The 115,343-nt window shown below is 43.3% G+C and carries 112 protein-coding genes (2 of these 112 running past the window's edge); 76 read left to right on the top strand and 36 right to left on the bottom strand.

Annotated elements, in window-relative coordinates:
• The 3 genes in view from BLP33_RS00760 to BLP33_RS00770 are tightly spaced (at most 5 nt apart) and all read right to left on the bottom strand, a layout consistent with a single transcriptional unit that may run on beyond the window.
• A protein-coding gene (locus BLP33_RS00760; protein ID WP_090523755.1) for a GNAT family N-acetyltransferase crosses the window boundary here: on the bottom strand, positions 1-363 show its 5' portion. It extends 150 nt beyond the left edge of the window; only the first 363 of its 513 coding nucleotides appear in the window; it begins with the start codon at positions 361-363; the stop codon falls past the left edge of the window.
• Between the two features lies 1 nt (position 364).
• Positions 365-565: a hypothetical protein gene (locus BLP33_RS00765; protein WP_090523758.1), complete on the bottom strand. Its 201-nt coding sequence runs from the start codon at positions 563-565 to the stop codon at positions 365-367.
• Between the two features lie 5 nt (positions 566-570).
• Positions 571-1,272 (bottom strand): S24 family peptidase, encoded by a 702-nt coding sequence (locus BLP33_RS00770; protein ID WP_090523761.1) that lies wholly within the window; start codon positions 1,270-1,272, stop codon positions 571-573.
• A 206-nt stretch (positions 1,273-1,478) separates the two neighbouring features.
• On the opposite strand from BLP33_RS00770, the gene BLP33_RS00775 reads away from it, so the two are divergent.
• Both BLP33_RS00775 and BLP33_RS00780 read left to right on the top strand, forming a co-directional pair.
• Positions 1,479-1,673: a hypothetical protein gene (locus BLP33_RS00775; protein ID WP_090523764.1), complete on the top strand. Its 195-nt coding sequence runs from the start codon at positions 1,479-1,481 to the stop codon at positions 1,671-1,673.
• A 67-nt stretch (positions 1,674-1,740) separates the two neighbouring features.
• Positions 1,741-2,157, top strand: coding sequence for a hypothetical protein (locus BLP33_RS00780; RefSeq protein WP_090523766.1), 417 nt, complete (start codon positions 1,741-1,743; stop codon positions 2,155-2,157).
• 179 nt (positions 2,158-2,336) lie between these two features.
• Here the strand turns inward: BLP33_RS00780 and BLP33_RS27130 are convergent, their stop codons facing one another.
• Both BLP33_RS27130 and BLP33_RS00790 read right to left on the bottom strand, forming a co-directional pair.
• The gene (locus BLP33_RS27130) at positions 2,337-2,558 is read right to left on the bottom strand and encodes a hypothetical protein (RefSeq protein WP_139159904.1); all 222 of its coding nucleotides are present in this window, start codon (positions 2,556-2,558) and stop codon (positions 2,337-2,339) included.
• Positions 2,559-2,697: 139 nt separating this feature from the next.
• Complete coding sequence (locus BLP33_RS00790) at positions 2,698-3,030, bottom strand: hypothetical protein (RefSeq protein ID WP_090523771.1); 333 nt, start codon at positions 3,028-3,030, stop codon at positions 2,698-2,700.
• A 197-nt stretch (positions 3,031-3,227) separates the two neighbouring features.
• Here BLP33_RS00790 and BLP33_RS00795 point away from each other — a divergent pair, with 197 nt between their 5' ends.
• Together BLP33_RS00795 and BLP33_RS00800 are read left to right on the top strand one after the other, a co-directional pair.
• Positions 3,228-3,563, top strand: coding sequence for a hypothetical protein (locus BLP33_RS00795; RefSeq protein ID WP_139159905.1), 336 nt, complete (start codon positions 3,228-3,230; stop codon positions 3,561-3,563).
• A 171-nt stretch (positions 3,564-3,734) separates the two neighbouring features.
• Positions 3,735-4,097, top strand: a complete 363-nt coding sequence (locus BLP33_RS00800; protein WP_090523778.1) for a helix-turn-helix domain-containing protein — start codon at positions 3,735-3,737, stop codon at positions 4,095-4,097.
• A 108-nt stretch (positions 4,098-4,205) separates the two neighbouring features.
• On the opposite strand, the gene BLP33_RS00805 is transcribed toward BLP33_RS00800, so the two are convergent.
• Together BLP33_RS00805 and BLP33_RS00810 are read right to left on the bottom strand one after the other, a co-directional pair.
• On the bottom strand, positions 4,206-6,440 hold the full coding sequence (locus BLP33_RS00805) for a tetratricopeptide repeat protein (protein WP_090523781.1): 2,235 nt from the start codon (positions 6,438-6,440) through the stop codon (positions 4,206-4,208).
• A gap of 203 nt (positions 6,441-6,643) precedes the next feature.
• Positions 6,644-6,865, bottom strand: a complete 222-nt coding sequence (locus BLP33_RS00810; RefSeq protein WP_139159906.1) for a hypothetical protein — start codon at positions 6,863-6,865, stop codon at positions 6,644-6,646.
• Positions 6,866-7,176: 311 nt separating this feature from the next.
• On the opposite strand from BLP33_RS00810, the gene BLP33_RS00815 reads away from it, so the two are divergent.
• The 8 genes from BLP33_RS00815 to BLP33_RS00850 all read left to right on the top strand — a co-directional run bounded on the left by BLP33_RS00815 (position 7,177) and on the right by BLP33_RS00850 (position 11,101).
• Positions 7,177-7,767 (top strand): TetR/AcrR family transcriptional regulator, encoded by a 591-nt coding sequence (locus BLP33_RS00815; RefSeq protein WP_090523787.1) that lies wholly within the window; start codon positions 7,177-7,179, stop codon positions 7,765-7,767.
• A gap of 4 nt (positions 7,768-7,771) precedes the next feature.
• A complete protein-coding gene (locus BLP33_RS00820; protein WP_229701616.1) occupies positions 7,772-8,155 on the top strand; it encodes a VOC family protein in 384 nt (127 codons plus the stop codon).
• A gap of 39 nt (positions 8,156-8,194) precedes the next feature.
• Positions 8,195-8,476, top strand: a complete 282-nt coding sequence (locus BLP33_RS00825) for a YciI family protein (RefSeq protein ID WP_090523789.1) — start codon at positions 8,195-8,197, stop codon at positions 8,474-8,476.
• Positions 8,477-8,582: 106 nt separating this feature from the next.
• Positions 8,583-8,798 (top strand): hypothetical protein, encoded by a 216-nt coding sequence (locus BLP33_RS00830; protein WP_090523792.1) that lies wholly within the window; start codon positions 8,583-8,585, stop codon positions 8,796-8,798.
• Between the two features lie 129 nt (positions 8,799-8,927).
• Entirely contained in the window at positions 8,928-9,143 is a 216-nt protein-coding gene (locus BLP33_RS00835; protein WP_090523794.1) for a hypothetical protein, read from the top strand.
• 239 nt (positions 9,144-9,382) lie between these two features.
• Positions 9,383-10,078: an outer membrane beta-barrel protein gene (locus BLP33_RS00840; RefSeq protein WP_256382328.1), complete on the top strand. Its 696-nt coding sequence runs from the start codon at positions 9,383-9,385 to the stop codon at positions 10,076-10,078.
• Positions 10,079-10,163: 85 nt separating this feature from the next.
• Positions 10,164-10,535: a DMT family protein gene (locus tag BLP33_RS00845; protein ID WP_090523799.1), complete on the top strand. Its 372-nt coding sequence runs from the start codon at positions 10,164-10,166 to the stop codon at positions 10,533-10,535.
• Between the two features lie 167 nt (positions 10,536-10,702).
• Entirely contained in the window at positions 10,703-11,101 is a 399-nt protein-coding gene (locus BLP33_RS00850) for a GNAT family N-acetyltransferase (RefSeq protein ID WP_090523802.1), read from the top strand.
• 49 nt (positions 11,102-11,150) lie between these two features.
• Here the strand turns inward: BLP33_RS00850 and BLP33_RS00855 are convergent, their stop codons facing one another.
• Positions 11,151-11,972: an N-acetylmuramoyl-L-alanine amidase family protein gene (locus BLP33_RS00855; RefSeq protein WP_175489882.1), complete on the bottom strand. Its 822-nt coding sequence runs from the start codon at positions 11,970-11,972 to the stop codon at positions 11,151-11,153.
• 223 nt (positions 11,973-12,195) lie between these two features.
• Here BLP33_RS00855 and BLP33_RS00860 point away from each other — a divergent pair, with 223 nt between their 5' ends.
• The 3 genes from BLP33_RS00860 to BLP33_RS00870 all read left to right on the top strand — a co-directional run bounded on the left by BLP33_RS00860 (position 12,196) and on the right by BLP33_RS00870 (position 14,405).
• Entirely contained in the window at positions 12,196-13,017 is an 822-nt protein-coding gene (locus BLP33_RS00860) for an alpha/beta fold hydrolase (RefSeq protein ID WP_217633090.1), read from the top strand.
• A gap of 419 nt (positions 13,018-13,436) precedes the next feature.
• Positions 13,437-13,658, top strand: coding sequence for a YdeI/OmpD-associated family protein (locus BLP33_RS00865; RefSeq protein WP_090523807.1), 222 nt, complete (start codon positions 13,437-13,439; stop codon positions 13,656-13,658).
• Positions 13,659-13,829: 171 nt separating this feature from the next.
• On the top strand, positions 13,830-14,405 hold the full coding sequence (locus tag BLP33_RS00870; RefSeq protein ID WP_090523809.1) for a YceI family protein: 576 nt from the start codon (positions 13,830-13,832) through the stop codon (positions 14,403-14,405).
• 472 nt (positions 14,406-14,877) lie between these two features.
• Here the strand turns inward: BLP33_RS00870 and BLP33_RS00880 are convergent, their stop codons facing one another.
• Positions 14,878-15,276, bottom strand: coding sequence for a hypothetical protein (locus tag BLP33_RS00880; RefSeq protein ID WP_129568859.1), 399 nt, complete (start codon positions 15,274-15,276; stop codon positions 14,878-14,880).
• 238 nt (positions 15,277-15,514) lie between these two features.
• Between BLP33_RS00880 and BLP33_RS00885 the strand changes: the two genes are divergently transcribed.
• Positions 15,515-16,765 carry a DUF2130 domain-containing protein gene (locus BLP33_RS00885; protein WP_175489883.1) on the top strand — a complete coding sequence of 417 codons (1,251 nt, stop codon included), beginning with the start codon at positions 15,515-15,517 and terminating at the stop codon, positions 16,763-16,765.
• Between the two features lie 436 nt (positions 16,766-17,201).
• The gene (locus tag BLP33_RS00890) at positions 17,202-20,186 is read left to right on the top strand and encodes a lantibiotic dehydratase (protein ID WP_090523818.1); all 2,985 of its coding nucleotides are present in this window, start codon (positions 17,202-17,204) and stop codon (positions 20,184-20,186) included.
• A gap of 1 nt (position 20,187) precedes the next feature.
• Here the strand turns inward: BLP33_RS00890 and BLP33_RS00895 are convergent, their stop codons facing one another.
• Positions 20,188-20,925 carry a LytR/AlgR family response regulator transcription factor gene (locus tag BLP33_RS00895; protein ID WP_090523820.1) on the bottom strand — a complete coding sequence of 246 codons (738 nt, stop codon included), beginning with the start codon at positions 20,923-20,925 and terminating at the stop codon, positions 20,188-20,190.
• Positions 20,912-21,994: a sensor histidine kinase gene (locus tag BLP33_RS00900; RefSeq protein ID WP_090523823.1), complete on the bottom strand. Its 1,083-nt coding sequence runs from the start codon at positions 21,992-21,994 to the stop codon at positions 20,912-20,914. Before BLP33_RS00900 ends, BLP33_RS00895 begins: the two co-directional genes overlap by 14 nt.
• A gap of 376 nt (positions 21,995-22,370) precedes the next feature.
• Here BLP33_RS00900 and BLP33_RS00905 point away from each other — a divergent pair, with 376 nt between their 5' ends.
• Positions 22,371-25,484, top strand: a complete 3,114-nt coding sequence (locus BLP33_RS00905) for a lantibiotic dehydratase (protein WP_090523826.1) — start codon at positions 22,371-22,373, stop codon at positions 25,482-25,484.
• Between the two features lie 211 nt (positions 25,485-25,695).
• A complete protein-coding gene (locus BLP33_RS00910) occupies positions 25,696-26,598 on the top strand; it encodes a metallophosphoesterase family protein (RefSeq protein ID WP_090523829.1) in 903 nt (300 codons plus the stop codon).
• A 61-nt stretch (positions 26,599-26,659) separates the two neighbouring features.
• Here BLP33_RS00910 and BLP33_RS00915 read toward each other — a convergent pair whose 3' ends face one another.
• From BLP33_RS00915 to BLP33_RS00925, 4 genes are all read right to left on the bottom strand, one after another.
• Positions 26,660-29,719 (bottom strand): glycosyltransferase family 117 protein, encoded by a 3,060-nt coding sequence (locus BLP33_RS00915; RefSeq protein WP_254780039.1) that lies wholly within the window; start codon positions 29,717-29,719, stop codon positions 26,660-26,662.
• Positions 29,720-29,818: 99 nt separating this feature from the next.
• Positions 29,819-29,998: a type II toxin-antitoxin system YafQ family toxin gene (locus BLP33_RS27830; protein WP_090526141.1), complete on the bottom strand. Its 180-nt coding sequence runs from the start codon at positions 29,996-29,998 to the stop codon at positions 29,819-29,821.
• The gene (locus tag BLP33_RS27275; protein WP_175489884.1) at positions 29,944-30,099 is read right to left on the bottom strand and encodes a hypothetical protein; all 156 of its coding nucleotides are present in this window, start codon (positions 30,097-30,099) and stop codon (positions 29,944-29,946) included. The genes BLP33_RS27830 and BLP33_RS27275 overlap by 55 nt, the downstream gene beginning before the upstream one ends.
• A 7-nt stretch (positions 30,100-30,106) precedes the next feature.
• Positions 30,107-30,304, bottom strand: a complete 198-nt coding sequence (locus BLP33_RS00925; protein ID WP_090523834.1) for a type II toxin-antitoxin system RelB/DinJ family antitoxin — start codon at positions 30,302-30,304, stop codon at positions 30,107-30,109.
• Between the two features lie 183 nt (positions 30,305-30,487).
• On the opposite strand from BLP33_RS00925, the gene BLP33_RS00930 reads away from it, so the two are divergent.
• The 3 genes from BLP33_RS00930 (at position 30,488) to BLP33_RS00940 (ending at position 32,052) form a co-directional block, all read left to right on the top strand.
• Positions 30,488-31,273, top strand: coding sequence for a mechanosensitive ion channel family protein (locus BLP33_RS00930; RefSeq protein ID WP_090523837.1), 786 nt, complete (start codon positions 30,488-30,490; stop codon positions 31,271-31,273).
• 11 nt (positions 31,274-31,284) lie between these two features.
• Positions 31,285-31,788, top strand: coding sequence for an inorganic diphosphatase (locus BLP33_RS00935; RefSeq protein ID WP_090523840.1), 504 nt, complete (start codon positions 31,285-31,287; stop codon positions 31,786-31,788).
• Between the two features lie 81 nt (positions 31,789-31,869).
• Positions 31,870-32,052 carry a hypothetical protein gene (locus BLP33_RS00940; protein ID WP_090523842.1) on the top strand — a complete coding sequence of 61 codons (183 nt, stop codon included), beginning with the start codon at positions 31,870-31,872 and terminating at the stop codon, positions 32,050-32,052.
• 80 nt (positions 32,053-32,132) lie between these two features.
• Here BLP33_RS00940 and BLP33_RS00945 read toward each other — a convergent pair whose 3' ends face one another.
• Entirely contained in the window at positions 32,133-32,534 is a 402-nt protein-coding gene (locus BLP33_RS00945) for a winged helix-turn-helix transcriptional regulator (protein ID WP_090523849.1), read from the bottom strand.
• 92 nt (positions 32,535-32,626) lie between these two features.
• Here BLP33_RS00945 and BLP33_RS00950 point away from each other — a divergent pair, with 92 nt between their 5' ends.
• Positions 32,627-32,986 (top strand): DoxX family protein, encoded by a 360-nt coding sequence (locus BLP33_RS00950; RefSeq protein ID WP_090523851.1) that lies wholly within the window; start codon positions 32,627-32,629, stop codon positions 32,984-32,986.
• 126 nt (positions 32,987-33,112) lie between these two features.
• Here the strand turns inward: BLP33_RS00950 and BLP33_RS00955 are convergent, their stop codons facing one another.
• Positions 33,113-33,988 (bottom strand): glycoside hydrolase family 25 protein, encoded by an 876-nt coding sequence (locus tag BLP33_RS00955; RefSeq protein WP_090523854.1) that lies wholly within the window; start codon positions 33,986-33,988, stop codon positions 33,113-33,115.
• A 225-nt stretch (positions 33,989-34,213) separates the two neighbouring features.
• Between BLP33_RS00955 and BLP33_RS00960 the strand changes: the two genes are divergently transcribed.
• The 4 genes from BLP33_RS00960 (at position 34,214) to BLP33_RS00975 (ending at position 37,380) form a co-directional block, all read left to right on the top strand.
• Positions 34,214-34,651 carry a MarR family winged helix-turn-helix transcriptional regulator gene (locus tag BLP33_RS00960; protein ID WP_090523857.1) on the top strand — a complete coding sequence of 146 codons (438 nt, stop codon included), beginning with the start codon at positions 34,214-34,216 and terminating at the stop codon, positions 34,649-34,651.
• A 23-nt stretch (positions 34,652-34,674) separates the two neighbouring features.
• Positions 34,675-35,934 carry an MFS transporter gene (locus BLP33_RS00965; protein ID WP_090523859.1) on the top strand — a complete coding sequence of 420 codons (1,260 nt, stop codon included), beginning with the start codon at positions 34,675-34,677 and terminating at the stop codon, positions 35,932-35,934.
• Between the two features lie 19 nt (positions 35,935-35,953).
• Positions 35,954-36,514 (top strand): isochorismatase family protein, encoded by a 561-nt coding sequence (locus BLP33_RS00970; protein WP_090523862.1) that lies wholly within the window; start codon positions 35,954-35,956, stop codon positions 36,512-36,514.
• 209 nt (positions 36,515-36,723) lie between these two features.
• Positions 36,724-37,380, top strand: coding sequence for a phosphatase PAP2 family protein (locus BLP33_RS00975; protein ID WP_254780040.1), 657 nt, complete (start codon positions 36,724-36,726; stop codon positions 37,378-37,380).
• 167 nt (positions 37,381-37,547) lie between these two features.
• Here BLP33_RS00975 and BLP33_RS00980 read toward each other — a convergent pair whose 3' ends face one another.
• Positions 37,548-38,957, bottom strand: coding sequence for a hypothetical protein (locus tag BLP33_RS00980; protein ID WP_090523864.1), 1,410 nt, complete (start codon positions 38,955-38,957; stop codon positions 37,548-37,550).
• Between the two features lie 323 nt (positions 38,958-39,280).
• On the opposite strand from BLP33_RS00980, the gene BLP33_RS00985 reads away from it, so the two are divergent.
• Positions 39,281-40,090 (top strand): patatin-like phospholipase family protein, encoded by an 810-nt coding sequence (locus tag BLP33_RS00985; protein ID WP_090523867.1) that lies wholly within the window; start codon positions 39,281-39,283, stop codon positions 40,088-40,090.
• Positions 40,091-40,308: 218 nt separating this feature from the next.
• Entirely contained in the window at positions 40,309-40,713 is a 405-nt protein-coding gene (locus BLP33_RS00990; RefSeq protein ID WP_090523870.1) for a VOC family protein, read from the top strand.
• A gap of 93 nt (positions 40,714-40,806) precedes the next feature.
• Here the strand turns inward: BLP33_RS00990 and BLP33_RS00995 are convergent, their stop codons facing one another.
• Both BLP33_RS00995 and BLP33_RS01000 read right to left on the bottom strand, forming a co-directional pair.
• Positions 40,807-42,126, bottom strand: a complete 1,320-nt coding sequence (locus BLP33_RS00995) for an SGNH/GDSL hydrolase family protein (protein ID WP_090523873.1) — start codon at positions 42,124-42,126, stop codon at positions 40,807-40,809.
• A gap of 19 nt (positions 42,127-42,145) precedes the next feature.
• On the bottom strand, positions 42,146-43,369 hold the full coding sequence (locus BLP33_RS01000) for an OmpP1/FadL family transporter (RefSeq protein ID WP_090523876.1): 1,224 nt from the start codon (positions 43,367-43,369) through the stop codon (positions 42,146-42,148).
• Between the two features lie 215 nt (positions 43,370-43,584).
• On the opposite strand from BLP33_RS01000, the gene BLP33_RS01005 reads away from it, so the two are divergent.
• The 15 genes from BLP33_RS01005 (at position 43,585) to BLP33_RS01075 (ending at position 63,434) form a co-directional block, all read left to right on the top strand.
• Positions 43,585-44,472: a helix-turn-helix domain-containing protein gene (locus BLP33_RS01005; RefSeq protein WP_090523879.1), complete on the top strand. Its 888-nt coding sequence runs from the start codon at positions 43,585-43,587 to the stop codon at positions 44,470-44,472.
• 303 nt (positions 44,473-44,775) lie between these two features.
• Positions 44,776-46,572: an acyl-CoA dehydrogenase family protein gene (locus tag BLP33_RS01010; RefSeq protein WP_090526143.1), complete on the top strand. Its 1,797-nt coding sequence runs from the start codon at positions 44,776-44,778 to the stop codon at positions 46,570-46,572.
• A 219-nt stretch (positions 46,573-46,791) separates the two neighbouring features.
• The gene (locus BLP33_RS01015) at positions 46,792-47,535 is read left to right on the top strand and encodes an electron transfer flavoprotein subunit beta/FixA family protein (RefSeq protein ID WP_090526144.1); all 744 of its coding nucleotides are present in this window, start codon (positions 46,792-46,794) and stop codon (positions 47,533-47,535) included.
• A 173-nt stretch (positions 47,536-47,708) separates the two neighbouring features.
• A complete protein-coding gene (locus BLP33_RS01020; RefSeq protein WP_090523882.1) occupies positions 47,709-48,686 on the top strand; it encodes an electron transfer flavoprotein subunit alpha/FixB family protein in 978 nt (325 codons plus the stop codon).
• 12 nt (positions 48,687-48,698) lie between these two features.
• Positions 48,699-49,142, top strand: a complete 444-nt coding sequence (locus tag BLP33_RS01025; RefSeq protein WP_208057802.1) for an acyl-CoA thioesterase — start codon at positions 48,699-48,701, stop codon at positions 49,140-49,142.
• Between the two features lie 79 nt (positions 49,143-49,221).
• The gene (locus tag BLP33_RS01030; protein ID WP_090523886.1) at positions 49,222-49,491 is read left to right on the top strand and encodes an acyl-CoA-binding protein; all 270 of its coding nucleotides are present in this window, start codon (positions 49,222-49,224) and stop codon (positions 49,489-49,491) included.
• A 319-nt stretch (positions 49,492-49,810) separates the two neighbouring features.
• On the top strand, positions 49,811-50,263 hold the full coding sequence (locus tag BLP33_RS01035; RefSeq protein ID WP_090523888.1) for a DUF2147 domain-containing protein: 453 nt from the start codon (positions 49,811-49,813) through the stop codon (positions 50,261-50,263).
• Positions 50,264-50,302: 39 nt separating this feature from the next.
• Entirely contained in the window at positions 50,303-52,681 is a 2,379-nt protein-coding gene (locus BLP33_RS01040) for a 3-hydroxyacyl-CoA dehydrogenase/enoyl-CoA hydratase family protein (RefSeq protein WP_090523891.1), read from the top strand.
• Positions 52,682-52,707: 26 nt separating this feature from the next.
• Entirely contained in the window at positions 52,708-53,883 is a 1,176-nt protein-coding gene (locus BLP33_RS01045) for an acetyl-CoA C-acyltransferase (RefSeq protein WP_090523894.1), read from the top strand.
• 30 nt (positions 53,884-53,913) lie between these two features.
• Positions 53,914-55,728, top strand: a complete 1,815-nt coding sequence (locus BLP33_RS01050) for an AMP-dependent synthetase/ligase (RefSeq protein WP_090523897.1) — start codon at positions 53,914-53,916, stop codon at positions 55,726-55,728.
• A 3-nt stretch (positions 55,729-55,731) separates the two neighbouring features.
• Positions 55,732-56,508, top strand: a complete 777-nt coding sequence (locus BLP33_RS01055) for an enoyl-CoA hydratase/isomerase family protein (protein WP_090523900.1) — start codon at positions 55,732-55,734, stop codon at positions 56,506-56,508.
• A 6-nt stretch (positions 56,509-56,514) separates the two neighbouring features.
• Positions 56,515-57,426 carry an SDR family oxidoreductase gene (locus BLP33_RS01060; protein WP_254780041.1) on the top strand — a complete coding sequence of 304 codons (912 nt, stop codon included), beginning with the start codon at positions 56,515-56,517 and terminating at the stop codon, positions 57,424-57,426.
• A gap of 158 nt (positions 57,427-57,584) precedes the next feature.
• Entirely contained in the window at positions 57,585-58,100 is a 516-nt protein-coding gene (locus BLP33_RS01065) for an SHOCT domain-containing protein (RefSeq protein ID WP_175489885.1), read from the top strand.
• Positions 58,101-58,703: 603 nt separating this feature from the next.
• Positions 58,704-61,691, top strand: a complete 2,988-nt coding sequence (locus BLP33_RS01070; RefSeq protein ID WP_090523910.1) for a SusC/RagA family TonB-linked outer membrane protein — start codon at positions 58,704-58,706, stop codon at positions 61,689-61,691.
• 12 nt (positions 61,692-61,703) lie between these two features.
• Positions 61,704-63,434, top strand: a complete 1,731-nt coding sequence (locus BLP33_RS01075) for a RagB/SusD family nutrient uptake outer membrane protein (protein ID WP_090523912.1) — start codon at positions 61,704-61,706, stop codon at positions 63,432-63,434.
• A 63-nt stretch (positions 63,435-63,497) separates the two neighbouring features.
• On the opposite strand, the gene BLP33_RS01080 is transcribed toward BLP33_RS01075, so the two are convergent.
• A complete protein-coding gene (locus BLP33_RS01080; protein ID WP_090523914.1) occupies positions 63,498-65,132 on the bottom strand; it encodes a DUF6377 domain-containing protein in 1,635 nt (544 codons plus the stop codon).
• Between the two features lie 390 nt (positions 65,133-65,522).
• Here BLP33_RS01080 and BLP33_RS01090 point away from each other — a divergent pair, with 390 nt between their 5' ends.
• A complete protein-coding gene (locus BLP33_RS01090) occupies positions 65,523-67,688 on the top strand; it encodes a TIM-barrel domain-containing protein (protein WP_090526147.1) in 2,166 nt (721 codons plus the stop codon).
• A gap of 135 nt (positions 67,689-67,823) precedes the next feature.
• Here the strand turns inward: BLP33_RS01090 and BLP33_RS01095 are convergent, their stop codons facing one another.
• A complete protein-coding gene (locus BLP33_RS01095) occupies positions 67,824-68,741 on the bottom strand; it encodes a helix-turn-helix domain-containing protein (RefSeq protein WP_090523918.1) in 918 nt (305 codons plus the stop codon).
• Between the two features lie 62 nt (positions 68,742-68,803).
• Positions 68,804-69,631, bottom strand: coding sequence for an SDR family NAD(P)-dependent oxidoreductase (locus tag BLP33_RS01100; protein WP_090523920.1), 828 nt, complete (start codon positions 69,629-69,631; stop codon positions 68,804-68,806).
• Between the two features lie 516 nt (positions 69,632-70,147).
• Here BLP33_RS01100 and BLP33_RS27280 point away from each other — a divergent pair.
• The 11 genes from BLP33_RS27280 (at position 70,148) to BLP33_RS01145 (ending at position 83,879) form a co-directional block, all read left to right on the top strand.
• Positions 70,148-70,324 carry a hypothetical protein gene (locus BLP33_RS27280; protein WP_175489886.1) on the top strand — a complete coding sequence of 59 codons (177 nt, stop codon included), beginning with the start codon at positions 70,148-70,150 and terminating at the stop codon, positions 70,322-70,324.
• Entirely contained in the window at positions 70,321-70,518 is a 198-nt protein-coding gene (locus tag BLP33_RS01105) for a hypothetical protein (protein ID WP_090523922.1), read from the top strand. The genes BLP33_RS27280 and BLP33_RS01105 overlap by 4 nt, the downstream gene beginning before the upstream one ends.
• The gene (locus BLP33_RS01110) at positions 70,511-71,476 is read left to right on the top strand and encodes a sterol desaturase family protein (RefSeq protein WP_090523924.1); all 966 of its coding nucleotides are present in this window, start codon (positions 70,511-70,513) and stop codon (positions 71,474-71,476) included. The genes BLP33_RS01105 and BLP33_RS01110 overlap by 8 nt, the downstream gene beginning before the upstream one ends.
• Entirely contained in the window at positions 71,476-72,618 is a 1,143-nt protein-coding gene (locus BLP33_RS01115) for a formylglycine-generating enzyme family protein (RefSeq protein ID WP_090523928.1), read from the top strand. Before BLP33_RS01110 ends, BLP33_RS01115 begins: the two co-directional genes overlap by 1 nt.
• 191 nt (positions 72,619-72,809) lie before the next feature.
• Positions 72,810-72,986, top strand: a complete 177-nt coding sequence (locus BLP33_RS27285; RefSeq protein ID WP_175489887.1) for a hypothetical protein — start codon at positions 72,810-72,812, stop codon at positions 72,984-72,986.
• Positions 72,983-76,072 (top strand): SusC/RagA family TonB-linked outer membrane protein, encoded by a 3,090-nt coding sequence (locus BLP33_RS01120; protein ID WP_090523933.1) that lies wholly within the window; start codon positions 72,983-72,985, stop codon positions 76,070-76,072. The genes BLP33_RS27285 and BLP33_RS01120 overlap by 4 nt, the downstream gene beginning before the upstream one ends.
• A gap of 25 nt (positions 76,073-76,097) precedes the next feature.
• The gene (locus tag BLP33_RS01125) at positions 76,098-77,654 is read left to right on the top strand and encodes a RagB/SusD family nutrient uptake outer membrane protein (RefSeq protein WP_090523937.1); all 1,557 of its coding nucleotides are present in this window, start codon (positions 76,098-76,100) and stop codon (positions 77,652-77,654) included.
• Between the two features lie 90 nt (positions 77,655-77,744).
• A complete protein-coding gene (locus BLP33_RS01130; protein WP_090523940.1) occupies positions 77,745-79,580 on the top strand; it encodes an arylsulfatase in 1,836 nt (611 codons plus the stop codon).
• Between the two features lie 92 nt (positions 79,581-79,672).
• Positions 79,673-81,553, top strand: coding sequence for an arylsulfatase (locus BLP33_RS01135; RefSeq protein ID WP_175489888.1), 1,881 nt, complete (start codon positions 79,673-79,675; stop codon positions 81,551-81,553).
• A gap of 2 nt (positions 81,554-81,555) precedes the next feature.
• Positions 81,556-82,287, top strand: a complete 732-nt coding sequence (locus BLP33_RS01140) for a thioredoxin domain-containing protein (protein ID WP_090523942.1) — start codon at positions 81,556-81,558, stop codon at positions 82,285-82,287.
• 8 nt (positions 82,288-82,295) lie between these two features.
• Positions 82,296-83,879: an arylsulfatase gene (locus BLP33_RS01145; RefSeq protein WP_090523945.1), complete on the top strand. Its 1,584-nt coding sequence runs from the start codon at positions 82,296-82,298 to the stop codon at positions 83,877-83,879.
• 383 nt (positions 83,880-84,262) lie between these two features.
• Here BLP33_RS01145 and BLP33_RS01155 read toward each other — a convergent pair whose 3' ends face one another.
• A complete protein-coding gene (locus tag BLP33_RS01155) occupies positions 84,263-84,742 on the bottom strand; it encodes a Dps family protein (protein ID WP_090526149.1) in 480 nt (159 codons plus the stop codon).
• Positions 84,743-84,817: 75 nt separating this feature from the next.
• On the opposite strand from BLP33_RS01155, the gene BLP33_RS01160 reads away from it, so the two are divergent.
• Genes BLP33_RS01160 through BLP33_RS01170 form a run of 3 tightly spaced genes read left to right on the top strand, consistent with a single transcriptional unit; the run spans position 84,818 to position 87,263 of the window.
• Positions 84,818-85,603: a DUF4905 domain-containing protein gene (locus tag BLP33_RS01160; protein ID WP_090523947.1), complete on the top strand. Its 786-nt coding sequence runs from the start codon at positions 84,818-84,820 to the stop codon at positions 85,601-85,603.
• A 21-nt stretch (positions 85,604-85,624) separates the two neighbouring features.
• On the top strand, positions 85,625-86,638 hold the full coding sequence (locus BLP33_RS01165) for a LysM peptidoglycan-binding domain-containing protein (protein WP_090523953.1): 1,014 nt from the start codon (positions 85,625-85,627) through the stop codon (positions 86,636-86,638).
• Positions 86,631-87,263 carry a uridine kinase family protein gene (locus BLP33_RS01170; protein ID WP_090523957.1) on the top strand — a complete coding sequence of 211 codons (633 nt, stop codon included), beginning with the start codon at positions 86,631-86,633 and terminating at the stop codon, positions 87,261-87,263. The genes BLP33_RS01165 and BLP33_RS01170 overlap by 8 nt, the downstream gene beginning before the upstream one ends.
• On the opposite strand, the gene BLP33_RS01175 is transcribed toward BLP33_RS01170, so the two are convergent.
• The 4 genes from BLP33_RS01175 to BLP33_RS01190 all read right to left on the bottom strand — a co-directional run bounded on the left by BLP33_RS01175 (position 87,260) and on the right by BLP33_RS01190 (position 89,789).
• Complete coding sequence (locus BLP33_RS01175; RefSeq protein WP_090523962.1) at positions 87,260-87,598, bottom strand: superinfection immunity protein; 339 nt, start codon at positions 87,596-87,598, stop codon at positions 87,260-87,262. The two genes, BLP33_RS01170 and BLP33_RS01175, sit on opposite strands and share 4 nt — an antisense overlap.
• Positions 87,599-88,007: 409 nt before the next feature.
• Positions 88,008-88,664: a 3-oxoacid CoA-transferase subunit B gene (locus BLP33_RS01180; RefSeq protein ID WP_090523970.1), complete on the bottom strand. Its 657-nt coding sequence runs from the start codon at positions 88,662-88,664 to the stop codon at positions 88,008-88,010.
• Positions 88,665-88,707: 43 nt separating this feature from the next.
• Positions 88,708-89,055 (bottom strand): four helix bundle protein, encoded by a 348-nt coding sequence (locus BLP33_RS01185; protein WP_090523974.1) that lies wholly within the window; start codon positions 89,053-89,055, stop codon positions 88,708-88,710.
• Between the two features lie 44 nt (positions 89,056-89,099).
• A complete protein-coding gene (locus BLP33_RS01190; protein ID WP_090523977.1) occupies positions 89,100-89,789 on the bottom strand; it encodes a CoA transferase subunit A in 690 nt (229 codons plus the stop codon).
• A gap of 168 nt (positions 89,790-89,957) precedes the next feature.
• Here BLP33_RS01190 and BLP33_RS01195 point away from each other — a divergent pair, with 168 nt between their 5' ends.
• On the top strand, positions 89,958-90,515 hold the full coding sequence (locus BLP33_RS01195) for a hypothetical protein (protein ID WP_090523980.1): 558 nt from the start codon (positions 89,958-89,960) through the stop codon (positions 90,513-90,515).
• Between the two features lie 133 nt (positions 90,516-90,648).
• Here BLP33_RS01195 and BLP33_RS01200 read toward each other — a convergent pair whose 3' ends face one another.
• The 4 genes from BLP33_RS01200 to BLP33_RS01215 all read right to left on the bottom strand — a co-directional run bounded on the left by BLP33_RS01200 (position 90,649) and on the right by BLP33_RS01215 (position 95,798).
• Positions 90,649-91,734 (bottom strand): SGNH/GDSL hydrolase family protein, encoded by a 1,086-nt coding sequence (locus BLP33_RS01200; protein WP_090523984.1) that lies wholly within the window; start codon positions 91,732-91,734, stop codon positions 90,649-90,651.
• 651 nt (positions 91,735-92,385) lie between these two features.
• Positions 92,386-92,748, bottom strand: coding sequence for a VOC family protein (locus BLP33_RS01205; RefSeq protein ID WP_208102442.1), 363 nt, complete (start codon positions 92,746-92,748; stop codon positions 92,386-92,388).
• A 106-nt stretch (positions 92,749-92,854) separates the two neighbouring features.
• Entirely contained in the window at positions 92,855-95,218 is a 2,364-nt protein-coding gene (locus BLP33_RS01210; RefSeq protein WP_090523989.1) for an endonuclease MutS2, read from the bottom strand.
• Positions 95,219-95,222: 4 nt separating this feature from the next.
• Entirely contained in the window at positions 95,223-95,798 is a 576-nt protein-coding gene (locus BLP33_RS01215; protein WP_090523992.1) for a DUF4296 domain-containing protein, read from the bottom strand.
• Between the two features lie 43 nt (positions 95,799-95,841).
• Here BLP33_RS01215 and BLP33_RS01220 point away from each other — a divergent pair, with 43 nt between their 5' ends.
• The 5 genes from BLP33_RS01220 to BLP33_RS01240 all read left to right on the top strand — a co-directional run bounded on the left by BLP33_RS01220 (position 95,842) and on the right by BLP33_RS01240 (position 100,445).
• A complete protein-coding gene (locus BLP33_RS01220; protein ID WP_090523995.1) occupies positions 95,842-96,531 on the top strand; it encodes a YggS family pyridoxal phosphate-dependent enzyme in 690 nt (229 codons plus the stop codon).
• A gap of 392 nt (positions 96,532-96,923) precedes the next feature.
• The gene (locus tag BLP33_RS01225; RefSeq protein WP_090523998.1) at positions 96,924-97,442 is read left to right on the top strand and encodes a GNAT family N-acetyltransferase; all 519 of its coding nucleotides are present in this window, start codon (positions 96,924-96,926) and stop codon (positions 97,440-97,442) included.
• A gap of 10 nt (positions 97,443-97,452) precedes the next feature.
• Positions 97,453-98,250, top strand: coding sequence for a DUF3298 and DUF4163 domain-containing protein (locus BLP33_RS01230; RefSeq protein ID WP_090524002.1), 798 nt, complete (start codon positions 97,453-97,455; stop codon positions 98,248-98,250).
• Positions 98,251-99,507, top strand: a complete 1,257-nt coding sequence (locus tag BLP33_RS01235; RefSeq protein ID WP_090524005.1) for an aspartate kinase — start codon at positions 98,251-98,253, stop codon at positions 99,505-99,507.
• Positions 99,508-99,584: 77 nt separating this feature from the next.
• Positions 99,585-100,445 carry a YitT family protein gene (locus BLP33_RS01240; RefSeq protein WP_090524008.1) on the top strand — a complete coding sequence of 287 codons (861 nt, stop codon included), beginning with the start codon at positions 99,585-99,587 and terminating at the stop codon, positions 100,443-100,445.
• A 95-nt stretch (positions 100,446-100,540) separates the two neighbouring features.
• Here the strand turns inward: BLP33_RS01240 and BLP33_RS01245 are convergent, their stop codons facing one another.
• The gene (locus BLP33_RS01245) at positions 100,541-100,924 is read right to left on the bottom strand and encodes an acyl-CoA thioesterase (protein ID WP_090524011.1); all 384 of its coding nucleotides are present in this window, start codon (positions 100,922-100,924) and stop codon (positions 100,541-100,543) included.
• 100 nt (positions 100,925-101,024) lie between these two features.
• Positions 101,025-102,023, bottom strand: a complete 999-nt coding sequence (locus BLP33_RS01250; protein WP_090524014.1) for a beta-ketoacyl-ACP synthase III — start codon at positions 102,021-102,023, stop codon at positions 101,025-101,027.
• Positions 102,024-102,244: 221 nt separating this feature from the next.
• Here BLP33_RS01250 and BLP33_RS01255 point away from each other — a divergent pair, with 221 nt between their 5' ends.
• The 3 genes from BLP33_RS01255 to BLP33_RS01265 are packed head-to-tail and all read left to right on the top strand — an operon-like array spanning position 102,245 to position 104,226.
• Positions 102,245-102,973, top strand: a complete 729-nt coding sequence (locus tag BLP33_RS01255; protein ID WP_090524017.1) for a dioxygenase family protein — start codon at positions 102,245-102,247, stop codon at positions 102,971-102,973.
• 28 nt (positions 102,974-103,001) lie between these two features.
• Positions 103,002-103,523 (top strand): hypothetical protein, encoded by a 522-nt coding sequence (locus tag BLP33_RS01260; RefSeq protein WP_139159907.1) that lies wholly within the window; start codon positions 103,002-103,004, stop codon positions 103,521-103,523.
• A gap of 1 nt (position 103,524) precedes the next feature.
• Positions 103,525-104,226 (top strand): pirin family protein, encoded by a 702-nt coding sequence (locus tag BLP33_RS01265; RefSeq protein WP_090524021.1) that lies wholly within the window; start codon positions 103,525-103,527, stop codon positions 104,224-104,226.
• A gap of 100 nt (positions 104,227-104,326) precedes the next feature.
• On the opposite strand, the gene BLP33_RS01270 is transcribed toward BLP33_RS01265, so the two are convergent.
• Together BLP33_RS01270 and BLP33_RS01275 are read right to left on the bottom strand one after the other, a co-directional pair.
• The gene (locus BLP33_RS01270; RefSeq protein WP_090524024.1) at positions 104,327-105,091 is read right to left on the bottom strand and encodes an SDR family NAD(P)-dependent oxidoreductase; all 765 of its coding nucleotides are present in this window, start codon (positions 105,089-105,091) and stop codon (positions 104,327-104,329) included.
• A gap of 107 nt (positions 105,092-105,198) precedes the next feature.
• A complete protein-coding gene (locus tag BLP33_RS01275; RefSeq protein ID WP_090524027.1) occupies positions 105,199-105,990 on the bottom strand; it encodes a carbon-nitrogen hydrolase family protein in 792 nt (263 codons plus the stop codon).
• A 189-nt stretch (positions 105,991-106,179) separates the two neighbouring features.
• Here BLP33_RS01275 and BLP33_RS01280 point away from each other — a divergent pair, with 189 nt between their 5' ends.
• The 8 genes from BLP33_RS01280 to BLP33_RS01315 all read left to right on the top strand — a co-directional run.
• Entirely contained in the window at positions 106,180-107,223 is a 1,044-nt protein-coding gene (locus BLP33_RS01280; protein ID WP_090524030.1) for an NAD(P)-dependent alcohol dehydrogenase, read from the top strand.
• Positions 107,224-107,371: 148 nt separating this feature from the next.
• Complete coding sequence (locus BLP33_RS01285; RefSeq protein ID WP_090526150.1) at positions 107,372-107,932, top strand: dihydrofolate reductase family protein; 561 nt, start codon at positions 107,372-107,374, stop codon at positions 107,930-107,932.
• Between the two features lie 102 nt (positions 107,933-108,034).
• A complete protein-coding gene (locus tag BLP33_RS01290; RefSeq protein WP_090524033.1) occupies positions 108,035-108,571 on the top strand; it encodes a hypothetical protein in 537 nt (178 codons plus the stop codon).
• 185 nt (positions 108,572-108,756) lie between these two features.
• Positions 108,757-110,067 (top strand): SWIM zinc finger family protein, encoded by a 1,311-nt coding sequence (locus tag BLP33_RS01295; RefSeq protein ID WP_090524035.1) that lies wholly within the window; start codon positions 108,757-108,759, stop codon positions 110,065-110,067.
• Positions 110,067-111,548 (top strand): DUF5691 domain-containing protein, encoded by a 1,482-nt coding sequence (locus BLP33_RS01300; RefSeq protein ID WP_090524038.1) that lies wholly within the window; start codon positions 110,067-110,069, stop codon positions 111,546-111,548. The genes BLP33_RS01295 and BLP33_RS01300 overlap by 1 nt, the downstream gene beginning before the upstream one ends.
• 10 nt (positions 111,549-111,558) lie before the next feature.
• A complete protein-coding gene (locus BLP33_RS01305) occupies positions 111,559-112,635 on the top strand; it encodes an ATP-binding protein (RefSeq protein WP_090524040.1) in 1,077 nt (358 codons plus the stop codon).
• 18 nt (positions 112,636-112,653) lie between these two features.
• Positions 112,654-114,918 carry a DUF5682 family protein gene (locus BLP33_RS01310; RefSeq protein ID WP_090524043.1) on the top strand — a complete coding sequence of 755 codons (2,265 nt, stop codon included), beginning with the start codon at positions 112,654-112,656 and terminating at the stop codon, positions 114,916-114,918.
• Positions 114,908-115,343, top strand: the 5' end (the start) of a protein-coding gene (locus BLP33_RS01315) for a VWA domain-containing protein (protein WP_090524046.1). The gene runs 707 nt beyond the window's last position; 436 of the gene's 1,143 nt are visible here — the first part of the coding sequence; its start codon is at positions 114,908-114,910; its stop codon lies off the right edge, out of view. Before BLP33_RS01310 ends, BLP33_RS01315 begins: the two co-directional genes overlap by 11 nt.

Raw genomic sequence — 115,343 nt, forward strand, 5'->3', positions numbered from 1 at the left:
ATTTATTCCTCGCTGTATAGCTTCATGTTCGGCCTGCTTGAGAAGTGCTGTGGCGACGCCCCGGCCCTGGTAGTTAATGTTTACAGCAAGCCGATGCGTAACTATAGCAGCTTCACCGATATCAAGCCCGGCCTGCGCATATTCTGCATCCTGATCGGTAGTTAGGGCAGCCACACCCGCAATTGCTCCTGTAACTTCGGCCACCCAAAGTTGGTTAAGGTTAATGTCATCTGTAAATACTTGTTTATTGGGATAGTCGTCATTCCATTGAAAATTACCTGCTGCTTTCATGCCAGGTATTACTTCAGCTACAAAAGCTAATATCTGGGGTATATCATTGAGGGTAGCCAGCCGGATTGTCATTTTATCTGTCAAATAAATTGTAATTAAAAATAGGGAAGTGTTTAAGATATGATAGCTTGCCTTTTGTAATAATGATCAGCTTATTTCGCCGTAGGGTTTTTATACGGTTTTCGGTATTCATTTTATAAGTATGATAACTGGTCACCGGGCAGGTAATAATGGCGGTAGAATTTGTTTTTCTTTTAACAAATTCTACCGCCATGCGGGTTAATGGTTATGCTTTTTGTGGATATCTTTAACAAGGCAAAGTTTTTTGATGTCGGCTACTTTTATAATAAATGGGGCATATTTAAGCCGGTTGCCAACCATCTCGGTTGTATTATCTGAATGTGCAATTACTTCATCAGGGCTATCCCCTGCAAGCAGGCGTTTATACATGCGGTAATCTCCCCACTCAATGTAATAAACCTCGCCGGGTAGGATCTTTTTGTCATGAATTATTTTTAGTGCAACCCAGCAGCCGTTTTCAAGGTATGGATACATGCTGTGCCCCCAAACCGGAAGTGCGAAATCGCAGTCCTCAATGCCCGGGAAATTCATATGACCAACAGGCTGTGAATCATTAATGTCGTTATATACTTCTACGCCTGAAGCGGTTGCAGAAATTTCATACATAGGTATGCCCTCACTGTGTTTGGATACAGGCTTTGATTCAGGAAAATTCTGTGTTTTATCTCCTGCTATGTAGTCTTTGTATTTTTCTTTGAAAATACGGAGTTTTTCTGGATCTATGTTCTGTCGGCTCTTTATTATTTCAGTGATCGAGCTTGGTGAATTAAAGCCTAACGCTTCAGCTAATTGAGCATTTCCGTTAAAAGCTTTTCCCTTAAGTTGATTATAAAGTATGATGAACTCCAATGTTTCGGGCCGTACAATCTTTATTTTGTTTGGTTTTATCTCGTTTTCCATGGATGAAAATAATTTAAAGATTTTTCTTGATTACAATAAAGATTATTCTGTATATTTGTTTCGTTGATAATTGCTAATGTAAGTCAAATTATTCACAAATCAAAATGATCGGTTCGTTTTATAAAGAGTATTCTTTTAGCGAAATACAATGTTCTGTAATTTAAAATCAAGAAATAATATCAATAAATAATCAATATCATACTACCATGCATATAGCATTTTCGGCCTTGCGGCAATTGACAGGAGGTAATAACAATCAAGATAGTCGGGATACTTTGAATGAACATGAGGCTTTGCAGCGCTTTGAGGGTTACAAAACTGCATGTGAAAAATATAGAGATGAAATTGCTGCTATCCAAAAGTATATGCCAGGATGGATGCCCGCTTTTAAACGGTCATAACCTGGTTGCAGGTATTACGGTCTAAAATGCTCAATTAAAATAATACGAAATCAATACACTAATTATCATGATAAAAATTTCTCAAAAACTTAAAAGCCAGCTTTGGTGGCTTATTATATCGGTTGATTATGATTACAGCCGGATAACTATTGCCGAACACGATATTACCGATGAAGTGCTTACTTTGTGGCTGGAAGATAAACAGGATTTTAAAAACTCAATTGATGAATGCCTTCAGGTAGATATCCGGATCCGTGACCTTGCCCGGATCATTAAAGCCGAAAATCTGAATAGTTACGAGGGTACCAAATTACACCCAACCAAAAACTTTGCCTACAAGGCCCGCATCGAAATTAACACCCCCTTGCAATGGTATAAAGAGGATGCCTCGTCACCCGAACAGCAATGGACCCGCGAAGCTGTATTGAAAGCTTTGCTTACACAACTTGTAGAAGAAGGTGCAGCAAGCGATTATACTTATTAAATTAGCTATAAAATATGCTATTTGGCATTTGTTACATAGTTGACCGTGTTGTTAAAATTGCTTTAAATACTGTTTAACAGGCTTGAAATCATTCACCGTCCATGAGTTGCGGTTTTTACTTGATTGGCCATAACCAGGCAAATCAATCGTAACAACCCGGTATTTATTACCAAAGTATTTTACCTGATTGTTGTTAAAGTATTTTTTGTTAATGCCCCCCCATGTACAAAAAGCAATGCGGTATCACCTTTGCCCATATCTGTATAAGCAATGTTAACGCCATGGTTGCTGATTTTTACGGCAGACTTATCAACAGCGTTTTTGTTTTTCGGGTGCTGGGTGCAGGCATACCACAATCCAATTGAGGTTGCCAGTGAAAACAATGCGGGTAACTTTTTCATACAGACCGATAATTATATGCAGCAGTTTCGCTATATAAATATCCGTTTATGAACAAGTTGCAGCAAATGTTTAACTTATTTTAACAAAGTAATTATGGTATGCCTAAAGGAGGCCCGGTATGCAGGCTTCTACACTATTTTACTTAACCAGCTGTTGTTCTTTTTCAATATGCTCAACAAGCTCCAAATCTTCGCTAACAGCTTCGGCTTCAGGACTTGCATAGTTTAGCTTGCGGAAACGCCACTGGGCAAAAGCAGGTTCCTGGAAGCGGTTTATCAGTTTAAAAAATTTGGGGAAATTGTGTACTTCTTCCAACAACAGGCCGGTTACAATACCATTGTTATCAAGTATTTCGCGTATGGTGTATTCCTTATCTTTGGTGATCCAAATCTCAAAGTCCTGCCGTATTTCAGCCATCTTTTCAGGATCTATTTTGTCGTTTATACAAATTACCTTATCGCCCGGTTTCATAATGATCGCAATTTTATGTATCCCTTTTGTTAAGGGACTATGAATGTAAAGGTCGGCTTTTTATGCGGATTTTAAAATTTGTGCAGAAGGATTTTTGTCGTTGAGAAATATTTGAAAAAAGTTTTTAATATTATGCAACCTTATTTTATTGGCTTCGTATTAAAATGTATAATGAATGTTTAATATCAGTGCTTTATATGGATTATTTTTATTTGTTTATGATAGCGGGGCTCGGACTGGTATTTGTTATTTTACAGTTTGACAAGCAACAACGCAGCAGGGTTAATTTATTGCTGAAAAACGCGAATGATGTGCAGCCGTTACTGATGAAACGATGCATGGATCAAAAAATAAGTAAAATTAGTGCGGGGCTCAGTGCTGATACCTGTCATATGAATATTCGTAATGATGCGAAGCAAAAAATAGGGGCAAACCTGCAACAGATAGCAGATGAGTACCATGCAGGAAAGATCAGTTTGCCGGTTTATAATGATAAGCTTGGCGAGCTGCTTGAAAATTTAGGAAATAAATAATTTATGGTATAACCTGAGTTTATTTTATTGTCATATATAGTTTTTGTTGGTTAGTTTTACTTTAAGGTCATTTGCTGTTGGGGCATTTGACCTTTTTTGTTTTGGGTGCTTATTCAATAAAGTAATTATATATTGCATGGATAAACAAAATGATTATTATTGCAGTCACTTATGTCTGACGAAGCGATTATAAAACGGTTAAAGGTAGTTGTAAAAGAGCACGGCGGCCAGCTGGGGCTTGCCGGGGCCATTGGTGTTGATCAGGGTTTCATTAGCAAGGTGATCAACAAAAAGCAGGATATTAGCTATTATCTTATCCGGAAGCTCTGTTTTCAGCTTAAATACTCGCCCGAATGGCTTATACTTGGTACGGGCGAAAAAATGATCAACAAACCCGAATCGGCCAAGCTTATTACCGAAATACAAATGATGCGTACCGAGGTTGATATTTTACAGGCCCGTATGCGCGCCTACGAAATGGAATTGAAAGAGCTGCGCGCGCAATTACATATAGAAGATAAGAAGGCGGTATAGTCGCTCCAAATCCGCGTAAATGTAAAAGCCCCTTGCGGGGCTTGGTTGTTATTTATAGATCAGTTAATAGTTACTTATTTTACGAGTATTGTAAATAAAAAGTTATTGTTATTTGCAATATTTTATAATAAAATCAGACGCTTCTTTTGCGCCCATAGCTAAAGCTTTATTCATATCGGCGCAACCGCCCGTTTTATCCTCAAGGGTTATTTTTGCAAGCCCCCTTTGTAGATAAGCCCGGCCGTTTTTCGCGTCGAGGCTTATAGCAGTATTACAGTCTAAAATTGCTCCATTCAGATCTTTTAAATTTATTTTGGCGACAGCCCTGTCAATATATAGATCAGGATTGTTAGGGGCAAGTTTAAATACGGCGGCAAAATCTTCTTTCACTCCCTGGGCATCCCCAAGATTACTTTTAGCAATACCGCTATGCGAGTAAGCTTTTACATTTGTATCGTTCATATAAATGGCATTATGATAATCATCGGCAGCGCCGGCATAATCCTTCATAGCCATTTTAGTATCGCCCCTGATTAAAAAAGTTTCGTCGTTTGAGTAAATTGACACGGCTCGGTCGAGATCAGCGAGGGCGCCTTTATAGTTTTTAAGTTTGGCTTTTACAAAACCCCGCGCTTGCCATACTAAAGCGGTTGAATCTGATAATGAGTCAATTTTTAGTGCGTTGCTCAAATCGGCTATGGCGCCATTGTTTTCTTCAGCGTCTGCTTTGGCCAGGCCCCGCTTCAACAATAGTGTGATATTTTTAGGGGCTTTAAGTACACCGGTATTATAATCGGCCATGGCCCCTTTGGCATCGCCGATGGCGGCTTTTGCTTCACCCCGATAAAGGTAAAAATCAGCATTTGCAGGGTTAAGTGCTATAGCCTTGGTAAATATTTGTACGCCATTGTTAGTGTATTTATAAAAATTATTGATTTTACCCAGTCGTGAATAGCCATTTTGCTGTTGCGGAGCAATACTGATCAGTTTTTCGAGGTCAGTTACAGCCGCGGCATAATCACCCAGTTTGGTTTTTTCAATAGCCCGGTTTAAAAAGGCGTAAGTATAAACCGGGTTTATAGCAATGGCCTTCGTGTAGTCGTTAATAGCAGCTAAGGGAACCCCCAAATCGCGATAAGCATCGCCGCGCGACAGGTAAGCTTCATCGCTTTTACCGTTCAGGCTGATTGCTTTTGTTAAATCAGCAATCACTCCCGCGGTATCCTTCATGGCCATTTTAGCTTTGCTCAAGGTTACGTAAGCACTTATGCTGTTAGGGCTTATTTTAATTGCCGAATCGGCATCAGCTCTGGCGCCTTCGTAATTGCCTAATGCCAGCTTTGAAAATGAGCGGCTTTGGTATGCATCGCCGTTTTTGGGGTCAAGGGCAATGGCTTTGTTAAAATCTTCCAAAGCGGCCTGATTATCTTTTTTGTCGCTTTTAATAATTCCACGATACAGGTACAGATTTGCATTCCGGGGGAATTGCGCAATTGCCTTGTTAAAATAATCGAGAGCGCCATTGGAATCGCCCAGGCTGCTTTGGGCATTGGCCATGTAAAGCAAAAGGTTTTTAAGGTTGGGGTTGATAGCGGCCGCTTTTTTATAATCATCAACCGCGCCTTTAAAATCATTTAGCTTTGCCCTGGTATTTGCCCGATAAAAATAAGCTTCAGCGTTATCTGGATTAAGCGATAGCGTTTTGGTGTAATCAACAATAGCGCCGTTATAATCATTTATGCTGGCCTTGCTGCCTGCCATGTATTGATAGATTTCGGCGCTGTTAGGGCTTAGTTTAACAGCCATATTATAATCAGCAATGGCCCCGGTAAAATCGTTATTATTGTTTTTGGCCAGGCCCCGGTACTTGTAAAGATCGGCGTTGTTTGGTGTAAATTGAAGTGCCGTGGTAAAATCGGCAATAGCGCCAGTATAATCGCTCACGTTACTTTTGGCATTGCCCCTGTAGTGAAACATGTCTGCCGTTTTTGGCCCCAGCGCTATCGCGCGGTCAAAATCAATAATGGCCGCCTGATAATCTTGTATGGCAGCCTCTGCATTGGCTTTATACAGGTATGCGTTGGTCAAATCGGCTTTCAGGACAATGGCCTGCGCATAATCATTAATAGCTGCTTTATAGTCTTTGAGGTTGCCATATGCATTGGCCCGGTAATAAAAAACGTCCGCGTTTTTGTTGTTTAATTCTATAGCACGCGTAAAATCTTGTATGGCATCTTTATAATTCCTTGCATTGGCTTTTGAGTTTCCCTCCTGGATATATTTACTTGCTGTTTGGGCAAGTGAACATAGCGGCAAAAAAAGCAGAAATAGAATTTTTTTCATGAACACGGCAGCGGTTTATCAAATATCAATAAAAAACTGTTATTGACTATGGCAAAACTTATACCATCATGAAATATCTAAAACTAATAAGAAAGGAGCGGGGGGCAATGGGCATTGGGGGTAAAATTGGGGCGTAAAAGCCCCAATTTTAAAGAGTTTAATTACAACCGGACAGGAATATTCCTTTATTTTTTAATCAATGATCAGGAAAAAGAAGCTTCGTTCGTTCTGTCCTGATTCCGTTTTTTTCCATATGCTATTGCGGCTGTACAAAGCGCAATGCACACCAATAATGCTACCTCAATTACAATGTGAATTACCGGAACCTTCCCAGGGAAGTTTGACAACAAAATACCTGCATCCGGAACCAACAGACCAACAAGCGGGAAGCAAAAGAACATTCTTAATATTATTAATTTTTCCATAATTATTAACATTTAGTATGACAATGCTAAGGTACGTATTATTTATTTGTAATTTAAATAAAATTGCATTCATTTAATTGAAACCTTCAAAACCAGCCGGGTAACTATTTTGAAGGCATCTTTATAAAATGCCTCTTCATTTTTTAGTAATTATTAATTAAGTGATGATAGAACATTGCATTCCCGGTTATTGTTTTAACGTTCGTGTTTTTTTTAGATTTTTTTAGGATGATACAAGTTTTTAGCCTATATCCGAAAGGAATAAAAATAAATTTTTAAATAAGCGAACGCTCACTTATCTTTGTGTTGAAATGAGGCCACGTGACGGACATAAAGAATACCAAATACGCCAGAAGGCGATAGAATTGATAGTGGCTGAAGGTCTTGACGGTTTTGGGGTGAATAAGCTTGCGCGGTCGGCAGGAGTGTCACCAGCTACCATCTATATCTATTATAAGGATAAAGAAGAATTAATAAGCAGTATTTGCGTTGGTGTAGCCGAAAAGATGATGACTTTTAGTCTTCAAAATTTTTCGCCTGATATGGATTTTGCAGATGGGCTGAGGGTACAATGGCGCAACCGTCTCGAGTATTTCATGCAATGTCCGTTAGATATGGAGTTTATTGAAATTATGCGCTATACACATTTTTATGAAAAAGTAACCGCTATGCTTACCGTTAATTTTGGGCAGGTACTGGGCGCATTTATGCGTAATGCAGAAGAAAAGCAGCAATTGATACCACTGCCTTTTGAGGTTTATTGGGCAGTAGCATATGCGCCGCTTTATCAGCTCATCAAATTTCATAACCAGGGCAACAGCTATGTGAACAGTAGTTTTAAATTGGATGATAAACTGATGGAACAAGCACTGGGGTTGGTTTTAAAAGCATTAAAGCCCTAATAATATGTCAGCAACAACTATTAAACTTAATCATGTTAATTTGCCGGTGACCGATGTTGCCGCCTGCTCCGAATTTTTTGAGCAATATTTTAACTTTAAATGTACCGGTGTAAAAGGTAATAATATGCTGGCCGTAATGGAAGGCAAGGATGGTTTTATCCTGGTGCTTATGGCTGATACCTTTAACCGGAATGGCAATAACAGTTACCCCGATGCTTTTCATATCGGTTTTTTGGTTGACAGCCATGAACAGGTTGCCGAAGTTTATGACCGGCTGGTAAAAGGGGGAGTAGCTGTAACGCAAGCTCCTGCGCCTTTGCGTGGTGGCTATGGGTTTTATTTTAATGCTCCGGGTAATATATTAACAGAGGTTACTTGTTTAGCTTAATCAGTTTAATAATTAAGTATTAAATAAAATAGTCAACTTATGGTACATGCATCAGCCTATAAAGACCCGCATCACGTGATGCTTTTTTTTGAAGAGATTGGCAGCCTTGCGGATAACGAACAATGTTTAGTTGATAGAAATGGTTATTACGCTGACCTTAAAAGCAATGGCAAAGTTGTTATAAGCGGTAGTTTCTGGAACCAGGATAAAAATTTTGTAATTGTTTCTGTATCAGACGATGATGAGCTTGTTCAGATCATTGAAAACGATCCTGCAATAAAACAAAATGTACTTGAATTGGTAAAAGCAATGCCTTTTTAACCCTTTTTTAGGGTGAAAATACGTAGTGTAAAATGGGTTAAAATACGGGGTGCGTGGAGCTTGTATATCCGTATACTGCACAATATTTTTGTGTAAACGGATGCCCATGGAGCCTTTTGAACTAAGAGTTAATAAGCGGACTTATAAAATTATACCTTCGGTTGTTAATGAAACTACCTTCAGTGTATTAAACTACTCGGCTTTTTACACCATAACCCGGTTAACAAAAGGTTACTGGGAAATTATTGAGCATCGTTTTGGAGATCATCTGATCCCGCTGCAGGAAATAGGCCGCTCAATTGAGGAATATTATAAACTCTGATGCCGTTTAAATCTATAAAAGCTTAAATTAACCATATCGAAAATATTTATTGCTTTTTAATAAATATTATTTTTTTTATTGCTTTCTAAAGTGTTAAATTAGACGTATTAACTGATACCTTAAAATATTATGGAAAAATTAGCAATTTTAAGAATGTTTGCCGGCTTTCCATTGTTCGGCTTATTACTGCCTGATATTTCTACTTTTATAGTTGGCCGTTTTCAAGATATTTCGCCGTTTCATATATACATTGAATGCTTTTTATTTCTTTTTATAATTGCTTGTACATTGGGCATAGCCTATATCCGGAAACTTGGCGACAGGCCTGGTTCGCAGTTGCAATAATAAATTACGGGCCTCGGCCGGTTACCCGTAGTTTTTAACATTAATCATTATAAACCAAATATATTGTTTAGTACCCTTAAAGCCCTGTTGCCCGGTTTATTTAGGCCGGGCTTTTTTGTGGCTTTACATGTTATGAAATTAATTTACTGTTCGGGGTTAACTTTTTTTTTTATTTTTACGGGTAAATGAACCCTAAACACCATTATCTAACTTCTACCCGTAAGGCGCACTTACTCCTCATGAAAAAATCAGCTATCTGTTTTAAGATATTTTTAATAGTTATACTGTTTTGTTGTTTTAATGCTGCTATGGCCCAGCATCATTCAAGCCGAGCATTAACATATGGTGGGGGAGGCAGCGGCGCTGTTAATTTTAGCGATGGCTGGGGCATAGCCGCAGGTACAGGTGTCGATATTCCGCAAGGTAACTTTAATTATACCTTTAAACCTGCCATTAATTTTAATGCCAGCGTTTACAGGTTCTTAGGCCCTTTTACAGCAAATCTGAGCGTAGGGTACATGAACTTTAAGCCCGATGAATATTTAATTTCAGAAGAAGTTGAAGGTACCGGCTCAACTGCAAATACGTATTATGCGGATATGCCCGTAATTGCCGCGTATGGCGGTGCTGCTTATAATATTGATATAGCCGATAACTTCAGGGTATATGGCGGCGTGAACTTAGGGGTATATTTTACTGATTTTGCTGTGGGGTATGAAATTGATGGCGTAGATCCATTTGTTTATGATAAATGGTCGCAATCATTATATTATGCTCCTAAAGTAGGGGTAATATTTCCGATAACTCCTAAATTAGGGATCAGCATCGAATCAAAATACAATTTCTTTTCCCAGAAACTAACTTTGGGTGATGTTTCGGGAAAACAAAACTGGAACTCGCTTTCGCTTGGTGCCGAACTGGTTTTTAAATTTTAAATTGTTATAAATAATAGCATAACAATTTACAGCCCCTGGTGTTATCAATCTCAATTTATTGATATTTGCACAAAAAATTGTATTGATGAAAGGCTTGCGTACTGTTACATTTCTGTTTATATCCAACACCTTTATGACATTTGCGTGGTATGGGCACCTTAAGTTTAAGGAGTATGATTGGGGCAAAAACTTAAGCTTAATAGCCATTATACTTATAAGCTGGGGATTGGCGTTTTTTGAATACCTGTTCCAGGTACCTGCTAACGAAGGAGGCTTTAAGGAAAACGGCGGCCCCTTTACCCTGGTTGAATTAAAAACCATTCAGGAAGCCATTACACTTACGGTGTTTATGATATTCACAACCCTGCTTTTCAAAAATGAAAAACTGGGCTGGAACCATTTGGTAGGCTTCGGGCTAATTGTGCTGGCGGTATTTGTTATTTTTAAAAAATGGTAATTAACTAACACTTAGGTAAAGCGGTCTGAATGATACGCTGTAAAACTTACTGCCCGCTTCCCGTTTTCATATTTGCTGGACTACCTGCTTTCTTAATCCTGGCTTATTGGGATAATGCGGATGCTGTTTACATTTGATTAAAAGCTTGTAAACAACTCAATAACAATATGGAAATAACTTATAAAACCGGTACAATACCATCCGCCCGGCAAGTGATAGAACTTTATGATACAGCCGGGCTGAAACGCCCAACCCATGACGAGCAGCGGATTGCCAGGATGTACCAAAACTCAAACCTTGTGGTAAGCGCCTGGGATGGTGATAAACTGGTAGGCATATCTCGAGCGCTGACCGATTTTTGTTACAGCTGCTATCTTTCAGACCTGGCAGTTACTAAAGCTTATCAAAAAGAAGGGATAGGCAAAAAGCTGATTGAACTAACTAAGGAAGCCATTGGCGATGAAACTATGCTTTTACTGCTTTCGGCCACAACCGCTATGGAATATTACCCTAAAGTAGGTATGGAAACTGTTCATAACGGCTTTATCATCCATAGGGTAAAATAAAAATAAGGGCAGCAGGGATATAAATGTTGCCTCCTGCCTTCATTTATTTTTAGTTACCCTCCAAATTATTACGGTATTGCTTTAGCGCTGTTAGGATTGATCGTACAATTTCGTTTTGTCCGCTGGCCGAGTTCAGGTATGCTTCATCAGATGGATTATTGATAAACCCGGTTTCAACCAATACGGCGGGCATACCGCTTTGTGCTAATACCAAAACACCCTGCTCCTTTACACCCAAACTATGCCTTCCATTGGTTTTGCGGAACTGGTTATCAACCAAATCGCCAAACTGGATGCTTTGCTTGCGGTATTTTTGCTGAAACGCGTTAAGTACAATAGTATTTACCGCAGCGTCATCGCCATAGCCATTATATTTTTCTTTGTAATCCTTCTCTATAAATATCGAAGCATTTTCGCGCAAGGCTTCACGCTGCTCCTGGCTGCGGTGAAAGCCGTATACAAGCAACAATGTTCCTCTCGATGATCCTTTTCGCTGGGGGGATGAATTACAATGAATGGAAATGAACAGGTTGCCGTGATTGTCGTTAGCGATATCGGTACGTTTGTGCAACTCAATAAAAACATCGGTACTGCGGGTCATTACTACTTTAATGCCGCTCATTTCATCATTTATGGCATCCCTTAACTTTTTGGCGATACTTAATGAAACGTTTTTTTCCTTTGAATAAGCCCCGTGCGATCCTGGGTCTTTTCCTCCGTGCCCGGCATCGATAATAACTGTTTTAAATTTGAAACGATTGGGGCTTGCTGTTGCAGACTGTTGCCCGAAACACCTGGCGGCGAAAAGCACGCATAGCAAAGAAAAAAGCGAAATAAATATTTTATATTTTTTAGGAAAGGAAGCAGGCATGAACATATATGTATACAGGTTTATAAACATTCATTCTATAACAAATAATTATAGGTATGATATTGTTTTAACCGTATGGTTTAAAAAGCGCATTTGTTAAAGTGCGCAAATATAATACATGTTTGATTTACAGCACTATCTAAAAAATAATAGCCTGGGTCCGTAACAGAAGTTTAAACTTTGCATTATGTATGTATATTTAATGACTTAAACAGGTGTGATCATGATGTTAAAAAAGTTGTTGTTAATTGTATTGGTATGTCAGGCATTTTTGGCCTGCAGCCAGCAAAAAGGTATTGTTTATGGCGATAATGCCGCTGCCGGTAAGTATTATGATGTTAGGGGGATAAAACTTTATGCCGAAGTTTATGGTAAAGGCAAACCCCTGCTGATGATACATGGCAACAGTAGCAGCATCAATGCCTTTAAAAAAAATATACCCTATTTTGCAAAGAAGTACAAAGTAATAGCTGTTGACAGCCGTGCACATGGCAAGTCCACCGATCCGCGCGATTCACTTACTTTTGAAATGATGGCCGATGATTTTGCTGCTTTGCTCGATTTAATGCATATCGATTCGGCTTATGTGATAGGATGGAGTGACGGTGGCATTAACGCGCTGGTGATGGCTATGCGCCATCCCAACAAAGTAATAAAACTGGCCTCGACCGGTGCCAACCTCTGGCCCGATTCTACAGCGCTGATCCCTTCCTTATGGAAGGATATGGAAAAGGAATATGCCAGCAAAAAGGATTATCATTTTATCACTGCCAAAGAAAAGAACGACAGGAAGGTGTTTCTGCTTGATTATAAAGAACCCAATATTAAACTATCGGCATTGAAAACTATTAAATGCCCGTCGCTTATTATTGCCGGCGACCATGACCTTATCGTAACAACACACACCGTTCAGATAGCCGAGAATATTCCGAACGCTTATTTATGGATCCTGCCCAATTCGGGTCATGGCACATTGGTCGAACATACCGATGAGTTTAATAAAAAAGTGGATGAGTTTTTTGAGCAACCGTTTCACCGGCGTTAAAGGAATATAAAAAGAGGGGGTAATTGGTTATAAAGCCTTTAAAAAAAAGATAGCCCGGTTATTAGGCCGGGCTATCTCACATAATTACTTTATTTTAGTAAAATCTCAATTATTTTAGGCAACAATTTTATTTGCCTTAGGTTTTATAAAATTTGCGTTACATAGGCTTTTGGTGCAAAAATACTATAATAATTACGGCCTGCTGCCGTTTTCACAATAACTCAACCGTAAGCTAACCTGCAGCTTTTACTGTTTAAGTAAAGTAATATGGAATCAAAAAACCAAAGGCTGCTTATCGACACGCTCTTAGCTATCTCATTTCTTTTAATAGTTTTACTTGCCGTAATTATGGTTTTTCAGCCCGGTGTTTATGCCAATTAATATTATCTTTATCGGCAAGTAAACCCAGATGAAAAACCATGCTTAAACCCGGCGAACATATTGAAGGTACACCTGCCGAACTGCAGGCCCTGCTTGACAACGATGCTGAAGCCCATGCGTTTTTTGCAAACCTGTCCAAATCATACAAACAAGGTTATTGTGATTGGGTAGGTTCGGCTAAACAGGAGGCTACCCGTAAAGTAAGGGCCGATAAGGCATTGAGCATGCTCCGTAACAAACAAAAAACCTTAAAAACCTAAGTATAAATCTCCCCGGAAATAGTTTGTTTTTCTTGTAAGTTCTACTAAAATGGTAGTATATTGTCATCCGATTTCAATAAAAACATGTTTAAACATTTATTTTATTTGAAGTCCGGATCATTTACATACTTTTGAGCCATAAATCAAAAACAAAAAAAAGAAATTAAAACAATGAAAAAGATTTTTATCCTGTTAGCAGCAGCATTCACCTACACGGCGGCATCAGCACAAACTACCTGGACTGTAGACAAAGCTCACTCAAACGTTAAATTTACAGTAACCCACTTAATGGTATCTGATGTTGATGGTATTTTTAAAAACTATGATGCAACCATCACTGCCGCTAAACCTGATTTCAGCGACGCTAAATTTCAGATCAGCATACAAACAGCCTCAGTAACTACAGATAATGATCAGCGCGATAAACACATCACAAGCCCTGATTTTTTTGATGTTGCTACTTACCCAACTATTACTTTTACCAGCACCGGTATCACCAAAACATCTGATAAGCACTACAAACTTACCGGTAACTTAACTTTACACGGTGTAACCAAACCGGCTTCATTTGATTTATGGTACCGTGGTACTATCCAAAACCCAATGAGCAAAGCTGATGATGCAGGTTTCCAGTTAACCGGCACCATCAAACGTTCTGATTTTAACTTCGGTTCAAAATTTGGCAACGCTATGGTAAGCGACGAAGTTGCTATTAAAGCAAATGGTGAGTTTGGCAAAGCCAAATAATTGCAAAAATATATTAACAGGAACGGCGCGGATAACCCGCGCCGTTTTCTTGTTTTATGATACAGGCAGTGGAAGATCTATGCTTAGGAATGCAGATACTGCATTTTTAATCCCTGTTTTTTTTGATAGCGGATTATTAAGGAGCAAACGCTAATTATTGAAATAAGGGCCGCGCTTGCTACGACATGTGTAAAGGGTACTTTAAACTCCGGATTGATAAGCGTTTCGGTTATGTCAGGAATGATGATTGCGATGAGGGGCAAGCAGGAGAATAGCCTCAGGAAACCAAGTTTTTTCATAAAAAAGTGATAATGGTATTTAGCGCAAATAATGCGCTGCAAATATGTCACTATGTTTCTTTTTATAAAATACCCGTTACACGGTATTTTTACAACCTGAATTGGTAATTTGCTGAGCAACTGCTTAGCTTTGAAAGAAGCGCCGGTAAAAAGAGGGAGAAAAGAAGATCCGCTTAGGCCTTGCGGGAAAGCAGTTGTTTTAGGGTATTAAACCACAATTGATTTTTAGCTCCAAAAAGAGTATGATCAACAATAAGATATAAGGTGATAAGCTCTTCTTTTAGCCTGTAGCGTAATCTTAACGGCTGCCAGAATAAACCATTGTTCCGTACCATCGAACGTTTGTAAAGCTCGTCAAAACCTAAATATAACTGCTCAAGGCTATCAAGCGGGATATGTTCATAACTATCGCCGTCAAGTACAAGGCTTTTAGGGGTAAGTATAATTTCACCGTTATAATGGTGTGGTGGCGGGGTAAATGCAAATAATGCTCCTCCGTCATTTGCCAACCCTAATGTGGCCAGGTCATAATCGTGACTCCACATTACCTTTCCAATTCTCAATATCTGCATGTTATAAACTTCGGTATTTTAAACGGCATTTACAACAGATTGTTATCATTGTAGTTTCATTTTGTTACAATAATGTTAATACCCCTTATGGGTTACCATATCATGTGCTAAACAGTAAAATCCCTATCTTTGATTTATAGGAAATATTTTCCTTTTATTAAGTAATTGAATAATATCAATAATCAAGTTATTAGCTTAAAGCTTTGTGCATTCAGCTCTCAGCTTTTATATAAATAATATGGCTACAGAAGTTAAGTGCCCAAGTTGTGGTTTCGGTTTTCCGATAGAGGAGGTAATGGCCGAGGAGTATAAAAAAGAGCTCAGGGTTAAAATGATGGATTATACCCGTCAAAAAGAAGAAGAATACCGCAAAAAGGATGAGGAGTTTTTAAATAAGGAGCGCCAGCAGCAGGCAGCCTTTGAACAAAGGCTTAACAACGAAAAAAAGCAATTGCAGCAAACGCTTGAAGACAACCTGCGTAAAACCATAAGCCAGGATTTTGAGAACCAGCTTGTACTGCTCAAAAATTCAGCAGCTGAAACTGAGGAAAAACTAAAAATATCACGCCAGAAAGAGCTGGAATTTTTGCAGCGCGAGAAACAACTGCATCAAAAGGAAGAGGAAATGGAGCTTGCCGTACAGCGCAAGCTGCAGGAGCAGCGGAACGAACTTACCGATCAGATCCGCAAGCAGGAAGCTGAGCGTCACAGCATTAAAGATACCGAATACCAGCTAAAGGTAAAGGAGCTTGAAAAACAGCTTGACGACCAGAAGAAACTGGCCGATGAAATGAAGCGCAAAGCCGAGCAGGGTTCTATGCAGCTGCAGGGCGAAGCCCAGGAGCTGATACTGGAAGAGTTATTACGCAATTATTTCCCGTTCGATATCATAAGCGAAGTAGGGAAGGGCGTACGTGGTGCCGACTGCGTACAAACTGTGCGTAACCAGTTTGGCCAGGAATGCGGCCGCATTATTTATGAAAGCAAGCGTACCAATGCTTTTTCGGCAGACTGGATCGAGAAGCTTAAAAAAGACATGCGAAGCATGGGGGTTGATGTAGCCGTTATTGTAACCCAATGCTACCCAAAAGGCATGGATTGTTTTGGCGAGCGTGACGGTGTTTGGATTTGTAGTTTTGATGAGGTAAAGGCAGTATCCTACATTTTAAGGGATGGGGTGATGAAATTATCAAACCTGGCCAAATCACAGGATAATAAAGGTGATAAAATGCACCTGTTGTATGATTACCTTACCAGCAGCGAGTTTTCGGAGCAATGGAAGGCTATTCGTGAAGGATATATGAGCATGCGCCAATCCATTCAGCGCGAACGCGATGCCATGGAAAAACTCTGGAAAGCCCGCGAAAAGCAATTGGATAAAGTGCTGCTAAGTGCCGCTCACATCCGCGGCAGTATTGAAGGGATTGCGGGGAGTGATACTATTCAGCTTAACCTTACCGATGATGAGGATGCGTTGCTGTTGGAGTAATTAATGTAGTTTCGGTCGGTCCATATGCTATCGCGAACGTCGTCGCTTGTGGTTATCATGCTGTGTCATGCGGATTGCTTGCGAATTGATAACCTGAACCTCGGCTATAAGTGAAGGCCCTGGAATCAAATATTCTTAATTACCGAAGGATGATATTTTGTAAGTTTTTGCTGGCTTATTTTGGATAGTGTACTTGCATGGCAATTATTTTGATCGCCTCGTTAATATATCAATTTTTGCGTTAATACAAAGGCATGAAGCAGGGCGATATTAACTAAATTGATTAATCATTCTTGTTGAAATGATTAATCAATTTAGTTTTATTGTAACCATATTATAAACAAAGAAATAGACAGCACCCATAACAAACCTGCCAATAAAAATAGCTTTTACTTAAATTAGCTGTTTACATACTGAACCTTGCCTGTACATCCAGATGAAAGTTAATTTTATTAACGGTTTAATTTTACGCTCGGCTGCTTTGTCGTACAGGCAAAAGCTTGATAAAAAAAGCTTGCTTACATTATGGAATAACAGGTTAATCAAAGAAAGTATTTACCTGGCAAGTAAATCGCTTTATAATGAACTGGATGCTTTTTTTGCAAACGGGCAGCAAACGAAAGCTAAAGAAGCTCAATTACTATCAAGTTTTTATAAATATATGGCCCGTATGGCAAACCGGGCTACGCCGTTTGGGCTGTTTGCGGGTTGTTCATCGGTTTACTGGGGGGCTGCAAATAAAGTAAAACTTACGGCAAAGTTCAGGAGACATGTAGTGCCCGACGCTGTGGTGAGTTTCTCGCTTGCCAAACAAATTGAAAATGCCAATCAAATATCTGCAGGATATAAGCTAAATAATACCCTTTATAAAGTGGGGGACGATTTACGATTTATTACTTATCAAATTATTGATAACCAAAGGGTTTACCAGGTGAGCGCCATTGCCTGCAATGAGGTGCTTGATGACATAATTACCGTTGTTGGTGATAAAATATGGAGTAAACAGCAACTGCTCGAAAAATTCCCGGATTTTGAGCCTGATGATTTCATTGTGTTTATTAATGACCTTATTGAAGGGCAACTGCTAAAACCGGCATTTGAGCCGGCAATAGGGTATGATTTTCCAGTCTTTTTGCAAAAGACTGATGATCCGGGATTAAGGGATACCATTAATGAATTGGTCGATTTGCTTAATAAAATTAATAATGGAGATGTTGAAAGCTCAAACTGGTTTTCGTTATATACTGCTATTGAACAAATTACTAATCACATAACCGGCAGGGAACTTAAAGACCAGGTACATGTAACCAGGTTTAACGAGATGGAAAGCCGGGAGCTTGACCAATCATTGCAATGGAAAATAACTAAGGCGATTGTATTGCTTAATAATGTGAGTGCCGTGGCTCCCAATAAAAGGATTGAGCAGTTTAAAGGCAGGTTCAGGAAAAGGTATGAGGAGCAGAGCGTACCGCTGCTGGAGGCATTTGACACCGATACAGGAATCGAATACGGACAATGGTATGAGCATGAAACCCTTTTTACAGAAGGGCTGTACACCGGAAGTGAAGGGGGCCCTTCGTGGGTGGATTATACAGAAATAGATTTTAAAATGCTCAACCTGTTAAACCGCGCCAAAATTGAAAAACAGTATAAAGTTATTATACCTGATAATTTTGCCAGGGAACGCAGCCCGGATCATTTGCCATTTTCCATGTCGGCGGTTTTTCAGCTTTTTGAAAACGATATGGTATACCTGGAGAGAGTTACCGGGCCCGGCGCTTTAAACATGATAGCACGGTTTGCAGTTGGGGATGCCGAAATTTATAAAACAGGTTTAGAGATAGCGGCAAAGGAGATCGCCAACTGCCCGGATGCCATGTTTGCCGAAGTGATCCATATGCCCGAAGAACGGATCTTAAACGTCATGATGCACCCGCCTTTCTGGCCCCATGAACTGGCTTATATTGATGATGCCAAGGGAAGTTCAGTTTTGAGGCTTGACGATATCTACATAAAGCTTGAGCAGGGCGTTTTTAAATTGTTTTCAAAAAAACATCAGCGGGAAGTAGTTCCGCGCTTAAGCAGTGCTTATAATTATAACAGGTCGCAGCACCCCATTTACACCTTTTTGTGCGATATCCAGCATCAGCGGGGCAATGGCAGCTTAAGTTTTAACTGGGGGGCACTCTCTACAGATTTTGTATTTTTTCCACGCGTTGAAACCAGCTTTGGCGTTATCCTGCACCGTGCCACCTGGAAGTTTACGCCCGCTATCTTGGGTGAACTTTGCAAGGCTGAAAAATTCATGGATAAATTCGGCGATTTGTTTAACAGCTTTAGGAATGAGTGGTTACTGCCCGATAAATTTTATATAATAAAGGGCGATAATGAATTACTGATTGATACTGAAAATGAGATTAGTATACAGGTACTTGCAAAGGAAATAGCAAGGCAGGACCCGGTTTTGATTTTATCTGAGTGTATTCACCTTCAGCATGAGGCTATTGTACGAGATGTGGATGGCGATCCTTACATGCACCAGTTTGTTGCACCCTTCCATTTCGACAGGCCTTTGAAGCCCCCATATTTCCAATATATTGAAAATACGCTTCAGCGTAATTTTTTTCCCGGCAGCGAGTGGTTATTTATCAAGCTATATCTCAGCAGTAACATCGCCAACGAGGTGCTGTTAAAATTGGATGAACTGTTAAATTATTCAGGTACTGTTAAAATAAAACAATGGTTTTTTATCCGGTACCATGACCCGGATAATCACATCCGGGTTAGGATTAATTTGCTTGATGAGGGTGATTTTCAGGATGTTTACCTGGCTGTGCGCGAGGTATTGTCGCCATTTTTGACAAGCGGGCAGCTTCATGTTGTACAACTTGATACCTACGTGCGCGAACTGGAACGTTACGGGCAACAAATTGAACAAGCCGAGGGCCTTTTTTGCATTGAAACTTCGTTTTGCTGCAGCGTATTCAGGCTGCTTGAAAGCAACCGCTATGATACGGAAGACTGGCTCCTGATTTTTTGGCTGATCAAAGATTACCTAAACCTGATGAGCAATGACCTAAACGACCAACTGCAATTTGTTGAAAGGCAGCAGGCTTATTTTTTTGCCGAGTTTGATGATAAGGCGGTTAAAATACAGATTGATCAATTATATAGAAAATATCATGGCAGCCTTAATAACCTGCTTTTAGCATATGATGACCTGCTTCGGCAAAAAAGAATGCAGGTAGAATTACTGCTGCAAAACTACACTATTGATTGGAATGCGAAGTTTTTGAGCAGCGTGATCCACATGGCAGTTAACCGCTATTTTAGCAGCCGGCAGCGCCTGCATGAGTGCATCCTGTACGGGATGCTCTTAAAGTTCCTTAAATCGGAAAAAGCCCGTAAAGGGAAAGTATAGCTTACTTGAACATCTTATTATTGAGCAGTGCGAAAAAGCTGTCGCGGTAAGTAACCCCTATGGGGATCTTTTCTTTAATCTTATCAAAGATCACCATGTTGCCATCAATAGCTTTAATGCGTTTTAAAGCAATAATGTACGATTTATGGGTCCGCGCAAAATTTTCCTGGGGTAGGGTATCAACCAAGGTTTTCATGCTCACCAACGAGATATGCCGTTCATTTTCTGTAAAAACCGAACAGTAATTTTTAAGTCCTTCTATATAAATGATATCCTCAAAGTTGATGCGCACAATTTTACCGTGATCGGTTTTCAGGTAAAATGAGTCGGGCTTTGGCTGCAGGTCAATTACCGGCGCTGGCTTATTAGATGAAAGCAGTATTAGCTTATCAAGGGCTTTTTGTGAAGCCTGTAAAAACCTGTCGAAAGCGAAGGGCTTAAGCAGGTAATCGAGCACATTGTTTTCAAATCCCGCCAGCGCAAATTCACTAAAGGCTGATGTTATGATGATCTCCGTGCTTTTAGGCAGCATTTTAATAAGGTCGATACCCGAAAGCTCAGGCATGTTTATATCAAGAAAAATGAGGTCAGTGGCTGATCCTTTTAAATATAATAGTGCTTCAATAGGATTGGTAAACGTTTCGGTAAGGTTAATGAAAGGCACTTTTGATATAAAATCGCTTAAAATATCAATGGCATAAGGCTCGTCCTCAACTATAATACAGTTAATTACTTTCATGATATTTTAAAGGCATGGTAAGTTTGCATTCATAGCTATTGTGCGTTTCATCCACCAGTAGTTCATATCCGTCCCGGCCATATTCGTCCGTTAATCTTTCGCGAATATAATTTAATCCTATCCCGTTCGATTGTATTTTGTTAACGCTGTTATTGTTTTTATAATTAAGCGAATAAAAATGCAGCTTCCCATCTACAACGGTAATGCTCAACACAGCCTCCTTTGTGCTTTGATTGAAAATGCCGTGCTTAAACATGTTTTCGATGAGGGTAATTAAAACCAATGATACTACCTTATACGGAATAACACCGCTTTCGATACTTATCTTCATAAAAAAAGCTTTGCTGCGGTCTTCATGAATTTTTATGAAGTCTTTGATATAGGCAAGCTCACTTTCAAGGCTGCTAAACCCGTCCTCATTTTTGGTTAATGCATACCGCATAATGTTTGAAAGTGTGATGATTGATTGTCCTACTTCCGGGAGTTTCTTATAAGTTTCAGCATATAAAAAGCCGAGTGTATTAAATACAAAGTGCGGATTGATCTGTGATTTTATTACATTTAGTTCGGCCTGAAGGGCTTTCTTTTCAAGCTTTTGCTGTTGTTCAAGTATCTGAGCCTTTTCTATACTGTGTTGAGCCACTTCGCGTTCCCGTTGTATCAGTTCTCTTGCAAAGCCAAATGCAGCCCCCATTCCGCCAAAATATATTGTGCGCATAATAAGGCTGGAGATTTTATCAGGATCGGCCGAAACCTGAAACGACGTATGGTATATCAATGCATCAACCTCAAGCTTAAACAATACCGTTATAGCAATGATAGCCGTGGATACTACAAATAAAACAGGTGCCAGAAAAAAAACATTAGTGATCTTCTTACTTATGGCCCTTAAAATTTTCCAGGTGTTATAAAATATAATGGCATTTACAATAAAAGCAAAAACAGTGCTTATGTCAATTTTTGAAAAATAGACAACGGCCTCTTCATATAATATATAAATAAGCCATCCAAGCAGGTGTTGAAAGAATACCCTTATCCTGGATTTTGGCCGCTCTGCATTCGTTGTCATAAATTTTTTGTCCTGCTTTTAATGGGTTTGGTCGTCCCCAACGGCGCATTGGTACTAATTTTTTCCTCTCCTGCATCCGCTTAGCCACATTTATCCTATAACAACAGATAAATCATCATTCACACCCTTTAAAAAGCTTAAAAGTATGAAAAATTATAGCAAAGCATCTTTACCAAAGATCCAAATTAAACAAGTGCAAATTTTAAACCGGGCACTTACAAATAACATTGGAAAAAATGGTGGCACTGTAGATTTCTATATGACTATGACGGGTACTACAACAGAAAAAACTTCAAGTTCAACAGGGTTCTAAGGACGAACTTAGATCATATTAAGTATGTCTGTTTTATGATAAGAACCATCAGAGGTAACTACAATGAAAACAGCCAAATTATCCGAACAATATAAATTCTCATCGGGCCTGATGTTCAGATTTCCTGCATTTGATTGCGTGGAAACAGTTGATAAAGAAACCATCAGGGCATTCACAAAAGATGAATTGTTTATGCAGGCGCTTTGGCTTACCTCTAAAAACTTGTATGAAGCGGTTTTGCATATAGATGATATTACAGATGCGAAAAAACTGGAGAAGCTTGAAATAACCTTGGCCAAATTTATTAACAGGAGCGCTACTGGCACCAATCCATCAGGGTTATTTGCAGGTTGCGCTCCTGTTACCTGGGGGAATACGACCGATTTACAGCTTGGTAATGCTTACCAGCATGTAAGGCTTAATGTTGCCGCAGCGGTTAATTTGAACGGCCAGATTTTAAATAATCGCCTCATACGGATATTGTTAAGTTACAAGGTAAATAAAACAATGTATACCTTAAACGGGACCTACCTTAAAATTGACCGTCAAACTGTAAACCGTGGTAAATACAAAGCATCGCCGGTAAAGATATCTGACGATCTGCAGGCGGTTATCGGGTTTTGTGAAAACGCCAGGACATACAATTCGATAGGCTTATTTATAACGCAAAAACTTGGCAAAAATCCGGAATGTGCCGCTGCTTTTTTGGATCAATTGATTAAAAACCAGGTTTTGTGGAGTGAGCTTGAACCGTGTATTGACAGCGGGGAATACCTTGACCAGGCCATCGGCATTTTTACCCGGTTGGCACACCAAAGTATGCAAGCGCAAAGCTATTTGTCAAAACTGAATACCGTTAAGCAGGTACTGACGGGCACCGATAATGTAATTACAAAAAATAATAAGGTTGCTATGATTTTGAAAGATTTGCCAGGTGATGCCTCACAGGGGACATTGCTGCAGGTTGATTATTTTAGGCAGGCAGATTCGGCTACGCTTGATAAAGCTTATGCTGATAAATTGCTCGATGCCATTGATCTGCTTAACCGGATCACACCCAGGCATCAAAGTAAAAACCTGGAAACGTTTATAAAACGCTTCCGCGACCGGTATCATGAGCGGGAGATTTTGCTAACAGAAGTGCTTGATCCTGAAAAAGGTATCGGCTATGCCATAAACTGTTATACAGAATCCTCCGGCTCTGCAACTGATGGTGAAAATCTGCAATATACTAGTGCCGTGAAGTGGCTTATCGGGCAAATTGTTAACAATCCCGGGCAGGAAATTATCCATTTGCAAAAGTCACAGTTTGAAAACGTTAAAGCTTACGATGATGAGTTGCCGCCAAGTTTTTCGGTAATGTTTCGTATTTCGGGTCATGATGAGCCCTTGCTGTATCTTGAATATTGCGGGTGGCCGGCCGGTACCTCCATGTTTGGCCGTTTGGCTAATGCCGAGCGGAATTTTGGCCAGATCCTTGATGAAATATCCGAAACAGAAACCCGTATTTATGAGCCGGCTATAGTTGCCGAAATTGTACACACGCCTGATGACTACCTGGGGAGCTTTACCTCTGCACCATATCGGGATTACCAGTTTCAAACGCCGGTAAAGGCCGGTGACCAGGAGGTTAATTTAACAGATCTGCTTGTATCTGTTAAAGGGAACAACGTTGTGCTGCGTTCGGCCAAATTAGGCAAAAGGATTATCCCTCGCTTAAATACAGCATATAATTACGGTATGACGGCCTTAGCAGTGTACCAGTTCCTGGCCGATCTGCAATGCCAGGATTCAAAATACGAGCTTGGGTTTAATCTTGACATATTACCTAAACTTGGGGTAACCAAAACGCCAAGGGTAGTTTATGAAGGTGTAATATTAGCCTTAAAAACCTGGTACATCACCAATGCTGATTTACAGCAGCTGTTAAAAGAACTGGCTGTTGATTACAACGAAGCGTGGGCGAAGTTTGTTAAATACTGGGATCTGCCTGAGGCTTTTGTTTTTACAGATATTGATAGTGAATTGGTCGTACATACTAACAGCAGGCTTGAGGTTGCTGCATGGCTTTCGTCATGCAAGAAAAAGAATGAAATTATTTTAAAGGAATACATTGGCGAACGCGATAATATCATGCTTAAAAAGAAGGATGAAAAGCTTATCGGTAACCAATTTGTGGCTGTTTTAAAACGGGGCGAAAAGATAGCCGGCAAGTATACCGGTATGGGGCCGCTTAGTACAAATGCAGCTAAACGTCAGTTTTTCCCGGGGGATGAATGGTTGTATGTAAAACTGTATTGCGGTATTGAAACTGCCGAGCATGTGATAGGCAATGAGCTGATACAGCTAAGCAAAAAGCTTTACCATGAAGACTTGATTGATCAGTGGTTTTATGTACGTTATGCTGATCCTGAACCTCATATTCGTTTCAGGGTCCATCTGGCTTCTGTATTTGCATTGGGCAGGGTCATTCAAAATATTAACAATTGCTTTTCGGCCTTAATTAAATCAAAGCAGATCTGGAAGGTTCAGTTTGATACCTACGAGCGCGAACTAGAACGTTACGGAGAAGCATCCATTGAGCTTGTTGAACAGTTGTTTTTTAACGATAGCCTTGCCATAGCCAGCCTCATATCAAGAGCGGATGTGACCGAAAACTTTGAAGAGGTGAGGTGGCTTTGGGGACTGTTATCAATTGACAGGCTGTTGAATGATTTTGATTTTCAGATCGAACAAAAAAACGAGCTTATGGAGCTGCTTGTAGCCTCATCATATCCGGACGTTAATTATGATAACCTGCTTTCAAAGCAACTGACTTTTAAATACAGGCATTACCGCAACAAGATTGAGGACCTTTTTGTGGAAGGTGCCGCGGTTGCAGGCAACGACCTGCTCAGGTACCGGAGTTTAAACAACAGGCCGGCAGCTTTATTGCTCGCCGAGCTTATTTCATCCGGAACGGTACCGCAGGATTTGAACCTGCTTGTGATCAGCCTTATTCAAATGAGTATGAACCGCTTGTTTAAAACCAGACAGCAGGTTCGCGAACTAGGTGTGTACGATTTTCTGCTGCTTTATTATAAATCCGTTTTACAAAACAAAGAAACGGGTTACGATAATAAATACATTGCCGGGGCTGTAAATGAGTACATGGCAGGCAGGCCATATCTTCAATAATTAATAGCTAAGCGGCTCGAAATAATATTTTAACCTTCCCTACACAAATCTATTAAGTCTTCTGCTAACGCGGAAGGCTTTTTGTTTTATACAGATGTTTCGGTCATTATTTTCTTAATAAAAGTTTAACAGAAATTCCCGCGGCCTACCAATATTATAAATGTATTTTTAACCCCAAAATTGCCTGAACCCGGGAGGCAGCTTTTATATTATGGAAAGAAGATCAGCATTAAAAAATATAGGCGGCCTGCTTCTGGCACCTTCATTAGCACTCGGCAATACAACACCGGCTGCAAAGCCATCATTGCGAATAGCCCACATTACCGATGTGCACCTGAAGGATAAGTTTGATGCCCCTGCCAGGTTTACCAGGTGCCTTCACCACCTGCAGCAACAAACGCCAAAGGTTGATATGGTATTAAATGGCGGCGACATTGTTTTTGATATGAACAAGGAAAACATCAGTACCATCAATGATCAATGGAAGCTGGTGCAAAACATCATGAAAAACGAATGCAGTTTGCCCGTTCATTATTGTTTGGGCAACCACGATATCTGGTGGTACGAGGACGACAAGGGTCAGGCCATCTACGGAAAAAAATACGCACTGGATAAACTGCAGCTTGTAAAGCCTTATTACAGCATGGAAAAAAACGGCTGGAAGATCATTGTGCTGGACAGTGTGCACTTAGATATTGATAATACCTGGTATATAGGCAAGCTGGGCGATGAACAGCTTAACTGGCTAAGCGATGAACTGAAAGCTACAGATGCCAATATGCCGGTAATGGTCATGTCGCACATACCGATATTGACCGCTTTACTGATGATAGAGGATGATATTGTAAACAAGTGGACAATGCTTGGCGGCGACATGCATACTGATACTGCTAAAATCATCAACCTGTTTTACCAGCACCCTAACGTAAAATTATGTCTGAGCGGTCACCTGCACATGCGCGATAAGGTGGTTTATAACAATGTTACTTACCTGTGCAATGGCGCCGTTTCCGGTGCATGGTGGGAGGGTAACCGCCGGGAAACAGCCCCAGGCTATGGTTTGATAGACCTGTATGCCGATGGTACTTTTGAAGAAAAGTATGTGAATTATTAAAATATAAAAAAGGGCAGGCTAAATCAAATAGCCTGCCCCATAGCATATATATGTTGGTTGTTTAGAGCTGGAGAATACTTTTAAACTTTTCGGCATAATCATTAAGCTGGGCAACTAATTGTCCGCTTAGTTCTTTTTGATTGCCGTTATGGGTGATGGCAACCATGTTGTTCAGCAGTGACATACTGATCTGCACATCGCGCGGACTTAACCGGCCTGTATCTTTTTGCAACTGATGGTAGTTATAATCAAGCTGATCGGTTAGGTAGCTGTTAACACTTTTGATCAATTTATTACCCAGCTTGGCATAGTCCAACTTATACGAGGTATCGGCCATTGTTATTTTGCCTTGTGCGGTCATAAAGTTAGGGTTGATGTCGGGCATAACTTCTTCATACTTATGCAATGCATTAAGTGCAAGGTTTGGATGACCATCTTTTAATAACCCTGCTGAAAGATCAGAAAAAGTTGATACCAGTTGCGGATAAAATACCTGGATTGATTGCTGATCAAGGTACCGGGCTGTTTTAAAATTGCCGAATTTAAACTTATCCATCATGTTGCTGTACATCACCAGGCTGTTGATTTTTGAAAGCTGATCTGCCAACGATGAATCAGTTTTGAAAGGCAACAGGCGATAGGTAAAACCTTCCTGGTACAAATATGGCTGTAAGCCAACCATGCTTGTTTGCCCAATAGATGTAGTGAAACAAATTGGCCGTTTCCAGTCGTTATGGGCAAGTATATCTATCATGGCAAGGTTTTCTTTGGTGATATAATTAGGAGGGAATTTCCATTTCATGGTATCCGTAAGTAAGCCTTTTTGCTCGGGCGTGATCACCTTATTTTTCATTACATCATCAGCATTCACCGCCAGCTTGAAGTTTTTGGTAGGCAAATAATTTTCGGTGGTGCCATTGGTATATTCAACGTGCGTACGTTTATCATCCGAGGTGATAAAGTCAAATATATCTTTTACATCAACATAGCCCGGTATTTTGGCATCATTATACCTGATCACATCACGGGTACCCAGCTTGTATTTATCAAAGCTCATGGTAATGGGCAGCGCGTCGGCCTGGTTTATTTTGCGCTGCATTTGCCTTACCGACCAGTCGGCACTCAGCAGGCTCAGATTTACAATACGTACATCCGGCCTGATATTTTCCACCTCCTGATCATACCACAGTGAGTAAGTATCATTATCGCCCAGGTCAAATAAAATAGCATTTTTAGGGCAGGACATGAGGTAATTGTAAGCCATATCATGCGCCGCCATTTTGGTTGAGCGGTCGTGGTTTTTCCATTCTTTACTTGCCAGCAAAACAGGGCCAACAATAGTACAAATAACCATAGCCCCAATGGTGGCAAACCGCGGACTGATCTTTTTAGGTACTATGTCAATCAGTGCTATCAATCCTAAACCAATCCAAATGGCAAATGCATAAAATGAGCCAACGTATGAGTAATCACGCTCGCGCGGCTGTACAGATGGCTGGTTAACATATAATACTATAGCCAACCCGGTGAAAAAGAATAGCAACGTTATGACCAGAGCATCTTTCTTCCGTTTTTTGAAGTGATAAAACATGCCAAACAAGCCTACTACTAAAGGCAGTGCATAAAGGGGCGTATAGGTAACATTATTCAATACAAACTTAGGCGTATTGGAGGCGTTGTTGAACAAGCCCGACGTCCAGTTACCGCCGATGCCATTCATGTTGGTCTGCCCTTCCATATCATCATCGTTGTAGCGGCCAACAAAGTTCCACATAAAATAACGCCAGTACATCTGGTACATTTGCCAGCTGAACATCCATCTTAAATTATCCGAAAAGGTAGGCGTAGCGTTATCGCTCAACTGCAGCCAGTCGCGGTAAAACTGAGCGTCCTGCGCAAAAGTAGTATTCTCTTCTGTCGACCACATGCGGGGCAGGATGCTGGTATGATCATAAACATAATTAGGCTTATTGTAAGCTACCTCGTATTTGCTCTTTCCTTTGCGGTAAAGCGGTGTACCATCGGTAACATCCGTTATTTTGGCATCGAAGTAAGGGCCCTTAAGCAATGGTGTTTCACCATATTGGGTACGGTTAAGATATTCATACATCGTAAAGGCATCGCTGGGGTGTGAGTTGTTAAGGTTGGTGCCCGCCGATGCCCTTATGGGGATATAAACAAAGGAGCTGTATCCAAAATAAACAAACACAATGCATAGCAGGCTTACGTTTAAAAGATGTTTTTGCTTGCGGATACTGTATTGGATCCCGGCAATGAGCAAGCCGATGATCAGCAAAAAAAAGAACAAAACGCCGCTGCCAAAACCGAGCCCAAGGCTGTTTACAAAAAACAGGTCGAACCGGGCGGCGAGGCCTATGGTATACCCCCTGATGCCAAACTGAACAAAGGCCAAAATCAGGATGCTTATAGCGAATGCCAAAAGTCCGCTTTTAACATTAATGTTTTTATGCCTGCGGAAATAATAAACCATTACCAAAGCCGGTATGGTTAGTAAATTAAGCAGGTGAATGCCGATAGAAAGGCCGATTACATAAGCTATAAAAACCAGCCATCTGTCGGCTTGCGGTTCATCGGCAACGGCATCCCATTTTAAAATAGCCCAGAATACTATTGCGGTACATAATGACGACCATGCAAAAACGATGGTTTCCACTGCCGAAAACCAAAAGGTGTCGGTAAAGGTAAATGCAAGGGCGCCGGTTAGCCCGGCACCCATTATTTGTAAGGTTTGGGTTGTATTAACAGTAGTGTTTTTTATAGCAAGCAGTTTTTTGGCAAGGGCGGTTATGCTCCAAAATAAAAACATAATGGTAGCCCCGCTGGCCAGTGCCGAACCCAGGTTGGTAAAGTAGGCAACTTTTGTCCTGTCGCCCATCGAAAGCAGCGAGAATGCCTTACCTATCATGGCAAAAAGAGGGTAGCCCGGTTGGTGTGATACCTGGAGTTTATAGGCACAGGAAATGAATTCGCCACAGTCCCAAAAACTTACAGAGGGTTCTAAAGTAAGGATGTAAGTTAAGGATGCAAGGGTAAAACAAAGCCAGCCCAAAAGGTTATTGATCTTGTTGTAGCTCATGATAAAGTGTAAAAGTTTTTTCAAATAGTTAATACCAAATTAGGGCTTAAAAATGGTAACGTATTGAAATTTAACACTTTTAACATTTGTTAACACTTGGAGGGCTGAAGTGTTAAATGGTTGTTAAAACAGATCTGAATGAGTTCCGGTGCGCACTAATTCTAAAAGGTTGATCTGTTCATTCTCATCCCAGATCAGTAGTAGGTCGGGCTTTACATGGCATTCCCAATAGCCTTTGTAGCTACCACTTAACTTATGGGCTTTATGTTTTTGTCGAGGCCCATATGACCTTTGTTGGCGAATATGGTAATTACGTTCTGCAACAGCTGAAAATCGTTAAGCGAACGCTTTTTAAGTAATTTTAAATCTTTGAGGAATTTGGTTGAGGCGACGATCTCGAACATGATCAAATTAGATACTTTTGAACAGTTCGTCTACACTTTTGAATTTTTTGCCTTTGCCTGCTTTTAACTCGTCCATAGCGGCAATAGTTTCGGCATTAGGTGTTTTGTTCTCTTTTTTTACTTTAATAGTTACACCCAATTCTTTCAGGATATCCTTAACCAAACGTGTTTTATTATCAGGAACAATTATCTCGAGTGTTTGCATACACAAAAATAATCAATAATCTGCTTAATTAATAGGCTTGTGCTGTTGTTTATCGCAGATGTTAAGCTGTTGTTTATAGTTTTTTAATTGATGAAAGAAATGCTGACGCCATTAAAACAAACCCTTCCCCCAAATATGCGTTAAGCATAGGTGGTTTTATGCGGAAGCTAAACGATTTGTTTTATGAAGATTGAAAAGTTTTATGAACAGGTATACATTTGGGTGATCCGTTATGCACCCAGTTTTTTGATTGGGCTGGTGGTTTTATTCATCGGCCTTTGGCTCATTAACCTGCTGCTGAAATGGTGGCAGGCCCATATGCAAAAAAAGGAAATAGACCCAACCATAAAGCCGTTTTTGCAAAGTCTTGTAGGGGTTGTATTGCGTGTGTTGCTCATTTTAGGAGTTGTGCAGATCATGGGTGTGCCCATTACTTTGTTCACTGCACTCGTGGGTGCTTTTGGTGTAGCCGCTGGTTTAGCCCTTTCGGGTACATTACAAAATTTTGCCAGCGGAGTGCTCATACTACTGCTCAAACCCTTTGTTGTGGGCGATAATATTATAGCCCAGGGCCTTGAAGGAACGGTTATCGCTATCCAGATCTTTTATACCATTGTTAAAACCTTTGATAACAGGATAGTTATTATGCCTAACAGTAAGCTCTCAAACGAAGTGATTATTAACATCAGCAGGGAAGGCACCCGCAGGCTTGATATCGAGCTGAAGTTTACCAATAATATTGACTTTAATGAGGTGAAGTCGGTCATTAACTCTTCTATCGATAAATCAAAGAACATATTGGAAACTCCGGACAGGAGGATAGGTATTGCCGGTTTAGATCCTGATGGTTATCGTGTAGGGGTTAATGTTTGGGTTCATGCACATGGTTTCCAGGATACCAAACTGGCCGTACAGGAAAACATTTTGCAGGACTTGAAAGCTTCCGGGGTTAAAATACCGGGTTTATAAAATATGTATGTATGGATAATTTAGAAAATAAGATCACGGTGATTGTTGAAACGCCTAAAGGCTGTGGCCACAAGTATGATTATGATGCCGCCACAAATCAGTTCAGGCTTAAAAAACTACTGCCTGCAGGTATGGTTTTTCCTTTTGATTTTGGCTTTATACCCAATACAGTGGGGGGCGACGGCGATCCCTTGGATGTGTTGGTCATATCGGAGATCAGTACTTTTCCGGGCTGTGTGATAGATTGCCGGCTGATAGGGGCTTTTAAGGTAGAACAAGCTGGTCCGGATGGGAAACGTTACCGGAACGACAGGTTGCTGGCAGTGCCCGTAGTATCAAAAATTTTTACCGATCTGCATGATGCGGCACAACTGCCGCACAGCCTTACCGACCAGATAGAGGCTTTTTTTACAAACTACAACCGCCTTGAATCTAAAGAGTTTAATTTGATGGAACGCCTTGGTGCAGAGGGCGCTATGGAACTTGTTAATAACGCAACTACCCACAATGAATAGTACTATATCAAATTAATAAAACCCAATCGCGCTTTAGCTGTAGTTATGATATAAACATTGTTGAATTTAAATATAGTTATTATGAAAGGTCAACAGGATTTTAAGAATAATGCTAACGCACAAGGCAAACCAACTGCCGATCGTGCCTTTACTAATCATAATGATGCCCAAAAGCAAAAAGGCATCAGTAACGCAGGCGGGCAACGCTCCGATCAAACATCAAGCAGGGATAGTGCCCATCATCCCGAGAAGAAAAAAGCGTAATGTTATTGTTTATAAAAGCGCTTTTGCTTACCAGGCAAAGGCGCTTTGTGCTTCTAAATTCTGAAGAGCTATTTACTACATTATAATGAAACTGCCATTGTTTTTTTGGCATCGGCTTCAGCCCGGCTCATTTGTTTAATATGTTCACGATGGTTCATGCCCCATTCGCGCAATTCTGAAACAACCTTACCAAGCGTATCAGCATATTCGGTACGTTCATAAATTACAGTTACCGGTGTGGTATCATAAACCGTCCGTTTAACAAAGCCATTTAGTTCAAGCTCCCTTAACTCTTTCGAAAGTATTTTAGGCGTGATGCTTTCCAGGTCGCGCTGAAGTTCCTTAAACCGTTTAGGGCCGGTCATCAGGCTTACCAGCATCGGCAGCTTCCATTTACCGTTTACTACATAAAGCGTATCGCGTACTGCGGTTACAGAAGCTTTGCAGGTCTCTTTATTGTGAATGATTTGTTCGTTATTCATACTTGCTATCCTTAACGATACCGGTATCCTTTAGGATAGTAGTATCTTTTTAATAGCAAAGGTAGTTAAGTTTGCGACAAATAATTCATTAAATGAAAGCAACTAAAATTTTTTACTGGATACTGACCGCTATTGTAGCATTGATGATGGCTTTTTCATGCTATTCATACTTAACAAAGCCCGAAATGGCTGCAGCCTTTCATCATTTAGGCTTCCCTGATTATTTTAGGGTTGAACTGGCAATAGCAAAGCTTATCGGTGCAATACTACTATTGGTGCCCGTACCTGCAAGGTTAAAAGAATGGACTTATGCGGGATTTACTTTTGTATTTGTTTCTGCGTTTATAGCACATACCGCATCCGGCGATCCGGTAGCAAACCGTGTGATGCCGTTGGTGTTTCTGGCGATTTTGGGAGGATCGTATGTGTTGTATTATAAAAAGCAACAGTAATGTGAGGGATGTTCCCACCACGTCATTGCGAGGAACGAAGCAATCCCCATGAAGTAGAGCGACTATGCAAGTCTCCCTGTAGAGTCGAGGATTGCTTCGTTCTTTGCAGTGATGTTAGATACAATCCTACGGCACCAGCAATTTCTCAAACTCCGTACTATCGCCCTTAAACACATTAAAATCCACAACATGGTTAATGCCGTTAACATGGGCCTTATCCGAGTGTTGCCAAAACTTCCAGTTGGTTTTATTGGATACAAGCAGCTTGGGCTGGTAGTAATGTGCAATCCACAGGGTATAACCATCAAAATAACCTTCCAGGTAATCCTGGTAAAATTTTAGGTTAGTATAGATGATGGGCTTAATCCCTGTACGGTTTTCAATGGTTTTGATAAAACTCTCCAGTTGCTCTCGCATCTTTTCAGGACTGGTACGATACAACCTTTCTATATCCACCACCATGGGTAGGTCGCCTTTTTCGGTTTTTACCGTTTGAAGGAAAAACTTAGCTTGCCATACACCACTTTTTTGCGGAAGAAAAAAATGATAAGCGCCGCACATGATGCCTGCCTTTGGCGCTTCGCGCCAGTTGCGCTGAAAATATGGGTCAACGCTTAACACACCTTCGGTAGCTTTGATAAATGCAAAGCTGATGTGGACATCGCCTTCGCGCATGGCTTTTACCTGTTTCCAGTTTATACGGCCCTGGTATGAGGACACATCAATGCCATATACGGTATAGCCATCGGGGATATGGATGGCAAAATCCTTGTACTTACGATAATGGGTATCCTCCCCCGCATCCATGATCCACCGCCAGGTGGCGCTGCCAAATTTTAAAATATAGCCATAATAAAAAGGCGAAAGCAGGATAAGCAGCAAAGCGCCTATAGCCGCTATCCACTGTGTGGAGAAATTGGCCTGCTGTTTTGCTTTAACTACCGGCTTTTTACGGGCAGGAGCTTTCTTTCTTACAGGTGTTTTCTTTTCAGGAGCAGGCACGGGGTAAAATTACGAAAACGAACCGTTGATTAATGACGATTACGTTGATTGCGCTGATTTTTTTGATGATCAAAGCGGTCTCCGAACCTAATTATGTTAAGTCCGCTAATCAAAATCAACACAATCAGCGAAATAAAAAAATCAACGGTCAGGTTTGACATTGTGCTGATAAAACGATCTCTATATTTGTAAAGTAAACTTACAAGTTTAACTGATTAATTGTATATGAGCGAAGAAAAAGAGATTCAACTGGCTTCCGAATTGAGGTTTATCATTGGCAGGCTTAGTAAAAAGATCAGGAAGACTTCGGCTACTGCCGAAAAGCTTTCGCTTACCGAGCGGTCAACCATGGCACTGATCTTTCAGCATGAGGAGATCCTGCCTAACGAGTTGGCAGCTATGGAGAAGATCACCACACAATCCATGTCGCAGGTATTAAGTAACCTGCTCAATCTCGGGCTGATCAAAAGGCGCATCTCCGAGCTGGATAAACGCAAGGTGATCATTTCACTTTCGGAAGAGGGGATCAGCCTCATCCATAAATCAAGAAGTGAAAAAGATGAATGGCTTAACCGCGCCCTCGAAGCCACCTGCACTGCCGAAGAGCAGGAGATCCTGAAAAAAGCGCTGGCACCTCTGGCCAAACTTGTTGACTTTGATTAATAAAAACTGACAGAAAGGGATAAATGAGTAAGCTAAGTACATTCAACGCTTTTAAAAGCCGCAACTACCGGCTGTATTTTGCCGGGCAATCCGTTTCATTGTTGGGTACCTGGATGCAGAAAACCGCTGTAAGCTGGGTGATCTATTCGCAAACGCACTCCAAGTTTATGTTGGGGCTAACCTTGTTTGCAAGTTTGTTCCCCTCGTTTCTTTTTTCGTTTTTGGGCGGTGTGGTTTCTGACAGGTATAACCGCTTTAAAGTATTGTTGTTTACGCAAGTGGCTTCCATGGTACAAGCCATTTTGCTCACCGTGCTGGTGTTTTTTGGGTATTATTCGGTTTGGGCTATCATGGCTTTGACTGCTGTTTTAGGGCTGATTAACGCATTTGATGTTCCGGCAAGACAATCGTTGGTATATGAAATGGTTGATGATAAATCCGACCTGCCTAATGCGCTTGCCCTTAACTCTTCCATGGTGAACCTGTCGCGGTTAATAGGGCCGGGGATAGCGGGCCTGATTATTGAAAAATTTGGCGATTCGGTTTGTTTTGGGGCCAATGCTCTGAGCTTTATTGCGGTAATTGGCTCATTGCTGATGATGCGTTTGCCCGAATTTATGCCCAAGCCCCACGGTAAAAACGTATTTGCCGATCTAAAAGACGGCTTCGAATATATCCGCAATACCCCCACTATAAAGTTCATGTTACTGATGCTTGCTTCCATAAGCTTGTTTGTACTGCCTTTCAGTACGCTGATACCGGTTTATGCTAAGGACATATTTAAGGGAACGGCCTCTACTTTTGGGGTTATAGATAGTGTTATAGGGCTTGGTGCTTTTGGCGGCGGGATTTTCCTGGCCTCATTAAGTGCCGGTACCGATCTAAAAAAGATTCTGGCCGTTAATACGCTGATATTTGCCGCGGGGCTAATCGCATTTTCGCATATGCACAATTATCCTGTTGCGCTGTTTTTTTCAGCAATTATCGGTTTTGGTATGATGTCGCAGGTTACCATTGGTAATACCATTATCCAAACTACTGCTACTCCCGAAATGCGAGGCCGGGTAATCAGTTATTATGCTATGTCTTTTTTTGGGATGCAGCCGCTTGGCGGTTTGCTCATTGGCGCAGTTTCGCAAAAAATAGGCGTACCCGATACTGTTATGGCCGAAGGCATGGTAGCACTGCTGTTGGGTGTTTTGCATTTTGTTTTTTTAACGCGCAGCAGGCTTAAAAAGAAAGCGATGGCTGCTGTGCAGCAATCTACCGAAGCAATTTCTTAACATTAAACAATCAACTACCATGATAACTACATTAGATCAAAATACAGCACTGGTGCTGATAGATTTGCAGAAATACATTGTACAACTTTCATGTGCTCATCCAATGGCCGGCATACTTGAAAAATCGGCTCAATTGGTTGAAGCCTTTCGTAAGGCCGGTAAGCCTATTGTTGTTGTTCATGTAGAACCAACCGGTGCGGCTTTTAAAACCAGGCGCGACAACAATAGAAACAGCATGACCGAACTCCCGGTCGATTGGAACGAAATAGTGCCCGAAATTAAAACCGAATCAACGGATATTTTTATCACCAAAAAAACCTGGGGCGCTTTTTATAATACAGGTCTGCACGAGGAATTGCAAAAGAGAAGCGTCACGCAAATTGTACTGGCCGGCGTAGCCACCAGCATAGGCGTTGAAGCTACTGCCCGCTCGGCCAACGAGCATGCCTACAATATAGCCTTTGCCAGTGATGCCATGACCGATATGTTTCCCGAAGCGCATGCCCACAGCTTTAAATACATTTTCCCGAGAATAGGGCAGGTGGGTACTACCGCCGAGATTATTGAGAAGTTGGGATAGATGAGGGTAAGTGTATAATAGGACGCATCTTTGCTTTGTATCTACCCTTAGTAAGTTGAAGAATAAGACTTACAAAGCTTCAAAAATTTCGTAAGTCTTATTCTTCTGGTCATCCATTCTTTGTGGTTCTGTTTCGGCGAACAAACAATCTCTATGCAATAGGCATTTATAGTTAAATTAGCAGTGTGGATATTGCTACTAAACCGCCTATGAAAAAGATCTCCCCGCTTAAATCCCTGGTAGTTTTAATTCATTTGCAGTGCTTATTTATTTGCTTCACAAACAAAGCTTTCGCTCAGGCGGATTCGGCGAAAGTCACCGTAAATAGTCCTGCATTTATTCCCCCCGCTGTTCAGCGCTGGGACGACCGTGTCATGATCGATCTGCAAAATCAACGCACACCCGGCCAAACAGGTTTTTTCATGTTCCTGAGCAAGAATGTTTTGTACGGCGATATCGGGATCCCGGCGGGCTTACTGGTAGGAGGTATTGCAAGCAATAATAAAGAAATGCGCCAAAACGCAGGTTATGTAGCCAGCAGCACGGCCATATCATATGGTTTTATGCTGCTGATCAAGCATCTGGTGAAAAGGCCGCGGCCATTTATTCAAAATATCAATATCACGCCGGTTTACCGGGCGGGCGGTACCTCGTTCCCCTCGGGGCATACTTCATCAAGCTTCGCTACGGCTACGGCTTTATCGGCGGCTTATCCTAAATGGTATGTGATAGCGCCATCTTTCTTTTGGGCGGGCGCCACCAGCTATTCAAGAATGTATCTCGGTGTTCATTATCCAACCGATGTGGCAGCCGGGCTAACAGTAGGGGCGGGAAGTGCGGCGGCTATGTCGTTTTTGAAAAAGTAGAGGTAATTTATCGCCTGAAAGTCTTTTAGTTATGATTTAATCGCTATCTTTAGTTATCAATTTGTCAGATATATGATTGCCATACTTGATTTTTTAGCTGGATTATTACTCACCGACTGGAAACGTATCCACAGGCTTAAATGGAACCGCAACAGCTAAGTATACGCTTAGCTTCCCGGCATTTTCCAACTATCTTCGGTTAAAACAGGATTAAACTCGATAGAGGTCGTGTTTGACACCAGTTTGTTTTTTCCGTCGGATGATTCGGTGGTAGCAGGATAGGTGATGCCATTGGCTTTTGTGAAATCTTTGTAGATAGAAATATTAGCAGGCGCTGAATTGATGGAGTAAGCATTTCCTTTCAGGCTATAATCACTACCAATCAGGTACAACAGTTTATTCTTACTTCTGTAAAAAGTGACGATATAATCATCGCCCGATGCGGATACTGTGCCTGTAAGGAAAGAGCTGTTTAGTTTTTTATGCAAGCCCAGGATCCCCTGGTACAGGCTTAAGGTTAGTTCGTCTTTTTCATCCTGCGTTAAAGGCTTTTTTGTGCCGTTCATCCATTGCCAGCCTTCGTTTCCGTCCAGCTGTTTTACCAGTAGTAACTTCCCGTTCTGTCTTACTTCTGCACGGATCCTGTTATTAAGGATATCGGTTAAAGCGATAATTTGCATGTTACCTGTTACTGTGGCCGTTTCCCTAACAGTTGTTAACTTGTCTATGTTTTCGCCACCATAGTGTGCCCTGAGTTGGGTAAGCAGACTGGCTGGCGCAGGCAGGCCAGTTGTTGCAGGTTTACTTGTATTTGTCTTTGAACTAACGGTGGTTCCTTGTGTAATTGCTGGCTTTTCTTTGTCATCCTCGTTTCTGAAATAGAATTCACCATTCAACAAAATCAGGTCTTCTTCATTTGGCGGACTGTAAAAGAAGCTTTGTTTGGCAACAGTGCCATTACCAAATGTTAAAGTTATTTCTCCATCGCCCAATTTATAAGTTCCACTGGTTTTACCGTTTTTTTCAAATTTACCACCTATAGTACCGCCCACTGCATCACCCGTTACACCAACAACGCTCGACCGTTCTGTTGAAAAATTTCCTTTACCATCAAAATAAATTAAATCAGAAGAAAAAGCGCCCACCGCCGGCATTCCCGTACCTATTCCCCCACTGGTGGAAGCGCTTCTTTTTTCATATAGCCCGGCAGGGATAACAGTTACTTTTTTAACCTTATACAAGGTATGTTTTATCCCTGCTGTACTTTCAAGGTGTCCATTAGCTGCCAGTTTATATTTTTTGCTTTCGTCGCCGTTTTTAAATGTGAGTTGTACAAGGTTGTTCTTAACTGTGTAAGAACCGCTGGATTTGGTTTTCCAGTCTGCCTGGTTCAATGCGTTATTGAAAGTGCCATCGCTCCGGAAACTGATCACGATATTGTTGATCTGCATGCCGTTAAAAGGCGTGTTGTATAACTCTGCACCAATGTATACGCCATTGAGCGTTGGTGATTGTGCGCACACTAAGGAGGTTTTTACAATAAACAGGCACAGGAAGAGGAGAAGGTCTTTTGTCATCAGGTAAAGAACCCGAAAAACTGTACCAAAGAACCTGTAGTAAAATTAATTTTCCGTTAAATCTTTAAAAGATATGATATTTTCTTCGGTGAGATAAATACGTATATGATATATTGATTGTATTCTTAATTGATAACAAAAAACAAGGGCGGCACCATTTGGTACAGTTGATGTATAGAAATTATGCCATCTGTCGTCCGGCGAATAAGATTAATAAAGTTGATCATTTAAAAAATTAACATTATTAAATTAAAAAAGTAATATCTTGACCTCAACGGTCCGATGATTTTCCCGGGTAACGGACTGGTGGTAATCTATAAAAAATGAATACAAATATTGATCAAAACGGCTCAAGAAAGATAGGATTAGTGTTGTCTGGCGGGGGGGTAAGAGGGGTGGCCCATTTGGGGGTGATGCAGGCCCTAACCGATTATGGTATCAAATTCTCGCATATCTCGGGCACAAGTGCAGGCGCAATAGCTGCGGCTTTTTTTGCAGAGGGATATACCCCAAAAGAAATTTTACGCGTCATCAAAGACAACAGCCTGCTCAAATTGCTGCGCCCGGCATTTGGCAGCAACGGTTTGATCTCAATAACACACGCCAGGGTATTGATTAATAAATATATTCCACATAATTCCTTTCAAAGCCTCAAAACACGTGTTACCATTCCCGCCGTTGACATTGGAGAAGCAAAGCTGGTTTATTTTACCGAGGGCGAGTTGGATATAGCAATTTTAGCGTCATGCTGTTTGCCAGGTATTTTTAGGCCCATCATCATTAACGATCATATGTTTGTTGATGGCGGCATACTCAATAATTTTCCGGTTGAACCATTGGTGGGCAATTGTGACCTCATCATAGGTTCATGCTGTAACCATTTGCCTGTTGTTTCAACAATTAAATCATTTGTGAACCTGGTTGACAGGGCGGCCATGATAACGATTAATTCGGGCCTCAATGCGCATAAAATGTTGTGCGATATAGTTATCGAGCCGCGTGGCTTGGGTGGTTATGGTATTTTTGATACCGATGCCGCCGAAGAAATTTATATGATAGGGTATGAAGAGGGTTTAAAAACCATCAACAGCAACGAAAAGTTAAAAGAGGTTATTCATAGGCTGAAAGGGTAAGAACCTGTCCGCAAACGATACTGCAGTGTAGCTTTAAAATTGTCGTTAGTATTGGATAAACGATCTGAAAACAGATTTGGTAATGTCTTAAAATAGATGGAAATTGCTCAGGAAGCTGTGCATAAAGAAGTATTTAACAGGTGTTAAATAGCATTCAAAATACTGTACAACTTTCCTTCTATGTTATAGCAACTTAATCATACAAACAGAATTAAACTATGAAAAAAGTAACGGGCCTTGGAGGCGTATTTTTTAAATGCGACGATCCGAAAGGTATGAACGAATGGTATGTCAAAAACCTTGGACTGCCTTCCGGCCAATACGGGACAACGTTTGAGTGGCGGCATGCAGATGATCCGTCGAAAATAGGGTCCACCTCCTGGTGTACGTTCCCGCAGGATACCAAATATTTTAATCCGTCGGCCAAGCCTTTTATGATTAACTACCGGGTAGAAAATCTTGTTGCACTGGTAGACGAATTAAAAAAAGATGGCGTAACCATTATTGACGAGATTGCTGAATATGATTATGGTAAATTTGTTCATATTCTCGATCCGGAAGGGAACATTATTGAGCTATGGGAGCCAGGCGATGAATCGGAGCCGGATAGTGCTGCGGAGTGATTTTAGTCTTTAGCCGAAAGTCTTAAGTGCTAAGTCAGGATTTACCCTCTATCGACTTAGAACTTAAGACTTCTGACTAAAGACTTAGTACTATCAAGGAAACTTAACCCCGTTATAATCTGATATATTCACCTGTGGTATTGATGAGTTGTATTTATCATTAATAGCCTTAATAAACTCATTGGCCACAATTGCATAGCCCCGCGGTGTAAGGTGTACTCCGTCCAGCGAAAACAGTCCGCCGCTGATGTAATTTGAGTTAACGCTTACACCGTCAACCACCAGACCGTTCAGTTTAACATTTTGCAGAAAGGTATAGGCATCAAATACAGCCAGGCCTTTTGCCGCCGCTACAGATTTTATGGTGGTGTTATAAGAATTTACATAATCCCCGGTAAGGGCAACTTCCTTTTCGTCAAGTACATATTGGTTATCTATCGGAGTATATGGCGTTAAACCGTAAGGCAGGTTACCAACAGGAGTTGCAACCGGCTGCCCGATCTTGCTTGTGGGGAAGGTAAGTACGATAAGATCATTAGGCGTTGCTGCGCGCGGCGCATAAGTACTGCCCGAAACCAACGCGTTGATATACAATGCTTTTGCATTTGGATTGGCTTTTTGTACGCCAGCCAGTATTGCAGAAACGGTGATGGTATTAAAATAAGGTATTGAGGTTACATCCGGTACGGTTGCAACTACGCCTTTCTGTCCCTTGGCAGTGAGGGTGTTGATCAATACATTATACAAGGCAGCAAAAGTGTTTTTATCTGTCAGCACGTCGCCGGCCCCACCGGATGTCGCGTAGCTTAAAGCGTCATTGTTCCCCAGCCAGTTTGAGAAGAAAGTGAATGGCTTCGACATTACAAAATTGAGATAAGTGGTGGAGTTTGTTGGCGCGTTACCGGGCAACAGTCGTTCAAAATACCCGTTAAGGTTGCCATAAGGTGCGTAGGTGATATGCATCAGCTTAATGCCGGGCACACCGTAATTATTGATATCGCCGGTGTATTTGGTATATAAAGTCACGTTTCCGAAGCCGGGTACAGGCAATAATCCGCGTACTGCCAGATTGGTAGTTACAGGAGTTGTAATCGGTGTGCCATCGGCATTAAAGCCGGTAAGTGATAAATACCCGGACCCATTTGCCTGGGCCGTGCTGAATAGCGGCTGCGTAAATGTACCCCCGCCCACCGACTGCATTTGCTTGCCGATGATGCTGGGATAAGATACCTGCTGACCTGCAAGGTATAAGCCACCATCGGCATAACCGGCAGTGAGCGAATTACCCAACGCAATGTATCTTGAAAAATCGACAGAACCTGCGGATGGTTTTGGCGTATGGATTTCGGGTTTGCAGGCACCTAATAACAGTAACCCTGCAACAATATAAATATGTAGTTTAAACGTTTTCATGAACTGATTTCTTTAAGGATTACCAATGATAGGCTAATGAGATACCTGGTATGTAAACATCGGTTTTAAATGTTCCCGATAATTGCGATTCGATATTGGTTTGCGTGCGCTTCATTAGGTGCTCGTACTCAAAGGAGATATCTATATCCAGGCGTTTGGCTACGGTATAACCTAAGCCCAGGGTACCATAAACCCGGTTGGCATCCGGCACTTCGGGAGTTACATAGCCATCTAAAACGGCGGTGCCGCCATAGCCACCGCCAAAACGCAGGGCCAGTTTATCGGTAGCCTTATATTGAGCGCCCCCGCGTAAGCTAAACGCCTGTTGGTAGTTCCGGGCGGAGTGGGTGTCCTGTAATACAGCCGTATTGTTTTTATAATCAAACGATAGCGTTTTATAACTATCCCAGTTAACCAGGTTAACATCAATGGCCAATATCCATTTGCTGCTGGGGTAAAAGCCGAAACCGATGGAGTTAGTGGCCGGTAAGGGTATGGTTGAACTAAAGGTATTGGGCTGAGGGAAACTACTTTGCAGCGATGCAGGTACAGTAAAAATAGCGTTCCCTGCCGAAATTGTGGTATTTACCTGCGAGCGGTGTGTGATCCCTATGGTAATACCTGCTTCTGTTTTGAAGTAAACGCCCGCGTTCCACCCGTAGCCTTTGCCGCTGCCTTTCAACCGGGCCTGTCCCGGGTCGCCGTTGCTGTTTGCCAGCGGGATGGCGCGCGTCAGATCAACGCTGCCATGGTTGTAAACGAAGCCTCCGCCGATGCTCATCCAGTCGGCCAGTTTTATACTTAGTGTTGGCTGAATATAAATGGCTTTCAGGTCGAGGCTTTCCAGTACATATTTGCCCTGCCAGGTATTGCCCCAGTCGGTTAAACCGCCAAAAGGGGTATAAACGCCAAGTCCCAGTTTCCAGAAGGAAGATTTAGGGCCCCATACCGCATAAGCATGGAACGGAGTAGCAACTTTATTAGAGGTATGGTCCTGTATTGATGTCCCCGAGGGGTTGAAAACAGATTTGAACAGTAAAGGGCTTATTCCTCCCTGTATGTAATTTTCGGGCAGCATGGCTACTGCGCCGGGGTTAAAAAATACGGAAGCTCCATCCTGTACGATACCCGTACCTGTATGGCCCATTCCTATTTGTTTTTGTCCCCCAAGGTTCACCTGGAAACCCTGGGAAAAAGCTAACAGCGGTGCTGCGGTGAGCACCAATAGTAGAATTTTTCTCATAAAAATATAATTGGTTCGTGACAGGAAATTGCTTGTAGGTTACAATTTGAAACTGTCAGGGATAAAATTAGTTTGGATTAAAAAGAAAAAAAGGGCTATAATGCGGAGATATTAGTCAAAAAGTCGGATAAAGCTTATTTTTAATATCAGATAAGAAAATTGCTTTACAATCGTCTTTAATAAATACAATAGTTAAAATTATATATCTAAACTATATGAATAATAAAGTTGGACAATTAAGCCTGTCGAAATTTGCAGATCTGTATGCAGACAAGCTGGCTGGTGCCGATTTTTTTGTTGTTGACGAAAAGCAATTATTGAGCCTGAGCGAATATCCTTATCGTTCGGACGGTTATATTATAGGCATTTGTACCCGGGGCACAGCCAAAGTAGAAGTAAACCTGCAGGTTTATGATGCCCGGCCGGATGCCATGCTTCTGGCAACCCCATTTCATGTTTTGAGGATCTACGATAGCAGTGCCGATTTTTTATGCCGGTTTGTTGTTTTCAGCAAAGCTTTTTTAATCGAAAATAATGCTAATAGCCATTTCCTTGAATCATTCAGTTATTTCAACAGCGCGTCTATCCCGGTAATTTATCCGGGCAATGCCGATGCCAAAATGATCCTGGAAATTTATTTATTGATCCAGCGGAAATTAGCGCGCGAAGGGCATCCTTATGATGTTGAAATATCCAGGAGCATTTTAATGACGCTGCTTTATGAAATACAGGCCATTTACGAAAAGCAACACCTGATAATAAAAGGTAAACAAACCAGGAAACAGGAACTGAATGTACTTTTCCAATCCCTCATTTTCCATCATTATAAAGAACACCGCAGCGTGCAATACTATGCCGACGCGCTGTATGTATCTCCCAAACATTTAACCGAAACCATTAAGGAAGTAACCGGGCGAACCGCGGGCGAATGGATAGACGACGCGGTAATATTGGAAGCCAAAGTATTACTGCGAAACCACGAGATCAGCATTGCCCGCGCCGCCGAGAGCATCCATTTCCCCGACCAATCATCGTTTGGCAAATATTTTAAGAAACATACCGGCATGTCGCCTTCTGATTATAGGGCGATATCTGCGCATTGATTGTTTATTAGTTAATTAAGTAATAAAAAAATATGTCATTGCGAGCGCAGCGTGGCAATCTCGTAGCCAATGCATGTCCATCTGCATAGCTACGAGATTGCTTCGTCGTTCCTCCTCGCAATGACATGGGTTTTTAAACCATCATTCCCAGTCGATCTTCAGGTTTCGGACACCAACAGCCTTTTTCCACCCTCCCATCCCCCTCTTCTTTCCGACTTTTTGACTAATATCTCCGCATTGCTGCCCTTTCTTTGGCTTAATAATGCCTCTAATTTTACTCCTGATTATAAACCAAAAAACTTTATGAATGCCACAGAACCGATGAAAGCCATAAAAGGAGGGGAGTTTCTGATCAGGGAAACTTCTGCGGATAGCATTTTTATTCCCGAAGAATGGAATGAAGAACAGTTGATGATCGCCGAAACATGTACCAATTTTTTGGCACAGCAAGTAACACCAAACCTACAGCGCATTGACGAGCAGGAAGAGGGGTTAATGCGTCATTTAATGGACGAAGCAGGCGCACTTGGATTGTTAGGTATCTCCGTGCCCGAAGAATACGGCGGTTTTGGTAAAGATTTTAAAACCGCCATGCTGGTTACCGAAAAGCTGGGTGCCGGTCACTCATTTTCGGTTGCTTTTTCGGCGCATACGGGTATCGGCACCATGCCTATATTATACTATGGCAACGATGCTCAAAAACAAAAATATATTCCTAAACTGGCCAGCGGCGAGTGGAAAGGGGCGTATTGCCTTACAGAGCCAGCCGCAGGCTCAGACGCCAATTCGGGTAAAACCAGGGCAAAACTTTCTGCTGATGGCAAGTACTATCTCATCACCGGGCAAAAAATGTGGATCACCAATGCTGGTTTTGCCGATGTGTTTACGGTTTTTGCCAAGATAGATGACGATGAAAACTTGAGCGCGTTTATTGTTGAAAAGGATTTTGAGGGTCTTTCGTTAAATACGGAAGAACATAAAATGGGGATCAAAGGGAGCTCAACGCGCCAGGTGTTTTTTAACGATTGCAAAGTGCCGGTTGAAAACCTCCTTTCCGAAAGGCAGAATGGTTTTAAGATAGCAGTCAACATTCTAAACCTTGGTCGCATTAAATTAGGCGGTGGCACAGTTGGGGCCAGTAAGGATGTGATCACCTCATCGGTACGTTATGCTAATGAGCGGGAGCAGTTCGGTCGTGCTATTTCCAAATATGGGGCGATAAAATATAAACTGGCCGAACAGGCTATCCGTACCTACGCGGCAGAATCGGCCGTGTACAGGGCCAGTCAGAATATGGAGGAGGCTACAGAAATGTTAATCGCTTCCGGCCTTGATGAAAACAAAGCTAAACTGAAAGGCACTGAGCAATTTGCCATCGAAGCGGCGATCCTTAAAGTTCATGCTTCGGAGGTTCTGGACTATGTAACCGATGAAGGTGTGCAGATCTATGGTGGTATGGGATATAGTGCCGAGGCACCGATGGACAGGTCGTACCGCGATTCAAGGATCAACCGGATTTTTGAGGGAACCAATGAAATTAACAGGTTGTTAACCGTTGATATGATGCTGAAACGCGCCATGAAGGGTGAGCTTGACCTGATGGGACCGGCCCAGAAAGTAGCCGGTGAATTGATGAGCATCCCTGATTTTGGCGCAACCGAAGAAGATGGCCTGTTTACTAAAGAAAAGAAATACATAGCCAATTTTAAAAAGGCCATATTGATGGTAGCCGGTGCGGCTGTTCAAAAACTAATGATGCAATTGAGCAAAGAGCAGGAAGTATTGATGAACCTGGCCGATATGCTGATAGAGCTGTATGTAAGCGAATCGCTGCAATTGAGGGTAGAGAAATTGGTTGGCTTAAGGGGCGAAGAAGCGTGTAAAGAACAATTGGACATGATGCGGGTGTATATCAATGACGCAGCCGAACATATTGCCAAATCGGGTAAAGAAGCACTGAACTCATTTGCCGAAGGCGACGAAAGAAGGATGATGCTCATGGGACTAAAGCGCTTCACCAAAACCGACGACATCAATACCACCCAGGCACGCAGAAATATCGCAGCCAAATTGATCTCCGAAAATAAATATTGTTTTTAGTGCTGCATTTAAGCTAAAAAAAATCCCCTCTTGAGAGGGGGCGCGAAGGAACGAGTGATAGCAGGGGTGTGTTTATGCTGTATGCTTATCAAAGCAGAGACACACCCCTCCACCCCTCTCAAGAGGGGAATCGCACAATCCCCTGCCTTTTACGTTAACGGCAACAATCCCCTCGCTTATTTTTCAAATAACATCAACCTAAAAAACAAAATTCTGATAATGAAAATATTAGTGTGTATAAGCCAGGTGCCCGACACCAGCACCAAAATTGTATTAAAAAATAATAATACTTCTGTTAACAGCGATGGGGTTACTTATGTGATCAACCCGTATGATGAATGGTACGCGTTGATTAGGGCTATCGAATTAAAAGAAAGCGGTATCGCCACCGAAATTCATTTGATAACTGTAGGTAAGGCCGATGTTGAGCCCGTGATCAGGAAAGCGTTGGCGTTGGGTGGCGATGAAGCTATCCGTATTGATGCTGAGAGCAATGACCCTTATGAAACGGCTCATTATATAGCCGAATATGCCGCCGGGGTTGGTTATGACCTTATTTTATGCGGCAAAGAATCTATCGATTACAATAACGGAACTACAGGTGCCATGCTGGCCGAATTGCTTGATCTCGATTATATTGGTTTCGCAACCGGGATCAGCATAGAGGCCAATGCTGCTGTGATAAATCGTGAAATAGAAGGCGGTGAAGAAACAGATGCCTGTAATTTACCGCTGGTTATTTCCTGCCAGAAAGGTGTTGCCGAAGCCCGCATTCCCAATATGCGCGGCATCATGGCGGCACGTACGCGTCCGTTAAAGGTCATTACGCCTTCAGGAATAACTGCTGTAACCGAAATACTGTCGTATGAATTGCCGCCTGCCAAGGCCGGTATCAAGCTGGTAAGCCCGGATGATATGGATGAACTGGTAGAGCTGTTGCATACAGAGGCTAAGGTTATATAATGTCAATTATTATTAAATGTAGAGACGCATAATTGCGTCTCCCGAATGCAAATTATGGCAATTGAAAAAGATAAGTAAAGCCGCTTGTCCTGCGGGAGACGCAATTATGCGTCTCTACCCGAAAAACTTAAATAGTTTTTAAACAGTTAACTTCTAACTAAAAAAACAAAAAAATGTCTGTAATAGTATTGGTGGAACATACCGGAGGAATTATAAAAAAGCAAAGCTTTGAGGCTGTGCAATATGCCGCTCAAATAGCCCCAAAAATGGGCACTACGGTAACTGCCGTTGCTTTAGGCAGCGTTACCGAAGCTGAAATGGAAAACCTTGGCCAGTACGGTGCTCAAAAAGTGCTGCACGTTGCCGATAGCCGGTTGGACGAGTTACACTCAAGGGCATATGCCAGCGCGTTAATAGCCGCAGCACAAAAGGAGAATAGTAAAGTAGTTGTAACCCTTCATGATATCAGGGGCAGGGCGGTAGCGCCGCGGATAGCTGTAAAATTAAAAGCAGGCCTGGTAGCCGGGGCGCTTTCTTACCCCGATACGGAAAAAGGCTTTGTGGTCAAAAAAGCCGTGTTTTCGGGCAAGGCATTTGCGTATGTAAATATTTTAAGTGAGGTAAAGGTGATTATGCTGATGCCTAACACTTTCCCGGCGAAAAAGGAGGAGGGTAAGGCGATTGTTGAGCAATTGGATGTTAGCTTTAGCGAAAAGGATTTTGGCGTAAAAGTGAAATCGGTAAATAAAGTGACCGGCGAGGTGCCGCTTGCCGATGCCGAGCTGGTTGTTTCGGGAGGCAGGGGTTTAAAAGGCCCGGAAAACTGGGGCATACTGGAAGACCTGGCGAAAGAGTTGGGCGCTGCTACGGCCTGTTCGCGCCCGGTAGCCGATTCGCACTGGCGACCGCATCACGAGCATGTGGGCCAAACAGGTGGCACCGTTCGCCCAAATCTGTATATCGCAGTGGGAATATCCGGGGCTATCCAGCACCTGGCGGGGGTTAACGGCTCAAAAACTATTGTAGTGATCAATAAAGATCCCGAAGCCCCATTTTTTAAAGCAGCCAATTATGGTGTAGTTGGTGACGCGTTGGAGATTCTGCCACGACTGACTGCTGCTGTAAAAAAGTTTAAGGAACATCATCAATAAATAATCAGGGCTATGGAGTTTTTTTATGAAGGACAGGTGCTGTGGTCGCAGATAGACTCGAACCAGCACATGCGGCATTCTGCATATGCCGATCTTGCAGCACAGGCACGCATCACCATGCTTGAAAGCCTGGGTTTAAAACTGCCTACACTTTATGAATACAAAATAGGGCCTGTATTATTCAGGGAAGAAATGATTTACCTGAGAGAGATCGGGATCAATGAGCAGATCAGGGTAACCTGCCAGCTTACCAAATCCAGGCCTGATGGTTCCCGCTGGGCAATCAGGCATGAGCTGTACCGGGGTGACGGTGTTAAAGCCGCAATCGTAAATGCCGAAGGTTCATGGATAGATATGGAAAAGCGTAAGCTGGCCGTATTGCCTTCAAAACTAAGCCAGATGTTTATGAAGGCGCCCCGGAGCAGTGATTATGTGGAAGAGGCCAATCCAGCCTGAAATAATTAAATAGTGTTGAATATCAGTTTATAAGCTTTGGGCTTTATGCCTTCTGTTTTTAGCTTTAAATAATTTATCTATGACCGATCTGAAAGGCACTTTTGAAAGGGCCGTTAAAGAGAGTAAGGAACTACCCTCAAAACCTGATAATGAAACATTATTACGCCTGTACAGTTTATATAAGCAAGCAACGGAAGGCGATATAAATACAGAAAACCCTCCGGGTATGTTTGATTTTGTAGCTAAAGCAAAATATGATGCCTGGCTAAAACAGAAGGGCACTACCGCCGATAATGCCATGCAGCAATATATCCAGCTTGTAACGCAATTATCAAATAAAACCAGCTAACTTTAATTCCGAAATATTGACAAATGTTTCCGCCGTTTAGACCTTTATAAAGCACCGCAGAAATAGATATTTGTTATTATAAACCATCCCGGTATCGGGGATATGATTAGAATCTATTAATTCACGTAGATAATTAAATAATAATAACCAGGCTATTAGCTTTAAGCCTTGTGCATGCTGCTTTTAGCTTTATATAAACCGTTTTATAATTCTACTCTGTCTCTTTTTAGGTGGCTTCTGATACCCGTATTGATATGGGGTAAATGCGACAAAGACCTAAAAACCGACTTGTTTTTAACTATAAAAAACACCTAAGGCAATGTCAGCATCAAAAAAACATTTCACCCGTTTTGTATTAATCCTGCTAACCATTGTGGCGGTCAGCATCAACGCAAAAGCGCAAACCGATAAAATTGAAGGTTTATGGTACAACGACGTAAAAACCGCCAAAATCCAGATCTCTAAAGAAAGCAACGGTAAGTTTTATGGTAAGGTGGTATGGCTTAAGGAACCATTAAAAGATGGGAAGCCGAAAGTTGACGAAATGAATAGTGACGAAAAATTGCGTTCAAGGCCGAGGCTGGGCTTACCCGTACTGGCTGATTTTGTGAAAGATGGGGATAACAAATACTCGGGCGGAACAATTTACGATCCTAATAACGGCAAAACATACTCCTGCAAAATGACCTATAAAGGTAAAACCCTGGATATCCGCGGATACATTGGCATTTCGCTTTTCGGGCGGACAACAACCTGGTCGCGGGCAGAGTAAACTAAAGATAAGAGTTTTTAATAACACAAGCAGATACTAATGAATGCTAAACGAATTATAAAAAAGGTTGCAGTATTGGGGTCGGGAGTAATGGGCAGTCGTATTGCCTGTCACTTTGCAAATATCGGCGTACAGGTACTGTTGCTTGATATTGTACCCAAGGATGCCCCGGCAGATAAAAAAGCGCGGAATAAAATTGTTAATGACGCGCTGGACTTCGCGTTAAAGTCAAACCCCTCGCCCATCTACCTTAAATCATTTGCAAAACGTATCGTAACCGGCAATTTTGAAGATGATATGCCCAAAATTGCGGATTGCGACTGGGTGATTGAGGTAGTTGTGGAACGGCTGGATATTAAACAACATGTATTTGAAACAGTAGAAAAGTACCGGAAACCCGGCACGCTGATCACTTCTAATACATCCGGTATCCCAATACATTTAATGGCCGAAGGCAGGAGCGATGACTTTAAAAAATATTTCTGTGGTAGCCATTTCTTTAACCCTCCCCGGTATTTAAAACTACTGGAAATTATTCCCACAAAAGACACCTTAGCGGACGTTGTTGATTTTTTGATGGACTATGGCGCAAAATACCTGGGAAAAACTACAGTGTTAGCCAAAGATACGCCGGCATTTATCGGTAACCGCATCGGGGTTTTCAGCATTATGAGTGTGCTGCATTATGTGCAGCAAACCGGCATGACCGTGGAAGAGGTTGATAAATTGACAGGGCCGGTAATAGGTCACCCAAAATCGGCCACCTTCCGCACCAATGATGTGGTAGGTTTAGATACGATGGTACACGTTGCCAACGGTCTTTACAAAAACGCACCCGATGATGAGGCAAGGGAGTTATTCAAAATTCCTTCATTTGTTGAGGGAATGCTAAAAAATAACTGGCTGGGCAGTAAAACCGGCCAGGGTTTTTATAAAAAAGAAAAAGGCGAAGGTGGAAACCAGTTTTATGCGCTCGATCTGAAAACGCTTGAGTACAAGCCCTCTCAAAAAGTAAAATTTGCCTCGCTGGAAACTACAAAGGCGGTTGATAACTTAAAAGATAGGCTCAGGATCCTGGTTGCGGCAAAAGACAAAGCCGGTGATTTTTACCGGGCTACCTTTTATCAGTTATTTGCCTATGCCAGTAACCGCGTCCCCGAAATAGCCGATGAACTTTATAAAATAGATGCTGCTACCAATGCGGGCTTCGGCTGGGAACTGGGCCCATTTGAAAAATGGGACGCGCTTGGTGTTGAGGATACGGTAAAAGCCATGGAAGCCTTGGGAAGCAAACCGGCCCAATGGGTATATGACATGCTTGCGGCGGGTGCAAAAAGCTTTTATAAAATAGAAGATGGCAAACGCCTGTATTATGATATTCCGTCGAAAAGCTACAAGGTGATTCCTGGTACCGAAGGCCTTATTTTGCTCAGTAATATCCGGGAAACAAATACGGTGTGGAAAAATAGCGGTACTACCATTACCGATATTGGTGATGGTATCCTGAACCTTGAGTTTCACACCAAAATGAATACAATAGGCGGTGAGGTGATTGAAGGCATCAATAAAGCCATCACCCTTGCCGAGGCAAGCTATAAAGGCTTAGTTATATCAAACGAGGGCGCAAATTTTAGCGCAGGGGCCAATGTGGGCATGATATTTATGATGGCCGTTGAGCAGGAGTTTGACGAGCTCAATATGGTGATCAAAGCCTTCCAGAATACAATGATGCGCATCCGTTATTCATCGATCCCGGTGGTTATAGCACCTCATCAAATGGCCCTGGGTGGTGGCTGCGAAATGTGCCTGCATGCCGATAAGGTAGTGGCACATGCCGAGCTATACATGGGTTTGGTTGAGTTTGGTGTTGGCTTGATTCCCGGAGGTGGGGGCACAAAGGAATTTGCCCTGCGCCTTTCAGACGAACTACAGGAAGGTGACGTAGAACTCAATAATTTCCGCGACCGTTTTTTAACCATCGGCCAGGCCAAAGTATCCACTTCGGCTTATGAGGCTTTTGAATTTGGCTATCTTAAAAAGGGCAGGGACATAGTGATAATATCGCGCGAGCGGCTACTTGCCGAAGCTAAACAACAATGTCTTCAGATGGCGAACGAAGGGTACATACAGCCTATTCCGCGCGGTGATATCAGGGTGCTGGGCAAACAGGCCCTGGGTTTGGGTTATGTAGGGGCCAATACCATGTACAGCGGTAATTACATCAGTGAACATGATGTAAAAATTTCGCAGAAACTGGCTTATGTGCTTTCGGGCGGCGATCTGTCCCAGCCTTCAATGGTGAGCGAGGAATATTTGCTGGGGTTGGAGCGTGAAGCCTTTGTTTCGCTTTGTACCGAAAAGAAAACGCTTGAACGGATTCAATCCATTTTAACCGGTGGTAAAGTGTTAAGGAACTAAATTTTTTAAGTATAAATCTCAATAAAATGAACGCATATATAGTGGCAGCCAGCCGCAGCGCTGTTGGAAAAGCTACCCGGGGCGGGTTTAGGTTTACCCGTCCGGATACGCTTGCGGCGGATGTGATCAGGCATCTGCTGGCATCGGTGCCTAATGTTGATAAAGAGCAGATTGATGATGTAATTGTGGGCAATGCTACACCCGAAGCCGAACAGGGATTGAACGTAGGCCGGCTGATCTCGTTAATGGCGCTTGATACCGATAAGGTACCCGGCATGACGGTGAACCGTTATTGCTCATCGGGGCTGGAAACAATTGCCATCGCATCAGCAAAAATACACAGTGGCATTGCCGACTGTATTATCGCGGGTGGTGTAGAAAGTATGAGCCTGATCCCGATGGGGGGCTGGCGCATTGTACCTAATGCTGATATTGCCCTTGCCCATCCCGATTATTACTGGGGCATGGGCCTCACTGCCGAAGCTGTTGCTAAAGAATATCATATTGGCCGCGAAGAGCAGGATCAGTTTGCTTATAACTCGCATCAAAAAGCCATCAACGCTATTAAAGAAGGCAAGTTTAAAGATGAAATAGCGCCGGTAAATATTGTGGAAACCTATGTAGATGAGAGCGGCAAAAAAGCGAAAAGGGAATTTAAGGTAGATACAGATGAAGGCCCGCGCAGCGATACCTCAATTGACGCGCTGGCAAAGCTTAAACCCGTGTTTGATGCAAAGGGAGTGGTTACCGCAGGCAATTCGTCGCAAACCAGTGATGGGGCTGCTTTTGTGATGGTGGTTAGCGAACGTTTTATGAAACAGAACAACCTTAAACCTATTGCCCGGCTGGTTAATTACGCGGTTGCAGGTGTTCCGCCCCGGATCATGGGGATTGGTCCGCTGGTAGCGATCCCCAAAGTGTTGAAAATGGCCGGGATGAAACAACAGGATATTGACCTGATAGAATTGAATGAAGCCTTTGCTTCGCAATCATTGGCGATAATAAAAGGGCTGGAGCTTAATCCCGAAATTGTAAATGTAAACGGAGGGGCTATATCGCTCGGCCATCCGCTTGGCTGCACCGGGGCTAAACTTTCTGTTCAGCTATTTAACGAATTGAAAAGGCGCAAAAAAAAGTATGGCATGGTTACCATGTGCGTGGGCACCGGGCAGGGCGCGGCGGGTGTATTTGAACTGTTATAGGAATTTACCTTTATCTAAACCATTGCAAGCATGGAAAAGGCGACAAGATTGTTTGATTGCATGATTACCCAGGCTAAGGAGCCTAAGGTGGATCTTTTGAATGCGAAGGAGAATGGTTCCTGGAGGTCATACAGCACCCAAGAAGTGCATGCCATGATCAACCAGCTATCCGCAGCCCTGTTGGCCCTGGGCGTTTCGGGCGGTGACGGCACTACCGAAGGCCGCGATAAAATAGGTTTGATAAGCAACGGCAGACCCGAGTGGATCATAACCGATCTGGCAGTACAGCAAACAGGTGCCATACTGGTCCCGCTATACCCTAATACAGGGACTAAAGAAATTGAGCAGATCCTGAACGAGGCCGGAGTTAAATATGTATTTGTAAGCAGTAAAGATTTATGCGATAAGGTTAAGGAAGTTCATTTAAATATCCCCTCGTTAAAAGGCATATTTACTTTCGATAACATCGATGGCTGTGATTATTGGGGCACATTGCTTAAGCCTTTGCAAGAAGGTTATCAGCAAAAAATACAGCAGATCAATGATCAGATTACTGAAGATGATGTGGCAACCATCATTTATACTTCGGGCACTACGGGCCGGCCAAAAGGGGTAATGCTTACGCATAAAAACATCATGACCAATGCCTCGGCATCCGGCGACATTCTTAGCCGGATCCCCGTTACAGAAAAACGTGCTTTGAGCTTTTTACCCCTGAACCACATTTTTGAAAAGATGTGTACCTATGTTTATCTGTACTACGGTTTTTCTATTTATTACGCCGAAAGTATGGACACCATCGGCGCAAATATGAAAGAGGTAAAGCCTTCACTTTTTACCGCCGTGCCGCGCTTGCTCGAAAAGGTATTTGAGAAGATTATGGTGCAGGGGCAGAAACTAACCGGTATTAAAAGGAAGATCTTTTTCTGGTCGGTAAAACTGGCCGAAGCTTATGAAATTAATAATACCAGCCTACCGTATAAGATCAAACTGGCCATAGCCGATAAATTGGTTTACAGCAAATGGCGTGCTGCTATAGGCGGAAATATAAAAGCCATCGTAGTCGGCAGTTCGGCCTGCCCCATTAAGCTGGAAAGAATTTTTACCGCTGCCAATATTGTGATTATGGAAGGTTATGGGCTTACCGAAACATCGCCTGTAATTGCTGTTAACTGTTATGAAAAAAGCGGGAGGAAATTTGGCACCGTAGGTCGTTTGCTTAGCGGTGTACAGGTGAAGATCGCTGCTGATGGCGAGATCCTCTGCAAAGGCCCGAATGTGATGCTGGGCTATTATAAAAACCCTGAACTAACGGCAGAGGTACTGGAAGACGGCTGGTTCCATACCGGGGATATAGGCGAACTAGACCAGGATTCGTTCCTGAAAATAACAGACCGTAAAAAAGAGATCTTTAAAACTTCTGGCGGTAAATACGTGGCCCCGCTACCTATCGAAAATAAGATGAAGGAAAATTATTTTATTGAGCAGATGATGGTTGTTGGTGCGGAAAAGAAATTTGTCGCGGCGCTCATTGTACCATCTTACACCCATTTAAAACCCTGGTGTAAGGAAAATGACATCACTTTTTTATCCAATAGTGAATTAGTTAAAAATGCGAAGGTTATTGAGCTTTATCAATCCATTATCAATAACTATAATCCCGAATTTAACCATGTTGAACAGGTGAAGAAGATCACCTTGCTTCCTAACGAATGGTCGATAGATAGCGGTGAACTGACGCCAACCGGAAAAATGAAGCGAAAGGTGATCACCGAAAAATACAAAACCGAGATAGATAAAATGTATCCCTGCGAAGTAAGTGAGGATCCAACCCTTGTCAATTAACCGATGAATACATTTCAAACAACAATACAGGGTCGATTGGTAGTGATTTCGCTTGACAGGGGGCGGTCGAATGCCATCAGTCATGAAATGGTTAAAGAGCTGGCCGACTGTATCAAAACATTGGAGCATGATGACAACGTGGGCGGGGTTATCTTAACCGGTAAGGAAGGCTTTTTCTCGTCGGGGATCGACCTGATTGAGGCTTATGATTATGATGAAGCGCAAAGCCGCCAATTTTGGGTGGATTTTTTGGCGTTACAAAATACTTTAGCCGCTTTCAGGAAACCTTTGGTAGCTGCTATTAGTGGTCACAGCCCGGCTGGCGGCTGTATATTAGCCATTTGCTGTGATTTTCGGGTGATGGTAGAAGGAGCATTTATCATCGGCTTAAATGAAGTTCCGGTTGGTATTATTGTGCCTGATAGTGTTTTTAATTTATATGCATTTTGGCTTGGTCAGCGTAAAGCTTATCAGTATTTAATAGAAGGTAAGCTGCTTAAGGTAAACGAAGCACTGGAAGCCGGGCTGATTGATGAAGTTGTTTCACCAGATAAGTTAATGAACGCTGCAATAGAAAAAGTAACAGCTTTTATGAAATTGAACCCTGTTACCTGGACGGAAAGTAAATTGAATTTGCGAAAAGAGTTGATAGGGAAACTAAAGGCCGACCAAACCGATACGCTTGATAAGATGCTGAAGCAATGGTGGGCGCCCGAAACCAGGCAAGGCCTGCAGATGATGATCCAGAATTTAAAATCAAAGAATACAGCTGTTAAATAATTGACGATGACTGATCCGACGATTCCAAATAGTTCCGTAAATCCAAACGCCGCAACTGCCGGTGGAATGTTAAGAGATAATGCTTTAAAAGGAAAAACCATCATTGTAACCGGCGGCGGAACAGGTTTAGGTAAAGCAATAGGGACTTACTTTTTGCATTTGGGTGCTAACCTGGTAATTACCAGTCGCAAATTGGATGTGCTGCAACAAACTGCAGCCGAAATGGAAGCCGAAACCGGGCGTAAAGTATTGCCAATAGCCTGCGACGTGCGGAAGTACGACCAGGTTGAAGCAATGTTGCAGCAAGCTATTGAAACATTTGGGCAGGTTGATGCACTATTGAATAACGCGGCAGGTAATTTTATTTCGCCTACGGAGCGTTTATCGGCAAACGCTTTTTCGGCTATTATCGATATTGTTTTAAAAGGTTCGGCCAATTGTTCGCTGGCTTTGGGCAAATATTGGATCAGGGAAAAAATGCCCGGAAACATTCTGAATATCATAACCACTTATGCTTTTACCGGTTCGGCTTATGTTGTGCCCTCGGCCTGTGCAAAAGGCGGTGTGCTGGCCATGACCAGGTCCTTAGCCGTTGAGTGGGGCAGGCATGGCATCCGTGCCAATGCCATTGCGCCGGGCCCATTTCCCACCAAAGGCGCATGGGAAAGATTATTGCCCGGAGATATGGCCCAAAAGTTTGATTTTAAAAACAGGGTGCCCCTTAAACGTGTAGGCGAACACCAGGAGCTGGCTAACCTGGCCGCTTTTTTGGTATCCGATTATTCAGGATACATTAATGGTGAGGTGATTACCATCGATGGGGGAGAATGGCTGCAGGGTGCCGGTCAGTTCAGCGGGCTCGAAATGATACCGGATGAAATGTGGGATGATATTGAGAAGGCTACGAGGTCGGCGTAGGGTGGTCGGTAGTTAATAAATAGATTTTTTCAAAAAAACTCCGTGTAATTTGTTAATTGCTCCCAATATATTTCTTCATGCAAGTATGTTAGGTAAAGTTTGTCAACTTGGAAAAGTTTAGGGTAATGGCTAAGTTTATAGTCACCAAGCTAAATCACATGAGAAAAACTTTACTCTTAATCTTTTTATGTATTCCGCAATTATTATTGGCTCAAATTCCGGGCGGCAAGTGGGATGGCCCTTTGATTACGAAATACGGCACATTTCACAAGGGAGATACGCTAAAAGTAGGTTTGGGTTCTGATCCGAATGGCGATTTTAAATTTATCTATCAACCTGCAAACGATTTGCTTGGAACTGATCAAGTGAACTTCCCAAAAATGTATGCAAGTACAAGGCTTATCGTAAAATATTTTAAAGAATGGGAATCTCACAAATTCGGGCTTAAACAATTTACCGTTGTAGGTTTCCCATCAAGAAATGGTGTAGTCGAATTAGAAGCAGCTATCGAAGCTGGAGAGATAATCGTGCCAAATTTCAAGCCTAAACAATTAAATCAAGTCCCACAATTCAGTGTCGCCGACGAGTTAACAAAACTTAAAAGACTATTTGACGATGGTGTTTTAACGAAGGATGAATACGAATCGCAAAAGAAAAAGTTATTGGGAAACTAAAAAATCCAGTCTTTTTAACAGCTCATTCTAACAATGAAAAAGCCCGCCGCTTAACGAAACGCTTTCCAAAACAAGTTTTCCTACAAGGGCTCGAACCTCAATCTTCAAACATAGTGGCAAAACCTTTCAGATCATAAATTGGTTCGTGGGAGTGTCGGGCTTGCGTACTATTTTGGGCAAGTTGTCAACTCGACTGACAACTTTTTCTATGGAATGAACTTTAGCTCCTCACACGCGCCTTACTTTCCCCTGTTACATCAATTCGGTTTGATCTGTGCTCAATTGAAAATGATAACTTGTTTTTAATTGAGATTTTTCTCGTTTTTATTTGAGTTATATACTTGTTATGCAGGTATTTGTATTTATTTGTTGTGAGATTTTTTGCGGATGCCGGCCACGATTATGTATTTGGGATTACTAACTTTCTAATTTCACAACATACCAATTTGCGCTTTGCCAATACCTGGCGGCCATCAAAATCTCACTTTATGAAAACAGAAAACCGGGCACATTCCCCGCCTTAATGGCACTCATTTTCGTCGTGGCCGGAGGCCTTATTTCACGGCCAAATTAACCTCAAAAATCAATCTATAATTTCTTTTTATGTACAAGAAACTTTTACTCAGGCTAAGCGCCATAGTGCTCTGTTGCATTTTTACCGGGACGGCGCTGGCACAAAACAGAACTATATCCGGTACTGTTACAGATGCTGCCGACGGTTCGCCTTTACCAGGTGTAAGTATTGTGGTAACCGGGATGTCGGTAGGTACTACATCCAATGCTAAGGGCGTTTATACGCTTAGCGTTCCCGCATCTGCTAAAACGATCTCTTTTTCATATATCGGCTACACCTCCAAACAAATGCCGTTAACTGCCGATGCCACATTAAACGTAGCCCTTTCTGCGGCAAATAATTCATTGCAGGAGGTGGTTGTTGTAAGCGTTGGCTATGGCACGCTTGATAAACGTGAAGTATCGAGCGCTATTACACACGTTTCCTCAAAAGATCTGCTTCCGGTAGCCTCAAACAGCCCCCTAATGTCGTTACAGGGAAAGGTTGCAGGACTTAGTATTACCAATACTTCCGGTGCAGATCCCAATTCATCGCCCAGTGTTCAGTTGCGGGGCGTTTCATCGCGTAACGCAGGTTTAGGGCCGCTGTATGTGGTGAATGGTGTACCCGGCGGCAACATTGATAATATCAACCAAAATGATATTGAAAGCATCGATGTGCTTAAAGGCGGCGCCGCATCGGCTATTTACGGTACACGCGGAAGCAACGGCGTTATCATCATCACCACAAAAAAAGGCTCATCGCAGGCGCGTACGTTTTATGAAGGTTATGCCAGTTTTGACTATTTAACTAATCAACTGCAAAACCTTACACCCGAACAGTTTATTGCCGACAGGGTAAAAAATAGCCAGGGACAGGATTACGGCGCTAAAACAAACTGGATGGATGCGGTTACCAATTCGCCGGCATTTGCTCAAAAACATACAGTTCAATTGTCTGGTGGTTCTGGTAAAACGAATTACTTCGCATCGGCCGACTACCGCAATGCGGATGGAATTGACTTGCGGGCGCATAAAAAGGAATATGGCGCGAGGATCAACGTAAACCATACATCAGACAATGGCGTTTTCGTGGCTTCCTTAAATATCGCACCGAGGTATATGAATACCAAAAACTCTGATCAGGGTAATTTCAACAACGCGCTCACTTTAAACCCGACTTATCCAATTTACGATAACGCGGGAAGGTACAACTATATCAATACCGGCTTTTTCTCCAATAATCCGGTTGAGAACGCTAATGTGATCAAATCTGAAGCGCAAATCAAAGAAATGGATCTTAACGGATCGTTAAAGGTAAATATTCTAAAGAACCTGAGCACAACGGTAACGATATCTGAAATCAGTAAATCGACCAGGAGCTTCAATTTTACCCCTTCAACATTATCATCAATTTTGCACGCGGGCAAAATAACCCAAACCAATTTCGCATCGCAGCGGCAGGAAGAGAATGACCAGAAAAACGTGGAATGGACAGGAAATTATTCGCTCAATCTCGGTCAACATCACCTCAAAGCCTTGGGCGGTTATTCATATACCCTTTACAACTATAATACCTTTTACGCCCAGAATTATGATTTTCCATTCGATTCATACCTGTGGAACAATCTTGGCTCGGGTTTATACAACGGTGGTGCCGCCGGGCAGGGCCAATCTGCCGTAAGTTCAACGCAGAATGGCTCAACATTGATCTCATTCTTCGGTCGTTTGAATTATGATTTTAACAATCGTTATATTCTTACGGCAAGCTTGCGCAGGGAAGGATCATCCAAATTCGGTATAAAAAACAAATGGGGTAATTTTCCCGCAGCTTCGGCTGCCTGGCGTGTATCCGAAGAAAGTTTCATGAAAGGTGCGCTGCCATGGGTAAACGATCTTAAACTACGTGCAGATTACGGCGTTACAGGTAACCAGGATTTCGACAGTTATCTTTCATTGCTGCTATATGGTGGTGCGGGCTATTTTCCGTACAACGGTCAAACTTACCAGGTTTATGGCCCTACATCAAACGTAAACCCCGATTTGAAATGGGAGAAATCGATCAACTTTAACGCTGGTATTGATTTTTCTATCCTGGATAACCGCATCTCTGGTTCACTTGATTATTATATCCGTAAAAACAAGGATTTGCTTGGTTATTATAACGTGCCTTTGCCGCCAAACTCCCAATCGCAAACCTTCGCCAACGTAGGTACTATGAAAAACTACGGCCTGGAATTGGCTTTGAATGGCAGCGTAATCAGGCAGCCGGATTTCAGTTATAACATAACCGCGGCGTTGGCTTATAACCGTAACAAGTTCATTTCCTTCTCTAACGATGTTTACAAAGGCGCGCCATTTGTTGAATTGGCCGGTTTGCCTGCTCCGGGATCGCCGGGTAATATACAACGTATCCAGGAAGGACGTAGCATTGGCGAGTTTTATACGCTGCGCTCGGCAGGGGTGAATAAGGATGGGGCTTTGCAGGTTTATAAAAAAGATGGCACCATAGTTCAGGCCAACCAGGCATCATCAGATGATAAACAATTTGTAGGGAACGGTTTACCAAAGTTTATCGGTTCCATTGGCAATACTTTCAGGTACAAAAGGTTTGATCTGGGGATATTTCTGCGCGGCACATTTGGTTATAAAATATTCAATACCGCTGCCTTCTACATAGGTACACCATCAAGCCAAAGCGATGCTAACGTGTTGCGATCGGCCTATGATAGTAAAAGTAAATACTCGTTGTTAACTAATCCGGCAACAACAGCTATCGCTTCAGATTATTTCCTGGAGAACGGCTCGTTTGTAAAAATAGATAACGTGGCTTTAGGTTATACCCAGCCGTTTAAAACCAAATACCTTAAATCAATACGTATTTACGCCACCGGCAGAAACCTGCACACCTTTACAAGCTTTACCGGCGGCGATCCTGACCTGGTACAGGTTAACGGGCTTACACCGGGCGTGAACACCTCGCTGAATTATTATCCGGCTACACTTCAACTAATCCTTGGCCTGCAGGCAACCTTTTAAAATTGAAAAGACATGAAAAAATATAAAGTATATATCAGCGGTATTTTACTGTCGGCCATGCTGACTGCCAGCTGTACAAAACTCGATGAGCACGTGTATGATAAGGTAGATGCCGCGAGTTTTTTGAGCAGGAGGGATGATGTGATCAGGGATTTTTTACGCCCATTTGAACACGCGTACTGGAGTATCCAGGGCAATGATGTTTATGCTGCAGGCGAAGATTGTACCGACGAGATGGCTACCTACAACCGCCAGGGCGATTGGCAGGATGGTGGCTACTATCAACGTATGCATTACCATACCTGGACTATTACAGATGGCTTTACAAGCGGTGCATGGACAAACTTTTACCAGGGCATTGTGCTGGCAACCAACTCGCTTACCGATATGGAAGGCATCAAAGACCCGGCAAAACTCAGTGTTACCGATGCAGAATTAACCGATTTTAAATCAGAACTGCATACCTTACGGGCTTGGTTTTATTTACGGGCATTTGATTTTTATCGCAATATTGAAATTGTTACCGATGTAAAAACAGCTACACACGGTAACCCGCAATCTACCCCGCAGGAAATGTTTAATTACATCGAATCGGAATTGAAAGGCGCTATCGATGGATTGCCCACCCGGCAACAGCTTGGGGCAGCAGGTATAGGGCGCTGGACCAAAGCTGGTGCTGCATCATTGCTGGCCCGACTTTATCTCAACGCCAAAGTTTATACTGGTACCGATAAATATGCCGAATGCGAAGCAGTTTGCCGTGACATCATTAGCGGTAAATATGGTGTTTATCAACTTGATACGCGATGGGATGCCCCTTTCGATTATACCAACACCACATTAAACTCGGAAGTGATCTACGGTTTTCCAGGATCACTGGCGCGTACACACTGGCAGTACGATGGCGGGATGTTTTTTTGGGGAATGACTTACGACGCAGCTCCGCTATATTGCGGATTTACAGATTTCGGGCAGGCTAACCCGCGCTATGCATTACAACCCGGGCACGATATAGATAGCGTTGAGTACGCTTTCCAGTTGGGCAAACCTTATGTTAAATTTCATAAATACCCCGATGACCTGCGGTTAAAGAAATATAAAAACCTGGGCAACAGTACTCGCGAGGGTATGTTTTTATATGGCTATCTGCCTTATACGCATTTGGTAAACGGTGTAAGCCGTACCGATACTGTTAAAGGCAATAAAGGCCCTTATCCACTTTACATCCGCGACCAGGTGGGAATGTTCCTCGGCGCAAAACCGGGAACCAAAATTGCAGATAAGGAGTCGGATATGAATCATGCCGACCATAACTCAGGCATTTTCATGGTGAAATATCCTATTTATCCAACACCAGATCCTAACAGGATCACTTCAGCTTACGCAGAGATCAGGTTATCAGAAATTTATTATACCCTGGCCGAGTGCCGTTATAGGGCGGGTGATAAAGCCAGTGCCGCCAATTATCTGAACCAGGTAAGGCGACGCAACTATCCTGATGGGTCTTCAAGCCTTTATAAACCGGATGGTAGCCAGCTCACCGACCAGGAAATGCTTGACGAGTGGGGCCGGGAATTTCTTGGTGAAAACCGGAGACGTACCGACCTGATCCGTTGGGGAGTGTTCAACACCGGTACCTGGTGGGATAAGAAACCTGATGGAGACAAGCATACCGAGATATTTCCTATCGGGCGGGATATTATGAACGTTAATCCGCAATTCAAACAAAACCCCGGCTATTAAGCGGTTGGTTTAACCCATAGCCACCGGATATTTCAGGATCCGGTGGCTGTTTGCTTTGGCACCTTAGGTCAATAACGATGCACCGACAGGTTGCAGATCATCTATAAATTTGATCTCCATTATTTTTCGCTCAAAATCCTCGGCAGGTACCATTGCCTTCACTTTTACCCGGTTTTTGTAGGTGTACACCGTGCTTACGCTATAATCAAGTATTTGGGCAATAGTTTCTAATTCGCTTACCCCCAGGCGCATCAAAGCAAAGATCCGGAGGGTGGCATTCAACATTTCACCGCTTTTAGGCCAGATCTGGTCTTCGGTTTTTAACAGGGCATTGAAAGATGTTATAAAATTGGGGAAGAGCGTTAAAAACATGGTATCCAGAGTGTCATACAATTGATCTTTTTCTTTGTCTACCTGTACTTTATCAAGCACGGCGTTGGCTTCATTGTATTTGCCAAGCTTAATGTTGTGCTGCGTACGGCGTTTAACTTTATCAAGTGTTTCGATATAAGATGAACAGGTTTTAAAAAACAAGCCAATAAATTCTTCTTTAATTCGTGATGATTCCCAGAGCTTGCCGTTAATGCTTTTTAGGTCGCTGTTAATTTCCTTAATTACACGCTCGTTATTTTTAATGCGTTCAATCTGCTTCCGGTAAATCACCAATAAAAAGAAAAGTACTACAGCAACAATCAAAAATATCAGGAAGCCTATTAGTAATTTATCCCTTTCGTGTTGTTTCTGGTCGATAACCTTACCGGCAACAAGTGGTAATATGGATTCTATCTGCACCTCCCGGCTCCGGGCTCCGTAAAACTTTGCATTTTTTACAGCGTGCTGCATCATAATATATGCGTCTTCGGTTTTGCTCCGCTTAAACAGTTCCTGCCCCAGCAGAAATATCGCCAGTGTTTCTTTGGTTGACGATCGAATATCGTTTATCGCGGCAAGTGCCAGGAACAAGATCCGGTTATCGCCGGTGTAGGCAAAACTGAGCCTGGTGGCAACCATCGCCACTTTGTGTTCGGGCAGGTCCTTACTAATGATAAAGTTATAGTAAAAATCGGGGGTTAGTTTTTTGTCCCTGATCGAGTCGGGTTGAAATGCCATGTTGATGGTTTTTTCAAACTCATTTGATGGCGTTGCGACCTCGGCATTTTTAAAATCTTCGTCAGATCGCTGGCGATAGATCTTCGAGAAATAAGCGTCATCATCATAATCACCAATCCCCGCGTTTAGCCTTGCGCGGAGGTTAAAATAATCTGCTTTCAACGAATCGGATAAGCCATGAATATTAATGGCCTCAACAGCATCAAAAGCCTCTTTATAAAAACCGGAGTTAAGCAACGTGCTGCCGAGCTGTACCTGGCTCCTGATTAGTTTGTTGGTATTGTTAAACTTTTCTGAAAGGGTGATCATCTTCCTCGCGTACATAAATGCCGAATCAAACTTAAAGGAATGGTATTCATCAAAAATCTGGCTGCAAAGGGCGTATTGGGCATTAAAGTTCTTTTTGTCGCTGAGGTTAAGCTGAATGCGGAGCTGTTTTATGCGGTCTTCTTTTTTAAGATCGTACGAGTTCTCTTTTTCGAGTTCAGATTTCAGAACAGCTAATATTTTATCAGATCTCAGTTCCTGCGAATAGCAGCGAACTACCAGGGATAATGAGGTAATAACAAGCAGTAAATTTTTCTTCATTTTCAACTATATAAATTTGAATGATTTCGGCAGATGTTGTGTTTGCACGATAATATACTAAGGCGGCAAAAACCAATTTTGAAAACAAAAGAGGGATGCTTTGTGCAAACGGGGATAAAATTACATCTAAAATTTACAAGCTCTGTTTTAAAGAAAGGGATATTCGCTCGAAAAACGCGGTTTTTTAAGCTATGCATTGGCTGGTTGCGCGGTTTTTATGAGATTTTTTTCATGCGGATTATTTTTAAATGGCTGAATATCAAATTGTTAATTAAATATATTGCTGGATTTTTTGACCTGTAGAAACAACTTGTTGCTCACGGTGCTGCCTTCATGTTTTACTTTGATCCTGTAATGTTCAGGATTAAAATTCATCAACTAAAACTTTATATGACAACATCTATCAGGTATTATCTGATTCTCTTTTTTCTGCTGATCTTTTCTTGGGGCAATGCAAAAAATATCCCTATCCGGCAATCGGGCCTCATCGGCAAATCCATTGTCGAATTTGTTCCTGAAGGTTTCAATCAGTCTAAAGTTCCATCTCTGATGCTCCAAAGGGAACCTTCCATTAAAAAAGCTGTTCCGGCAGGATGGCGTATTTTTCCTGAGTTTAATTTGAATGACGGGAAGGCAAGCGCTGTTGTTCATTTGGAGGGCGACATTAGCCTATATGGCGGCGGAGAAGTCACTGGCCCGCTATTAAGGAACGGCCAAACTATAAAACTTTGGAATACCGATAACGGTGCTTATGGCACAGATAATGGAAAACGCCTTTATCAAACCCATCCCTGGGTAATGGGTGTACGGAAAGACGGCACCGCTTTCGGAATTCTTTTTGATAGCTATTGGAAAGCGGAGCTGAAAACGGATTCGAAAGAAATAACCTACAATACCGAAGGTCCGTTATTTCGTGTCTTTGTGATCGATCGTCAATCACCGCAAGAGGTGGTTAAAGGGCTGGCCGAAATGACCGGTACTATAGAAATGCCGCCAAGGTGGGCTTTAGGTTATCAGCAGTGCCGTTTTTCATACGTTTCAGAGCAGCGTGTGAGGGAAATAGCCAACACCTTCAGGGAAAAGCAAATACCTTGCGATGCCATTTGGATGGATATTGATTACATGGAAGGTTTCCGTGTTTTTACCTTCAATAAAAATAATTTTCCAAATCCTAAGCAACTGAACGATGATCTGCATGCCAAAGGTTTTCATTCTGTTTTTATGATAGATCCAGGTGTTAAGGCTGATAGTTCATATGCGGTTTATCAATCCGGATCAGCCAACGATATTTGGGTTAAAGACGCTGGCGGCAGGGAATATCACGGCAAAGTTTGGCCGGGCGATTGTGCTTTCCCTGATTTTACCATGCCTGCAGCGCGTAGCTGGTGGGCGGATTTGTATCATCAATTTATGGCTACCGGGGTTGATGGTGTATGGAACGATATGAACGAGCCGGCAGTAAATGACGAGGCTTTACCGAAAGAGCAGAGATTAGGTACCATGCCTTATAATAACCAACACAGGGGTGGAGATGCACTCCCCGCCGGGCCGCATTTGTTATACCATAATGCTTATGGGCGGTTGATGGTTCAGGCTACCCGGCAGGGCGTGATGGAGGCCAATCCAAATAAGCGGCCGTTTATTTTAACAAGAGCCAATTTGCTGGGTGGCCAGCGCTTCGCCGCAACCTGGACGGGAGATAATTTAGCCGACGAGCGGTTTATGAAAGTATCAGTACCGATGTCCCTTACCCTTGGTTTGTCAGGTCAGCCTTTCAGTGGGCCCGATATTGGTGGCTTTTTGGGTAATACCAGTCCTGATCTGTGGGCCAAATGGCTCGGCTTCGGTGTGTTTTTGCCGTTTGCCCGCGGGCACGCCTGCGCGGGTACTAATAACAAAGAGCCATGGGCATTTGGCGATGCCGTTGAAACAACTTCGAAGATAGCCATTAGTCGTCGGTATCGCTTATTGCCATTGTTTTATACGCTGTTTTACAATGCCCACAAAACAGGCTTGCCGGTAATGCAACCATCTTTTTTTGCCGATCCGAAAGATTTAAGTTTAAGAAGTGAAGAGCAGTCATTTTTATTAGGCAACAACCTTCTGGTAGTTCCATCTTTTGCTAAAGATATCAAACTGCCTGCCGGAAAATGGGAGAAGGTAACGCTTGTTGATGGCGAAGAATCAGATCCTTATCAGGCTAAATTATTGCTGAAAAGCGGTGCTATTATTCCTGCCGGAAACGTTATCCAAAATACAGGCGAGAAATCGTTGAACACTTTAACGCTATATATTAATCCAGATGCAAAAGGCAACGCTACGGGCGAACTTTACTGGGATAGGGGCGAAGGTTGGGAATTTAAGAAAAAGCAGTACAGCAAAATCAAATTCAAGGCAACAAAAAGCGGCCACGAAATCATGTTGCGTGTGGTTGCCCGGGAGGGCAATTATCCCATTAATAAGGAGGTTGCCCATTTAAAAGTTGTCGTCCTTAAAGATGGCAAAGAATATTTTGGAGCAGGCAATTTGAAAAAGGGCGTTTCTGTGCAAATGTAAACGTTTCTGGCGACTGCAAACCCCGGTAGTTCAAGTTGCGGAACAACCGGCAATTCTGGCAGCTGCAAAAAAACGGGTCAACTATTATCTGCCAAACGTGTAATTATTAAAATGATAGCGGATAACAGTAAGTTGTCAATTAAAAGATTTCCTGAATTCCAGCGGCGAGAGATTCGTCCTGGTCTTAAATAGCTTACTGAACGACTGTGAATGCTCAAAACCTAAAGCATAGGCCACCTCGCTGACCGACAGGTTGGTGGTGGACAATTTTTCCTTCGCTTTTTCAATGAGATGGTCATGAATGTGCTGCTGGGCGCTTTGTCCGGTCAGTGATCGCAGCATGTCACTCAGGTAGTTAGGCGAAAGGTTCAGTTTTTCGGCCAGGTAAGCAACGGTAGGAATGCCGCGGCTCAACGTCAGTTCATTATTGAAATACGCGTCCAGTGTTTCCTCCAACCGTTGCAGGATATCGGTGCTGGCCGCTTTGCGCGTCAGGAACTGCCGCTTATAAAAACGGTTGGCATAACTGAGCAGCAGTTCAATCTGGGAGATCATCACCTCCTGGCTGAAGTCGTCGATCCGGCCGTCGAGTTCCTTTTCCATAAAGCTAAAGATAGCCAGGACCGTGTTTTTTTCTTCTTCCGAGAGATGCAGTGTTTCGTTGGTGCTGTAGGAAAAGAAGCCATATTGCTTGATCTTTTTGGCCAGTGGGTACCCCAAAAAGAAATCCGGGTGGATGATGAGGGTGTACTCTGAGCATACCGTCCCCTCCAGGTCGTTACCGCCGATGATCTGCCCCGGCGCGGCGAATAGCAAACCGCCGTTATCAAAATCATAATAACCCTGGCCATATTTCAACTTACCGCCCAGCCTGGGCTTGTAGGCGATCTTGTAATAGGCCAGCACATGCCGGGTGGGCAATTTGCCTTCCAACAAGGTGTGTGCGCCGTTAATCAGGCTGATCAGTGGGTGTTTAGGCTGCGGCAAGCCGAACATTCGGTGCGCCTCGGTCAGCGACTCCAGTTTCAAGGGCGGGTTCTCATCCTTTTTCATCATAGCTAAGTTAAGGACACCAGACCGTAATTTGCAGTGGCTGGTGTCCGTATTTTGTAATTTCATTGCGCCGAGCGCGAAACTTCATCCCATGCTTCCCAGGTGGCAATGCGCTCCGTATAAGCAGCTTTCAGGCCGGTGAGGTTGTGGCTACCAAGGTTAAAACGTAGCGGCGGGTTTTCAGAGTCCACCACTTTGAACAGCGCCTGCGGGGTAGCGGCCGGGTTGCCTCTCTCCATGCCTTTTAGTCCCTCCATGAATTTCGCTTTAAAATCGTGGTAGACCGGATTTCCTTCGAAAACCTTCGGGATCTGATCGCTACCAAATTCTGTTGCATATGCGCCCGGTTCAATGATGGTGACTTTGATACCGAACTGCGCCACTTCCAGGGCCAGGCTTTCATGGATCGCTTCAAACGCCCATTTGGACGAGCAGTAATAGCCCAGGATCGGCATGGCCAGATGCCCCAGGTTACTGGAAGTACCCAAAATATGTCCGTAACCTTGCCCACGCAGCAGCGGCAAAGCCGCCTGGATAACACTAACAGGGCCTATCACGTTGGTTTCGTACAGGGCGCGGATATCGCCGGCACTGCCGTCCTCGATCGTCCCGATCAGTGGGTACCCCGCGTTATTCAACACGATGTCCAACCGGCCAAAATGCTCATGCGCTTTATTTACGACTTCTTTAACCTGAGCAGGGTTAGTAACGTCGAGTTCCATTGTCAATACCCGATCGCCATATTGTTCTTTTAATGCAGCGATGCTGCTCAGTTCGCGGGCCGTCGCGGCCACCTGATCTCCGCGCTCCAATGCCGCTTCTGTCCATATACGTCCCAGGCCGCGCGAAGCGCCAGTGATGAACCATATTTTATTCGTTTGCTGTGTCATACTATATTTTATTTGATGAAAGCAAAGTTCGGGGAACAAGCCTTTCGCTTTGTAGCCTAATTACGGTTCTTTGTAGGCTGATCTCTGTATTTGTTGAGGTAATCCGGGACGTAGCCAGAGGTATCTCAAAAAAGCGCCGGGACATCTTTATTTTACCCATAAATTATTATTATATAATTTCTATAGAATTAGTAGTATTTATCAAATCTTTTTTTACATTTGCCTCAGAAAATTAATAACAACAAATTAAAATCTTTAAAAGCACCCACCATGCAACCCGAACTTTTACCTAAATACGGCCTTGCTAATTATCAGTTAACCGCTGTTGCTTTTACTTCCTGTTGTTATTCTTGTTGTTGCTGCTAATCAGTACAAGGGGTAATCCCTCCTCCATAATCGTGCGTTGATCGCACGGTACTCAATTTTTCAATTCATTACATTATTTACCAGGCATTGCTGCTTTATGCGGATTGCTATGCAACGCCTGCATTGTTAATCACTTAATATAAGTTCATTATGACCATTAACGACGTTTCCCTGATTGGGAAAAAGGTGTTGGTAGGCGTTATAGTAACCCTCATACCTTTTGTTATCATTTTCGGCGGGCTGTGGCTTGGCCGTAAGCTATTGGAAAAAGGCCCTGCAACTAAAACAGCGCAAATTGTTCAACCTCAAAACAGTACACCCTCATGAAACTGGATCAATCAACCAAAAAGCAGATTATCAAAAACGCTTCATTGAGCCTGCTGCTTTATATCCTGCCTATCGCGCTCATGTTTGGCACTTTCGCCATCACCGGTCAGCGCCCATGGGAAAAGAAGCAACATCAGCATAAACAGGAAAACACCATAAAAACTAAAACATCAAACTCGCCAGACAATGATTGATCAGATAAAGCAAATAATAGAAAACCTTAACGGCTATGGCTTTTCCGTTTTGGTATTGGTACTCGGTGTATTGGAATTTTCGTTCGGCCTTTATAAAAAGCGCTGGAACAAAAATGAAAAATGGGTTGATATTGCCTGCTTTACCATCCCTAAACTGGTGGTAAAACCATTGGTGGCCTATTACGGATTAAAAGTGCTGCCGGCTGTATTACCAGGATTAAAGAACACCTTTGATTGGGTTCCGTTTTTCTGGGGATTCATCATCATCGCGGTAGCCGATGATCTTACCCAATACTGGTATCATCGTTTACACCATCAGGTGCCCTGGCTATGGCGTTTTCACCGTACACACCACTCGGCATCGTACATGGGTATGGCAATGGCCAGCAGGCAAAATATCATTTATACCATCTTTTTTTCGCAGACCTATTTAACAACAGCTTTGGTTTATCTCGGCTTAGGCATCCCGGCTGTAGTGGTGAAAGGTATTAAAGGTACTATTACCACCCTGGCGCATTCAAGTATTCCCTGGGATAAACCATTTTATCAGTATAAAATATTACACCCCCTGGCCTGGATCCTTGAACGTACCATTTCAACGCCTGCAACGCATCATGCGCACCATGCAGCTACTACCGATGACGGGGTAGGCTATTATAAAGGTAATTTTGGTAATATGTTCTTTTGGTGGGACATTATTTTCGGTACGGCTCATATCTCGCGTCAGTATCCTAAAGCTTATGGTATTTCGCATTATGAAGGTGACCAATGGTATGCACAACTGGCCTGGCCTTTATTTAAATCAAAGATACCCGGAAGTGAACTTGCGGCCGATGGCCCGATGATTAGAGAAGATGTGCCTTTGCAACCTCATCACTTATACCGACCCGATGTTGCAGTGCAGCCCGAAGCTGAACAGGTTGACACAGCATTTCAATTGCAACCTGTAAAAGCATAATGAATAAGATTGTACTTATACTTTTTAGTACCGTATGGTTAGCATCATGTAAACAACCGGCGAAACCAGTGGCGGGTATTGCGGTTGCCACGGTTCCCGGTGCTAAAAAGAAACTTTGCTGCGAATCAAATATTCCCAACAGGTTTAAGGCAGCAGGACTAAACGGTGCGGCGCTTAGTTTGCCTGATACCGGTAATACTCATGCCAGCCATGCGGGGATGGCATGGGTACCAGCTGGAAGTTTCAGAATGGGGGCCGATAACCAGCAGGCTGAGCCTGATGAATACCCCAAACACGATGTAAGTGTCGATGGTTTTTGGATAGATAAAACCGAGGTTACCAATGCCCAGTTCGAAAAATTTGTGAAAGCCACAGGCTATATCACTACAGCCGAGCGTAAGCCCGACTGGAACGAGCTCAAAAAGCAAATGCCCCCGGGTACCGAAAAGCCTGCTGATAGTTTGCTGGTCGCGGCCTCGCTGATATTTGTGCCGGCAAATAAACCGGTTAACCTGAACGATTACAGCCAATGGTGGGCGTGGAAGACAGGTGCCAACTGGAAACATCCACACGGGCCGGGTAGCGATATTAAGGGTAAAGATAATTATCCGGTAGTACAGGTTTCATGGTACGATGCTGTGGCCTACAGCAAATGGGCAGGCAAACGTTTACCAACCGAAGCAGAATGGGAGCGGGCGGCGAGGGGCGGTCTTGAAGATAAGATCTATCCCTGGGGAAATGAAAAAGTGAACGAAGGGCAGCCCAAGGCAAATACCTGGGAGGGAAGTTTCCCCTATAAAAACACTCAGCGCGATCATTACTATTATTTGGCTCCGGTTAGTTCATTTGCGCCCAATGGTTACGGTTTGTATGATATGGCCGGTAATGTATGGGAGTGGTGTGCCGATTTGTACAATAACAACTACTACAAAATAGTAAGCAGTCCGGCGGGAGTTAAAAACCCTAAAGGCGCTTCAAAATCATATGACCCGGACGAGCCTTATGCCATTAAAAGGGTAGTGCGGGGCGGCTCATTTTTGTGTAACGATAGTTATTGCTCAGGTTACCGCGTATCGCGCCGGATGAAAACTACCGAAGACAGCGGTATGGAGCACCTTGGTTTCCGTTGTGTCAGCAATTAAAATAATACCCCTAAAATAAATGATCGATCGGCCTGCTTAACAGGCATAACCAGAAAGGAACATGAAAAAGTAAACAATTACATTCTTCAAATAAGGGAAAAGCAAAGCTTTTCCCCAGTCATTAAAACAACGAAACAGGGATCGATTGGCGTTGAGCCTGTTTCAATGGTGTCATTTTAATATTCAAATTTATGCAAAATATTGCAAATGCAGGGATTGGCTATGCGTTGCCTTTGCCGCTGCATGCAGCATCTTTTACGCTGCAAATTATTGAGGATGCCTTTCATCCACAGCAATTATTCAGGCCGTTTAATGCGGTTATTGGTCAGTTGTCCGGTTTTTCATCTTTTAAAAACCTGTCGACATGAAAAAATTGTTATTACTCCCATTGCTGTTGCTTATTGCTTTTCCGCTGTTAACCATCGCGCAGCAAACACAGCCAACCATCAATTCGCACCTGGTTGGCCGTGTAATTGACAGCACAACCCGCGAGCCACTACCCGGTGCCGTGGTCAAGATCCAGGGTACCACTCACGTAGTTTCAACCGATATTGAAGGCAAATTCAGCTTTATAACCGGCCAGAAATTTCCATACAAACTCATTATCACCTTCACCGGCTACGAAAAGAAAGAGTTTATTGCCGATGGCAGCCCTGTTGAAATTAAACTTAAAGACGCTCAAACTCAGCTAAACCAAGTGGTTGTGGTGGGTTACGGGTCGCAAAAACGTAAGGATATCACCGGTTCGGTAGCATCGGTGCCCGCGCTTGCTTTGAAGCAGCCGGTTCCCTCGCTCGACAGGGCTTTGCAGGGCTCTGTTTCGGGCATCCAGGTTACACAGGCCACCGGGCAGCCGGGAGCGGGCGTAACCGTACAGATCCGCGGTGTAAACTCCATTAATGCCGTTGCTGAACCGTTGTATATCATTGATGGTTTCCCTACGTCAAACAGCAACTCACTTACTGATGCCGGAGTAACCAATGGCCCAAAGATCAATCCGCTGGCATCTATCAATACTTCAGATATTGAAAGCATTGAGGTTTTAAAAGATGCTTCGGCCACGGCTATTTATGGTACACGCGGTGCAAACGGTGTTATTATCATCACCACTAAAAAAGGTAAAGCAGGCGTGTCATCTATCAATTACGATGGCAGTTATGGCAAGCAGGAGGTGATCAAAACCTTGTCGCTGCTTAATACACCTCAATGGGAAGCCTTGCGTAACGATGCTTTGGTAAACACAGGCAAAACCGCCCAAACAGAAGCGCAGCTAAACCCATATAATGCCAATACCGACTGGCAAGGTGCCGCTTTCCGTAAGGGGACTTCACAAAATCATAGCCTTTCGATATTTTCAGGTACCGAGCGTACAAGACTTGCCTTTTCAGGTAATTACTTTAAACAGGACGGTATCCTGCAAAACACCAACTTTGAGCGCTATGCGGGCAGGGTAAATGTGGAGCACGATTACAATGATAAATTCAAAATTTCATCATTCATTACCGGCAGCCGCACCACCGCGCAAATTGCGCCGCAGGGAGTAGTACCTGCCATTTTGCTGATGACACCAACTACGCCGGTTTACAATAACGACGGTTCATTCTTTATCAAAAACGTATTTGAAGGCACCTACGGAAACCCGATCAATACGCTTTACAACCAAACCAATACAACCACCACAAGCCGCATTTTAGGAAATATAGCAGGCGATTATAAGATCACCGAAAACCTTACCGCAAGGGTATTGGCCGGTGTGGATATCATCGACAATAAACAAAACCGCTACCTGCCGTCTACCGTTTATGAGGGATCAGGTTATTCGGGCCTTGGCGAGGTTGGTACGCTAAACTCATTTAACTGGCTTAATGAAAACACGCTTACCTATAACAAAAAGTTTGGTAAACATTCATTAAATGTGCTGGCAGGGTTTACCCAGCAGCAGTTTAAGGCCGAAGGCGCCATAACAGGTTCATCGGGCTTTGTTAGTGATTACGATACCTTTAACAACCTCGGTTCGGGCAGTGTTACTTCGGTATCGGGCAGTGGGTTTGCTATAGCGCCATCTTCATCGTCAAATACCTGGGCTTTAAAATCATACCTGGGTAGGATCAATTATGGTTTTAACAGCAAATACCTGTTAACGTTAACCTTGCGTGCTGATGGTTCATCGAAGTTTGCACCGGGGCATCAATGGGCATCATTCCCATCGGCTGCTATTGCCTGGAATGCATCGAGCGAAGATTTCCTGAAAAATGTAACGGCTATCAGCCAGTTGAAACTGAGGTTGAGTGCGGGACAAACAGGTAACAGCGATATCCCGGCTTACCAGTCGTACTCGCAGTTAGGTTATTATCGTTACAATTTTGGTAACTCAACAGTTGCTGGTTTCGCGCCAAATAGTTTATACAATCCCAACCTAACCTGGGAAAAAACAAGCCAGTATGATTTTGGTTTCGACCTGGGCTTGTTTAAAGATAGGGTTACTGTAACAGCCGATGTATACTACAAGAAAACAACCAACCTGTTGTTGTACCTGCCTTTACCGGCAACAAGCGGTTTAACCATCATTACCAACACTGCTATTACCAACCCGCAGCAGTATGAAAATGTAGGTTCGGTGCAAAACAAGGGTTTTGAATTGGGTATTAACTCGCGCAATATTGTTGGCAGTTTTGTATGGAACACCAACCTGGTATTTGCAGTTAACCGTAATAAAGTGCTGAGCCTTGGCGGTAACGGCGTTAACCAGTTCATCCCAGATTCGTCGCTGCCATCCATCATTAAAGTTGGCGAACCTATAGGTTCATTTATCGGTTACAAAACCAATGGCCTCATCCAGGCCGGCGGACCGGTACTTACCCCGGCTGCCAATACTTCGCCGGGAGGTCAAAACTATCAGGATATTAACGGCGATGGTAAAATAACACAAAGCGGCGACCGGGTAATTCTTGGTAACTCGCAGCCTAAATTTACCGGAGGTATCACTAACACTTTTGCCTATAAAGGCTTTGACTTGAGTGTGTTTTTGCAAGGATCATATGGCAACAAGATCTACAATCAGCAAAGAGGTGTTTTGGAATTAGGAACAGGCTATACCAATGCTACAACTACCTTGCTAAACCGCTGGACGCCGACCAACACTAACACCGATGTACATAGCGCATACCAGGACCCTGCACCAACTATATCGGATAGATTTGTGGAGAATGGCTCATACCTGCGCCTTAAAAGCCTTGGTTTTGGTTACACTTTTCCGCAGTCGGTACTTTCCAGGTCGCCTATCAAGAAAGTCAGGATATACCTGAGTGCCCAAAACCTGGCAACCTGGACCAAATATACCGGTTACGACCCTGAAGTAAGCAGCAACGAGCAATCGGCCATTACATCAGGAGTTGATAACGGTGCTTACCCGAACAATAAATCTGTAATAGTTGGCATAGGGCTTACCCTGTAACGGCTAAACCTTGATTTTTTAAGATATGAAGACGAAAAATATTAAATACCTTATTATACTGGTTGCTTTTGCCGCTGTTTCATGCGCCAAACTTAAGGAAGACCCTCGGTCGTTCATCCCGGCAAGCCAGTTTTATAAAACCCAGGCAGACGCCGTGGCAGCAGTCACAGCTGCTTATTCGTTATTGAACGCCGGGGCAAATAGTGTTCAAACACCGTACAACACCCTTTTTAACACGGGTATGAATTTTATGGGCGATGATGAAGGTCCCGGCCCCGGTGCTACCAATGCCGACGTACGCTCACAGTCTGTATTAGGCCATTCAGCTTCCGGCCTAAGGATCCTGCAGATCTGGCAACAGCATTATGCAGCTATTAAAAAGGCTAATATCGCCATTGATACCATTCCTGATATCAAATTTGATGCTACGCTAAATAAAAGGCTTGTTGCCGAGGCGAAGTTTTTGAGGGCATTGTATTATTTTAATTTAGTGCGTTTGTATGGCGATGTGCCTCTGGTATTGCACGATCAAACATCAATTAATCTATCTGATCTGCAAATTCAGAGAACAGCCGCGGCTACCGTTTATGCACAAATAGAAACCGATTTAACCAATGCTGCTGCCGATTTGCCAAATAACTATACCGGTCCGGATGTAGGCAGGGCTACAGCGGGTGCAGCCAACTCCTTACTGGCTAAGGTTTATCTTACCGAACGTAAATGGGATAAGGCCGTAGCGCAGGCAGAAGCTGTAATTAATGGCCCATACGGCTATGACCTGTTTGCCAACTATGCCGATGTGTTTTTGCCTGCGACCAAAAATGGAAAGGAGCATATTTTTTCGGCGCAGTTTAAATCAAACTCACAGGGACAGGGCAACAACCAGGCTCCGCGATCAATATTGAACGGTATCCCGGGTATAGTGGGCAGCTATGCCGATCAGGTGGTGTTTTACCCGGTGCCCGATGCTACCAAACCCGGCGGCGTAGATAAGTTTTTCAGCATTTATAAGTTGTATCCGGCCAATGATAAGCGTAAGCGGGTGAGTTTTGTAACGCGCTTTCAAAGTCCTGCAACTAATCTGTGGTATGGTAAGCTGAATGACGCTACTATTCCCAACGACTCTATCCCTTTCTTTAATAAATATTATGATCCGGGCGTGGCATCTAACGAAGCCGAGTCGGGCGCCAATGTGCCTATCATCCGCTTTTCGGATGTATTGCTGATCCATGCTGAAGCAGAAAATGAATTAAACGGGCCAACTGCCAAAGCATATGCTTCTATCAACAGGGTGAGAAAACGTGCCGGGCTGGACGATCTTGCCGGGCTTGACCAGGCTTCATTTCGTAACGCGGTTTATTTAGAGCGTAGGCTGGAGTTTGTATTTGAATACCAGCGTTGGTTTGACTTGATCCGCGAGCGGGATGCTTCGGGCAATGGAATATTGGAGGCAAGCCTGCTTAAAGTTGGTAAAACCAATGTAAGCAAAGGCGCGGCAGGCAAATTTTACCTGTTCCCGATACCTCAGCAGGAAATTGATAACAGCAATGGTAAGCTTACGCAAAACCCCGGCTGGCAGTAATCTCAATTATCGTTATACATACTAACCAAAGAAAACGGCCGCTGGGGTGTGAAATTCCGCTCCAGCTATGCCGAATAAACCAACATACAAATGAAAACAAAGAAAATAACATTGTTCCTGTCGCTTGGCTTGCTTGCAGCATTTACAGCCAAAGCACAAAACGGACAAACGCCGGTATTTGGCGGCACGGTGGGCAAAACGCTTGATGATTCGAAGGAGTGGTGGCCTGAGCCTCATAAAGCGCCCACCGGTGCGCCAAACGTATTATGGATCATTTTAGATGATGTTGGCTTCGGCGCTACAAGCACTTTTGGCGGCGTCATCAAGACCCCCAATTTTGATACGCTGGCTAATAATGGCCTGCGTTATACTAATTTTCATACAGCAGGGATCTGCGCGCCGACGCGATCAGCTTTATTAACCGGACGTAACCATCATTATGTTCATGAAGGTGGTTTTTCGCATGTTACCTTATCGGCAGGTTTTCCTGGTTATGATGGGCGCATTCCATCTGATAAGGGGACTATAGCGGAGATCTTGCGCGAAAATGGCTACAACACCTTCGCGGTTGGTAAATATGGTTTGACACCTGATGAAGATGCTACCGATGCAGGGCCGTTTGACCGCTGGCCTACGGGCAAAGGCTTTGACCATTTCTTCGGATTTTTAGGATCGGCAACAGATCAATACAAGCCTGATTTGGTTGAGGACAATGCCCACGTAACCCCGGATGGTCGCCACCTTACTGATCAGATCACCGATAAGGCCATTTTCTACCTTACACGCCAGCATAAAGTAGCTCCTGATAAACCATTCTTTTTATACTATGCGCCGGGTGCAACGCATTCGCCTCACCAGGTTGCGAAGGAGTGGAGCGACCTGTACAAAGGCCAGTTTGACAGCGGCTGGGACGATTTCAGGGAAAAGGTCATCGCAAGGCAAAAGCAATTGGGTATTATCCCGGCCTACGCCAAACTACCCGAGCGTAACTCACGCATCCCGGCCTGGAAATCACTACCAGATGCTGAGAAAAAACTGTATGCCCGCTTTATGGAAGTATATGCCGGCTATCTTACCTACACCGATCATGAGGTTGGCAGGCTCATCAATCACCTGAAACAAAGCGGTCAGCTGGATAATACGCTGGTGTTCGTGATCATTGGTGATAACGGGGCCAGTAAAGAAGGGACGGTTCACGGTGTTATCAACCCTAAAAAGAACTCGGCTAAACTTGTTGCAGAAGACGCTTACCTAAAAACCAATATTGAAGACATTGACGATATCGGTACACCACAGGCCAGCACTAACTACCCGTTAGGCTGGGCACAGGCGGCCAATACACCATTTAAATATTGGAAACAGGATGCCAACTCCGAAGGAGGTACCCGTAACCCACTGATAGTTTACTATCCAAAAGGCATTAAAGACAAAGGCACTATCCGCACCCAATACGGGCATGTGATTGACGTATTGCCTACTACATTGGAGTATACCGGTATTAAACTGCCCGAGTATATCCGCGGCATTAAGCAGGATACTTTGCAGGGCACTTCTTTGGTGTATTCATTTGATCATCCCGAAGCAAAATCAAAACATGTTTTGCAGCACTACTACATTTTTGGGTCGAGATCGATTTATAGCGATGGCTGGAAAGCTGAAGCTGCACACCACCCCGATAACGTAGAATTGGGCGATTTTAAAGTTGGCCAAAACGTGCCCGATAAAAGCTTTGATGAGGATACCTGGGAGTTATACAACCTGAATGAGGATTTCAACGAACGGGTTGACCTCGCCAAAAAATATCCTGAAAAGTTAAAGGAGCTGAAAGCAGTTTTTGAGGCACAAGCTCAAAAAAATAATCTGTATCCATTTATCGACTGGTATGATGTTTATCACCAGCGCATCCACAAAAACTATAAAAAGTAACCAATGATATAAAAGCTAAAAGCGGAAGGCACAAAGCCCAAAGCTATAGCTTTGATTGGATTAATTAAAAAACTTATATAACCATTACAATTATGAAATCCGTTTATCAACGAATTGTCGCCATGTCGGCAATGGCCGTTGCGTTCAGCGCGCCTGTGGTTGCGCAATTGCCGCAGGTAAAGGTGACGCCGGCAAACATAGCGCCAATTGATCCCGCCAATTATAAAGGCGTAGAAGGCAAAACACTTGCCGAATCAAAAGAGTGGTGGAATAAACCACTCAAAGCGCCAAAAGGCGCTCCAAACATTGTTTGGATTTTGCTGGATGACGTAGGCTTCGGCGCCTCAGGAACCTTTGGTGGTTTGATCAGTACTCCAAATTTTGATACGCTGGCCAACAACGGCTTGCGTTATACCAATTTTCACACGGCTGGTATTTGCGCGCCAACACGTTCATCCCTGCTTACCGGGCGTAATCATCACTATGTACACATGGGTAACTTTGCCCACGCTTCAACCGCTGCCGGTTTCCCGGGATATGATGGTCGCATTCCGCCTGATAAAGGCACCATTGCCGAGGCGCTTCGTGCTAACGGCTACAGCACCTTTGCTGTAGGTAAATGGGGAGTAACGCCTGATGAGGACACCACAGCCGTCGGTCCGTTTGACCGCTGGCCTACCGGTAAGGGTTTTGACCATCATTTCGGCTTCCTGGAATCGGCTACCGATCAGTATAACCCGCCGCATTTGGTAGAGGATAACTTCCATATCAAACCCGACGGCCGCAACCTGAACGAGCAGATCACTGATAAAGCCATTGCTTATATTGATGCTGCGCACAAGGCAGCACCTGATCAACCTTTCTTTTTATACTATGCGCCGGGAGCAACCCATGCCCCGCACCAGGTGAGCCATGAATGGAGCGACCTGTATAAAGGCAAGTTTGATGAAGGCTGGGATGCTTACCGCCAAAAGGTATTTGAAAATCAAAAAAAAGCCGGTTACATTCCTGCTTATGCCAAACTGCCTGAGCGTAACGAGCGGATCCAGGCCTGGAACAGCCTGCCTGCCGATCAGAAAAAATTGTATGCCCGGTTTATGGAGGTTTATGCAGGATATCTGACTTACATCGATCACCAGGTTGGCCGCGTGATCAGCTATCTGAAAGCTTCGGGCCAGTTTGATAATACTTTGGTTTTTGTGATGATAGGGGATAACGGAGCGAGTAAGGAAGGAACTGTACATGGCGTTATCAATCCTAAAAACTCGGCAGCAACCACACCCGAGGCTGATTATATTAAAAAGAACGAAAGCGATTACGAAACCATTGGTACGCCAGAGGCTTCAACCAACTATCCTTTAGGCTGGGCACAGGCAGCTAATACACCGTTCAAATATTGGAAATCGGATGCTGACGCTGAGGGAGGCACCCATAACCCGCTGATAGTTTATTATCCAAAACTGATCACAGAAAAAGGCGGCATCCGTACGCAGTACAGCCATGTATCAGACGTATTTCCGACCACTATTGAGGCGGCCGGTTTAAAACTACCGGAGTACGTTAAGGGCATTAAGCAGGATACGTTGCAAGGTAAGTCATTCTTTAGCTCGTTCAACAATGCGCAGGCGAAAACATTGCATACGCAGCAGTACTATTACATTTTCACTTCCCGCTCCATCTACAAAGATGGCTGGAAGGCCGAAGCCGCACACCGACCGGATAATGTGGACTTGCTGAACTTTCCGAAAGAGAAAACCATCCCTGAGCGTAATTACGATAAGGATGTTTGGAAGCTTTACAACCTGAACGAGGATTTTAATGAGCGTGTTGATCTCGCCAAAAAATATCCTGAAAAATTAAAAGAGCTGAAAGATCTGTTTGACGCGGAAGCCAAAAAGAATCACATCTATCCATTTATTGATCGCGATGACATCAACAACAAACGGATCCATAAACTCGAAAACAATAATTAATCATGAAAAACCTGAAAATCGCTTTATTGGCCCTGCTGGTAATTTTTACCGGCGAAATAAAAGCCCAATCACCTGCTTTATTATCGCTTGAAGCATTTACGGCCAAACTAAAACAGGCAAAAGAACCGCAGATCTTAGATGCCCGTTCGGCAGAAGAGTTTGCGCAAAATCATATCAAAGGTGCAGTAAATGTTGACGCAAAAGGGGCAGACTATCAGCAAAAACTGGATGGTTTGGATAAAGGAAAACCAACGTTTGTATACTCGATAGCTAATGGTCGCAGTACAGTACTTTCGCGCGAGCTGAGGGCTAAAGGATTTAAGGATGTAGAGGAATTGCCCGGTGGTTTAGCCAATTGGATAGGTTCGGGTTATCCTATCATTTCTACAACCCAAAAAGGCGTTTCATTATCAAAGGCCCAATTTGATGAGCTGGCGGCTTCATCACAATTAGTGTTGGTTGATTTTGGGTCGAAGTATTGCGGGGCCTGCAAAAAGCTGGTACCTGTATTGGATTCACTCAAAGCAAATTCGGCTTTTACGCCTAAAGTTATCAGTATCGAAGTTTACGACAACACTAATCTGGCCAAAGAGCTAAAGGTAAATGTATTGCCAACGCTGGTACTGTATAAAAGTGGCAAGGAAGTTTGGAAAAAACAGGGCTTTTCATCAACTGCCCAGGTTATCGCAACAACCGAACTGGCCAAAAACGGATTGGCCGCCAATAATAAATAAGCTGTAACATGATCAAATACATTGGCTACCTACTGGTAGTTATATTTTGCACGGGGCCTGTATTTGGGCAGGCCCCTAAGCAAAAGCCCAATATCGTCATTATTTTGGCCGACGATATGGGCTTTTCTGATATAGGCTGCTTTGGTTCGGAGATCAGCACGCCTAATATTGACAGGCTTGCCCGGGAAGGGCTGAAAATGACACAGTTTTATAACGCTGGCAGATGTTGCCCTTCACGTGCGGCTTTGCTTACGGGGCTATATCCGCATCAGGCAGGCGTTGGTGACATGGTGAAATACAAAGGTTCGCCGGCATACCAGGGTTATCTGAATGAGCATAGCGCTACCATTGCCGAGTTGTTGAAAGATGAGGCTGGTTATAACACCATCGTATCGGGCAAATGGCATGTTGGCTTGCAGCAATCTGCACTGGCTTATAACCGTGGGTTTGACCAGTCATTTACCATGCTGAACAACGGGAGTAGTTATTTCAATTCTGCGCCATTGTATAATGATGGCAGCAAGATCACCTTTATGCTAAATGATAAAGAGATTACCCGCAGCGATACTTCAAAATATTTGACACAGGCTATTACCGATTTCGCTGTAAAATCATTGGAGGAGATCAAAGATCAGCAGAAGCCATTTTTTATGTACGTAGCTTACAATGCTCCGCACTGGCCTATCCAGGCACTGCCGCAGGATATTGCAAAGTTTAAAGGTCAATATCTTAAAGGATGGGATGTATTACGGAAACAGCGGTATGAAAAACAGCTGGCAACAGGTATCATCAAAAAACAATGGCAGCTATCGGCAAGGGATAAACGTGCCCCTGCATGGGATTCATTATCTCCCGATGAAAAAGATAAATGGGATACCCGGATGGCTATTTATGCCGCCATGGTTTACCGCATGGATGCCTGCATAGGTGAGATCATGACCAAATTGAAGCAACTGGGAAAAGACAAAAATACCATTGTCCTTTTTGCATCAGACAATGGAGGCAGCGCCGATGAGGTTAAAAGCCTGGCAACAGTAATACAAAAGAACGGCCCCCCCGGCTCCGTAAATTCGATCGACAGTTATGAGATACCCTGGGCAAATCTGAGCAATACACCATTTAAGTTGTTTAAACGCAACACACATGAAGGTGGTATAGCCACTCCGTTGATTGCCTGGTATCCGGGACATATCAAAGCCGGGACTACCAATAGCAGTACTGGCCACTTGATCGATCTGATGCCTACCTGTTTGGAACTGGCCGGGGTAACTTATCCGGCTCTGTTTAAAAACAGGCGTCTTACAACATTGGCCGGTACCAGTTTGCTTAATGTTTTTAAAGGCAAAGCTGCGTCAGGTAATGAAACTTTATTTTGGGAGCATGAAGGTAGCAGGGCCATAAGAAAAGGCCAATGGAAGCTCGTAGCCGAACCGAAGCAACCCTGGGAGTTATATGATCTGGAAGCAGACCGATCTGAAACGAAGGATCTGGCTACGAAATATCGCGCAAAGGTTATTAAACTGGAAAAGGAATATCTGGCCTGGGCAAATAAAGTTGGCGTGGTTGACTGGGAAACAATAAAGAATTTGTAACTCAACTGTCAGATTAAACAGTGCCTATCTCACGTTAATTGATATAAGTTTTTTGTTTTACATAATTTTCAAATAATATCGCATGTTTTCTTTATAATGTCTTTAATAAAGGCTACAAAATGCAAAAAAAGCCCTTAGCGATACGCTAAGGGCCTCCAAAACAAGTTTTCCTACAAGGGCTCGAACCTCAATCTTCAGAGCCAGAATCTGACGTGCTACCATTACACCATAGGAAAATAAACAGAACATCTGCCACTTAAAGTGATGGCATTTTGTTTCGTGCAAATATACGAAATATGCAAACCGGTGTAAACCCCGTTTTAAAAAAAGCCACATCCGGTTTGTCCCCGATGTGGCTTTTTTACAGTAGGATTATGTGCGGGTTAGTCCTCGTTCACGAATGAACGCAGCATCCAGGTGTTTTTTTCGTTGAATTGCATGAAGCGGTTGATCATGTCGTTAGTGCCATCGTCTCCGGCATCGGCGGTGATGGTCAATATCTCGCGTTCCATTTTTATCAGCGCAGCCAGGTCCTCAATAATAGCTTTCACCATCAGGGTATCCTTTAGGCCGATGGTCTGGATCTCTTTGATGCTTGATGTTTCAATATAATCTTTAAAAGTACTGATAGGAGGTTTGCCAAGGCTCAGGATCCTTTCGGCAAGCTCATCAATAGTAACCAGCGCGGCAGTGTACAGCTCTTCAAATTTCAGGTGCAGGGTAAAAAAACTTGTGCCTTTAACGTTCCAGTGGCAGCCGCGCAGTTTTTGGTAATGGATATGGTAATTAGCCAGCAGGTCGTTCAGGTGGTCAACTACGGGTTTTACTTTAACTTCTTCGAGGCTTATTTCTTTAGCATTCATAAATAAATTTGATGTTTTTAAGTGTAACATGCCTTTGCGGGCAATGTTTGGTAAAGGTAAACAGTTTTAATTTTAATGAGCATATTTGCATTCTCTATGACTTCGCTTTTACCCTTCATCATCAAAAATTACCAAGCCCCGGTTTGGCGTATGGAAATTGACGAAAGCAGCCAAACGCTGTTTCTGGAGATCAGGGACCATGCCGATAAGCAGGTTAGTTTTTCGGCCCTGAACCTGCAAACCGGTGAGGTTTATTTTGAAGGTTTAACTACCCCCGAGCGCTGGCTTACTGGTATTGAAGCTGCTTATGGTGGCGTATTACTACTCCATAATTACCAATCGGCCACAGGACCGGTACATAAGGGCTTGACAGCTATTGAAGCTACAACGGGCAAGGCATTATGGAGCAATTTTACTTTGGCTTTTGATCATCTGTCGGTTAATGGCCCTGTAGTGTATAATGCCCAATTACAACCGAAGAAATTATTTTTACTTGATGTTAAAACCGGCAATACACTAAGAGGATACGAGCCGGTTCCTGATCAACCGCTGAATAATCAGATCATTAGCCCTGAACTGTTGCCCTCAGCGGAAGTAAATAGTTTATATTTACCGCTCAGCGTATATGCAAATGCGGTTCATTATATCAGCTACAATAGATTCAGAATTGTATCTTTGCACACGCTTTTGCAGGAGCATCTTGAACAGCACTTGTTTGTATTTAACGAGGAGGGTACCCTTTTGTATCACGATTTGTTACATAACGCTATACAAAAAATGCAGCCCGAGGCGTTTGTACTACATAATAATCAGCTCATCTATTTAAAAAACAGATCGGGCTTAATAGTGTTGAACTTGTAAATTACTGTATTATAATTTATTATGAAATTTAAGATTTTATTATTGGTCGCTCCCTTACTCACACTCTCCATATCGCTTTTTGCAAACCCTGTTGTTGATTCAATTGGTGTTGAAAACCTGAACGGCAAAAAAGTGATCGTTCACAAGCTTGATCCCAAAGACAATTACTACTCTATAGGCCGTCGCTACAACGTCAGCCCTAAAGCTATTATACAGTTTAATAATAACGCCCCGCTTAAAATTGGCGGCATTGTTAAAGTACCTACCGAATTACCTTTTTCAGGTGAAGCTGCTGCACAGCCTGCCGTAACTGCGCCTGCAAAACAGGTAGCAACTACTTCTGCGCCTGTACAACAAAAGCCGGTTACCCAGGCCCCTGTTCAGCAAAACAAACCACAGGTACAAGCTCCGGTTAGCTCACCTGCGCCTGTAGCCCAAGCTACAGTAAATAAAACACAGCAAGCAGCTGCCGATACCGTTAAAAAAGTAAGCATGCTTAATGTGCAGCAATACAAAGTATCGGCGGGCGAAACCTTGTTTTCTATCGCCAAGCGTTTTAATACATCTGTTGAGGATATCAAAGCACTTAATAAACTAAGCTCTGATTCATTAGCACCTAACCAGGTGATTAATGTGCGCAGCGGTTTACCTCCCGAAGAGGTTAAACAGCCAGTAATGCAGCGCGATTCAACTTCTGTTGCTGCGCAGCAGGACACCACCGGCGACCATGGCAAAGCTAACCGTTTTGGTTTATACGAGAAAGTTGAAAAAGGCGTGGCTACCTGGATGGATGACGCCGGTTTAGATCCTAAAAAGGAGTTGGTGCTGCACCGTACAGCACCAATAGGCACCATCATTAAAATTACCAACCCTATGAACAATCATACCACCTTTGCAAAGGTTGTTGGCCGTTTTACCGATAACGAAACAAACAAAAATGTTTTGATCATCATGACCAAGAACACTGCCGATGCTTTAGGTGCTTTAGATAAACGTTTCCAGGTAAATATCAGCTACGGCAGCCCGAATGAATAAACCTTATATTATTGGAATTGCCGGCGGAAGCGGCTCAGGCAAAACCTTTTTTTTAAAGTGCTTTTTAGAACATTTTACTGCCGACGAGGTGAGCCTCGTATCGCAGGATGATTATTACATCCCGGTAGCACATAACATGACCAAGGAGGAGAACAAAGAATATAATTTTGATCTTCCTGCAACTATTGATCATGAACATTTTCAGCAGGACATCAGCAAGCTTTTAAATAAGGAAGCTATCCTGAAACAAGAATACACTTTCAATAACCCCGATGCTATCCCCAAAATGATAGAGATCAAGCCTGCACCTATTTTGATAGTGGAGGGCTTATTCATTTTGCATTTTAAAGATATTGCTGAGCTGCTTGATTTGAAAGTGTTTATTGATGCTGATGAAGACATCGCCCTGCAGCGCCGCCTTAAACGCGACCTGATAGAACGCGGCTATTCGCATGATGATGTGATGTACAAATGGATCAACCACGTGGTGCCGGCCTACAAAGAATACCTGCTGCCCTACAAAGATGAATGCGATCGCGTGATCACCAATAACACCCACGTTGCCGAGGATATTATGGTGATAACAGAAGAAATTTCGGCTGATTTGAGGGGACGTTTATTTTAAGACAGATCGCCTAAAATCTCTTTCAGTGCTTTGTCGTAATCGGCTTTGGTAATAACGCCGGCATCAAATTGTTTGTATAGTTCATGCAGCTTCAGCGCTTTTTCGGTTGTATAACCAGGATAGCCGGCTTTATAATAATCTAAAGGCGCTTTTTCCTTTTCAAACGACCAGATGAGTGCCCAAATCCAGCCGATAATAGTCCAGCCCAGAAACAGGTTTAACAGGAAGATTAATTTAAAGTCGGCTTTTTCGCGGGCAATTATAGCGGGTATAAAATACAGCAGTGCGCCAATTGCCATGCCCATCATTCCAGCAATGCCAAAGATGAAATTCATGTTTTAAAGATAGGAGTTTCTTTGAGGGATGCTATAGCGTTTTACTAAATCGTCATTGCGAGGAACGAAGCAATCGCGAGCTATACAGAGCGGACTTGCTTATTGGGGATTATTAATAATTGTAATTTGATTTTTATAGGTATTAATGAGCTCCCTACGGTCGGTTGTCTTCGTGCCTTATGATGACGTCATCGTAAATAATTGATTATCAAGTTGGTTTTTTGGGGCCTGTTTTGTGATATGGGCGTTGCCTGTGGCCCGCGCTATACGCTCATACTGCACGGGCATTAGCCACAAGGCCGGTATCCGCTACTATCGCTAACGCGCCCGGCGCACCATCGCTAAGATATATTTTATACGTCATCGCGGTGTTTTTCAGGGTTCCCTTGATGGTTACTCAATGACGTGACTACAGAATTATTTCCGGCACGTCGCCTTCAATAATAAGCTTCCCTGCCGTAGCCTGTTTTATTTCTTCAACACTTACTCCCGGAGCCCTTTCAATAAGCCTGAAACCACCTTCGGGCAAAACGTCAAATACACCCAGCTCCGTCACAATTTTTTTAACGCAGTGGACACCGGTGAGGGGAAGGGTACATTGGGGCAGCAACTTTGATTCGCCCGCTTTGTTTACGTGCTGCATGGCTACAATGATATTTTCGGCCGACGCTACAAGATCCATAGCGCCACCCATACCTTTAACCATTTTACCGGGGATTTTCCAGTTGGCTATATCTCCATTTTCGGATACTTCCATAGCGCCAAGGATGGTAAGGTTTACCTTTTTAGCCCTGATCATCCCGAAACTCATAGCCGAATCAAATATGGCCGACCCTGGCAGCATGGTGATGGTTTGTTTGCCTGCATTAATGGTATCCGGATCTTCCTCCCCTTCAAAAGGGAAAGGCCCCATCCCCAATAAACCATTTTCGGACTGTAATACTACGTCCATGGTATCCGGTATGTAATTGGCTACCAGCGTAGGGATGCCAATGCCGAGGTTAACATAATAACCGTCTTTTATTTCTTTTGCAATTCGCTTTGCGATGCCTTGTTTATCTAACATAGATTCAATTTGAAAATGTGTTTATTTGAAAATTTGAAAATGATTATGCTTTTGATGAAGCAATTATCTTTGACAAGATTTTAATTATTACTTTCAGTTTTTCAAGTAGTTCATCGTTAAAAGGATAGGTTTTTGAAAACTTACAGAGCAACAGGAAATACTCCGTTTCGTCCGCTTCTTTTGCTGCTATTTTCAATTTGTGAATAAAATCATTTTTACTTTCTGCGTTTTGAGCCTCCCGGACATTTGCGCCTATTGAGGTTCCCGATTTAAGGATTTGCCGTGCAATCACGAATTTTCTTTTCTCTTCCAGTTCTTCTGAAAACTCAATTATGTTGAGAGCAAATTCAAATGTTAGTTTTACTATTAGATTTTCTTTATCGTTTCTCATTATTTTAATTCATTTTCAAATTTTCAAATCAACACATTTTCAAATTATCTTACCGTTTTGTGTTCAATCCGTTTCTCGTAATGATCCCCCTTAAAAACCCTGTGTACATAAATACCCGGTGTATGGATATGGTCCGGATCAAGTTCGCCGGGTTGTACCAGTTCTTCCACTTCGGCAATGGTTACCTTACCGGCCATAGCCATTACCGGGTTAAAATTGCGGGCGGTTGAGCGGTATACAAGATTACCCATAGTATCACCTTTCCAGGCCTTTACAATGGCGAAGTCGGCATTAAAGGCCATTTCCATTAAATAATCCTTACCATTAAAGTTGCGCACTTCCTTGCCTTCGGCCACTTCGGTGCCAATACCTGCGGGGGTGAATATGGCGGGCATGCCGTAACCGGCGGCCATACAGCGGGTGGCCAGCGTACCTTGTGGTATCAGTTCTACTTCAAGCTCGCCGCTTAGTAACTGGCGTTCAAATTCGGCGTTTTCGCCCACGTACGATGAGATCATTTTTTTTACCTGGCGCTGCTTCAGCATTAAGCCGATACCAAAGTCATCAACCCCGGCATTATTGGAGATACAGGTGAGTTGCTTAACCCCCTTTTTTACCAGGGCGGCAATGCAATTTTCGGGCAATCCGCATAAGCCGAAGCCGCCCAGCATAAGGGTCATACCGTCGGTAATATCGCGGATGGCCTCGTCGGCACCACTAACTACTTTATTCATATATTATAATTGGTTGCTATAAATTTAAGTAAAATAAGCTTAATGCTTATTGTTATATAGATAACTTCCTACCGCACGACTGTGTTTTTATAAATGATGTTTTATAGGTTTTATAAAACAATTGGAAATTAATTGTATTAATAATTAATACATCAAATATCAAAACCTATGGAATTACGAGATGACGAGTTCAGGAGCGACGAGCTTAAACGCCCCGAACATGAAGGAAATAAAACCAATGCTTACCGGGTAGATGACGACAATAATGAGGATGAAAAAGACCTGAAACGAAGTTATTTGTTTGGCAGCTCAGAAATGAAAAGCCCAAATGACCCGGGTATGGAAGGAAACGGTATGGGAGGCCAAAACTTTGGCCAAAACAATATCACCCCGGCGGGTAATGATAAAGACAACCCCTCGCAAATGGCGGGCAATAATAACGAATACTTTAACCGCACCCAGCCTGCCGAGGAACATCCCGAAAACAGCAATTTTAAAGATCCTAACCAGGCCGGTAACGCCAACTACAGCAATGTGATCAACGTGTCACAAAACGGCCGTTCGGATGAAGACAACGGACAAACGGAAACCAGTAATAGCAAGCCCAATCCGCAGCTGCAATACCAGGAAGGAACTGCCGACGATGACGGAGATAGTGATAAAAAACAGCAAACTAATGTCCCGGGACCTAATGAGCTGCCTGATCAACAAAAGGTAGGAGAGTAGGATAGAGTCTTGCGCTCGTTTGTAACGAGCGCTTAACCTGGGTTAGCGTTTATAACGCGACTGGCGACGCAATCGCCAAACCATAGTAAGCGCCCGTTGCAAACGAGCGCAAGAAGTGATGACAATTTAAAATTTACCACTTAACCGTCTTCTCCATAAAAGCGATCAAATCATCGGCCATAGCTTGTTGCTCTTTCAGGCTCGGATGCCCCGGCGTATTTTTATAAGGAATAAAGTGAGTGTAAATGCCTTTATCATTTAAAGCAGCAACGGCCTTTTCGATATAACCAGGCCATGGCGAACCTACTTTGGTTGCGTCCATGCTGCCCAGCGCGCAAATGATCTGTGCTTTTGGATAAACCTTGCGGATGTTTTTTACAAACTCTTTATAAGCTTTAATGATCTGCTCCGGCTCCGGGGCCTTACTGCCAAAGCGCTCTTTAAACTGTGGATTGTTGGGTTGGTTTACAATCCACGAATCATTTTGAAACAGGTTGATCACTACTACATCGGGCGTATACTTTTTGAAATTCCAGGTGCTTGTTGGGTCTGTTGGGTCAAGACGGTTATACATTTCGGGCATAATGAGCGGGAACCAGCTCACGGTAATACCGATACCGCTTTTTGATGTGCAAACGTACTGCGCGTCAAAGTGACGGGCAGTAAGGGCTGCATAGCTCAGATAGCCGTTTTCATAAGGAGCGCTGCCGCGGTCTTGTCCGGTGGTATCCTCATCGGCATAACCGCAGGTAATGGAGTTGCCGAAAAACTCGATCTTACGTTTTTGGGCGTTGGGAGGGGGAAGGGCAGTGGCGTCTTTAGCTAAGGTAAACTGATAAAAAAAGGTTTTGCCTTTGTCCCATTCGGTTCGTTTAAATAGCTCAAGGGTGTGCTTGCCCGCAGGCAGATTTTCGGCAAGGGTATAAGCCTGTTTGGTATTATCGAGGTGAATGGTATTGATCACTTTATCATCTACAATGATGGTATAATAGTTTTCGCCCCGTTCATCCTGCATCACAGCCGATGCGCCTGTTCCGTCAAAACTAATTTTTAATGATGAGCCCGTCCAGTACAGTTCGGCAGCTTCATCAGTTTGATTGATCCGCCCGGTGTAGCGGATGCGCTGATCTTTGCTCTTTAAAATAATATTTTGAGCAAGACAGCTTGTTATTGAACCGGTAAATGCAATGAAAAGTACAAGAAAATATAATCTGCGCATCTTTATTAGGGTTTGGCCGCCCTAAAAATAGGAAACTTATGCAAAATCAATGCAGCAAAAAAAATCTCCTCTATGCCTGCCGTTGTTGGTGTTGTCACCAACAACTTCTAAATTATGTTTTTTAATTACGTTACCGTTAATAAAACTGGTAAGCAAATGTTGTTGGTGACAACACCAACAACGGCGGGGGGAAACTTATACAAAATTAATGCAGCAAAAAAATCTCCTCTTGAGAGGGGGCGCGTAAGGAAGGTGTGTTGGCAGGGGTGTGCTTATGCGATTGACTTGCCAAAGCAAAACATACCCCTTTATGTCGTTGTTTGGTGTTGTTAGGAAACTATATACCTGTTAGATCATGGTTATCCAACTGAATGATATTTTATAATGTGGAGTATTTCAAAAAATAACAACAATCCCACTAAAGTAATGCCCGCATAAATAATGAACCACCATATTTTTAGAGAGGTTGTCTTATTCGAAATTTTTTTTCCATTTATTAAATACAAGATTGTTGCACCGATCAGTACGAGTATTAAGGCCATAAGCTATTGCTTCTTAGGTTTGTCTGTGCCGTTGTTGGTGTTGTCACCAACAACGGCGGGGAAGCGGATAAGTCATTGGCTTATCCACTAAATATTTTTTAAGAAACTATCATTCAATCGGCATCCCAAACTGCAGCAGGTAACCATTATAGTCAAAAACGCCGAACTCGCGCATGCCGTAATTAAAATCTTCAATGGGGTAGCAAATCACCGCCCTGTCTTTCAGTTCGCTCCACAATAGATCAACCTTATCCGTGCGGATATAAAATGAGCCGGTAAATTTAGGTACAGTGAACGATGCATTATCAACAGGCAAAGCTAACATGATCTCGATATCGTCACGGCTTACCGTGGCCCAGCCCCAGTCCTCATCATAGCCAATACAGGTAAAACCAAGGTTATTAATGTAAAAATCAACACTTTCCCGTACCTGCCGGGTGTATAACATAGGAGCAATAGATTTTAAAGACATAGTTGAAATAAGTTATCAGCCCCCTCTAAATCTCCGCCCGAAGGGGAGACTTTAAATTTTAGGTTTTAAAAGCCCTCTCCTCCGGAGAGGGTTGGGTGAGGCTCGTTTACTTCAAATATACATAAGTTATTCCATCTCCGCCACGATCAGCATGTTCATCTTCCATCCGGTCAACCTGTTCATATTTTTTGAGGTATTGCCTGATCATTTTGCGTAAAATTCCATCGCCTTTACCGTGAATGATCTTGAGGTTGTTAAAGCCCATCATCAGTGCACGGTCAAACAGTTTTTCAATGGCGTGAAGCGCATCTTCGGTACGCTGGCCACGTACGTCAATCTCCGGACTAAAACTGGCCATGTCATTGGTGTGCGAACTGAAATTTCGCCTGATCTCTTTGGGAACAGACGATTTAGATACTTTAATCACGCGTTTCTTTTTAGCAACGGTGCGTAAATCGCCAATGGCAATTACTACATTCTCTTTAATGATCTCTATCACCTGGCCTGTAGTTTCCGAATCGGTGAGTTTCACCCAGTCGCCGGGTTTTAATTCTTCATCGGCAGGGGCAGTAGGTTTTGGTGCCTCAGTTTTAACGGTGTTCTTTTTAAGCTCAACATTCAGATTTTCGCGCAGCTGCTTTGTTTTTTCTTTATCGGCATTACTGCTCTTTATTTCGGATATAGTATTTTCAACCAGCTTGTTGGCGTTAAGGATAATATTCTTGGCCTGGTCTTTAGCTTCTTTAATGAGCGAGCGTTGGTTTTCTTCAAGATAACTTTTCAGTTTCTCGTTTTCGGCCAGCAATTCATTTACCTTGCGCTGCTGCTTATCCAGTTTTTGTTTGGTTTCAAAAATAGAACGTTTTTCACGCTCCAGATCAACCAGCAGGGTGTCCACCTTTTTTTGCCCTTCGCTTATTTTGTTTTTGGCGAGGTTAAGCACGTTGGCCGGTAATCCTATTTTTTGGGCAATTTCAAAAGCATATGAGCTGCCGGGTTTGCCAATCTCCAACTGGTACAGCGGCCTCATCTCAATGTTATTGAACAGCATAGAGGCATTTTCAATGCCCTCGGTATTGCTGGCAAATATTTTAAGGTTGGAGTAGTGCGTGGTTACCATTCCCTTAACTTTTTTTTGATTGAGTGATTCCAACACAGCTTCGGCAATTGGCCCGCCAAATTGCGGATCAGTACCGGTACCAAACTCATCTATCAGGATCAGGGTTTTGCCGTTGGCCTGCTCCACAAAATTTTTCATTTTGGACAGGTGGGCGCTATACGTACTCAAATCACTTTCTATCGACTGGTCATCGCCTATATCAACAAAAAGTTGCTTGAACACACCTACGACACTGGCTTCATCCGCGGGGATGAGTAAGCCGGCCTGTACCATCATCTGTAATAAACCAACGGTTTTCATACAAACAGATTTACCGCCGGCGTTGGGGCCCGATACCACGATGATGCGGGTACCTTCGTCTATCTGCATATTGAGTGGGACAACCGTTTTTTTCTCTGCCTTAAAATTCAGGAACAATAGCGGGTGACGGGCATTGTATAATTTAACCCTGGCCTCGTTTATCACCTGCGGCATTTCGGCCTCAATATCAATGGCAAACAGGGCTTTGGCGCGCACAAAATCAAGCTTGGTTAACAGGCCGTGATAGGAGAGCAGCAAAGGCACATAGGGCCTTAATTCGGTGGTTAAAGCGGTCAGAATTTTTACTATTTCCCGGCGGCGTTCAAATTCCAGGTCGCGGATGCGGTTGTTGAGTACAAATACCTCTTCGGGCTCAATGTAAACTGTTTGGCCCGAGGCCGACTCATCGTGTACAAAGCCTTTCAGCTTGCGTTTGTTTTCGGCCAGCAGGGGGATCACCAACCTGCCATCACGTACAGTTAATGAACCATCGGCAGCCCAACCGTTTGATGTGGCATTTTTAAAAACCATATCAATTTTTTTGCGGGCTTCCTGTTCGGCTTTGGCAATGCCTGTGGTAATTTCCATCAGTTCGCGCGATGCATTGGGCCTGATCTTGCCTTTTTGGTCAATCACGGCGTCTATCTTTTTAAGGATCGCCTTTTCAATAGGCAGGTGCTCAAAAAGGGCTTCAAGGTTAGGGTACAGGCCTTCACGCTCGTTAAAATAAGCAATAACGGCAAATACCGTGGTTAACGAAGCCTGAACCTGGTAAAACTCTTCTTCGCTTAAAAAAACGCCCTCTATACGGGCTTTATTGGCAAGGGACTTTATATCGAAAAAATGCTGAATAGGCAGCGCCTCATCATTAACCAGGATATTCTTAAACTCGTTTGCCTGGCTCAGGAATTTATGGATCTGGTCGTAATTGCTCATCACCTGGATCTTGTCAACCATTTGTTGACCCATTTCGCTCAGGCAATGTGCTTTTATCAGTTCTTTTATCTCGGTAAAACCCAGCTTATCTACACTGTTTTGGGGGTAAAGCATCAGGTTATGACTTTAAGTTTTTTAACGAGTCGGCTTTGCGGGCTTTCTTGCTTTTGCGGGGATGGAATCTCCTTGCCGAGTCGGTTTTTAGTTTAGTTTTTAAATTTTTCAATGAGTCGGCTTTGCGGGCTTCCGTGTTTTCATGAGGATGCATTTTTCTTGCCGAATCTATTTTAGTTTTAATATTTAAGTTTTTTAACGAATCGAGCTTACGCGTAGCCTTGCTCTGCTCTGTTTGCACTTTGGCAAGCGAATCGGTTTTACTTTTAATTTTTATATCCACCTGGTCATAAATGGCCAGCAGTTTATCGGGCTGCATGGCGTAGTACCGCATGCTGCGGTTAAAATGCGCGGTATCGGTATGCAGGCGCTGAAACATGGCAATGTATTTACCCGCGCCGTATTTATACAAACTATCGGGTATTTGCGTAGTATTATACAGGCTGCCGTCGATGATGTGCATTTCGGTTAACACCGCTGCCATAGCGTCGGGTTTGAGGACGTCGTTGGGAATACTTTTGCCATTGCAGGCACATAAAAAAAGTGCTGCAGAAAAAAACAAGGTTATATATTTATGCATTCAGTAATTTAGCGGCTGATTAATTAAGCAAATTTACGGATAAATGAGCATTGCAGATAACATCAGAAGCTTAAAAAAGGAAACGGAAGCAGATAAGGTAATATTATTGGCCGTATCAAAAACAAAACCTGCCAGCGATGTACAGGAAGCCTATGATGCCGGACAGCGCCTTTTTGGCGAAAACATAGTGCAAGAAATGGTTGAGAAGTATGAGCAACTGCCTAAAGATATCGAATGGCATTTGATTGGTCACCTGCAAACCAATAAGGTAAAGTATATAGCGCCTTTCGTAAGTATGATCCAGTCTGTTGATAGCCTGAAGCTTTTGCATGAGATCAACAAACATGCTGAAAAAGCCGGAAGGGTAATTGATTGCCTTTTGCAAATTTATATAGCCGACGAAGAAACCAAATACGGATTGGGCTTTGATGAAGCCATAGAATTGCTGCGCTCTGAAGAGTTTGCTGCGATGAAAAACATCCGCATCCGCGGATTGATGGGCATTGCTACAAACACCGATAACGAAAAGCAGATCAAGGAAGAATATTACGAGCTGAATACCTTTTTTGAAGGCATAAAATTGAGCTATTTCCGGAAAGAGGAAAGTTTTGATATCCTGTCGATGGGTATGTCGTCGGATTATAAACTGGCTATTGAGCAAGGCAGTAATATGGTAAGGCTGGGCAGCACGATATTCGGAGGTAGGGTGATCAAGCACTGGAAGAATAATTAATAAGCCCATCATGTCATTGCGAGCGCAGCGCGGCAATCGCACGAAGGCATAGCCGCCTTGTGTAGTATGCGATTGCTTCGTCATTCTTGCTATGGCCGTTGTTGGTGTTGTTACCAGCAACATGTTTTTTGCAATGAAATTTGAGTGTTCAATTTTTCAAAAACGGGTGTTCAACTTTTAAAGTTGCAAAAAGTTAAGTGGTTGATTGTCAGTTATTATGCGTTCATTGTTGCTTGAATGTGCAGCGAGTGGTAAATTAAATATCTGATTATCAATTAGTTTTGTTTTGAAGGTAACTATGAGTGTTCACACCTAAAAAAGTTGAACACCTGTTAAAATAAATATAAAATTGTTGGTGACAACACCAACAACTGCGAAGCGAAAAGATAAAAATGAATAATACAGAAAATAAAATTGAAAGTCAGCCCCCTCTTCAGGGGGCCGGGGCATTAATTATAAGGGAAGCTATTCAAACCGACTGTCCGCGCCTGATGGAGCTGGTGCATGAGCTTGCCCTCTATGAAAAAGCCCCGGACGAGGTTACCGTAACCTTGCAGCATTTTGAAGAAACCGGGTTTGGCCCTAACCCGGTATGGAAAGCTTTTGTGGCCGAAGTTGACGGCGTTGTGGTTGGTTTTGCCTTGTACTATGTTCGCTACTCTACCTGGAAAGGCTCCCGCATGTACCTGGAAGATCTCATTGTAACTGAAGATATGCGTGGCAAAAAGATCGGCAAACTACTTTTCGACAGGTTGATCCAGGAAGCTAAAGAAAGAGGTTTCAGCGGTATGGTTTGGCAGGTGCTCGACTGGAATGAACCGGCCATTAACTTTTACAATAAGTACGGCGCGAATATTGAGGCGGGCTGGTTAAATGCTTCGCTTTCAAAAGAGCAGTTGTTAAACTACTAATACTATACCTATGAAAAATCTGGGCCTGTTGTTTTTTATGGCGATGGGATTATCATCGTGTCAGTGGGGCGTTCCTAATAAAATCCCCGAAAAGTCATTTGATACCCTGCGTTATGCTTATAAAGTCATCAAAGCGCGGGCGGCAGATTGCGGCACTAAATCCGATAGCGCCTGTACGGTAGTGAAAATTAACTACCCAGTTTTTGACAGCGCCAAAACTTTAAATGATACCGTAACCCGTAAGCTTACATTGATGTTTGCTACGGATGGAAGGCCCGACACCAGCCTGGAGCTGATGAGCAAAAAGTTCCTGAAATCATATGATGATTTCAGGAAGACTAACGCGCGGTCGGGAATGTTTTTTACGCTGGATGATTCCGTTAAGGTAATCCACCAGGATTCGAGCTTAACAACGCTCGAAGTTCGGGGTTATTCATATACTGGCGGTGCTCATGGCAGCACATCTGTCGGCTTTATAAACTGGGATACCAAAGCCGGTAAAAACCTCAAACTTGATGATGTTCTGGTTGAAGGGTATCATGATAAATTAAATGCCGTTGCCGAGAAAATCTTCAGAAAGAATGAAAAATTAAGTGATACCGCATCTCTCGCCGCTAACTATTTTTTTAAGGATAACAAATTCGCGCTCAATACTAATTTTTCCATTACGCCACTTGGGATTAAATTTTTGTATAATCAGTATGACATTAAACCATACGCGGCCGGTATTACCGAATTGTTTATTCCATACGCACAGATAAAATCATTAGTACAGCCGGGTTCGGTTGTAAGTCAATTCATTAAATAAATGCTTGTTTTTAAATTCGGAGGAGCATCAGTTAAAGATGCTGCGGGTGTTACCAACCTTGCTAATGTTGTAAAACAATATACTGATCAACAATTGCTCATCGTGATATCGGCCATGGGCAAAACCACCAACGCGTTGGAGAAGCTTACCAAAGCCTACATGGAGCAAACCGATGATATGCACGGGATCTTTAACGAAATCAAAGAATATCACTACAACATTTTGAGCGGATTATTTGAACCGGGGCACCCTGTATTTGATGAAGTTGCCAATACCTTTGTGGAAATTGACTGGGCCATTGAGGATGAACCACACGATAGCTATGATTTTGTATATGATCAGATCGTATCCATTGGCGAATTGGTGTCAACCCGGATAGTTAATGCCCACCTGAACGAGATTGGCCTCAAAAGTAAATGGCTTGATGTGCGCGGATATGTGCATACCGATAATACATACAGAGAAGGCGTAGTTGACTGGGATAAAACTAAAGAAAGCATCAATAAAGATCTCCCGGCTATGCTCGAAAAAGGTATTGTAATAACCCAGGGCTTTTTAGGCGGCACTTCCGAAAACTTTACCACCACGCTCGGTCGGGAAGGATCGGACTATACCGCATCCATATTTGCGGCCTGCTTGGGCGCCGAATCGGTTACTACCTGGAAAGATGTTCCCGGTATCCTGAATGCCGATCCTAAATACTTTACCGATACGGTTAAGTTTGATGAACTCTCTTATACGGAAGCCATTGAAATGACTTATTACGGCGCAAGCGTTATTCACCCGAAAACCATCAAACCCTTACAAAATGCTAAAATTCCACTGCTGGTAAAGCCCTTTACAGATCCATCCGCACCGGGTACAGTAATTAAGGAAGATGGACATAATCAGTTTACCAAACCGGTGATCATCCTGAAACAAAATCAGGTATTGCTGTCAGTATCAGGCAAGGATTACTCATTTATAACGGAAGATCATCTGAGCGATGTATTTCGCCTGTTCGCGCAAAACAATGTTAAGGTAAATGTGATGCAAACCTCAGCACTAAGTTTTTCGGTTTGCTTTGATTTAAACGAAGAACGTTTTGAAAAGTTGCTGAACGGCCTAAAACGAGACTTTAAAGTGAAGTATAATGATGGGTTAACGCTCATCACAGTACGCCATGATGGCGCTAATACCATCAAGAAATTAACCGAAGGCAAAACTATTTTGTTGGAACAAATTAGCAGGAATACGATTCAGGTGGTGGTTAAGTAAACGTAAAAAAAGTTAGTTTATAAACATTCGGCTGTGTTTAAATACCGGCCTTTAGCCCCAAAAAGCTATATTTGGGCATGAAGGCAATCAACACCATCAGGGATTCAGCAAATATCGGACTCGGGATTTTATCAGCAGCTTTTGGTCTTAAAGGGTTTTTATTATCCAGCCATTTTATCGATGGAGGTGCTACCGGGGTATCCATGCTGATATCTGATATCACCCTCATACCTATATCCATATTGATCTTTGTTATCAACGTGCCTTTTTTGTGGATCGGTTACCGGAAGCTTGGGCTTTGGTTTGCTATTAAAAGTACCGCCGCCATTGCTTTGCTTTCATTATGCCTTGCATTAGTTCAGTTTCCGGATGTTACTCATGATAAATTGCTTACCGCGGTATTTGGTGGTGTATTTATTGGTACCGGCAGCGGGTTGGCCATGCGTGGTGGAGCCGTGCTCGATGGCACTGAAATAGCAGCTGTGCTGGTAAGTAAAAAAACGCAGCTGCTTAAAGTGAGCGACTTTATTTTGCTACTTAACGTTTTGATATTTGGAGTAGCAGCCTCGGTACTCGGTGTTGAACCGGCCATGTACTCAATATTAACCTATATGGCTGCCGCCAAAATGATCGACTTTTTACTCAATGGTATCGAGCAATACTCGGGTGTTACTGTCATCTCAACCAAAAGTGACGCTATAAGACGCGCTATAACTGTCACCCTCGGCCGTGGCGTTACAATCTACCAGGGTAAAAGCGGTTATGGAAAGGATGGCCATGTGAATGATCCCCGTGATATTGTTTTCACTGTAGCCACCCGTTTGGAGATCCCTTCGTTGAAGCAAACTATTTTACGGATAGATCCCAAAGCCTTTATTGTACAACAAAGTATTGACGATACAACAGGCGGGTTGTTGAAGCGCAAGAAACTACATTAAGAAGCTTAAAGCCGAAGGCTGAAAGCGAACATCTTTAAATAATGGCAATAGGATAGTATTTTCTGGCTTTTAGCTTTCCGCTTTAAGCCCTCAGCTTACAAAACGCTTACAGGGTGCTTATGATCATCAATGGCAACAAAGGTAAAAGTGCCGGTGATGGCTTTTTCGCGTACAAAGGAGTACATTTCTTCAATATAAATCTCAACCAAAACTTTTAGGCTGGTATTGCCGATATGGGATATACGGCCAACAAGTTCAATAATGGTACCTGCGGGGATAGGACGGTTAAAGTCGATCCTGTCGGATGATACGGTAACCATTTTTTTACGGGTGAAGCGGGTGGCCGTAATGAAAGCCACCTCATCCATCATGGCCATTGCCGAACCTCCGAATAGCGTGTCATAATGATTGGTATCGCTTGGGAATACGGTTTTGAATATCCGTGATTCGGCTTCTTTAATTCGTTCTTCGGTGGTCATAAAGCTTTGTATTAATCTACCTTTTGGCACGAAAGTTCTCCCTTCAGGTAAAGGGGAACCCTTTTTATTATAGCCCGTCCTTCCGGGGGGCTGAGGTTGCTTATCTCAATTTACCCCATTTTAAATAAGTAGCGCCCCATGAAAACCCTGCGCCAAATGCTGTCAGGATTATGTTATCGTTCTCTTTAAAATCTTCTTTATAATCCCACAACGCCAGCGGGATAGTGGCGGCTGTGGTGTTACCATAACGGTCGATGTTGATCTTAACACGGCTTTCAGGTAGGCCCAAAGCATCACCTACGGCATGGATAATGCGATAATTGGCCTGGTGAGGGATTAGCCAGTTGATATCATCTATGGTAAGGCTGTTACGCTGCAGCACAGATGTGCAGCTTTCGGTCATGCCTTTAATGGCCGCTTTAAAAACTACGCGACCGTCCTGACGTATATAGTGCAGTTTACCATCGAGGGTTTCTTCTGATGCCGGGTTCATAGAGCCGCCGCCGGGTACATATAAATGTTCCCTGCCGTGCCCATCTGTTTTAAATACACTGTCAATAACGCCCAGATCTTCAGAAGATGGTTCAAGCAATACCGCGCCGGCGCCATCGCCAAAAAGGATACAGGTGTTGCGGTCGGCATAGTTTACAATGGCGCTGTTTTGATCGGCACCGATAACTATTACTTTTTTATAACGGTTGCTTTCAACCAGGCTCGAGCCAAGGGTAAAGGCATAAAGGAAACCACTGCAGGCCGCATTAACGTCAGACGCCCAGGCATTGCTTAAACCGCATTTATCACAAACGATGCTGGCGGTAGAAATAAGCAGATAATCGGGGGTTGAAGTGGCTACAATAACACAGTCAATTTCAGAAGGATCAACTTGGGCATTTTCAAGTAAATTTTTTACCGCAAAGGCAGCCATGTCTGAAGTAGCGAGTGTTCTGTCGGCGAGGATTCTTCTTTCTTTGATCCCTGTACGTGAAACTATCCAGTCGCTGTTAGTTTCAACCATTTTTTCTAAATCACTGTTAGTTAAAATGTTGTCGGGAACATATCCACCTACACCGGTAATCACCGCACTGCTTTTTAATGCCATAAATATTATATACTCTCAAAAAAACATGCAAAGATAGAGAAATTTGACGGTTTAAAGCTGTCATGCAACTGTATGTTTATACAATCTCATCTTTTCGCACACCGATAATTTGCTGTTTATCGACACAAAAACGCATCTAACCGACACATGTTTTAACACTTATTGTACTGCTTTTACTTTTGAATCAACGATTTAGATTAAACTTAAAAGGAGAACAAACAATGGAAAGAAAGAACTTTTTAAAAAGCCTGGTAATTGGCGCAGTGTCATCGTCGGTATTGGTTGAAGCCTGCAAAAAAGATGCGGATACCGCCACAACTACTACAACTTCATCTTCCGGCAGTACTTCGGGTTCAACTGACACAGGCAGCTGCAGTGTTGCGCCTACCGAAACGGAAGGTCCGTATCCAACACATTCGCCTGCTTCATATGTAAGGAGCGATATTACCGATGGCCGTACCGGGTATAAGCTTACCATAAAAATTACGATAAACAACAGCAATAATAGCTGTAGTGCACTTTCCAGTGCGCTGGTTGATATCTGGCATTGCGATGCGGAAGGCAATTATTCTGAATATGGCGGCAGTGGTACGCAATCAACAAACTATACCTCTGTGCACTTTTTACGCGGCAGGCAAACTACCGATTCAAATGGCCTGGTAACTTTTACCTCTATATTTCCAGGTTGGTATACGGGCAGGGCTACGCATATTCACGTTCATGTGTATAACTCTTCAGGTACATCATTGAAAGTAACACAGATTGCTTTTCCGGAAGGTGCCGGCACCGCACTGGCGGCTGTTAGTGGTTATGCTAAAGGCATGAGCGGATATACGTACAATGCCAGTGATAATGTGTTTAGCGATGGGTATACGCTTGAAACTGCTACTGTTACGGGTAGCACCACTGCCGGTTTTGTATTGGCCATCAGCTTAAGTGTACCTGCTTAAAAAACCATTTTGTTTTTTGAACTATCATATGCAAAAGCGCGTCATCATTTTATGTTATCGTAAAATCATCGATATCCGGTCGGTCAAGCAATGGGATAAGCTGGTTTTTGAAAGCACCTACCTGGAATTTAAAATGCAGGCCCAGAACTTTAGCCAGGGAACAGCCTATACTTCCTATGCCGAATTGTTAAGAAATGTGCCCAGTGCCCAACGCTTAACTGGTATGGTCACCCCATCGCTTACAGGTTATATTCAGCAGCTTGGCAGCATTATGCCCGATGTTTTAAATAATATTGGCAGGCGGTTCCTTACGTTCAGTAAGTTTCAGTTGGAGATCGTCAATTCGGATATTAACGATAAGGATAAACACCAGGTCGCTGTTAATTTTTATTCCGAACCGTTGTTTTGGCATGATACTATAGATAATTACCTGCTCATATCCGCTCAACAGGCCGAAAATCAGTTAAATGTCGAAAATAATTGCATATCTACCAACCTTATGCAGTTGCAGCCGTATATAAACATAACTTCACTGCAATATCACAATTAACATGGAAAAGATCTCACCGGGACAAATACACTTGGCCGACCAAAGAGGTTTCACCAAAACCCCAACCCTACGGCGTTACAGTAGTTTCAACTATGGTAGCTATTTTAACGAGCATCGTAAGCCCTTTGGACGGCTGGCGGTATGGAATGATGAAATGCTGGCGGGGGGTAACTCAATTGATGTTACTATAGAAACCTCCGGCTGGTTTGTTTTAATGCCGGTTACCGGTGAGTTATTGTTAGAAAGAGTAAATGGAGACATTCGCCTGATTGATGTCGGAGAACTTTTTGTAGGTTATGCAGTTGCCGGTGAGCGACTTGAACTAACCAATCTTTATAAAAGTGATTGGATCAATTACATTTATTTGCAGCTAAAGGATAACGATGTAATAAACCCGCATCGTGATATGGTTTTTAAGTTTGATTTTGCGGGCAGACCAAACGAATTGATTGACCTGGTTCCAACCTGCGGAATATATCCGTTTCGATTGCATATCGGAGTATTTGGTGGCAGGATAGATGCCTTTTATCAACTGCAAAATAGCAGTTCATTATTTTACGCATTTGTGCTCGCCGGGGCATTTGAACTGCAGGAGCGTTTGATGCATGACCGTGATGGTTTGGCGCTGTGGGAGTTGGAAAAAGCAGATATGGAAGCGTTAAGTAATAATGCTGTGGTTGTAATATTGGAAATATTGAAATAGATTTTTGCCTCATCGCGTAGCATAGTACAAGGCAAATTCTTCGGATAAAGCAGGCGTCCTGTGATCTACCTGACGCCCGCCTAACCTCAATATTTATTATTTAAATAGCCATACCGCCCGATGCTTCAATACGCTGGCCATTAACCCAACGCGCATCTTCGGTACAAAGGAAAGCTACAACGCCGCCGATATCTTCTGCAACGCCCGGCCTGCCCAGTGCAGTTATGCTGCTTACCATTTTTTGGGTTTCTTCGCTGTTGCGCAAATGGCCGCCGCCAAAATCGGTCATGATGGCGCCTGGGGCAACTACATTGGCCCTGATGCCTCTTCCGCCGAGTTCTTTAGCCAGGTAACGGGTGAAAATTTCTACCGCGCCTTTCATAGATGCATAGGCCGAAGAACGCGGAACCGATACCCGAGTCAATCCGGACGATACATTGACAATACCACCGCCATCTGCCATCAGAGGGATCAGCTTTTGAGTTAAAAAGTAAACGCCTTTAAAATGTACATTCAACAAGTCGTCAAAAAACTCCTCGGTAACATCGGTAATGGCGCTGTAACCGCCTTGCCCGGCATTATTAATTAAAAAGTCGATATGATCGGTGCCGAATTTATCCGTCAAGGTTTCGCGGAGTTTTTCGGTGAATGCCTCAAAGCTTTTAATTACTCCGGTATTGAGTTGCAATGCAGCTGCCTTTGCGCCGCTTTGTTCTACAAGGCTAACTACCTTTGCTGCTTCCTCTGCATTGGTATTGTAGGTTATAATAACATCTATTCCTTTTTCGGCAAGCCTTAAGGCCATGTCCCTGCCTAAGCCGCGGCTGCCGCCGGTTACCACGGCAATTTTATTTTTGTTTTCCATTTTCTTTTTTGTTTTGATACAAAAGTAAAACAGATGGGAGGGGAGGCGTTTTAATAAATCAATCCATTATTTACAAAATTCAAATAATGGTTAAAATATCGGCGCTTTTAATAATCGTACAACTGTGGTTTAAATCTTTTAGCCAGGTAGCCGGTAGCTTTTTCTAAATCGATATCAGCTATAATTACACCGGTTGTGCCATAAGCCTGGTAAACTAAACAGGTGCCGTCCGGTGCTATAACCGAACTGGCCGATTCGGGGTAAAGCGAACCATAATTGGAACTGGCAAAATAGATAGTATTTTCCAGCGCCCGCATCATCATGGCTTTTTCGTAATAAGGGTTGGCTATACTGCCCCATTCGGTAAGCAATACCCCCTCAGTATTACTGCCCGAAAAATGCGGATGGAAAACAATGTGCGCTCCATTACGCGCCGCCCATCTTACCGATTCGGGGTAACGGAACCCTTCGTGGCAAATGGTAACACCAAATTTTAAGCCACTTATCTCGAAAATATTTCGTTGTGTGCCCGGCACCCAAATGGCATCTTCCGATGGATCTAACTGGTTTTTAGTTTGGTAGCCGAGTACATCGCCGGTTTGGGATATTACGTGTGCAATATTTAAAAGGCCGGTATCTCCATACCAGTCCATCGGCATAACAACTGCTATATTATTTTCGGCCGCCATTCCGCATACTTCATTCAATGCCGATTGCAGTATCTCCGGCGATGTTGGCTCCGGATCGGTTATCATACCCGGATATCCCGGTATGTATGATTCAGGGAAACAGATAACCTCTGCCTGTTGAGATGCTGCATCTTTAATCAGCTTTTCGGCTTGTTGCAGTCCATCATTAATTGATTTCGGGAAAGGCGGAGTGGCAATGGCTATTTTCATGCGGTGTTAATCTATATGCTAAATTAAAGGTTTGCGAATATCTGTGGTTAATATTTATCCTCTCATGTGTCACTTTTTTATTTCAACCCATACTTGGCCGATATTTATAAAATTATCATTGTACATTTGTTATGGAGATCCTTTCCAAACCCAATAAATCATCATTCACACTACTTAACGTTTACTACTATGATTGAAACTAAAGCGTATGCTGCGCAAGATGAAAATACACCACTTGCCCCCTGGACTTTTGAGAGGCGCGAAGTTGGTGCTCATGACGTGCAGTTTGATATTTTGTACTGCGGCGTTTGCCACTCCGATTTACACCAGATCAAAAACGACTGGTTCCCCGGCATTTTTCCTATGGTGCCCGGACATGAAATTGTTGGCCGCGTAGTTAAAGTTGGCGAGCATGTAAAAGGTTTTAAAGTTGGCGACCTTGCCGCTACCGGCTGTTTGGTTGACTCATGTCGTACATGCGAAAACTGTAAACGCGACCTTGAGCAATATTGCCTCAATGGCAACTCACAAACTTATAATGGCCTTGAACAGGATCATAAAACACCTACTTATGGTGGTTACTCAAACACCATTGTTGTTAATGAGGATTTTGTGCTGCACCTTAAGGAAGGAGTTGACCTGGCCGCCGTTGCCCCGTTGTTATGCGCCGGCATTACAACCTACTCGCCGCTAAGGCACTGGAAAGTAGGTAAAGGCCATAAGCTTGCCGTGCTTGGCTTAGGTGGTTTAGGCCACATGGCTGTTAAATTTGGTGTTGCTTTTGGCGCCGATGTGACGGTATTAAGTACATCGCCTAAGAAAGAAGAAGACGCTAAAAAATTAGGTGCCCACCATTTTGTGGTAACTACCGATCCAAAACAGGTTGAAGCAGCTAAAAACTCCTTCGATTTTATTTTGGATACCGTATCGGCCGAGCATGACTTTAACATGTACCTGTCGTTATTACGTACCGATGGTGTTCATATTTGTGTGGGCGTTCCGCCTAAACCAGCTCAGATTGCTGCCTTCAGCTTATTGGGCGGCCGTAAAAGCTTAGCGGGTTCAGGAATTGGCGGCATCAAAGAAACCCAGGAAATGCTTGATTTCTGTGCCGAAAATAACATTGTTTCGGATATTGAAATGATTGATATCAAAGATATTCACACCGCTTATGACCGTATGGAAAAAGGCGATGTGCGTTACAGGTTTGTAATTGATATGGCTACGTTGTAAAGTAATTTATAATTGATAACAGAAGGCCGTGCGGGAGCATGGCCTTTTTACTATAGTCATATTCACACCCTTTAAAAGTCGCTTTAGCCCCCTGCATACGAAGGAGCACCGGTTTAATTTTGATATGAAAAATATAACCACTGATATTATGAGAAACTTAGTATTGTTTATGCACATTTCGCTCGACGGTATGGTTGCCCGCACTGATGGCGCTATGGACTGGATAAAAGTGAGCAATGAGCTGTTTGAGTATGCCAACGCCCGCACACAGGTAGCTGACACCGCCCTATATGGCCGTAAAACCTTTGAAATGATGGATGCCTACTGGCCAACAGCGGCCAATGGGCCAAACCCCTCAAAGCATACTATTGAACACGCAACATGGTATAATAATACACTTAAGTATGTGGTGTCTGAAACTGCTGCCCGGCAAAATACCGATAAGATTAAATTTATCAGTGATGATGTAAAGGTGCGGATTTCAGACCTCAGAAAACAGGAAGGCGGCGAGATCATTATGTTTGGCAGCCCTGGTCTTGCCCGTTATTTGATGCAGGAAGGATTGATTGATGAATTTTGGCTGTTTATAAACCCAATAGTACTTGGTGCCGGTATTCCGCTGTTTCCTAATACGGAGATAAAGCTCAAACTGGCAAAAAGCACCACTTTCGCCGACGGTGTTCTCGGGGTACATTATATAAAAGAGTAGTGTTTTGCAGGGAGATACCTTCCGTTATAAAAAAATCTGCAACCCGAGGCAACGCCTTTGCTAAAATGGTAGTAATCATTATGTACACAAACATATTATTACATGAAATTACTATCAAAGTTAACAGCAGCGGCCCTTGTGACAGGAGCACTGTTTTTTTCAAATACGGTAAAAGCGCAAACCACTCCTGCAAATGCGTTCCGTTTAGGTTTAGGAATTGAAACCGGCTTACCTACAGGTGTTGCAAAAATTGGCACTACTTTTATATTAGGTGGTACAGCCCGTTTGCAATATGGTATAAGCAATAGTTTTGCGCTTACTTATACTATGGGCGGGTATCATTTTTTTCAGAAAGAAAATCCTGCTACGGGTAAACACTATCCAAGCTATGGCGAAATCCCTATTAAATTCGGTTTCAAAGAGTTTTTTGTACCAAGTGTATATGTTGCCGGCGAAGCTGGTATCGCTTACGAAAAACTGGAAGAAGGCTGGGGCCCGCACAGGCTTGATCTTTCGCCTGGTATAGGCTGGGCCAATAAAACCTGGGATGTAAGTGTACGCTATGAAAACTTTTCGGGTGCTAACCAGGATCATTTTGGTATGGTTGGCTTGCGTTTAGCCTACGGATTTGCTTTATAATTTCGCACTTAATGTAACTATTAACTAACAGGCCCCGACTCACCCGGGCGCGTTAGGTTGGCTGACCCTCTTTCGGTTATTACCGGAGGAGGTTTTTTGTTTATTTTCGGGTTGACAGCTAATTATTTTATCCTGATTTTAGGAACGAGAAACCTAACCCGTTTTTTTACTAAATATCACAAGTTTTGCAGCTAACAGAAGATCAGATATACGCTCTCGCACCTGATGAAGCTTCAAAAAAAGCAGGTCGTGATTTGGCTAACCCGACCAAATGGGTAAGCAAAGGGATTAGTGAAGAAGCCCTTTGGGGCGAATGCCAGGGCAGCGGCAGCAAACCTTACCAAACTCAGGTTGATCTTGGCGCTATTGCCTTTAAATGTTCATGCCCCAGTCGTAAATTTCCATGTAAGCATGGCTTAGGTTTAATGCTTTTATGTGCGAGGGAGCCAGGCTTATTTGCCAAATCAACAATGCCTGCCTGGGTAAGCGACTGGATAAACAAACGAGCCGAAAAAGAAGAAAAAAAAGTTGAAAAGGCGGCCGAAAAACCTGTAGATGAAAACGCTCAGGCTAAACGTGTACAGGCACGTGAACAAAAAGTAAGCGCAGGGATAGCCGAGCTAATGGTTTGGATCAAGGATATTGTACGCGGCGGAATTTTAACCATCCCAGAAAAAACGCCGGCTTACTGGGATAATATGGCCCGCCGTATGGTTGATGCCCAGGCATCGGGATTGGCTGGTATGGTGAGGAACCTTGGCGCTACCAACTTTTGGAACGACGGCTGGCAAAGTGGCTTCATGGATAAATTACTCCAACTATATTTAGTTGCAACAGGGTACAATAACATTCAAAATATTGACCCGGATTTGCAGCAGGATTTACGCACTGTCATAGGTTTCACCACCAACCAGGAAGAGCTGCGGGGGCAAACAGGTGTAAGGGATACCTGGCTTGTTATTGGAAAGGAAAGCCGCGATGAGCAGCAACTGACCATTGAGCAAAACTGGCTTTACGGTTTAAAAACCAACAGTTATGCGCTGGTGCTGCAATTTACGGTTAAAGGGCAATTCCCGCCGCTTAACTTTTCGCCGGGGATGTACCTGGATGCTACCCTGGTGTATTTCCCGTCGGCCCTGCCGTATCGTGCTATCGTTAAGGATTATAATATCATAAGGCAAATCGATAACGTTAATATAAAAACATTTACAGGCTGGCAGCAAGTTGCCGGTTATGAAACTATACTAAACAGCCGTTTGCCATTTCGCAGTGAAATGCCCCTTGTTATAGCGTCGCTAACACCGGTTTTCTACCAAAAGCAATGGTGGCTACAGGATAGCGAAGGCTGCCTCTGCAAAATATCAGCAAATTATACCAACATCTGGCAACTGATTGCCATAAGCGGAGGCGACCCGGTAAATATGGCCGTCATCGGTAGAGAAAATGAATATCGCCCGATTGGCGTTTGGCATCAAAATAATTACAAAAGTATCTGATGAAGGCCTGGGAAAGTATCATAAACATCGCAATGCTGGGTACTGATAAACCTACACCTGCTATTGCTGATTTGCCGGAAGAAGTAGCCCTGATCGCTAATGCGATAGAGGCCTCAGCAGGCTTAAATAAAGAAGAACGCTACCTGCAAAAAGCTGCTGTGATCTACAATTACAGGCAATCGGGTTTTATACCATTTCAAAAAAATGATCTGCCGGCTAATAAAGCGCTTGCAGAAACAAAACCGTACTGTTCACCCGAAGCTGCCGGGGTTTTGAACGCCATATTGGGCGAGGAGAACGATCAATTACTACAATTGTGGTTAATGCAATGCTGTAAATCAGGGCAATTACTAATGCCTGATGTGTTGCCGGTCGTATTTGAAAAAGCACAAAAGGAGATGGTATTGCGCAAAGCTGTTATTGAATGCAGCGGTAACAGGGGAGTTTGGCTTAGCAAAATGAACCCTGCGTGGAACTGGTTTCCTACTATAGCCAATGAGGAACTATGGCAAATGGGTACGCCAGCCCAGCGTTCAGAAATATTGAAAAGCTTAAGACTGAATGAGCCCGCAAAAGCTTTAGAATGGCTGCAGCAAACGTGGGAGCAGGAGAATGCAGCCGGTAAATTGGAATTGCTTAAAGCCATGAAAGTGAATAGTAATGCTAATGACCTGCCATGGTTGGAGGGCTTGCTCAACGAAAAAGGGCAAAAGGTTAAAGATGAAGCTTTGGCCCTGCTCAAAAGTATTTCTGGTTCGTCGGTTGTTAAACAGTATCAGCAGTTGCTGCGTGAATCTGTATCGCTAAAAAAAGAAAAGGCCTTATTAGGTTTAACTACTAAAACTTCCATCCAAATAAAACTTCCCGCCGTAGTTGACGAAAGCATCTACAAATCGGGCATCGAAAAATTATCGGGGCCTAAAAGTACGGTAACTGACGAAAACTATGTTATTTATCAGCTCATCAGCAGCGTGCCGCCGGCGTTTTGGGAAGATCAGTTTGAAGCAACGCCCATTCAGATAGTTGAATATTTTGAAAAATATGCACCTGCTATGGTACCCGCTTTGGCCAATGCGGTAGCAAAGTTTAGGCAAAAGAATTGGGTGCCGTTTTTTCTCGGGCAAAGTATGTTCTATCCGGATTTTGTTGAAATGCTAAGCGGCAGGGAACAGGAAAAATATCTGCTGAAAGCCTTGAGCAGTGATCCGCAAAATACAATTGCTCATGCCATCCGCATTAGTGATGAATGGGGCACCGAGTTTGCGGTTTCGGCCTTGCTAAAAATGGCTAACTGGCCTTACGAATATAATCGTGGTTTTTTTACCCGGCATATCAGCCTGATCCCTGTCGGGGCTTTGAAACATGTCGAAAACATAACATCGCAGCAGGTTAACCTCCAGCCAACCTGGGACAAAACCCGCAATCACTTAATTAATTTACTCGACTTAAAACAGCAAACGCTTAAAGCCTTTAACGCATAAAAACTTTAACATGTCACAGATATTACGTCAGCATGCAGAGCAATTATTTGCACACGAACTGGAAGAATTGAAAAAGCAGGACGGTGATAAGCGTCCGGCCAACTGGGTACTTTCTCCTCAATCGGTAGTAACCTACCTGGTTGGCGGGAAGCTGAAGAATGGCTTTGAGGTTTCGCCAAAATATATTGGCAACCGCCGCTTAATGGAAATAGCGGTAGCTACACTCACAACAGATCGTGCCCTGCTATTATACGGTTTGCCCGGTACAGCAAAAAGCTGGGTGAGTGAACATTTGGCAGCGGCTGTAAGCGGCGATTCAACCATGATTATCCAGGGAACAGCCGGTACAAGTGAAGAGGCCATTCGCTATGGCTGGAACTATGCCCGCCTGATAGCACAAGGCCCATCGCCGGATGCGCTGGTAGAAACGCCTGTAATGCGCGGGATGAAAGATGGTAAAATAGTTCGTTTAGAAGAGCTTACCCGTATTGGCGCCGATGTGCAGGATACACTGATCACCATTCTTTCTGAAAAAACACTGCCCGTACCTGAGCTCAATATCGAAGTGCAGGCCGTTAAAGGTTTTAATATCATAGCCACAGCCAATAATCGTGATAAAGGTGTAAATGAATTATCAAGCGCGTTAAAGCGCCGTTTCAATACCGTTATCCTTCCCTTGCCTGATTCGGTGGAAGAGGAGATAGACATCGTACGCCGCCGGGTTGAAAGCTTTGAAAAAGTAATGGAACTGCCGGCCGAACCGCCGGCATTGCAGGAGATCCGCCGGATAGTGACCATCTTCCGTGAACTTCGTGCAGGCGTTACGCTTGATGGCAAAACCAAGATCAAAGTGCCGTCAGGTACCTTAAGCACTGCCGAAGCTATCTCAGTTGTGAACAGTGGTTTATCAATGGCTGCCTATTTTGGCGATGGACAATTGAAGGCAGCTGATCTTGCCGCGGGCATCATCGGTTCGGTAATTAAAGACCCGGTGCAGGATAAACTGGTTTGGCAGGAATACCTGGAAACTGTAGTAAAACCACGTACCGATTGGGCCGACATTTACCGTGCCTGCCGCGATCTGTAATCAAAAAACCTTAAGCCAATGGCAGTACATATTTTAGGCATAAGGCACCACGGGCCGGGTTCGGCGCGTAACGTGAAAGCTTTTCTGGAAACGGTTAGGCCCGATATTGTTTTGGTTGAGGGGCCACCGGAAGCTGATGCCATGCTGCAATGGGTAAGCAACGAAGGTTTGAAACCACCTGTAGCGCTGCTTTGCTATCAGCCGGATGACCCGCAACGCTCGGTGTTTTATCCCTTTGCCGATTTCTCGCCCGAATGGCAGGCAATTCTTTATGCCCGCAGGCAAAATATCCATGTGCGTTTTATGGATCTCCCTGCCGGTAACCAGATGCTTGTTGAAAAGGAGCAAAAGGTTGTTGAACAACAACAAGATCCGGATACAGTTCACATCAATAGCGAGGGACAAAGCCTTGAGCAACTCTATAAAAGTCCGATAAGTTACCTGGCAGATGCTGCCGGCTTTGCCGACGATGAAAAATGGTGGGAGCATACGTTTGAGTACCGCGATAATAACGATGAGGTTTTTGATGCGGTATCTGAAGCTATGCAGGCACTTCGCGAGAGTTTTCCCAAAAAGGACAAAAAGCTTGAACAGATGCGCGAAGCATACATGCGTCGCACTATCCGCCAGGCCGAAAAGAAGATGTTTCATACCATAGCCGTAATTTGTGGAGCATGGCACGCACCAGCTTTACAGGGAAAATCATCGCAAAAAGATGATAACGAAATACTGAAGGGGCTTCCAAAAGTAAAAACAGAGTGCACCTGGATTCCATGGACTTTTAACCGTTTAAGCTTCCGTAGCGGTTACGGTGCCGGTATCAATTCGCCGGGGTGGTACAACCACATCTGGAACCATCCGCTTGATGATGGTACCTTGTGGATGGCCAAGGTGGCACAACTTTTCCGTAAGCAGCAGATGGATACCTCCGTTGCCCATATTATTGAAGCGGTAAGGTTGGCCGGTGCGCTCGCTTCACTGCGGGGTTTGCCCAAAGTAGGGTTAGAGGAACTGAATGAGGCCACGCTGAGCGTGCTTTGTAACGGCGAGAGCATTTTGCTAAAACTGGTACACGACGAATTAATAGTTGGCCACCAGATAGGCGAGGTGCCGGTTGAGATTCCCAAACCGCCGCTGCAACTCGATATCGAAAAACAACAAAAGAAATTAAGGCTGCCCGCAACAGCCGATTACAAAGATTATACACTCGACCTGAGGAAAGATACCGACCTGGAGCGGAGTATCTTCCTGCACCGCCTGCAATTATTGGGCATTAATTGGGGCAGGCAGCAATACACCAGCGGTAAGGGTACTTTTAAAGAGCAATGGCGCCTGCAATGGGACCCCGGCTATTCGGTGGAGATTATTGAACGCGGCAATTTGGGCAACACTGTAGCTGAAGCGGCCGCGAATAGCGTCCTCAACCAGGCAAAAGAAGCAAAGGAACTGAAAGTTATAGGCGATCTGCTTGAAAAAACGATTCCGGCAGAATTGCCGGGAGCCATTGAAGCGTTGATCAGTCAGCTTAATAATCTGGCTGCGGCCTCTGCCGACGTTATCGAACTGATGGAAGTAGTGCCCGGCCTGATAACCGTGGCAAGATATGGCAATGTACGCAAAACAGATGCCGAATTGGTGATCAGCATTATCAATAGCATTATTACCCGCGTTTGTATCAGTTTGCCCAATGCCTGTATCGCTATTGATGAAGATGCCTCTCAAAAGCTGCTGGAACTGTTTTTTAAACTGAACGATGGCATTAACCTATTGCAGGATACGGGCATAATTAACATGTGGCAGCAAACGCTGTTGACTATAGCAGCTAATAAAAACACCTCGGCGGTTATAGGAGGATATAGTACCCGTTTGCTGCATGACGCCCGTAAATTGGAGGGCGACCAACTGATGCAGTATTTCAGTTTTGCTATGTCATCGGCCACGGCCCCGGTCATCGCCGCAGCCTGGCTCGAAGGCTTTTTGAAAGGCAGCGGTACTTTATTGTTGCTTGATCAGGACCTTTGGCAAGTGATCGACAATTGGGTAGCCAGTCTTGCCGGTGAGGTTTTTATGCAAGTGCTGCCTTTACTGCGCCGCACCTTTGCCAATTTTACCAATCCTGAAAGGAGAAAGCTTGGCGAAAAGGCCAGATCCGGCGGTGGGACGGGGCATCAGCATACAAACATCAGCGCTAATTTTGATGTCGAAAGAGCTAAGCAAGGTTTGCCGGTTATTATGCAATTATTGGGTTTAACCATAAATATTAACGACACAAATGGAAATTGAACCGGAGCACCTGCGCAAATGGCGGTTAATACTGGGCGGTAATCAAAATGAAGGCACCGGATTTAGCCTCGATGATGCCGACCTTAAAGTTGACCGCACACTTGAAGCTTTATATGACAGCGACAGAACCGGAGGCCTCGGTGTATCATCACCGAATGTAAGCCGTTGGCTGGGGGATATCCGTACCTTCTTCCCATCAAGCGTAGTACAGGTAATGCAGCAGGATGCATTAAAGCGCCTGAACCTGACCCAAATGCTGTTTGAAAAGGAGATGTTGGAAAATGTAGAGCCAGATGTTCACCTGGTAGCAACTTTGATGACATTGAGCCGCGTTATTCCCGATAAAACAAAAGATACCGCCAGGCAGGTAGTACGTAAAGTTGTTGACCAACTGGTAAAAAAGTTAGCCGAGCCCACGCGCCAGG

The sequence above is a fragment of the Mucilaginibacter sp. NFR10 genome (assembly GCF_900100445.1).
Taxonomy (GTDB): Bacteria; Bacteroidota; Bacteroidia; order Sphingobacteriales; family Sphingobacteriaceae; genus Mucilaginibacter; species Mucilaginibacter rubeus.

Coding starts and splice junctions, on each gene's coding strand:
- BLP33_RS00775 (WP_090523764.1), top strand. CDS start 1,479: ATGCATATAGCATTTTCGGCCTTGCGGCAATTGACAGGAGGTAATAAC.
- BLP33_RS00815 (WP_090523787.1), top strand. CDS start 7,177: ATGAGGCCACGTGACGGACATAAAGAATACCAAATACGCCAGAAGGCG.
- BLP33_RS01215 (WP_090523992.1), bottom strand. CDS start 95,798: ATGCATAAATATATAACCTTGTTTTTTTCTGCAGCACTTTTTTTATGT.
- BLP33_RS00880 (WP_129568859.1), bottom strand. CDS start 15,276: ATGCAGATATTGAGAATTGGAAAGGTAATGTGGAGTCACGATTATGAC.
- BLP33_RS01235 (WP_090524005.1), top strand. CDS start 98,251: ATGCTTGTTTTTAAATTCGGAGGAGCATCAGTTAAAGATGCTGCGGGT.
- BLP33_RS01170 (WP_090523957.1), top strand. CDS start 86,631: ATGAATAAACCTTATATTATTGGAATTGCCGGCGGAAGCGGCTCAGGC.
- BLP33_RS01075 (WP_090523912.1), top strand. CDS start 61,704: ATGAAAAAATATAAAGTATATATCAGCGGTATTTTACTGTCGGCCATG.
- BLP33_RS00825 (WP_090523789.1), top strand. CDS start 8,195: ATGGTACATGCATCAGCCTATAAAGACCCGCATCACGTGATGCTTTTT.
- BLP33_RS01290 (WP_090524033.1), top strand. CDS start 108,035: ATGAAATTACTATCAAAGTTAACAGCAGCGGCCCTTGTGACAGGAGCA.
- BLP33_RS00900 (WP_090523823.1), bottom strand. CDS start 21,994: ATGACAACGAATGCAGAGCGGCCAAAATCCAGGATAAGGGTATTCTTT.
- BLP33_RS01225 (WP_090523998.1), top strand. CDS start 96,924: ATGAATAATACAGAAAATAAAATTGAAAGTCAGCCCCCTCTTCAGGGG.
- BLP33_RS00795 (WP_139159905.1), top strand. CDS start 3,228: ATGGATTATTTTTATTTGTTTATGATAGCGGGGCTCGGACTGGTATTT.
- BLP33_RS00985 (WP_090523867.1), top strand. CDS start 39,281: ATGAATACAAATATTGATCAAAACGGCTCAAGAAAGATAGGATTAGTG.
- BLP33_RS01115 (WP_090523928.1), top strand. CDS start 71,476: ATGAATAAGATTGTACTTATACTTTTTAGTACCGTATGGTTAGCATCA.
- BLP33_RS00820 (WP_229701616.1), top strand. CDS start 7,772: ATGTCAGCAACAACTATTAAACTTAATCATGTTAATTTGCCGGTGACC.
- BLP33_RS00965 (WP_090523859.1), top strand. CDS start 34,675: ATGAGTAAGCTAAGTACATTCAACGCTTTTAAAAGCCGCAACTACCGG.
- BLP33_RS01165 (WP_090523953.1), top strand. CDS start 85,625: ATGAAATTTAAGATTTTATTATTGGTCGCTCCCTTACTCACACTCTCC.
- BLP33_RS00995 (WP_090523873.1), bottom strand. CDS start 42,126: ATGAAAACGTTTAAACTACATATTTATATTGTTGCAGGGTTACTGTTA.
- BLP33_RS01020 (WP_090523882.1), top strand. CDS start 47,709: ATGTCTGTAATAGTATTGGTGGAACATACCGGAGGAATTATAAAAAAG.
- BLP33_RS01035 (WP_090523888.1), top strand. CDS start 49,811: ATGTCAGCATCAAAAAAACATTTCACCCGTTTTGTATTAATCCTGCTA.
- BLP33_RS01125 (WP_090523937.1), top strand. CDS start 76,098: ATGAAGACGAAAAATATTAAATACCTTATTATACTGGTTGCTTTTGCC.
- BLP33_RS27130 (WP_139159904.1), bottom strand. CDS start 2,558: ATGAAAAAGTTACCCGCATTGTTTTCACTGGCAACCTCAATTGGATTG.
- BLP33_RS01220 (WP_090523995.1), top strand. CDS start 95,842: ATGAGCATTGCAGATAACATCAGAAGCTTAAAAAAGGAAACGGAAGCA.
- BLP33_RS00890 (WP_090523818.1), top strand. CDS start 17,202: ATGAAAGTTAATTTTATTAACGGTTTAATTTTACGCTCGGCTGCTTTG.
- BLP33_RS01110 (WP_090523924.1), top strand. CDS start 70,511: ATGATTGATCAGATAAAGCAAATAATAGAAAACCTTAACGGCTATGGC.
- BLP33_RS00925 (WP_090523834.1), bottom strand. CDS start 30,304: ATGCAAACACTCGAGATAATTGTTCCTGATAATAAAACACGTTTGGTT.
- BLP33_RS01140 (WP_090523942.1), top strand. CDS start 81,556: ATGAAAAACCTGAAAATCGCTTTATTGGCCCTGCTGGTAATTTTTACC.
- BLP33_RS01045 (WP_090523894.1), top strand. CDS start 52,708: ATGAACGCATATATAGTGGCAGCCAGCCGCAGCGCTGTTGGAAAAGCT.
- BLP33_RS01275 (WP_090524027.1), bottom strand. CDS start 105,990: ATGAAAATAGCCATTGCCACTCCGCCTTTCCCGAAATCAATTAATGAT.
- BLP33_RS01135 (WP_175489888.1), top strand. CDS start 79,673: ATGAAATCCGTTTATCAACGAATTGTCGCCATGTCGGCAATGGCCGTT.
- BLP33_RS00770 (WP_090523761.1), bottom strand. CDS start 1,272: ATGGAAAACGAGATAAAACCAAACAAAATAAAGATTGTACGGCCCGAA.
- BLP33_RS01120 (WP_090523933.1), top strand. CDS start 72,983: ATGAAAAAATTGTTATTACTCCCATTGCTGTTGCTTATTGCTTTTCCG.
- BLP33_RS00970 (WP_090523862.1), top strand. CDS start 35,954: ATGATAACTACATTAGATCAAAATACAGCACTGGTGCTGATAGATTTG.
- BLP33_RS00945 (WP_090523849.1), bottom strand. CDS start 32,534: ATGAATAACGAACAAATCATTCACAATAAAGAGACCTGCAAAGCTTCT.
- BLP33_RS01030 (WP_090523886.1), top strand. CDS start 49,222: ATGACCGATCTGAAAGGCACTTTTGAAAGGGCCGTTAAAGAGAGTAAG.
- BLP33_RS01310 (WP_090524043.1), top strand. CDS start 112,654: ATGGCAGTACATATTTTAGGCATAAGGCACCACGGGCCGGGTTCGGCG.
- BLP33_RS01200 (WP_090523984.1), bottom strand. CDS start 91,734: ATGCGCAGATTATATTTTCTTGTACTTTTCATTGCATTTACCGGTTCA.
- BLP33_RS00960 (WP_090523857.1), top strand. CDS start 34,214: ATGAGCGAAGAAAAAGAGATTCAACTGGCTTCCGAATTGAGGTTTATC.
- BLP33_RS01000 (WP_090523876.1), bottom strand. CDS start 43,369: ATGAGAAAAATTCTACTATTGGTGCTCACCGCAGCACCGCTGTTAGCT.
- BLP33_RS01250 (WP_090524014.1), bottom strand. CDS start 102,023: ATGGCATTAAAAAGCAGTGCGGTGATTACCGGTGTAGGTGGATATGTT.
- BLP33_RS01175 (WP_090523962.1), bottom strand. CDS start 87,598: ATGAATTTCATCTTTGGCATTGCTGGAATGATGGGCATGGCAATTGGC.
- BLP33_RS01305 (WP_090524040.1), top strand. CDS start 111,559: ATGTCACAGATATTACGTCAGCATGCAGAGCAATTATTTGCACACGAA.
- BLP33_RS00845 (WP_090523799.1), top strand. CDS start 10,164: ATGAAAGGCTTGCGTACTGTTACATTTCTGTTTATATCCAACACCTTT.
- BLP33_RS01005 (WP_090523879.1), top strand. CDS start 43,585: ATGAATAATAAAGTTGGACAATTAAGCCTGTCGAAATTTGCAGATCTG.
- BLP33_RS01230 (WP_090524002.1), top strand. CDS start 97,453: ATGAAAAATCTGGGCCTGTTGTTTTTTATGGCGATGGGATTATCATCG.
- BLP33_RS00855 (WP_175489882.1), bottom strand. CDS start 11,972: ATGCCTGCTTCCTTTCCTAAAAAATATAAAATATTTATTTCGCTTTTT.
- BLP33_RS01300 (WP_090524038.1), top strand. CDS start 110,067: ATGAAGGCCTGGGAAAGTATCATAAACATCGCAATGCTGGGTACTGAT.
- BLP33_RS01070 (WP_090523910.1), top strand. CDS start 58,704: ATGTACAAGAAACTTTTACTCAGGCTAAGCGCCATAGTGCTCTGTTGC.
- BLP33_RS01050 (WP_090523897.1), top strand. CDS start 53,914: ATGGAAAAGGCGACAAGATTGTTTGATTGCATGATTACCCAGGCTAAG.
- BLP33_RS01205 (WP_208102442.1), bottom strand. CDS start 92,748: ATGTCTTTAAAATCTATTGCTCCTATGTTATACACCCGGCAGGTACGG.
- BLP33_RS01145 (WP_090523945.1), top strand. CDS start 82,296: ATGATCAAATACATTGGCTACCTACTGGTAGTTATATTTTGCACGGGG.
- BLP33_RS01060 (WP_254780041.1), top strand. CDS start 56,515: ATGACTGATCCGACGATTCCAAATAGTTCCGTAAATCCAAACGCCGCA.
- BLP33_RS00780 (WP_090523766.1), top strand. CDS start 1,741: ATGATAAAAATTTCTCAAAAACTTAAAAGCCAGCTTTGGTGGCTTATT.
- BLP33_RS01025 (WP_208057802.1), top strand. CDS start 48,699: ATGGAGTTTTTTTATGAAGGACAGGTGCTGTGGTCGCAGATAGACTCG.
- BLP33_RS01280 (WP_090524030.1), top strand. CDS start 106,180: ATGATTGAAACTAAAGCGTATGCTGCGCAAGATGAAAATACACCACTT.
- BLP33_RS00935 (WP_090523840.1), top strand. CDS start 31,285: ATGGATAATTTAGAAAATAAGATCACGGTGATTGTTGAAACGCCTAAA.
- BLP33_RS01260 (WP_139159907.1), top strand. CDS start 103,002: ATGCAAAAGCGCGTCATCATTTTATGTTATCGTAAAATCATCGATATC.
- BLP33_RS01010 (WP_090526143.1), top strand. CDS start 44,776: ATGAATGCCACAGAACCGATGAAAGCCATAAAAGGAGGGGAGTTTCTG.
- BLP33_RS00980 (WP_090523864.1), bottom strand. CDS start 38,957: ATGACAAAAGACCTTCTCCTCTTCCTGTGCCTGTTTATTGTAAAAACC.
- BLP33_RS00835 (WP_090523794.1), top strand. CDS start 8,928: ATGGAAAAATTAGCAATTTTAAGAATGTTTGCCGGCTTTCCATTGTTC.
- BLP33_RS01265 (WP_090524021.1), top strand. CDS start 103,525: ATGGAAAAGATCTCACCGGGACAAATACACTTGGCCGACCAAAGAGGT.
- BLP33_RS00840 (WP_256382328.1), top strand. CDS start 9,383: ATGAAAAAATCAGCTATCTGTTTTAAGATATTTTTAATAGTTATACTG.
- BLP33_RS01040 (WP_090523891.1), top strand. CDS start 50,303: ATGAATGCTAAACGAATTATAAAAAAGGTTGCAGTATTGGGGTCGGGA.
- BLP33_RS01095 (WP_090523918.1), bottom strand. CDS start 68,741: ATGAAAAAGGATGAGAACCCGCCCTTGAAACTGGAGTCGCTGACCGAG.
- BLP33_RS00800 (WP_090523778.1), top strand. CDS start 3,735: ATGTCTGACGAAGCGATTATAAAACGGTTAAAGGTAGTTGTAAAAGAG.
- BLP33_RS01255 (WP_090524017.1), top strand. CDS start 102,245: ATGGAAAGAAAGAACTTTTTAAAAAGCCTGGTAATTGGCGCAGTGTCA.
- BLP33_RS00830 (WP_090523792.1), top strand. CDS start 8,583: ATGGAGCCTTTTGAACTAAGAGTTAATAAGCGGACTTATAAAATTATA.
- BLP33_RS00895 (WP_090523820.1), bottom strand. CDS start 20,925: ATGAAAGTAATTAACTGTATTATAGTTGAGGACGAGCCTTATGCCATT.
- BLP33_RS01080 (WP_090523914.1), bottom strand. CDS start 65,132: ATGAAGAAAAATTTACTGCTTGTTATTACCTCATTATCCCTGGTAGTT.
- BLP33_RS01245 (WP_090524011.1), bottom strand. CDS start 100,924: ATGACCACCGAAGAACGAATTAAAGAAGCCGAATCACGGATATTCAAA.
- BLP33_RS00910 (WP_090523829.1), top strand. CDS start 25,696: ATGGAAAGAAGATCAGCATTAAAAAATATAGGCGGCCTGCTTCTGGCA.
- BLP33_RS01240 (WP_090524008.1), top strand. CDS start 99,585: ATGAAGGCAATCAACACCATCAGGGATTCAGCAAATATCGGACTCGGG.
- BLP33_RS00790 (WP_090523771.1), bottom strand. CDS start 3,030: ATGAAACCGGGCGATAAGGTAATTTGTATAAACGACAAAATAGATCCT.
- BLP33_RS00940 (WP_090523842.1), top strand. CDS start 31,870: ATGAAAGGTCAACAGGATTTTAAGAATAATGCTAACGCACAAGGCAAA.
- BLP33_RS00765 (WP_090523758.1), bottom strand. CDS start 565: ATGGCGGTAGAATTTGTTAAAAGAAAAACAAATTCTACCGCCATTATT.
- BLP33_RS00905 (WP_090523826.1), top strand. CDS start 22,371: ATGAAAACAGCCAAATTATCCGAACAATATAAATTCTCATCGGGCCTG.
- BLP33_RS00860 (WP_217633090.1), top strand. CDS start 12,196: ATGATGTTAAAAAAGTTGTTGTTAATTGTATTGGTATGTCAGGCATTT.
- BLP33_RS01270 (WP_090524024.1), bottom strand. CDS start 105,091: ATGGAAAACAAAAATAAAATTGCCGTGGTAACCGGCGGCAGCCGCGGC.
- BLP33_RS00950 (WP_090523851.1), top strand. CDS start 32,627: ATGAAAGCAACTAAAATTTTTTACTGGATACTGACCGCTATTGTAGCA.
- BLP33_RS01160 (WP_090523947.1), top strand. CDS start 84,818: ATGAGCATATTTGCATTCTCTATGACTTCGCTTTTACCCTTCATCATC.
- BLP33_RS00975 (WP_254780040.1), top strand. CDS start 36,724: ATGAAAAAGATCTCCCCGCTTAAATCCCTGGTAGTTTTAATTCATTTG.
- BLP33_RS00865 (WP_090523807.1), top strand. CDS start 13,437: ATGCTTAAACCCGGCGAACATATTGAAGGTACACCTGCCGAACTGCAG.
- BLP33_RS01190 (WP_090523977.1), bottom strand. CDS start 89,789: ATGAATAAAGTAGTTAGTGGTGCCGACGAGGCCATCCGCGATATTACC.
- BLP33_RS00810 (WP_139159906.1), bottom strand. CDS start 6,865: ATGGAAAAATTAATAATATTAAGAATGTTCTTTTGCTTCCCGCTTGTT.
- BLP33_RS00885 (WP_175489883.1), top strand. CDS start 15,515: ATGGCTACAGAAGTTAAGTGCCCAAGTTGTGGTTTCGGTTTTCCGATA.
- BLP33_RS01180 (WP_090523970.1), bottom strand. CDS start 88,664: ATGTTAGATAAACAAGGCATCGCAAAGCGAATTGCAAAAGAAATAAAA.
- BLP33_RS01155 (WP_090526149.1), bottom strand. CDS start 84,742: ATGAATGCTAAAGAAATAAGCCTCGAAGAAGTTAAAGTAAAACCCGTA.
- BLP33_RS00870 (WP_090523809.1), top strand. CDS start 13,830: ATGAAAAAGATTTTTATCCTGTTAGCAGCAGCATTCACCTACACGGCG.
- BLP33_RS01090 (WP_090526147.1), top strand. CDS start 65,523: ATGACAACATCTATCAGGTATTATCTGATTCTCTTTTTTCTGCTGATC.
- BLP33_RS00930 (WP_090523837.1), top strand. CDS start 30,488: ATGAAGATTGAAAAGTTTTATGAACAGGTATACATTTGGGTGATCCGT.
- BLP33_RS27285 (WP_175489887.1), top strand. CDS start 72,810: ATGCAAAATATTGCAAATGCAGGGATTGGCTATGCGTTGCCTTTGCCG.
- BLP33_RS01065 (WP_175489885.1), top strand. CDS start 57,585: ATGAGAAAAACTTTACTCTTAATCTTTTTATGTATTCCGCAATTATTA.
- BLP33_RS00990 (WP_090523870.1), top strand. CDS start 40,309: ATGAAAAAAGTAACGGGCCTTGGAGGCGTATTTTTTAAATGCGACGAT.
- BLP33_RS01130 (WP_090523940.1), top strand. CDS start 77,745: ATGAAAACAAAGAAAATAACATTGTTCCTGTCGCTTGGCTTGCTTGCA.
- BLP33_RS01015 (WP_090526144.1), top strand. CDS start 46,792: ATGAAAATATTAGTGTGTATAAGCCAGGTGCCCGACACCAGCACCAAA.
- BLP33_RS01100 (WP_090523920.1), bottom strand. CDS start 69,631: ATGACACAGCAAACGAATAAAATATGGTTCATCACTGGCGCTTCGCGC.
- BLP33_RS01210 (WP_090523989.1), bottom strand. CDS start 95,218: ATGCTTTACCCCCAAAACAGTGTAGATAAGCTGGGTTTTACCGAGATA.
- BLP33_RS00805 (WP_090523781.1), bottom strand. CDS start 6,440: ATGAAAAAAATTCTATTTCTGCTTTTTTTGCCGCTATGTTCACTTGCC.
- BLP33_RS27275 (WP_175489884.1), bottom strand. CDS start 30,099: ATGTTCGAGATCGTCGCCTCAACCAAATTCCTCAAAGATTTAAAATTA.
- BLP33_RS01185 (WP_090523974.1), bottom strand. CDS start 89,055: ATGAGAAACGATAAAGAAAATCTAATAGTAAAACTAACATTTGAATTT.
- BLP33_RS27280 (WP_175489886.1), top strand. CDS start 70,148: ATGACCATTAACGACGTTTCCCTGATTGGGAAAAAGGTGTTGGTAGGC.
- BLP33_RS01285 (WP_090526150.1), top strand. CDS start 107,372: ATGAGAAACTTAGTATTGTTTATGCACATTTCGCTCGACGGTATGGTT.
- BLP33_RS01055 (WP_090523900.1), top strand. CDS start 55,732: ATGAATACATTTCAAACAACAATACAGGGTCGATTGGTAGTGATTTCG.
- BLP33_RS00850 (WP_090523802.1), top strand. CDS start 10,703: ATGGAAATAACTTATAAAACCGGTACAATACCATCCGCCCGGCAAGTG.
- BLP33_RS01105 (WP_090523922.1), top strand. CDS start 70,321: ATGAAACTGGATCAATCAACCAAAAAGCAGATTATCAAAAACGCTTCA.
- BLP33_RS01195 (WP_090523980.1), top strand. CDS start 89,958: ATGGAATTACGAGATGACGAGTTCAGGAGCGACGAGCTTAAACGCCCC.